The organism is Raoultibacter massiliensis (genome assembly GCF_900199545.1).
Lineage (GTDB): Bacteria > Actinomycetota > Coriobacteriia > Coriobacteriales > Eggerthellaceae > Raoultibacter > Raoultibacter massiliensis.
This window is the reverse complement of sequence record NZ_LT962671.1, coordinates 1,860,085-1,951,997: the sequence shown is the minus strand read 5'-3', so window position 1 is coordinate 1,951,997 and position 91,913 is coordinate 1,860,085. Positions and strand designations below refer to the sequence as shown.

82 protein-coding genes (1 of these 82 running past the window's edge) are annotated in these 91,913 nt (G+C 59.3%); 60 read left to right on the top strand and 22 right to left on the bottom strand.

Going from position 1 to position 91,913, the window contains the following annotated elements; genetic code table 11:
* Nucleotides 1-1,740: 1,740 nt before the first annotated feature.
* The 12 genes from C1719_RS12625 to C1719_RS12565 all read left to right on the top strand — a co-directional run bounded on the left by C1719_RS12625 (nucleotide 1,741) and on the right by C1719_RS12565 (nucleotide 12,755).
* A complete protein-coding gene (locus C1719_RS12625; RefSeq protein WP_146007903.1) occupies nucleotides 1,741-2,403 on the top strand; it encodes a hypothetical protein in 663 nt (220 codons plus the stop codon).
* A gap of 13 nt (nucleotides 2,404-2,416) precedes the next feature.
* Nucleotides 2,417-3,787 carry a histidine--tRNA ligase gene (gene hisS / locus C1719_RS12620; RefSeq protein WP_102375434.1) on the top strand — a complete coding sequence of 457 codons (1,371 nt, stop codon included), beginning with the start codon at nucleotides 2,417-2,419 and terminating at the stop codon, nucleotides 3,785-3,787.
* 186 nt (nucleotides 3,788-3,973) lie between these two features.
* A complete protein-coding gene (gene tnpA, locus C1719_RS12615; RefSeq protein ID WP_180963402.1) occupies nucleotides 3,974-4,495 on the top strand; it encodes an IS200/IS605 family transposase in 522 nt (173 codons plus the stop codon).
* 327 nt (nucleotides 4,496-4,822) lie between these two features.
* Nucleotides 4,823-7,138 (top strand): molybdopterin-dependent oxidoreductase, encoded by a 2,316-nt coding sequence (locus C1719_RS12610; RefSeq protein ID WP_102375433.1) that lies wholly within the window; start codon nucleotides 4,823-4,825, stop codon nucleotides 7,136-7,138.
* Nucleotides 7,139-7,164: 26 nt separating this feature from the next.
* Nucleotides 7,165-7,536: an oxidoreductase gene (locus tag C1719_RS12605; protein WP_180963592.1), complete on the top strand. Its 372-nt coding sequence runs from the start codon at nucleotides 7,165-7,167 to the stop codon at nucleotides 7,534-7,536.
* 105 nt (nucleotides 7,537-7,641) lie between these two features.
* The gene (locus C1719_RS12600) at nucleotides 7,642-8,013 is read left to right on the top strand and encodes a hypothetical protein (protein ID WP_102375432.1); all 372 of its coding nucleotides are present in this window, start codon (nucleotides 7,642-7,644) and stop codon (nucleotides 8,011-8,013) included.
* Between the two features lie 91 nt (nucleotides 8,014-8,104).
* Nucleotides 8,105-8,365 (top strand): hypothetical protein, encoded by a 261-nt coding sequence (locus tag C1719_RS15575; RefSeq protein WP_146007902.1) that lies wholly within the window; start codon nucleotides 8,105-8,107, stop codon nucleotides 8,363-8,365.
* A 48-nt stretch (nucleotides 8,366-8,413) separates the two neighbouring features.
* A complete protein-coding gene (locus tag C1719_RS12590) occupies nucleotides 8,414-8,824 on the top strand; it encodes a YegP family protein (RefSeq protein ID WP_102375430.1) in 411 nt (136 codons plus the stop codon).
* Nucleotides 8,825-8,969: 145 nt separating this feature from the next.
* Entirely contained in the window at nucleotides 8,970-10,442 is a 1,473-nt protein-coding gene (locus C1719_RS12585) for a helix-turn-helix domain-containing protein (RefSeq protein WP_180963591.1), read from the top strand.
* 496 nt (nucleotides 10,443-10,938) lie between these two features.
* Nucleotides 10,939-11,331 carry a SpoVA/SpoVAEb family sporulation membrane protein gene (locus tag C1719_RS12575; protein ID WP_102375427.1) on the top strand — a complete coding sequence of 131 codons (393 nt, stop codon included), beginning with the start codon at nucleotides 10,939-10,941 and terminating at the stop codon, nucleotides 11,329-11,331.
* Nucleotides 11,332-11,341: 10 nt separating this feature from the next.
* Nucleotides 11,342-11,728: a hypothetical protein gene (locus C1719_RS12570; protein WP_102375426.1), complete on the top strand. Its 387-nt coding sequence runs from the start codon at nucleotides 11,342-11,344 to the stop codon at nucleotides 11,726-11,728.
* Between the two features lie 49 nt (nucleotides 11,729-11,777).
* Nucleotides 11,778-12,755, top strand: a complete 978-nt coding sequence (locus C1719_RS12565) for a trigger factor (RefSeq protein WP_102375425.1) — start codon at nucleotides 11,778-11,780, stop codon at nucleotides 12,753-12,755.
* Between the two features lie 104 nt (nucleotides 12,756-12,859).
* On the opposite strand, the gene C1719_RS12560 is transcribed toward C1719_RS12565, so the two are convergent.
* Nucleotides 12,860-14,599: an FAD-dependent oxidoreductase gene (locus C1719_RS12560; RefSeq protein ID WP_245874515.1), complete on the bottom strand. Its 1,740-nt coding sequence runs from the start codon at nucleotides 14,597-14,599 to the stop codon at nucleotides 12,860-12,862.
* A 477-nt stretch (nucleotides 14,600-15,076) separates the two neighbouring features.
* On the opposite strand from C1719_RS12560, the gene C1719_RS12550 reads away from it, so the two are divergent.
* The 5 genes from C1719_RS12550 (at nucleotide 15,077) to C1719_RS12530 (ending at nucleotide 20,550) form a co-directional block, all read left to right on the top strand.
* Entirely contained in the window at nucleotides 15,077-16,582 is a 1,506-nt protein-coding gene (locus tag C1719_RS12550) for a helix-turn-helix transcriptional regulator (protein ID WP_146007901.1), read from the top strand.
* A 124-nt stretch (nucleotides 16,583-16,706) separates the two neighbouring features.
* Entirely contained in the window at nucleotides 16,707-17,090 is a 384-nt protein-coding gene (locus C1719_RS12545; RefSeq protein ID WP_102375422.1) for an argininosuccinate lyase, read from the top strand.
* A 1-nt stretch (nucleotide 17,091) separates the two neighbouring features.
* Complete coding sequence (locus C1719_RS12540; RefSeq protein WP_102375421.1) at nucleotides 17,092-17,502, top strand: type II toxin-antitoxin system VapC family toxin; 411 nt, start codon at nucleotides 17,092-17,094, stop codon at nucleotides 17,500-17,502.
* 152 nt (nucleotides 17,503-17,654) lie between these two features.
* A complete protein-coding gene (gene aspS, locus C1719_RS12535; RefSeq protein WP_102375420.1) occupies nucleotides 17,655-19,433 on the top strand; it encodes an aspartate--tRNA ligase in 1,779 nt (592 codons plus the stop codon).
* A gap of 262 nt (nucleotides 19,434-19,695) precedes the next feature.
* Nucleotides 19,696-20,550: a DegV family protein gene (locus C1719_RS12530; protein ID WP_102375419.1), complete on the top strand. Its 855-nt coding sequence runs from the start codon at nucleotides 19,696-19,698 to the stop codon at nucleotides 20,548-20,550.
* Nucleotides 20,551-20,699: 149 nt separating this feature from the next.
* On the opposite strand, the gene C1719_RS12525 is transcribed toward C1719_RS12530, so the two are convergent.
* Nucleotides 20,700-20,918 carry an acyl carrier protein gene (locus C1719_RS12525; protein WP_102375418.1) on the bottom strand — a complete coding sequence of 73 codons (219 nt, stop codon included), beginning with the start codon at nucleotides 20,916-20,918 and terminating at the stop codon, nucleotides 20,700-20,702.
* A gap of 166 nt (nucleotides 20,919-21,084) precedes the next feature.
* Here C1719_RS12525 and C1719_RS12520 point away from each other — a divergent pair, with 166 nt between their 5' ends.
* The 4 genes from C1719_RS12520 to C1719_RS12505 all read left to right on the top strand — a co-directional run bounded on the left by C1719_RS12520 (nucleotide 21,085) and on the right by C1719_RS12505 (nucleotide 24,123).
* Nucleotides 21,085-21,558: a YbaK/EbsC family protein gene (locus tag C1719_RS12520; protein ID WP_102375417.1), complete on the top strand. Its 474-nt coding sequence runs from the start codon at nucleotides 21,085-21,087 to the stop codon at nucleotides 21,556-21,558.
* A 95-nt stretch (nucleotides 21,559-21,653) separates the two neighbouring features.
* Nucleotides 21,654-21,857 (top strand): nitroreductase family protein, encoded by a 204-nt coding sequence (locus tag C1719_RS12515; RefSeq protein ID WP_102375416.1) that lies wholly within the window; start codon nucleotides 21,654-21,656, stop codon nucleotides 21,855-21,857.
* Between the two features lie 12 nt (nucleotides 21,858-21,869).
* On the top strand, nucleotides 21,870-22,535 hold the full coding sequence (locus C1719_RS12510) for a histidine phosphatase family protein (RefSeq protein WP_102375415.1): 666 nt from the start codon (nucleotides 21,870-21,872) through the stop codon (nucleotides 22,533-22,535).
* 97 nt (nucleotides 22,536-22,632) lie between these two features.
* Nucleotides 22,633-24,123, top strand: coding sequence for a helix-turn-helix transcriptional regulator (locus C1719_RS12505; RefSeq protein WP_102375414.1), 1,491 nt, complete (start codon nucleotides 22,633-22,635; stop codon nucleotides 24,121-24,123).
* A gap of 194 nt (nucleotides 24,124-24,317) precedes the next feature.
* Here the strand turns inward: C1719_RS12505 and C1719_RS12500 are convergent, their stop codons facing one another.
* The 5 genes from C1719_RS12500 to C1719_RS12480 all read right to left on the bottom strand — a co-directional run bounded on the left by C1719_RS12500 (nucleotide 24,318) and on the right by C1719_RS12480 (nucleotide 29,446).
* A complete protein-coding gene (locus tag C1719_RS12500) occupies nucleotides 24,318-25,868 on the bottom strand; it encodes an FAD-dependent oxidoreductase (protein ID WP_102375413.1) in 1,551 nt (516 codons plus the stop codon).
* Nucleotides 25,869-26,028: 160 nt separating this feature from the next.
* Nucleotides 26,029-26,463, bottom strand: a complete 435-nt coding sequence (locus tag C1719_RS12495; RefSeq protein WP_102375412.1) for a hypothetical protein — start codon at nucleotides 26,461-26,463, stop codon at nucleotides 26,029-26,031.
* Nucleotides 26,444-27,799, bottom strand: a complete 1,356-nt coding sequence (locus C1719_RS12490) for an MFS transporter (protein ID WP_102375411.1) — start codon at nucleotides 27,797-27,799, stop codon at nucleotides 26,444-26,446. The genes C1719_RS12495 and C1719_RS12490 overlap by 20 nt, the downstream gene beginning before the upstream one ends.
* A gap of 127 nt (nucleotides 27,800-27,926) precedes the next feature.
* Nucleotides 27,927-28,727, bottom strand: coding sequence for a MerR family transcriptional regulator (locus C1719_RS12485; protein WP_180963590.1), 801 nt, complete (start codon nucleotides 28,725-28,727; stop codon nucleotides 27,927-27,929).
* Between the two features lie 53 nt (nucleotides 28,728-28,780).
* Complete coding sequence (locus tag C1719_RS12480; RefSeq protein ID WP_102375409.1) at nucleotides 28,781-29,446, bottom strand: GNAT family N-acetyltransferase; 666 nt, start codon at nucleotides 29,444-29,446, stop codon at nucleotides 28,781-28,783.
* A 312-nt stretch (nucleotides 29,447-29,758) separates the two neighbouring features.
* Here C1719_RS12480 and C1719_RS12475 point away from each other — a divergent pair, with 312 nt between their 5' ends.
* The gene (locus tag C1719_RS12475; protein WP_102375408.1) at nucleotides 29,759-30,001 is read left to right on the top strand and encodes a FitA-like ribbon-helix-helix domain-containing protein; all 243 of its coding nucleotides are present in this window, start codon (nucleotides 29,759-29,761) and stop codon (nucleotides 29,999-30,001) included.
* Entirely contained in the window at nucleotides 29,998-30,423 is a 426-nt protein-coding gene (locus tag C1719_RS12470; protein ID WP_102375407.1) for a type II toxin-antitoxin system VapC family toxin, read from the top strand. The genes C1719_RS12475 and C1719_RS12470 overlap by 4 nt, the downstream gene beginning before the upstream one ends.
* A gap of 59 nt (nucleotides 30,424-30,482) precedes the next feature.
* Here the strand turns inward: C1719_RS12470 and C1719_RS12465 are convergent, their stop codons facing one another.
* On the bottom strand, nucleotides 30,483-32,639 hold the full coding sequence (locus C1719_RS12465) for a molybdopterin-containing oxidoreductase family protein (protein WP_180963589.1): 2,157 nt from the start codon (nucleotides 32,637-32,639) through the stop codon (nucleotides 30,483-30,485).
* A gap of 213 nt (nucleotides 32,640-32,852) precedes the next feature.
* On the opposite strand from C1719_RS12465, the gene C1719_RS12460 reads away from it, so the two are divergent.
* From C1719_RS12460 to C1719_RS12450, 3 genes are all read left to right on the top strand, one after another.
* Nucleotides 32,853-33,662: a MerR family transcriptional regulator gene (locus C1719_RS12460; protein ID WP_180963588.1), complete on the top strand. Its 810-nt coding sequence runs from the start codon at nucleotides 32,853-32,855 to the stop codon at nucleotides 33,660-33,662.
* A 100-nt stretch (nucleotides 33,663-33,762) separates the two neighbouring features.
* Entirely contained in the window at nucleotides 33,763-34,065 is a 303-nt protein-coding gene (locus C1719_RS12455) for a type II toxin-antitoxin system prevent-host-death family antitoxin (RefSeq protein WP_102375404.1), read from the top strand.
* A complete protein-coding gene (locus tag C1719_RS12450) occupies nucleotides 34,058-34,378 on the top strand; it encodes a type II toxin-antitoxin system RelE/ParE family toxin (RefSeq protein WP_102375403.1) in 321 nt (106 codons plus the stop codon). The genes C1719_RS12455 and C1719_RS12450 overlap by 8 nt, the downstream gene beginning before the upstream one ends.
* Before the next feature lie 182 nt (nucleotides 34,379-34,560).
* Here the strand turns inward: C1719_RS12450 and C1719_RS12445 are convergent, their stop codons facing one another.
* The 3 genes from C1719_RS12445 to C1719_RS12435 are packed head-to-tail and all read right to left on the bottom strand — an operon-like array spanning nucleotide 34,561 to nucleotide 37,680.
* On the bottom strand, nucleotides 34,561-35,970 hold the full coding sequence (locus C1719_RS12445; RefSeq protein ID WP_102375402.1) for an aldehyde dehydrogenase: 1,410 nt from the start codon (nucleotides 35,968-35,970) through the stop codon (nucleotides 34,561-34,563).
* Nucleotides 35,971-35,979: 9 nt separating this feature from the next.
* Complete coding sequence (locus tag C1719_RS12440) at nucleotides 35,980-37,155, bottom strand: iron-containing alcohol dehydrogenase (RefSeq protein ID WP_102375401.1); 1,176 nt, start codon at nucleotides 37,153-37,155, stop codon at nucleotides 35,980-35,982.
* Between the two features lie 9 nt (nucleotides 37,156-37,164).
* On the bottom strand, nucleotides 37,165-37,680 hold the full coding sequence (locus C1719_RS12435; protein ID WP_102376070.1) for a D-alanyl-D-alanine carboxypeptidase: 516 nt from the start codon (nucleotides 37,678-37,680) through the stop codon (nucleotides 37,165-37,167).
* 420 nt (nucleotides 37,681-38,100) lie between these two features.
* On the opposite strand from C1719_RS12435, the gene C1719_RS12430 reads away from it, so the two are divergent.
* The 11 genes from C1719_RS12430 to C1719_RS12380 all read left to right on the top strand — a co-directional run bounded on the left by C1719_RS12430 (nucleotide 38,101) and on the right by C1719_RS12380 (nucleotide 50,627).
* Nucleotides 38,101-39,567 (top strand): trypsin-like peptidase domain-containing protein, encoded by a 1,467-nt coding sequence (locus C1719_RS12430; protein ID WP_102375400.1) that lies wholly within the window; start codon nucleotides 38,101-38,103, stop codon nucleotides 39,565-39,567.
* A 370-nt stretch (nucleotides 39,568-39,937) separates the two neighbouring features.
* On the top strand, nucleotides 39,938-40,654 hold the full coding sequence (pyrH, locus tag C1719_RS12425; protein WP_102375399.1) for a UMP kinase: 717 nt from the start codon (nucleotides 39,938-39,940) through the stop codon (nucleotides 40,652-40,654).
* 67 nt (nucleotides 40,655-40,721) lie between these two features.
* Nucleotides 40,722-41,279 carry a ribosome recycling factor gene (gene frr / locus C1719_RS12420; protein WP_102375398.1) on the top strand — a complete coding sequence of 186 codons (558 nt, stop codon included), beginning with the start codon at nucleotides 40,722-40,724 and terminating at the stop codon, nucleotides 41,277-41,279.
* A gap of 21 nt (nucleotides 41,280-41,300) precedes the next feature.
* Nucleotides 41,301-42,080 (top strand): undecaprenyl pyrophosphate synthase, encoded by a 780-nt coding sequence (locus tag C1719_RS12415; RefSeq protein WP_102375397.1) that lies wholly within the window; start codon nucleotides 41,301-41,303, stop codon nucleotides 42,078-42,080.
* On the top strand, nucleotides 42,081-42,989 hold the full coding sequence (locus C1719_RS12410; protein WP_102375396.1) for a phosphatidate cytidylyltransferase: 909 nt from the start codon (nucleotides 42,081-42,083) through the stop codon (nucleotides 42,987-42,989). It abuts the gene before it with no gap.
* A gap of 53 nt (nucleotides 42,990-43,042) precedes the next feature.
* Nucleotides 43,043-44,281 (top strand): 1-deoxy-D-xylulose-5-phosphate reductoisomerase, encoded by a 1,239-nt coding sequence (dxr, locus tag C1719_RS12405; protein WP_102375395.1) that lies wholly within the window; start codon nucleotides 43,043-43,045, stop codon nucleotides 44,279-44,281.
* A 446-nt stretch (nucleotides 44,282-44,727) separates the two neighbouring features.
* The gene (locus C1719_RS12400) at nucleotides 44,728-45,753 is read left to right on the top strand and encodes a PfkB family carbohydrate kinase (RefSeq protein WP_102376069.1); all 1,026 of its coding nucleotides are present in this window, start codon (nucleotides 44,728-44,730) and stop codon (nucleotides 45,751-45,753) included.
* Between the two features lie 306 nt (nucleotides 45,754-46,059).
* Nucleotides 46,060-47,151 (top strand): site-2 protease family protein, encoded by a 1,092-nt coding sequence (locus C1719_RS12395; protein ID WP_102375394.1) that lies wholly within the window; start codon nucleotides 46,060-46,062, stop codon nucleotides 47,149-47,151.
* A 16-nt stretch (nucleotides 47,152-47,167) separates the two neighbouring features.
* A complete protein-coding gene (ispG, locus tag C1719_RS12390; RefSeq protein ID WP_102375393.1) occupies nucleotides 47,168-48,232 on the top strand; it encodes a flavodoxin-dependent (E)-4-hydroxy-3-methylbut-2-enyl-diphosphate synthase in 1,065 nt (354 codons plus the stop codon).
* The gene (locus tag C1719_RS12385) at nucleotides 48,229-49,980 is read left to right on the top strand and encodes a proline--tRNA ligase (RefSeq protein WP_102375392.1); all 1,752 of its coding nucleotides are present in this window, start codon (nucleotides 48,229-48,231) and stop codon (nucleotides 49,978-49,980) included. Before ispG ends, C1719_RS12385 begins: the two co-directional genes overlap by 4 nt.
* An 11-nt stretch (nucleotides 49,981-49,991) precedes the next feature.
* Nucleotides 49,992-50,627, top strand: coding sequence for an HAD family hydrolase (locus C1719_RS12380; protein ID WP_102375391.1), 636 nt, complete (start codon nucleotides 49,992-49,994; stop codon nucleotides 50,625-50,627).
* Between the two features lie 52 nt (nucleotides 50,628-50,679).
* Here the strand turns inward: C1719_RS12380 and C1719_RS12375 are convergent, their stop codons facing one another.
* Nucleotides 50,680-50,919, bottom strand: a complete 240-nt coding sequence (locus C1719_RS12375; RefSeq protein ID WP_102375390.1) for a hypothetical protein — start codon at nucleotides 50,917-50,919, stop codon at nucleotides 50,680-50,682.
* A gap of 216 nt (nucleotides 50,920-51,135) precedes the next feature.
* On the opposite strand from C1719_RS12375, the gene C1719_RS12370 reads away from it, so the two are divergent.
* On the top strand, nucleotides 51,136-52,389 hold the full coding sequence (locus C1719_RS12370) for a radical SAM/SPASM domain-containing protein (RefSeq protein WP_102375389.1): 1,254 nt from the start codon (nucleotides 51,136-51,138) through the stop codon (nucleotides 52,387-52,389).
* Between the two features lie 232 nt (nucleotides 52,390-52,621).
* Complete coding sequence (locus C1719_RS12360) at nucleotides 52,622-52,882, top strand: helix-turn-helix domain-containing protein (protein ID WP_102375387.1); 261 nt, start codon at nucleotides 52,622-52,624, stop codon at nucleotides 52,880-52,882.
* A 50-nt stretch (nucleotides 52,883-52,932) separates the two neighbouring features.
* Here the strand turns inward: C1719_RS12360 and C1719_RS12355 are convergent, their stop codons facing one another.
* Both C1719_RS12355 and C1719_RS12350 read right to left on the bottom strand, forming a co-directional pair.
* Nucleotides 52,933-54,183: an aminopeptidase gene (locus tag C1719_RS12355; protein ID WP_102375386.1), complete on the bottom strand. Its 1,251-nt coding sequence runs from the start codon at nucleotides 54,181-54,183 to the stop codon at nucleotides 52,933-52,935.
* A 71-nt stretch (nucleotides 54,184-54,254) separates the two neighbouring features.
* Complete coding sequence (locus C1719_RS12350; protein WP_102375385.1) at nucleotides 54,255-54,986, bottom strand: DUF4013 domain-containing protein; 732 nt, start codon at nucleotides 54,984-54,986, stop codon at nucleotides 54,255-54,257.
* An 810-nt stretch (nucleotides 54,987-55,796) separates the two neighbouring features.
* On the opposite strand from C1719_RS12350, the gene C1719_RS12340 reads away from it, so the two are divergent.
* A complete protein-coding gene (locus C1719_RS12340; protein WP_245874514.1) occupies nucleotides 55,797-57,086 on the top strand; it encodes a helix-turn-helix transcriptional regulator in 1,290 nt (429 codons plus the stop codon).
* 91 nt (nucleotides 57,087-57,177) lie between these two features.
* Here the strand turns inward: C1719_RS12340 and C1719_RS12335 are convergent, their stop codons facing one another.
* The 3 genes from C1719_RS12335 to C1719_RS12325 all read right to left on the bottom strand — a co-directional run bounded on the left by C1719_RS12335 (nucleotide 57,178) and on the right by C1719_RS12325 (nucleotide 60,797).
* Nucleotides 57,178-58,980, bottom strand: coding sequence for a flavocytochrome c (locus C1719_RS12335; protein WP_102375382.1), 1,803 nt, complete (start codon nucleotides 58,978-58,980; stop codon nucleotides 57,178-57,180).
* An 86-nt stretch (nucleotides 58,981-59,066) separates the two neighbouring features.
* Nucleotides 59,067-59,885 (bottom strand): MerR family transcriptional regulator, encoded by an 819-nt coding sequence (locus tag C1719_RS12330; protein WP_102375381.1) that lies wholly within the window; start codon nucleotides 59,883-59,885, stop codon nucleotides 59,067-59,069.
* A 3-nt stretch (nucleotides 59,886-59,888) separates the two neighbouring features.
* Complete coding sequence (locus tag C1719_RS12325) at nucleotides 59,889-60,797, bottom strand: DMT family transporter (RefSeq protein ID WP_102375380.1); 909 nt, start codon at nucleotides 60,795-60,797, stop codon at nucleotides 59,889-59,891.
* A 233-nt stretch (nucleotides 60,798-61,030) separates the two neighbouring features.
* On the opposite strand from C1719_RS12325, the gene nrfD (C1719_RS12320) reads away from it, so the two are divergent.
* The 7 genes from nrfD (C1719_RS12320) (at nucleotide 61,031) to C1719_RS12290 (ending at nucleotide 68,693) form a co-directional block, all read left to right on the top strand.
* Complete coding sequence (gene nrfD, locus C1719_RS12320) at nucleotides 61,031-61,915, top strand: NrfD/PsrC family molybdoenzyme membrane anchor subunit (protein ID WP_180963587.1); 885 nt, start codon at nucleotides 61,031-61,033, stop codon at nucleotides 61,913-61,915.
* Nucleotides 61,916-61,995: 80 nt separating this feature from the next.
* The gene (locus C1719_RS16225; protein WP_281255981.1) at nucleotides 61,996-62,391 is read left to right on the top strand and encodes a GntR family transcriptional regulator; all 396 of its coding nucleotides are present in this window, start codon (nucleotides 61,996-61,998) and stop codon (nucleotides 62,389-62,391) included.
* Between the two features lie 14 nt (nucleotides 62,392-62,405).
* Complete coding sequence (locus C1719_RS12310) at nucleotides 62,406-63,344, top strand: slipin family protein (RefSeq protein WP_102375378.1); 939 nt, start codon at nucleotides 62,406-62,408, stop codon at nucleotides 63,342-63,344.
* A 387-nt stretch (nucleotides 63,345-63,731) separates the two neighbouring features.
* Complete coding sequence (locus tag C1719_RS12305) at nucleotides 63,732-66,152, top strand: molybdopterin-dependent oxidoreductase (protein WP_102375377.1); 2,421 nt, start codon at nucleotides 63,732-63,734, stop codon at nucleotides 66,150-66,152.
* Between the two features lie 8 nt (nucleotides 66,153-66,160).
* Nucleotides 66,161-66,778: a 4Fe-4S dicluster domain-containing protein gene (locus C1719_RS12300; RefSeq protein ID WP_102375376.1), complete on the top strand. Its 618-nt coding sequence runs from the start codon at nucleotides 66,161-66,163 to the stop codon at nucleotides 66,776-66,778.
* A gap of 13 nt (nucleotides 66,779-66,791) precedes the next feature.
* The gene (gene nrfD, locus C1719_RS12295) at nucleotides 66,792-68,018 is read left to right on the top strand and encodes an NrfD/PsrC family molybdoenzyme membrane anchor subunit (RefSeq protein ID WP_102375375.1); all 1,227 of its coding nucleotides are present in this window, start codon (nucleotides 66,792-66,794) and stop codon (nucleotides 68,016-68,018) included.
* A gap of 27 nt (nucleotides 68,019-68,045) precedes the next feature.
* A complete protein-coding gene (locus tag C1719_RS12290; protein ID WP_245874513.1) occupies nucleotides 68,046-68,693 on the top strand; it encodes a TorD/DmsD family molecular chaperone in 648 nt (215 codons plus the stop codon).
* Nucleotides 68,694-69,352: 659 nt separating this feature from the next.
* On the opposite strand, the gene C1719_RS12285 is transcribed toward C1719_RS12290, so the two are convergent.
* The 4 genes from C1719_RS12285 to C1719_RS12270 all read right to left on the bottom strand — a co-directional run bounded on the left by C1719_RS12285 (nucleotide 69,353) and on the right by C1719_RS12270 (nucleotide 74,686).
* Nucleotides 69,353-70,597, bottom strand: coding sequence for a DEAD/DEAH box helicase (locus tag C1719_RS12285; RefSeq protein WP_245874512.1), 1,245 nt, complete (start codon nucleotides 70,595-70,597; stop codon nucleotides 69,353-69,355).
* A gap of 396 nt (nucleotides 70,598-70,993) precedes the next feature.
* The gene (locus tag C1719_RS12280; RefSeq protein ID WP_219717865.1) at nucleotides 70,994-72,835 is read right to left on the bottom strand and encodes an ABC-F family ATP-binding cassette domain-containing protein; all 1,842 of its coding nucleotides are present in this window, start codon (nucleotides 72,833-72,835) and stop codon (nucleotides 70,994-70,996) included.
* Nucleotides 72,836-73,000: 165 nt separating this feature from the next.
* The gene (locus C1719_RS12275) at nucleotides 73,001-73,459 is read right to left on the bottom strand and encodes a protease inhibitor I42 family protein (RefSeq protein WP_102375374.1); all 459 of its coding nucleotides are present in this window, start codon (nucleotides 73,457-73,459) and stop codon (nucleotides 73,001-73,003) included.
* Nucleotides 73,460-73,621: 162 nt separating this feature from the next.
* On the bottom strand, nucleotides 73,622-74,686 hold the full coding sequence (locus C1719_RS12270; RefSeq protein WP_245874511.1) for an alcohol dehydrogenase: 1,065 nt from the start codon (nucleotides 74,684-74,686) through the stop codon (nucleotides 73,622-73,624).
* A gap of 802 nt (nucleotides 74,687-75,488) precedes the next feature.
* Here C1719_RS12270 and nrfD (C1719_RS12265) point away from each other — a divergent pair.
* From nrfD (C1719_RS12265) to C1719_RS12235, 7 genes are all read left to right on the top strand, one after another.
* Nucleotides 75,489-76,448 (top strand): NrfD/PsrC family molybdoenzyme membrane anchor subunit, encoded by a 960-nt coding sequence (gene nrfD / locus C1719_RS12265; RefSeq protein WP_102376063.1) that lies wholly within the window; start codon nucleotides 75,489-75,491, stop codon nucleotides 76,446-76,448.
* Between the two features lie 141 nt (nucleotides 76,449-76,589).
* Nucleotides 76,590-77,075, top strand: a complete 486-nt coding sequence (locus tag C1719_RS12260; protein ID WP_102375373.1) for a GntR family transcriptional regulator — start codon at nucleotides 76,590-76,592, stop codon at nucleotides 77,073-77,075.
* Between the two features lie 144 nt (nucleotides 77,076-77,219).
* Nucleotides 77,220-78,098, top strand: a complete 879-nt coding sequence (locus C1719_RS12255) for a slipin family protein (RefSeq protein WP_245874581.1) — start codon at nucleotides 77,220-77,222, stop codon at nucleotides 78,096-78,098.
* 283 nt (nucleotides 78,099-78,381) lie between these two features.
* Entirely contained in the window at nucleotides 78,382-80,793 is a 2,412-nt protein-coding gene (locus C1719_RS12250) for a molybdopterin-dependent oxidoreductase (protein ID WP_102375371.1), read from the top strand.
* A gap of 9 nt (nucleotides 80,794-80,802) precedes the next feature.
* The gene (locus C1719_RS12245; protein ID WP_102375370.1) at nucleotides 80,803-81,420 is read left to right on the top strand and encodes a 4Fe-4S dicluster domain-containing protein; all 618 of its coding nucleotides are present in this window, start codon (nucleotides 80,803-80,805) and stop codon (nucleotides 81,418-81,420) included.
* A 12-nt stretch (nucleotides 81,421-81,432) separates the two neighbouring features.
* Nucleotides 81,433-82,650 carry an NrfD/PsrC family molybdoenzyme membrane anchor subunit gene (nrfD, locus tag C1719_RS12240; protein WP_102375369.1) on the top strand — a complete coding sequence of 406 codons (1,218 nt, stop codon included), beginning with the start codon at nucleotides 81,433-81,435 and terminating at the stop codon, nucleotides 82,648-82,650.
* A 118-nt stretch (nucleotides 82,651-82,768) separates the two neighbouring features.
* Nucleotides 82,769-83,464, top strand: a complete 696-nt coding sequence (locus C1719_RS12235; protein ID WP_102375368.1) for a TorD/DmsD family molecular chaperone — start codon at nucleotides 82,769-82,771, stop codon at nucleotides 83,462-83,464.
* 57 nt (nucleotides 83,465-83,521) lie between these two features.
* Here C1719_RS12235 and C1719_RS12230 read toward each other — a convergent pair whose 3' ends face one another.
* On the bottom strand, nucleotides 83,522-85,612 hold the full coding sequence (locus C1719_RS12230; protein WP_102375367.1) for a DUF6541 family protein: 2,091 nt from the start codon (nucleotides 85,610-85,612) through the stop codon (nucleotides 83,522-83,524).
* A gap of 410 nt (nucleotides 85,613-86,022) precedes the next feature.
* Between C1719_RS12230 and nrfD (C1719_RS12225) the strand changes: the two genes are divergently transcribed.
* The 6 genes from nrfD (C1719_RS12225) to nrfD (C1719_RS12200) form a co-directional block, all read left to right on the top strand.
* Nucleotides 86,023-86,979, top strand: coding sequence for an NrfD/PsrC family molybdoenzyme membrane anchor subunit (gene nrfD / locus C1719_RS12225; protein WP_102375366.1), 957 nt, complete (start codon nucleotides 86,023-86,025; stop codon nucleotides 86,977-86,979).
* A 21-nt stretch (nucleotides 86,980-87,000) separates the two neighbouring features.
* The gene (locus C1719_RS12220) at nucleotides 87,001-87,420 is read left to right on the top strand and encodes a GntR family transcriptional regulator (protein WP_102375365.1); all 420 of its coding nucleotides are present in this window, start codon (nucleotides 87,001-87,003) and stop codon (nucleotides 87,418-87,420) included.
* A 31-nt stretch (nucleotides 87,421-87,451) separates the two neighbouring features.
* Nucleotides 87,452-88,438, top strand: coding sequence for a slipin family protein (locus C1719_RS12215; RefSeq protein WP_102375364.1), 987 nt, complete (start codon nucleotides 87,452-87,454; stop codon nucleotides 88,436-88,438).
* A gap of 310 nt (nucleotides 88,439-88,748) precedes the next feature.
* Nucleotides 88,749-91,163: a molybdopterin-containing oxidoreductase family protein gene (locus tag C1719_RS12210; RefSeq protein WP_102376062.1), complete on the top strand. Its 2,415-nt coding sequence runs from the start codon at nucleotides 88,749-88,751 to the stop codon at nucleotides 91,161-91,163.
* Nucleotides 91,160-91,804 (top strand): 4Fe-4S dicluster domain-containing protein, encoded by a 645-nt coding sequence (locus C1719_RS12205; protein WP_102375363.1) that lies wholly within the window; start codon nucleotides 91,160-91,162, stop codon nucleotides 91,802-91,804. The genes C1719_RS12210 and C1719_RS12205 overlap by 4 nt, the downstream gene beginning before the upstream one ends.
* A 16-nt stretch (nucleotides 91,805-91,820) precedes the next feature.
* On the top strand, nucleotides 91,821-91,913 hold the 5' portion of the coding sequence (nrfD, locus tag C1719_RS12200) for an NrfD/PsrC family molybdoenzyme membrane anchor subunit (protein ID WP_102375362.1). It continues 1,182 nt past the right edge of the window; 93 of the gene's 1,275 nt are visible here — the first part of the coding sequence; its start codon is at nucleotides 91,821-91,823; the stop codon falls past the right edge of the window.

Here is a 91,913-nt window from a genome sequence, read left to right as displayed (position 1 = left end):
ATACAGGTTCGGGGGGGGACGCTATTACTTCGAGGGCTCGTGTTTCGTTTTCGCTCAGTTCGGGCAAGGTCTGCTGTACGAAGGTTTCGTACCGCGCTTTTCCCTTGCGTTCGTGTCCCGTCCCGCGCTCTGCGGCACCCAACCGCCGCTTTACGGAATCGGGAACGTATCGGAGGAGTTGCAGAGGGGCAAGCCCCTCGATGCGCTCGAGCGCATAGCGGGCGTTGTGGCGGGCGCCGATGCCGATCCTGCGCTGACGGCACCCGGCATCGAGCGCGCGCTTGCCCGGTGGCTCGGCGAAGCGGGGCTGGGAAGCGATCGCGCAACCGAGCTCAAGCGCATCGCGAAGAGCGATCCTCTGCGGCTTGTTCGAACGAAAAAATATGCCGACACCTACTACCTGGGAACAAACGACGACGAAGCGGCGGCGCCGTTCCGTCGCACGATTTGGGCGCTCGAGGGCGCCCTTAACCGATTCCTCTTGGTATCCGAATCGTTGGGTGATCGGGCTGCCGCGGCTTCGGAATCCGAGGTCGGACAATGGGATTACTATCTGATCGAATCCGTTGCTCGGCAGATGCCGCTTGCAGAGAGCCCGGTCGATGCGCAGGACGCTGCGGCGGGCGAGTGGTCCATACGGCTCGGGATCGCCCAAGCGGTCGAGCGTTTGCGCCTTCCGTTTCGGTTCACGACGGATTTCAGGGTGAATGCGGAAGGCGGCATCGTGGCGTTCGATGCCGTTGCGCCCGACGCTTCGGTCATGCCGAAAAGCCGATGGCGCGACGAAGCGGCGGGTTGGAGCGAGGTTTCCCAGGCGGAGCGCGAAGTCCAGGCGATGCGATACGCCATGCGGCTTGCGCTCATGCTTGCGGCCATCGCGTTTTACCAGAGCGTCTCGATCGAACGCGTTGCGGTTGCCGTTCGTCCCGTCTCGGATGGGACCGACGAGCCCGGCGGGTCGGGCGAGTTTCCCCAAGAGGGCCCACCGAGGCTGTTTTCGGTCGAGTTCGAACGGGCGGCCTTTTGCGGCAATTCGGCATATCGCCAAGCCGGCGAAGGGGATCCGTTTCCGTTCTTCAACTGGGCGGGTGCATTGATCGGGCAAGCCGATATCGCGTCTCCGCTCGAAGATGAGCGCCTGGCGAACCCCTTGCGCACCATGCCGCCTGAAATATCCGAGCAGCCATTGCCTGAATTTGCCTGCGCGCCGCTCGGTGCAAGCGAGCTGTCGGATCTTGCGGTCAACTACAGCGCCAAGCGCCGGCATACAGGCGAGCAGCTCGCCGACGCGATTGCGAAGGCGGAGAGCACCACCGAGAGAATACGCATCGTGAGCGCGGTGAAAGACGCATCGGCCGACCTTGACGTGCAGGAGGCGTGCACGAGGCTCATGGTTGCGTTGACGGCCGATGAGATCGACCCGGGCGACCAGAATGCCATCGTGAACCGGTTCCTCGGAGAGGATGAGCTGATCGCTGCGATCACGCAGGCGCGGGTCATGGCCGAGCGAGGCGAGATCGACGAAGCGGTTACAATGCTTGCCCTTGCCATCGGCAAAGCCGAGCAATCGGGGAGGTTCGCCGATACCGCCGATACGGTTTTCAGGTGCTTCGACTCCTATGCATCGCGTGTGGTCTACAACCGCGCACGCCAGGCGNCATCGGCAAAGCCGAGCAATCGGGGAGGTTCGCCGATACCGCCGATACGGTTTTCAGGTGCTTCGACTCCTATGCATCGCGTGTGGTCTACAACCGCGCACGCCAGGCGGGTAGATTCGAACGCGATGCGAACCGGCGGGTCGAGCTCGCGCCCGATTCCCTGTACTTCTGCTGCCTCGAAGTGGTGAAGATGCTCGAGCATTCGTTCGACAGGACCGAAGAGGCTCTCGGCTACGGCAAGCGCTGCATGGAGCTTGCGCCGACGGGTGGGCCGGGATATCTGCAGACGGCGCGCACCTACATGCTCGTGGGCGATATGGACAACACGATTGCAACCATCAACCGATACCTCGAGCTGGCGATCCTTCCCAACGAAATAGCCATGGGGTACTATCAGCTTGCCTATGCCGAATGGAAAGCCGGACGGCTTGCGGCGGGTGTGGCGGGATACTTGAAATCGATGACGACATCGCCGATCATCTACGATCAGGCGCGCCTGGAGCTCGAGGAGCTTCTCAACGAACCGGAGGCCAACCTGCTTCCCCCCGACGAGATCGACGAGGTGCTCGCCGCGCACGGCGTGGTGCTGGCCCCTTCGGAAGAGGCTTTCGACCGGCTGCTCGAAGCCTCGGCGGCGGCAGTGGATGCCGGGCTTTTCGTTGTTGCTCGCAGCGTGCTGGCTGCGTACTGCCAGCATCGGCCCGATGACGCAATCGTGAACGTACTTCGCTCGCTGGGCGATTAGAGAAAGGAACCGAATGGCACTGCAAGCTCCCGAGGGGACGAAAGACCTCTTGCCCGACGAGGCAAAGTTCTGGAATACGTTCAAGCAGACCGCGGCAGACGTGTTCGGCCGCTATGGCTATCTTCCCATTGAGACGCCGATGTTCGAGCAGACCGAGCTTTTCGTTCGCGGCATCGGGGAAGCCACCGACGTCGTATCCAAGGAAATGTTCCAGGCGATTTCGGGCGAGAACATGAAAAAGCTCCTTGCGGGCGAGAGCATCAAGAGCAAAAGCCGCCTCTCGCTTCGCCCCGAGGGAACGGCGGGCGTGGTGCGCGCGGTCGTGCAGCACGATCTTGTGCCGCAGGGCGCGGCTCCGGTGAAGCTCATGTACGCGGGTCCGATGTTTCGCGCGGAACGCCCGCAGAAGGGGCGCTATCGCCAGTTCAATCAGGTCGGCGTCGAGTGCCTGGGGGCTGAAGCCCCCACGACCGATGCCGAGGTCATCATCATGCTCATGAGGTTCTTCACGGCGATCGGCATACCTGCGCAATCGATGCGCTTGCTGGTGAATTCGATGGGGTGCGAAAAATGCAGGCCCGCTTACCGCGAGCTCGTGCGCGCTTACATGGAAGACCGCCGGGCCGATCTGTGCGACGAGTGCATGCATCGCGCCGAGATCAATCCGTTGCGGGCGTTCGATTGCAAGAATCCGACATGCTCGGCGGTGATGGATGGCGCGCCGAAGATCACCGACTACCTGTGCGATGACTGCAAGGAGCACTATTCCGCCGTCAAATCCTATCTCGATGCAGCTTCGATCGATTACGTCGAGGATGCTCGGCTCGTGCGCGGACTCGATTACTATACGCGCACGGTGTTCGAAGTGCAGGTTGTCGACGGCCTCGGATCGCAAAACGCCATCGGCGGCGGCGGGCGTTACGACAAGCTCGCCGAGGAAGTCGGGGGGCGCCCGACTTCGGGTCTCGGGTTCGCGCTCGGCTACGAACGATGCGTGCTGGCCCTGCAAGCGGCCGGTGTCGAATTCGCTCCTGCAGCACGGTGCGACTTTTTCCTGGCATGCGTTGACGAGACGACGCGCCAGACGGCGTTCGGGCTGCTTCAAATGGCTCGCGACGCCGGCTTCATCGGGGAGATGGATCACCAGAGCCGCAGCCTCAAGAGCCAGTTCAAGCTTGCCGACAAGCTCGGTGCCCGCATGGTTGTCATCCTCGGTCCCGACGAGCTTGCCGAGGGCAAGATAAAAGTCCGCAACATGGCGACGCGCCGCGAGGCGCTCGTGGACCTCGAAACAGCCAAGGGCGTGCTCGCCCGTTTCGGCGGCCAGCCCTACGGCGACCAGTCCGCCCTAAGGCTCGAAGAGGTTTTTCCTGTCGAAGAGTAGAGGCCGCGTATTTTTTCAGGAAGCCGTTTCCTGATAGCGAATAACCTGATCAAGGGACTCATGCTTAAAGCATGAGTCCCTTTCTGGTTAGGGCTTTAGCCCGTCGGCCGCGCAAAGCGCGGACGATATCAACCACCCGCTATGCGGGTGCGCGACAGATGTTATACAAAATCACCTTCCTATACAATGGCGATTGTTCAGGTCGTCCAGCGAATTAGGAAGGTGATTAATTTGGCGCAACAGTCGCATAGCCTGTCGCACACGAAGTGGATGTGTAAGTATCACATCGTCTTCACTCCGAAGTATAGGCGCAAAATTATCTACAATCAATTGAGGACTAGCATTGGGAGCATACTCCGCACACTATGCGGATACAAAGGCGTTGAGATACTAGAAGGGCACCTCATGCCTGATCATGTTCACATGCTAGTGAGCATTCCGCCGAAGATAAGCGTCTCTAGTTTTATGGGGTATCTGAAGGGAAAGAGTTCCCTGATGATTTTCGACAAGCATGCCAATCTCAAGTACAAGTTCGGTAACAGGAAGTTTTGGGCCGAAGGTTACTACGTAAGCACGGTAGGTCTTAATGAGGCCGCTATTGCAAAATACATTCGCGAACAAGAAAAGCACGACATTGCACTCGACAAGTTAAGCGTTAAAGAATACGAAGACCCGTTCATCAAAGGACAAGGCAAGCTGCCACTTTAAGTGGCTTGTTGCGAGTCAAAAGCTATACGGCCTGAACACAAGTGAAGGCCAGCGTCTTTAGGCGCTGGCTGGTAATCCTTGGGGTTATACCCCTAGAGCAAACCACCCGTTTTCACGGGTGGTTCTGATTCTATGGGGATCAGAGACGCAAGTGAAATCCGTACTGGCTGCAGCTAGCCTTTCGCCTATCCCGATCTTTTAATGCGGGTAGGTGCTTTTCGGATGCCGATCGGCGCAAGGCAAGACGGTCAAGACGGGCGAAGCTCCCGGCGGACGCCGCCGACATTGCGAAAAGTGAGCAGACACCTTATGGAAAGGGGAAATGCTATGAGCAATTGGAAGTGGCAAGAGGGCGACTATACTGTCGTGCGAACTTGCGCGTGGTCGCCTCCGGGCGAGCATCCGGTGGGATGGGGGCTCCGTCTGTTTTACAAAGACGACGTGCTTCATCATGTCGAAGGCGATCCGACCAATCCGATCACCCAAGGCCGCGTCTCCATCAAGTTCCTCGAGCTCCCGGCGTACAACAACAGCTCGGAGCGCATTATCTATCCCATGAAGCGCGATCCGAAGAATCGCGGAGACAACAGCAAATGGGAGCGTATCACGTGGGATGAAGCCTACGATATGATCGAGAAGGAAACGCGCCGCATCCAAAAGGAGTACGGACCCGAATCGATCATGACGTTCATCGGCACGGGCCGCGATCTTTGGCATACCGTTCCCAAGATCACGTTCTCGGCTTTCGAATCGCCGAACTTCAACTACCCGCACAATGGTTGGTCGTGCTACGGCCCGCGTTCTTCGATTTGCGTATACGTGCTCGGTGCCGGATACCCCGAGCTCGACTACGCGACCGAGTTTCCCGAGCTTCGCTACGACGATCCGAACTACGTGCTGCCGAAATGCGCGCTCATCATCGGCAAGGACCCGCTCGTTTCCAATCCTGACGGTCTGTTCGGCCACGCGCTCGTCGATATGATGAAGCGCGGAACCGAGCTCATCGTGGTCGATCCGCGCGCTACATGGCTCGCGACGCGCGCAAAGTACTTCCTCCAGCTGCGCCCTGGCACCGACGCCGCCCTCTACCTTGCGATGTGCCACGTCATCATCTCCGAAGATCTCTACGATCACGAGTTCTGCGACAATTGGGTGTACGGTTTCAAGGAGTTCGCCGAGCGCTGCGCCGAGTATCCGCCGTCGCTCGCATCTTCGATAACGGGTGTTCCCGAAGACCTCATCGTCGATGCCGCTCGTTACTGGGCCACCGAAAAGCCTGGTTCCATGACCTGGGGACTTGCCGTCGACGAGAAGGTCAACGGCATCCAGACCGCGCACCTTGTGCTGCTCATGTGCGCGATCACCGGCAATCTCGACGTGCCGGGCGGCGTTTTGCTCGGCGGTTCCGACCGCGAGGCTCCCACCTCTTGGTGGGGCTGGGAAGAGCTTGACGACGATATCAAAGCCAAGCGCCTCGGCGCCGCCGAGTACCCCTGCGTATCCACGGCATGCTCGACGACGCAGTGCGACATCGCCATGGATGCGATACGCACCGATAAGCCGTATCCCATCAAGATGACGTTCACCATGAGCTCGAATCCCATCGCCTGCCCCTCGGCAGATCCCCGAATGGTCGATGAGGCCATGCATCGCCCCGATTTCAACGTGTTCGCGGATCTTACCATGACGCCCTCGTGCGCATCTTACGGCGATCTGTTCCTGCCTGTGGCCTCAACCGGTGAAAAGGACGGCCTTGTTGCTACGCATTATGGCGCGCTGACGCTGTTCGTGGCGGCATGCGTCAAGGGAAACCAGGTCGGCGAGTGCAAATCGGACGACGAGATCATGCTCGACCTCGGGTGGAGGCTGAATCCCTCGAAATTCCCCTGGAAGGATCTCTACGAGTTCCTCACCTGGGAACTTAACGGCTACGGCGTCGAAGGAACGTGGGAAGATCTCCGCGATTCCGAACTGGGATTCGTGACGCCTCCGTACGAGTTCGAGAAGTACGCCTACGGTCTTCAGACGTGGAATGGCGAGCCCGGCTTCGGCACGCAATCCGGCATGGTGGAGGCGTATTGCCAGCGCTTCGCCGACTGGGGCGACGATCCGATGCCCTATTACGAAGAGCCTCCGTACAGCCCGGTCAGCACGCCCGATCTGGCTGAAAGGTACCCGTTCGTGCTGACGACCGGTGCACGTTCTTGGTCTTACTTCCATTCCGAACAGCGTCATATCAAGCGCTTGCGCAACCTTGATCCATGGCCGACGGTCGAAATGAATCCCGCCGACCTCGAGCGCTTGGGTCTCGCCGATGGCGATTGGGTTTACCTCGAGAACATGTTCGGCAAGTGCCGCCAGAGGGTGCGCGCAACGCCGATCGTCAAAGAGGGAACGCTCATGGCGAAGCATGCCTGGTGGTATCCCGAGAAGGGTCCCGACGACAAGGGGTTCGGCCCCTACGGCGTGTTCGACGCGAACATCAACCAGCTCGTTCCGCACGGACTGTACGGCAAGATGGGCTTCGGATCGCCATTCAAGTGCATGATCTGCGGCGTGACTAAGGCCGAGGGAGGTCCCGATTTCGAAGAGGGCTGGCCGGTCAACGCATGGGATAAAAAGCCGGCATACCTCGAGCGCTAGAGACCGAAAGGAAAGGGGTGAGGATCATGGCAGACAACAAGGCGATGGGCATGCTTATCGACTACGACTACTGCACAGGTTGCCATTCTTGCGAAGTGAGCTGCAAAGAACGGTTCGATCTGGCTGAAGACGAATGGGGCATAAAGCTCGCCGATAACGGCCCTTGGCGCTACAGCGAAACCGATTGGGAATGGAATCACGTTCCCATCCCGGCCGAGCATTGCGATTTCTGCAAAGACCGGATCGCCGCGGGCAAGAAGGCTCTGTGCGAGCTGCATTGTCAGGCGCTCGTCATCACGGTTGGACCGCTTGACGAGCTGATGCAGAAGATGACGAAAAAGAAGATGGTCCTGTTCAACGAGACGAACGACGAGCCACGCAAGCAGGCAGTCTACTAGGAACGTGAAACCTGCCGCGGCTGTTTCGCCGCCGCGGCAGGCACGCAGGCGGGCGGGCGTCAAGCGGACGGCCGCCCTTGGCCGACTACAGAGAGAGGAGCCGGTATGAGCGGCAAGTTCATCCTGGTAAAGGAACGTACGAAGTACCGCTTCAACCTCGTCGACGATGCGGGCGACATCCTGTTCAAGGGAGCCATTGCGTCAACGAAGGATATGGCGCAGCGCAAGGTCGATCTCATGAGAAGCTGGGGCGACGATCTGAAGTACCACCTGCAGCCCATGGCGGGGCCGCACGGCGGCTACACGATCCGCGGAGAAGAGCATACGTCGCGCGAAGGGGAGCAGGGTCGTATCGGCGATGCCGCGCCTCTCGGGTTCAGCGCGGTGTTCGAGACCGAGGCCGAGATGGATAAGGTTCGCGATGCCATCATCGCGGCAGCGAAGGGCGCTCTGGTCGAAGACCAGACCGGCGAATAACAGGGTGGGCGTGCAGGTTTCTGTGCGCCCACCACCGCCGCCGTAGGATCAGATCGGCGGATGCGACAGGAAAGCAAAGGAGACGGGTGCCATGTGTTACAGACCACCACAGGCGGAAATCGCTGCCGCCGAAGCAGCGGGTCCTAAGATGAAGGATTGCCCCGAATGCGGAGCATCCCAGCCGTTGACGGCGAAGGCGTGCTCCGAGTGCGGATACAAATTCCCGCCCATGAAGCTCAACAAGACGGCTGGACCGGGCGGGCCTGCGAGTCCAGCGCCGAAAGCACCCGATGCTCCGGCCGCGCCGAGCGCCCCGAATCCCCCGAGCGCCCCGAAGCCCCCTCTCTCATAGTCGGGGAAAACGGCGACGGGGAACAACAGACATCGAACGGAGGCAACCATGGAGAGCGGAACGTTTGAACTCACGCAGGTGGGAGCTAATAAAAGATTCGTTATCCACGTGAAAGACGAGGAAGGCGCCCTGCTGCTCAAAAGCCAGTATAGAGAGTTGAAACCGATGTGCCTCAACGAGATAAGCTGGATTCGGATCGCGGGTGCGAAGGACAACCTGTACGAGTTTCTCGAAACTGAGGATGGAAGCCTGTATTTCAGCCTGCATGCCGCCGATGCGCATGTTTTGGGGACGAGTCCCTTCTATGAAACAGTTGTCGATAGGGATAAGGCCGTAGCTTCCCTGAAGCGCATAGCGGCCACCGCCGAAGTGCGGGATTCTACTCCCGACGATGATCTGACGACGCGGGTGCATGATGTTCTGCAGTCGTATGCGCGCGAAGCAATGGCGCGAGCGTGACATTGGCGACAGAGAGTGTGCAAGGATGGCGCCATGAAGAACTAAGTTGTATATTGGGCTTCTGACCTGCAGCGTGGTTATGCGGCATAGGATGAGTGCCGCACGGGAGCAAGCCGTTTTCTATGGGGGATTGGACGGGTGCGCGATGAATGATTTCGTGAGGCGCTGGCCTTCTTCGGATGTATTGCTCGGTGCGATAGGATACGGTATGGCCATCGCGCTGTTCTACATCGTGTTCTTCGGCGATGCGCTCGTTGACATTGCGTACGGAAGCTCGCTTTCCGGGGTGCCGGTTCTTGCGGGATTGTCGGCGCTTTTGATTTGCACGGTGTTATTGCTGCGCTACAGCGATAAGCTCTCGCAGATCGGCACGCGTAAGCTGCTTTTTCCCTCCGCCCTCGTGCTGGCTTCGGCTTTCGGGGTTTCTGCATTCATGGAGCAGGCGGGCATCGCAAGCATTGCGCTGTCCTGCATCGTGTGGGCGGTTGCCGGCGTTGCTCTGGCCCTTTTCCTCACCGTGTGGTCGGAATACGTTGCGAACAGGGAAAAAGAAACGCTTCTGGCATCGTTCATCATCGCGTTTGCCGTGGCGGGTGCCGGCATGGTTGCCGTATCCTTCCTCGAGCCGACCGCTCGGCTCGTCGCCTTGATCGCCGCCCCGCTTCTGTCGGCCGTGTTCTTCGTGACCATGTCGCAGGGTATCGAATCCGGTCGGTTCGTGACGAGGCGGGAATCTTCCGAGAACATGCATCTGGATTGGCGTTCGTCGCTTTCCTACTCGATCACCGGCGTCGTTATCGGAAGCCTCATCCAATCGATCGGCCGCTCGTTTCCCGCTTCGGGAGCCCTGCTTGAGCCGGGGTGGGGCGTTTTGGGCGCCGTTGTTGTATCGATGCTTGTCATCAGGGCGAAAAGCGGGTCGTGGATTTTGCTTGGACCCGTTGAGAGGATCACGTTTCCGCTGCTCGTGGCTTTGCTGCTTACGCTGCCTTTCGTTTCCGGACCGGCGGCGGTCGGGTGTGTCGTCGTTTTGATGACGGTGTTGTTCATGCGCGATCTCGCCCGCATTGTCAACAGGTCCATACTTGCAATCGAATTCGAAGCCCAGAGCTGCCATTTGTATTCGCGTACCGCGTTGCCCTTTTATCTGGGTTTGAGCGTGGGGGTCGTGCTCGATCTGATATTCGCTCTGGCGGTTCCTTCGTTTTACGCGATTGCGAGCTCGCTCGTTTTGACGGTGCTTCTGTCGGTCGGCATCGCTGTGGTTCCGTATGGCGCCGATCCCCTTACCATGCCGTTTGCTCCGTCGCCCGCAGCCGACGAGGGGCTATCCGACGACCACATCGGGCAGGGGCTGTGGCGAAAAGCGTGCGAGCACGTGGCCGAAAGCGTGGGGCTTACTCCGCGCGAATGCGAAATATTCCATCTGTTATCGCGAGGCCGATCGGCGACGGTTATTGCGCGTGAACTGGGAATATCGGTGTATACCGTGAAATCTCATACATATAACGTGTATCGCAAGCTCGATATCGAGGCGCAGCAGGATCTCATCGATCGCGTACAGGACGAGCGCATGCAGATCAAGCGTGAAATAGAGGAGCCTCACGTGAGGCTCTGACCTCGGGCTTGCCTTTAGCTGCAAAAGCGAGGTGATTCCATGTGTTTGACATGCAACCCGTACTGCGGGCGATGTCATCCTCCGCGAAAGCGCCGTCCCGTGCAATGCCCCGATTGCGGTGCGACCAATGCTTTCGAGGATGGGAATCTGGCGAGGACGGAATGCTCCTTTTGCGGAGGACGCCTTCCTGAAGTGCGAACCCAGCCGACCGTTCGCTGCCGCTACACCGGCTTGCTTTGTTCCGAGCCGTGCGGCCGCGCGAAGGAGAGCCCGCCCAAGGGAGCGGCGCCGGCGCACTGCGAAGAACGCGTCGCGCCCCTTGATGCGGCCGCGTTCGCAAAGACGCTGCGGCATGGTCCCTCGGAAGGCTGAGGCGACGGTCGGGGCCGAGGGTCTCGGGGCGGTCGGTTTTGGATAGAGCGGAGAATTTCGAACGGCGCGAAACCATTCGGTTCGGCCGTTAGGGCAACGTGTACATGAGTGCAAGGAGGTGCCAATGGATACGGGGATAGCAAAACGTCTGGCAGGTGCGTTTTTCGTGGGTGGTTGCCTGGGTCTTTTCAGCCAGGTGCTGTTTGTTCTCTGGCGGATGCTGCTTGGCGACGATTCGGCATGGGCGATGCCTGCGACGCTGCTGAGTTTGGGAGTCGTGGGCGGTGCCCTCTACGTGGGTAATGTATATCAGAAAATCGAGAAGGCAGGTGCGATAGGAGCCGCCATGCCCTTCAGCGGCCTCGTGTCTGCCGTTGCGGGAATGTTTCTGCAGGGAAGCGCTGAAGGCGGCTGCCGGAAAGGCATTGTTCGCGGACTTGGCGTGTTCCTATACGTTTTGGGCGTTGGATCGCTTATCGCCGCCATAATCGGCGCGGTGGCGGCGCTCGCCGCTTAAGGAGGCCGGTATGGAATTTGTAGGAGCGTTTTTGGTGTGCGGCTGCATTTGCCTGTGCACCCAGTTGGTGAGCGAGCTTCTTCCGAAAGTGCCCGGCCCCACGCTGTTTCTGCTCGTGCAGACGGTCGCTGCGCTCTTAGTGCCGACGGGTGTCGTTGCCGCGTTGACGAACCTCGGGCAGGCGGGCATCGTGATTACGGTATTCGCCGCCGGTTCGACCATATGCCAGGATGTCGGCATCATCATGGGGGGAGGCAGCGCCGTGCCGCTGATAACCATAGTCGCGATATTTTGCGCCGTTGCCGCAATCGGCCTTGCAGCGGGGGCGGCCCATCGGGCATTGCACCCGGTAAGCGCCGACGGGCAGGCGGCCGAGGGCGATGAAGATAATCTGTAAAGGCGATGCGGCGTAAAAGAGCCGCGATGGCGATTGGAGATGGGATGCCATGGGGCACGCAAGGTTGGCAACGTACGAGCCGGTTAGCATATCGCTTCCCGATGCAATCGTGTCCGATGCGGATGTCGAGGAGCGCATGCGGGAGATAGTCGGGAAAATACCGACTTATGGGCGGGCGGGAGGTTGCGGGATCTCTGCCGATGACAAGGTTCGGGCCGTTGTAACGCTGAAAGAAAACGGCGAATTGCTGAAAGGGTTTAGGGGCAGAGAGGTAACCATCACCATGGACGATGGGTTTTTCCCGGCACCGCTCGTCGAGGGGATCATTGGCATGGCTGAGGGCGAGCGGCGATCGTTCTCTTTCGAAATGCCCGCCGTCGGCAGCGGCGACGGCGGATCCCGATTGTCGTTCATGGAGGCCGATGTCAGGGTTATCGAGGTAAGGAAACGCAAGATTCCGGTACCGGACGACGAATGGGTGGCCGTCAACATACCTCGCGCAAAGACCGTAGCCGAATTCCGCGCAAGCGTTCGCGAGCAGATGGAGGAAGATCGGAGACGGCGACTGGATGAGGCGAAGCGCGCCCGATGCGTCGCCGTTCTCGCCGGGCGTTTGGTCGGCGGGGCGAGCCGCAAATCGATCGGCCGAGCAGTTGCGGGGGTTCGCGCCGATTTCGAACGGAAGCTTGCGGTCGAAGGAAAGACGAAGGGGGGCAAGCTTGCCGAGTTGGGTTGGACCGAAAGCGACCTTGAGGCTTCGTTTGCGGCCGAAGGATCGCGCATCGCCGCCGAAGGCGAGGCTCTTGAGCTGATGGCCGAGCATTGGGGCATCGATGTAAGCGATGAAGAGGTTCGCCGAACAGCCGAGCGGGTTTGCGGCGGCATAGCCGCTCGGAATCGTTTGGATGAAAGAGGCGAATGGGAGCGCATGCGTACGCTTGCCCGTTGCGAAAAAACGCTCGACCAGGTTGTTTCCCAGGCCATCATCGCTCTTGACCCGATGTCTGCGGCAAACCCGTTTGGCTGAGATTGGCTTTCGGGGCATCGGAAGCTCGATTCTCGGTTTCGCCGGCAGACGTCAGGCGACCCGTCGGCGATGAGGCCGACGGGTCGCCTGTTTCCTATCTGTCGCTATGCCAGGTACGCTCCGACCGATTTGCCGCACTCGCGGCCGAGCGTGATGGCCATGCCGAGGCTGCACCCGGGAATGGGCGTGATGTACTCGTAGCCGAATCGGCGACCGCAGTCGTTGCCCGAGACGTAGAGGCCCGGGATCGGCTCGAAGTTCTCGTCGAGTGCGTTCTGGTCGCCGTCGGTGATGATGCCGCCGCAGGTGACCATGGTTTCTCCGAGAACCGGGTCGAACGTGCAGGCGTAGAACGGGGGTTCTTTGACGGGGAAGAGGACCGCAGCGTCGCGTCCGTATTCCTGGTCGGCGCCTGCTTCGCAGTATGCATTGTAGTTCGAGATCGTTTCGACGAAATTCGCAACCGCATCGCCTGTCAGTCCGAGTTGTCCGGCCAGTCCTTCAAGTGTGTCGTCGGCGATGAAATCGATCGTGGTCACCGGTCCCATGCCGTCGCCTTCGCCCTCTGCCTGTTCGGGCTCTTCATAGGTTCCCTTGAAGATGGCATATGCTTTATCGAGCGATTCCTGCAACGAGGCGATGTTCTCCTCGGTCGCCGTGAAGCCCGCATGCTGCGGAATGGTGTACTGGCGGTATTCGGGGAAGTTCGCATCGCATACGGCGAACTTGGTCTTGCGGCTCTTGTACACCGTGGCCAGACCGCGCTGCTCGGAGGTGGCGTAGTACTCGTTGCAGAAACGCTTGCCGTTCTCGTCGATCCAAACTGCTTGGGGCAGGCAGTTCATTTTGCCGGGAAGCGAAAGCCCCTTCATGTTCATGCCGGGAATGGGACAGGTTTCGAGATGCGCGCCTGCCCAATAGGCCATCTGAACGCCCCGGCCATCGTTGGCCGACATCGAGGTCAGCTGCTCGTCGCCGACGAGGGCGTGGTACATGTCGGGCATGAGGTCGGCCATCATCTCGGCATTGCCGCCGAACCCGCCGCAGGCGATGACCACCGCTCTCGCGTTAAGCTTCAGGTTGCCATCGGGATTTTTTGCGACAAGGCCTGCGACCTGTCCGTTGTTCATGATGACGTACAGGGCTTCTGTCGAGAACAGGAATTCGGCGCCCTTTTCCTGCGCGACTGCGCGGTTGTACTCGTGGATCTTGGTCTGGTTGCAATCGCCGTAGAAGCTGCAAACACTCGGCCAGAACTTAATGGGTCCGATGTTGTCGAGCTGATGCTCTGTCTTCGGGAAGAACGCCGTCGTCATGGTTTCGAAGTCCGAATCGCTCAACTCCGAAAGATACCAGTCGGAGTTTTCGCCCGAATGTTGGGCGAACTTCATGACGAGCTCCTGGTTTGGGTAATTGCCCGTGATGGTCATCCAGTTTTGGAAGAATTCGACGGGGTCGATCTCGGGCACGCCGCGCTCTTTGAGGATCGAGGCGTTCAGCGCCGCGAATTCATTGCCGACTGCAGCGTAGGTGTCTTCGGGTTGCTTCTCGACAAGGATGACTTTGTATCCCTCTTCGGCAAGCTCGCGGCATGCGGTGATGCCTGCGAACCCGTGGCCGCACACGACGACGTCGCAATCGTACTCCTTAGCGAATTCGGTGATCTCCTCGGGTGCGGTCTTCCAGCTCGATTCGGAAGCGGCCGACCCCTGCGCAGCTTGGGCGGAGCCGCCTTCGCTCGATGCAGGTGAGCAGCCGGCCAGCCCTGCGCCGGCTGCGACTGCCGCCGTTGCCCCAAGCCCGAGAAACGCGCGTCGTGAGATTCCAGATTTCATGATGGTCATGATTCCTCCCTTGTCTCCTTGATTCAGTGTCCATCTTCGCTCGCGGCTGCGGTCGATTCTTTTTTCGACCGACGATCGCGAGTGCTCGAATGCATCCTACGGGGCTCATCGGGTTGCGAAAATCGCTGCGATGGGGGAATTGCGCGATAGCGCGTCGCCTGAAACCGCGATGCGGCCCGTCGAACCGCATCGCGGTTTTGGGGTAGTAAGGGAGAAGCAGCAGGTAGAAGCACGGCTTAGCCTCGTCTTGTCGCCATGCGGTCTTTGGGAAGGACTTTGATTTCTGCCGATGCTTGCGACGCAGATTCGCTCGCCCAGTACGGGTTTTGCGGCGGTTTTTTCAAATACGGGAATGCGGCAGGAGCCTTGAAAGCATAGAAGCACGCTTGCCTTTCGCGGTAGCTCGAACCCTTGCGCTTTGCGACGATCAAGCGTTTGACCTCGTTGTGAGGTATACTGGGACGGAAAAACGACCGTGTGCAGCTGGAAGGGAGCAGGCGGGTGCGCTTCTCGCAGGAGTTCAGACTCGAAACGCTGGCGTTCATCGCCTTCTTCGCGACGCTCCCGTTGTATTCTCCCAATCTCGTTCTGTTTTCGGAGTACGGTGCCGCGGATGTGCTTATGCCTTTTTTCGTGAACACGATGATGGTGGCTGCTGCTTTCGTCGGAGTGGTTTCGGCATGGTTCGCTTTTCGCCACGACGCGTCTCTGTTTACGTCCCCGCAGCTCGTCATCGCCTCTTCGGTGCTCTACATCGGTGGTTTCGCCCTGTTCGTTGCGGGCCTTGGCATCGAGGGGTTCGGATCCGAAGGCGTGATGGTCGCAGCGGGTGCCGCCGTCGCCTGCGGTATGGTTCCGATCTGCATCGCGTGGGGCACCTACCTCGCAATGTTCGATCTGCGGCAAGCGCTGTTCTATCTGGCCATCATGGTAGGCGTATCTTCGTTCATCGCGCTCATGCTCTCTTCGGTCGCCATCGAACCGGGGTTGGTTTCGTTTGGGCTGCTCGCACTGATCGGCGTGGCCCTTCCCTGTGCGAAGGCGACGGGTGGAAAGCTCGATCGCGCCGTCGCCGATGCTCCTAACCGCGGCGACCGCGAACTCGGTTACCTTATCGGCGATGCCCCCGTCGCGCCATCCGATTCCAAATCCGGCGTACAGGATCTCCTTGCCAGCGTGCGTAGGATGGCCTCGGTTGCCGCGTTGCCGTTCATCGGTCTGCTCGTGTTCGCGTTCGTGATGGGCGTGCGCAAGTTCATGGTGTTCGATACGTTCTACGTTGAAACGCTCGGCGGCATCGTTGCGACGGTCGTCGTGCTTCCCTTGAGCCTGTTCAAAATCGATCGACCGCTCATGTCGTTTGTTTACCAGGTGTTTCTGCCCGTCTGCGCTATCGTGCTGGTCGTATTGAACGCCTTTCCCTACGGAACTGCAGCCCAGTGGCTTGCATCGACGCTTTCGTATGTGTTCTACGGCATCATAGGCATTCTTGCGCTTGCAAGCCTGTGCGCGATGGCCCATGCCCGCGAGTTCTCTTCACCGTTCATCTACGGGCTTACGGTCGCATGTTTTATGATCGCTTCGTTTCTGGGCATATTGTTCGGGTCGGTTTCCGAGCTTTCCGAGAACGCGGGTCCCATTCTGCTCGTTATCAGCACGGCGTACTTCGGGTTTGTCGTGCTCGCTCCTTTGGCATCCTCATGGCGAAGGGAGCGAGCATCCGAGCTAGAAGCACGCAGGGGGGATGGCAAAGAAGCGCAGAGCGAGCTGCAGCAGCGCATTGAGGCGACAGCTGCGCGCTTCGAGCTTTCTCCGCGTGAAAGCGAGACGCTGGCGTATCTCGGCCGCGGGCACGGGATCGTGTTCATCGCCAAAACGCTTGTCATTTCCGAAAGCACCGTGCGCACTCATGTGAAGAGCATCTATCGCAAGCTCGACGTCTCGTCGCGCGAAGAACTGCTCGAACTGATCGATCGGGGATAAGTCGGGGATAGAATCCCGCGCCGTATTCTTCTGAGGTTTCGTTTCGTACATCCTTGTTCTCTTGTTCTCTGGCATATCAGCATGTAAAATGCATGCATATAGCATGTAAGAGAGAGGATGCGCCATGCCCGCATTGCAGGTGCGAGATTTCCCCGAAGATCTGTACGAAGAGCTTAAGGAGTGCGCCGATCGTAACCATCGCAGCATAGCCCAGCAGACGATCGTCGCCGTGGAGGAGATGCTCGAACGTCAAAATGAGTTGTACTTTTGGGATGGGAGGCAGCTACATCGTCCCGTATGCTCTAACACCCTCGACTTTGACAGTGAAGCACAGCGTGCCAAGCGCATCGCGAAGCGCTTGGCGCTGTTTGAGGGGATCGGTGCGTTGCAATGGCATGGTCCTAAGCCGACTGCAGACGAAATCGTTCAGCTCGTGCACGAGGGTCGGCGGGAGCGCGACCGCCAGATAAGCGATGCCCTCAAGCTGTCTTGCGACAAGGAGGTGTGAGATGATTGTTCTCGACTGCAACGCCGCCATCAATATGCTCGTTGAGACTCCGGAAGGAAAGGGACTTGCGGAGTTGCTCCTCGAGGGAGAAGCCGTCATCTCACCCACTTTCTTTTGCGCAGAAGTCACGCATGTGCTGGAAAAACGGGTTCGGGGCGGTTATTCGGACAAGAAGGAAGCGCTCGCTATGGGTTGCATGTGCTTTGCCCTTGTCGATGAGTTCGTTCCTGATGCAAGCCTATGGGAGGAGGTTCTGTCGGAATCCCTGCGTTTGGAGCATTCGTCGTACGACCTTTTCTATTTCGTTCTCGCTCGGCGCAGAGGAGCCACCTTGTTCACGCTTGATCGCAGACTGCAGGAGCTCTGCCTGGACAATGGGGTAGACTGCATGGTTGCCGATGCGAAATTCTAGCGGGGCGATCGCATTCGTTTTTCATGAAAAGGTGCGTTCGGGGGTCCGTTTGTACGCGTTAGCAAGTACAATAACTAGGTTTGAGTGACGTTCGCCGCTGTCGGGCATCCGGGGGGCGAATAAAAATAGCAACGCTTGAGGAGCAAGAACAGATGACGGACTTTACAAACGAGTACTGCATGCACACCGCGACGTGCGGCGAATTGCGCAAGGAAGATGTAGGCACCGAAGTTGTGTTGACAGGATGGGCTTGGCACAATCGCGATCATGGCGGACTCATCTTCATCGACCTGCGCGACCGCGCAGGCTACACGCAGGTGGTCGTCGACCCCGATTGCGTGAGCGCGGATGATTTTGCGAAGGCGGAGCATCTGGGTCGCGAATACGTGCTCAAGATCGTCGGCACGGTGCGCGAGCGCGGGGCCGATGCGGCGAACCCGAACATGGCAACCGGCGATATCGAGGTGCTCGCCAGCTCCGTCGAGGTACTCAACACGAGCGTGACGCCGCCGTTCTCGATCGAAGACGGCATTGAGACCGATGAGACTACGCGTATGAAGTGGCGTTATCTCGACTTGCGCCGCCCCGAGATGTTCGAAGCGATCCATCTTCGCCACAAGGTTGCGCAGGCCATGCGCACCGCTCTGAACGAGCGCGGCTTCCTTGAGGTCGAAACGCCGATACTCGCAAATTCCACACCCGAGGGCGCGCGCGACTACATTGTGCCTTCCCGCCCGAATCCGGGTCGCTTCTATGCGCTTCCGCAAAGCCCGCAGCAGTTCAAGCAGATGCTCATGGTGGGCGGCATTGAACGCTACTACCAGATTGCGCGGTGCTTCCGCGACGAGGATTTGCGCGCCGATCGCCAACCCGAGTTCACGCAGGTTGACATAGAGATGAGCTTCGTCGAAGAAGATGACGTTCTGAAGCTCATGGAGGACGTCATGGCCGAAGTGCTGAGCGCCGTCGGCGTCGAGCACCAGTTCCCGCTTGAGCGCATGCCCTACGCGGAAGCCATGGACCGCTTTGGAAACGACCGTCCCGATACGCGTTTCGGAATGGAGCTCGTCAACGTCACCGACATAGTGAAGGACTCCGGGTTCAAGGTGTTTTCGAGCGTCGCCCAATCGGGCGGCATCGTGAAGGCCATCAATGCAAAGGGCGCGGGCGACTGGAGCCGTGGGGAAGTCGAGAAACTTGCCGATATCGCTGCCGAAAACGGCGCGAAGGGCATGGCTTGGATCGCGTTCACTTCCGATGGCAACGAGAAGAGCCCGATCATCAAGTTCTTCTCGGATGAAGAGTTTGCCGCGCTCAAGGAGGCGCTTGCCGTAGAGCCGGGCGACCTCGTGCTATTCGCGGCCGATAAGCCCGAGGTTGCCAATGCCGTGCTTTCGGCGCTGCGCCTGCATATGGCCGATGCCCTCAACATTCCGCGCGAAGGCCACAAGTTGCTTTGGGTCGTGAACTTCCCCATGTTCAAGTACGATGAGGATGAGAAGAAGTACGCTGCCGAACATCATCCGTTTACGCAGATCCGCTACGAGGATGTCGATAAGATCGAGGACGCCCCGCTCGAATGCGGCAGCTACTCCTACGATCTCGTCATGGACGGCTTCGAAGCGGGCGGTGGCACCATCCGTATCCACAACGCCGATATGCAGCGCCGCGTGCTGCGCCGTCTCGGATTGACCGACGAGGAGATCGACGAGAAGTTCGGCCACCTCATCCACGCGCTCGAGCTCGGTGCGCCGCCGCACGGCGGCATCGCACTCGGCCTCGACCGTCTGGTGATGCTTTTGGCGAACAAGAAATCGATCCGCGACGTCATCGCGTTCCCGAAGACGAGCTCGGCATCCGATCCGATGACCGGCGCACCGAGTTCGGTGACGGCGCGTCAGCTCAAAGAGGTCAACCTGCGCACGCTGTAGCGGCGCAAGCGCATCGAGCGATAGGAGGTCGCGCTTCGGCGCGGCTTCTTTTTTTCTGGCGGTGCGCACGGTTGGACCGGGACTGCTTTTCTAAACCGCGTGGTGTATTCGCGAGCCGTATTCGTGGAGGAAACCAATCGAATCGGGCTTTTCCGCGGTTTTCTCTTGCGGTTGGAGCCATTGCTCATCATGATGAGTCGACTGAACACGCAGTGCGCATCGCCCTTGGGCGATGACGCCCGATGAGAGAAACGAGTTCCGCATGAAAATCGTCGCCGACTCCTCGGTTATGTTTGACATCGAGCAGGGAAAAGAACGCGGTATCGAGATACTGCCCCTTTCGGTCGCGATCGGCGAAGAGACGTGGGCGGAATACGAACAAATCAGTTCAGACGAGTTTTTATCCCGCGTGCGCGCCGGGGCGATGCCGCAGAGCGCCTCGCCGTCGCCTTCGGCAACGCTTGCGGCGTACGATACCGACGAGGAGGTCGTTCACCTGACCATGGCAAGCGGCCTTTCGGGCTCGTACGAGGTTGCGTGCGGGCTCGCGAAGCAGGCACGGCATCCCGAGCGGGTGCATGTGGTCAACTCGCGCACGCTGTGCATACCCCATCGGGCGCTCGCCCTTTGCGCGGTCGAGTTTGCCAAGCAGTGCGAGAAAGCCGAGGAAGTCATCTCTCGGTTGCAGGCGATGATCGAAAGCGCCCATTCCTATTTGATTCCCGAGGATTTCGATTACCTGCGGCGAGGCGGTCGCCTGACTCCGTTGGCTGCGAAGTTCGCCCATCTTCTCAAGGCAGTTCCCGTAATGATGCAAACGCCCGATGGCGCGCGGCTCGAGCGCATGACGGTGGCGCGCGGGTTCAAAAAGGCAATGGGCGCGATAGTCGAGGATTTGAAGAAGCGCGGCATCACCGATTCCCATTACATCGGCGTGAGCCATGCGGGCAACTATCCGCAGGCGCAATCTGCCGCCAAAGCGCTGGCGGAGGCGTTTCCCCGCTGCGCGAGCGGGATATTCGAGCTGGGTCCCGCGTTCATCACGCAGGGAGGCCCTGATTGCATAGCGGTCCAGGTCATCGATTTGAAAACCGTGCCGAGCGTGGCGATCGCGTAAAGGACGGGGCATCGTACGGGAATATCGAATCGGATCCGTTGCGGTTCGGGCGATGCGGCTGCTGCTTGCCGGATGGCCCGCCGGGATGGAGGTCGTCTGCCAAGAAAAAGCGCCGGGGGCTTCCCGGCGCTTTTTCTTGGCATGCGGTTTTACAGTCCGTCGATGTAAGCGACCAGATCGCCTACGGTGGCAAGCCCTTCGGGTTCCCCGAAGTCGATGTCGCATTTTTCTTCGAGATCGCAGATCAGCTCAACCATGTCGAGCGAATCGACTCCGAGAGAATCGAACGTCGAATCTTCGTTTACCTGATCGGGGGCGATATCGAGGTTCTCCTGCAGGATATCCTTGACGGTATCGATGGTGGCCATTGCGTGTTACCTCCTGTTCTTCGATGGAACCATTGTACTAGAGCTTCTCTTTCCGCGCGCCTGAAAACGCTTGACGGTTTTTCGGCGGCTGCTGCGACGGATCGCCCCTTTCTGCTGCTTGTGCTACCATGGCCGCACGGGATTTCGATGCACGAAAGGATGCGCAATGTCGATCGACAGGGTTCGAGGCTATTTCCGAGAGCGGGGTATCGAGGACAGGATTCGGGAATACGAAACGTCGAGCGCAACGGTGGAGCTTGCTGCGCAGGCGGCGGGCTGCGAGCCGGCGCGCATCGCCAAGACCCTTTCGTTTCGCGTTGGCGAAGACATCGTGCTGGTTGTTGCGGCGGGCGATACGCGCATCGACAACCAGAAGTTCAAGGCGCGGTTCGGATGCAAGGCAAAGATGCTGGCATTCGAAGAGGTCGAGCCTGCCATCGGCCATGCGGTCGGCGGGGTATGCCCGTTCGCCGTGAACGAGGGCGTCTTGATTTATCTGGACGAATCGCTTTGTCGTTTCGAGACGGTCTTTCCTGCATGCGGGAGCGAGAACAGCGCGATCGAGCTTGCGATTGCGGAGCTTGAGAGCCTATCGCGCTCGCTTGGGTGGATCGACGTATGCAGGCTTAAGGAAGCCTGATTTCCGAGGCGCGCTTGCCGCTTCGCTGTTTCGGGGTATAGGTTGTACGGGAGCAAACCGCGCGCGGTGATGCGCGCCCATCGTAAGGAGCAGGCATGGAGTTCATCGATCTTGCAAGGCGTCGCTGTTCGGCGAGGGCGTATCGGGACGAGAAGGTGGAAGAGGAAAAAATCGAAGCAATTCTGCAGGCCGCCCGGATTGCTCCGTCGGCCTGCAATCGGCAACCGGTTTACCTTATCGTCGCCGAAGGCGAAGAGCGAAGGCCGCTTAGCGACTTCGTTTCGTTCGAGTCGTTGTAATCGAGGTCCTCTGTGGCGCGCGATACGGTTTTCTACGTTGTTCGGCACGGACAAACGCTGTTCAACGTTTTGCAGAAGGTGCAGGGTTGGTGTGATTCTCCGCTGACGGAGCAGGGGGTGGCCGTCGCTCGCAAGCTCGGCGCAGGACTTGCTGCGACGCCGTTCTCCGCTGCGTATTCGAGCGATAGCGGCAGGGCGGTGGCCACGCTAGCAGAGGTGCTCGAGCCGAATGCGAGCGAGGTTCAGCCTCGATCCGACTGGCGTCTGCGCGAGTGGTGCTACGGCGATCTCGAAGGCGAACCGGGCTCGAAGCTCCATGACGTACTTGCTCAGGGGTTTGGCGCCGATCTGCCAATGACGGAGCTCAACGGGCGTTTGCCCGAGATCGCCGATGTGCTGGCCGATCGCGATGGATCGGGTCGGTCGGAGCGCTTCGACGCGATCGAGGATCGGGTAACCTCGTTTTTCACCGAAGCGGGTGCGCGCGCTTGCGCTTCGGGCGGCGGCAACGTATTGGTTGTCACCCATGCGTTCACGATAAAGACGCTTTTGTACCTGTACGCCCGCGATCGGGTGAACGAGCGGCCGAAAATCGAGAATGCAAGCGTGACGAAGCTGCGGTTCGATGGGATCTCTTTCGAGGTGGGAACGATCGGCGACACCGCATACGCACGGTAAGGGCGTGCGTATGCGGGCATCGGCGCCGATTCGCCTCGCGCAGTGCGCCTTCCATTGCGGTATCATTGCCTTTTGACGGAAAACGGTGGGAGGATGCATGACCCGATCGGGTATCCGATCATATCTCGGCATTGTAAAGAGGCAGTTTCGCGAGGCGCCGGCGTCATGGCTCGCGTTTTCGGCGCTGCTCGCGTGGATGTTCGGCTTGTATTGGAGCGACCTGTTCGTCGCCCGATCGTTTACGGCGCAGTTCGATTTCCTGCAACTGCGTGCATTGTGGCTTGCCGTCGAGGCTCTGACGCTGATTGCGGCCTATGCGGGCGCGCACCTTGTTTTCAGTCGATCGGCGCCCATCGCCGTCGGTGCGGGCACGCTTCTATTTGCGGGCACCGTTCTCGTGCTGTTCGCTCCCGCCGAATCGGCCTCCGATGGCCTTCGAATCGGCGGAGTGGTTCTCACGGGTATCGGCGGCGCGGCTCTCCTTGCTCTTCAGGGAATCGGATTCGCCCGAAAAGGCCCGAAGACCCTGCTTGTCAACGTGGCCCTTGCTTTGGCGGCAGCCTCGGTCTTCGATTCGATCCTTTTGTACCTGCCGCATGCGCTCCAGCCGATGATCGTGTGTCTGCTCCCAGTCGTTTGCGTGGCGCTTCTTGCCGTGAGGGGCCCGGTCGATCCTGCTTGCTCTGAATTGGAGGTAGATGCGCAGGGGGCAGCGAGTCGGAAAAGAACGCTGGTCGTTCGCATCGTTGCGCTGCCACTTGTCGTCGGGCTTGCGTATGGGCTTATGCAGCGTCTGACGAGCGATGCGTACACCTCGGGAGCCGCCGAGGTGAACGTTGCGACGATCGTTTCGTTTTTCGTTTCGGCGATTTTCATCGCGCTTGCCGCACTGTTCTTCGATTCCCGCAAGCTCATCAAGCTCGTATGCTTCGTTGCGATACCGATCATCGGCATCGCCTTTGTAATGCTGCCGCTGTTTTCCGATGCGGGCGAAGCTGCGCAGGCTATTTGCATCATCGGTTTCAACAGCTTCTATTTCATGGTATGGGCTCTTTGGGCTGGCGATCAGGGAGGCATCGCTTTGTCGAAGCGGTTTGTCCTTGGTTTGTTTGTGCTGGTGGGGGCAGAGTCTCTCGGGTCGTTCGTCGGCATGCAGGTTGTTGCGGCGGTCAGGGATTCGGGGTCGACGCTTGCCGTGGTGTCGCTTGTGGTCGTGTACTTGCTGCTTATGGCGGGAATATTCTCGTTCGATCGCTCGGGTGGAGGTATGCGCGAACCGCAAACCGGGCAAACCGAAGATGCGGATGTCCGGCAGGCGGCGAGCGCGGGGGCTCCTGTGCTCGATCCCGTCGCTTCGAACGGCGAAGTGGAGCTCGCCGATTGGGCAAAGCGCTATCGTCTTTCGGCTCGCGAGGCCGAGGTGTTCGAATTGCTTGCTAGGGGACGCAACAGGGTGTACATTTCGAAAACCTTGTTCATCTCGGATAATACAACGCGCACGCATATGAAAAACGTCTACCGCAAGCTCGGCGTGCATTCCCAGCAGGAGCTGATCGATCTGCTTGAAGGGAAGCACGAGAGTCGATAGCCCGGCGTGCGGAGTGCGTTGGCCCGATCGTCTGGTCGATTCCCGCAAGTGGTTTGGTTTTCGGATGATGCGGACGGCGAGGTGGACGTTTTCGTTTGAATGCTGATAGGCGGAGACTTCAAAGGTCTCCGCCTATCTTCGATTTCGGGCGTTTTGGGGCTTGTCGCGGGGATCTTCCGTGCGACTATCGGGGCCTATGCCTCCTCTTCGGCCAAGGCGTTTTCGCTTGCGCTGCGGCCGAAGGCGAGCGTGGCGAGGATGCCCGTGCCGGTTCCGGGATAATACGATCCCATGAATCCTCCTGCAACCTGTCCTGCGGCGTACAGGTGGGGGATGACTTCGCCGTTCGTATCGATAACCTGTGCGCTTGTGTTGATTTTCAGCCCCCCGAGCGCGCCAAGGTTGTAATCGTAGGTGCGGGTTGCGTAGTAGGGCGGCGTATCGATGGTTTCAAGGCCGCATGCGCGGGTTGGGAACTGGCTATCGGTTTTTTCTTCGGTTGACATATCGGCGTTCCAGGTATCGAGCGCCGCCTGAAGGTTGGCGGCCGGTACGCCGATCTGCTCGGCGAGCGCTTCGATGGTGTCGGCCACGAGCACCGAACCGTCGGCGATCTCTTTGGAGAAGTCGTCGCTCATGGGGCTGACTCCGCCTACGACGGCGCCGGTAAGCGCAGCCGCCTTCGAATCGAAGATACCCCAAGCAATATGGTCTTCCTGGGCAAACACTGCACGGAGCACCCACGCGTAGTGATCAGACTCGCTCACGAAGCGACGGCCGTACTTGTTGACGATGATGCCGGGAACTTCGGGAACGCCGGGAAGGGTAGGCGTGCCCCCGATGTTCCCGGGCAGCCCGATGAATCCGCCCATGCCGTCGAGCGCCGCACCGACCGCCATGCCCATGCGCAGGCCGTCGCCGGTGTTGGTGGCAACGGTGAGGGAGCGACCGTCTTCGAGAGCCTGCACCATGTGGTAATTGAATGCTTTGGCGAACTCTTCGCTGCGATCGTAGCTGCACGTTGCCAAGATGACGGCTTTCTTGCCGCGGTAGCGCTTTTTGTCGTCGGCTACGACGCCGGTGACGACTCCGTCAGCGTTCTGCACGAGCTGCTTTCCCGCGGTGTTGTACACGAATTCGACTCCCGCGTCTTCGGCTGCTTTGAGAAGCGCCGCTACATGGGCCTGACCGTACATGAGGTCGTTCTCATCGGTTCCCGCAAGATGGATGCGGGGTTTGATGACTTCGGGGTCGACGTTGGGAACAGTGCCGTTGCCGTAGACCACTTCGTATTTGATGCCGAGTTCCTTCATGAATTCGATGCAGGAAGGCGCCTGTTCGCATGCGTAGCGGACGAGTTCTTCGTCAAGCTGCCCTTCGCCGCATTGCAGATAGTACTCGGCGTGTTTTTCGGGCGTGTCGTCGCTGACGCCGGCGAACTCTTTCTGCTCGTCGGTACCCGCTGCCTGGATGACACCCGAAGAGTTGGCAGTGTTGCCGCCCGCCATAGCTGCCGCTTCGAGCACGGTAACCTGTGCTCCTCCCTTGGCTGCGACTACGGCTGCAGCAAGACCCGCACCGCCGGCTCCTATGATGAGGACGTCGGCTTCGTGGTCCCACGTTCCCGAATCGGCCGCAGGTTCGTTGCCGTTGGGCGAGCATCCTGTGATTCCGAACGCCGCCAACCCCGCCGCTGCGATTCCCGCTCCAGCCAAAAAGTTTCTTCTCGTGACGCTTGTCTCCATGATTCCCTCCAATTGAATCGATGACGTCGCTTTGGTGATGCGATGGTCGAAACTATAGGATCGAGGGAGGTCTTTGAGATCACATAGGTGATGTGAAAAGCGATGTGAAAGATGCAAAAAAGCTGATGGGAGCCTTGCTGGTTTGGTGATTCCCGGCCGCTCATTTCGATGCGGCTCTTCCTATCAGATGTGAAAACCGGGCTTTGTCGTCGACGGCAATCCCGATCGCCTCAACGGTTTTCTCGGTTCCGAAGAAGGTTTCGATTCTGACGGGTTTCGCGAATACGAGCCACCCGCTGGGATTTCCCATCATGCCGAGGTCGATGAGCTTCGCCTTGTCAGTTTCGGGAGCTCTCTCGACGAAAGCCGCAACGGCATCAAGCGGTACGTCGGCGGAAAAGCGCATGCCCGAACGAATCTGCACGACGTCGTTCTTAACGGCTATGGGGTTGAGGATGGATGCTCGGCAGTCGGCCAGAGCGGCTCGGGCGGTTGCGTTCGGGGCGAGGGCGATTGCCGCTGCGCCGAACAAGTAGAGAAGAGCCAGGCATGCAAGGGCGATTGCATTGGGAGCGCTATTCCTGATGTCGGGCATATCCTTCCCTTTCCCTCGCATCGATCGAATGCGGATCGGCTTGTTTGTCGTTCAGGTTCCTCATGCTCCGGGCAAGCAGGGCGCATGCGGTGATGACGAGCCATGCGGTGACGAGCGCCCACGAGGCAACTTCAAGGCCTATCCCCGAAACGAGTGCCGAGGTTGCGAAGAGGGCGACGGGTGCGGCGATGAGCAAGAGCGAGTTCTGCGTGCCGAGCGCGCTTCCCCGACGGTTTTCGGGGATCCTGTCGAACATGAAGAATCCGAGCAAAGCCGATGCCGGTCCTGCGGCGAATCCGAGCGTGAATGCTCCCGCAAGCATGATCGGGTAGCTCGGCAGCGATCCCATTATGATGACGCCTATGGCCATGCCGGACAGCGAGAGGACGTACCATGTCCTTCGGCTCAGTTTCTGGGTAAGCGCAGCGTAGACGAGAGATCCGACGAGCAGTCCCACCGACATGACGGAAAGCGTGTAGCCGAGAAGTTCGGGCGAATTCGCTTGGGTGAAGAACACCGGCAGCACGAGCCCCTGGTAGCTTCCCATGACCATGACGATGCCGAAGGTCATGAGCGTTGCAGCGCGCAAAACGGGATCGCCCTTGAACAGAACGCGGGCACCTTCCATAGCCGAAGTCCAGGCGGCCTTCGCAAGCGAGCCCGCATCGAAGGCGGTCGTCGAACGATCGTGCGTTTCGGCAACGGAAACCTGCGAGGCTGAAAGGGCGTCTTGATTCGCTGGATCCGCGTTCGAATCGACGGCTCCGACTGAACGGGGAAGCGTCATGGTCGTAAGGGATGCGCACAGTGAGAGCGCTGCGGTGATCCATAGACAGGGAACCGAGCCGATAACGCCCATGAGCAGGGCGGCAAGCGCTGGTCCCACGATGGTTACAATGGAATCGAGCGACTGCGTGAGCCCAAGGAACCGCTGGAGATCCACGCCGTCACGTTCGACGACGGTGGGCAGCATCGCATCGCGGGCCGTCATGCCGGGGATGTCGCCTACGGCTCCGAGGATGCCGAACAGTACGAACCAGCCGAAGCTGAGCCCCACCGTCATGTCGATGAGGGGGAGTGCCGCTACGCAGAGCGCCGAAACGATATCGGAGACGATGGAGACGTTGCGGCGGTTGAGCCTGTCGAGCACGGCTCCCCCGAGCACGCCTGCGAGCACCTGCGGCACGGCGCATGCGAGGGCGAGCGTGCCTGCTGCAAGCGGATCCCCTGTGGTGGCAAGCAGTATCAGCGGCAGCGCGATGCCGGCAACGGAATTGCCGAGCAGCGAGAGGGCGCTGGCGATGAGGAAGCGTATGGTGGTGGACTTTCCGGACATAGTGTTTCCTTTCTTCTCAGAAAGGAGTAAAAACCCAGACGTTGCGTCCGAGTCAAGGGAAGTCTTGGAAATAGTGGAGAATTGCGAAACGATGCAGCGGCACTCGGACTGCTTATCCGGGTTCCCGCTATTCCGATCGCATCGACTTTCCCGTTACGCGCTTCTGGATTATGTCGATGACGCGATCGCATACGTCTTTTTGAGCGGGGGTAAGCGCCTGCTCCTGGTACTGTTTGAATATCGCTTCGGCACGCAGTTCCTCTTCGGTGGGGTCAGCCTCCCAATTCGATGTGTCGAAGCAATCCATGACCCTGTCGATGACGCCGATGACCCTGTCGATGACGGCAGATTTCTGCGCCTCGTCGGCATCTTCGGGCAGGTCGATGATCCAGTCGTTTATCTTGATGTAGTCGTCGACAAGGCCCCGCTCGATGATCGCCTGGTACACCGCCTCGGTCTCGTCGAGATCCGATTCGCTGAGCATTGCGCCGGCTAGCAGCATGACGGTGCGTTCGCTTCTCATCATATCGTCGGGCAGCCCGTGATCTTTGAGCGTGCTGATGATCGAGGCGAGCCTCACTGGGACGTCGGCATCGAGTTCATGGGATCTGATCATGGCGAGCGTTCTGCGTTTCCGCTCCAAAAGCTCGATCTGTCCGACGAGTTCGCGGTCGAGTGATTCGAGCAGGTCGGCAGCTTTCGAGCGATCGTCGGAATCGAGGGTTTCGAGCATGCCCCCGATGTCTTCGAGCGAGAAGCCGAGCGAGGCAAGATGCTTGATTCGCAGGAGCCGGACAAGATCGTCGATCGAATAGTTGCAATACCCGTTGTCTCCCCGCTTCGGTTCGGGAAGGAGGCCGATCGTACGGTAGTGGCGCAGCGTTCGCACCGTTACGCCGGCGAGTTGTGCGAGCTCCCCGCTTTTCAAATCGGCCTCCTTTGCAGTTCTCGCATGCGGTGCAGCGCGTGCGAATTCTTTTCTTAACGCGGCGTGCGAACCATGGCGCGCTCGTACACGTCGAATTTGGGATCGGTGAAGCGATGCACGGTTTCGAACCCGAAGTGCCCGTACAGCGATTCGAGGCGATCGGTGTAGCATTCGAGGTAGCAGTTGAGTCCGTGCTGGTCGGCGTAATCGAGAAACGGGGTGACGAGCCTGCGGAATGCGCCCGATCCGCGCATGTCGGGGTTGACTCCGACGGAAAAGAAGTGGATGAAATCCTTTCCTTCGGTTTCCGGGATCATCCATTTGAAGTTGGAGATCGGCTCCATTTCCACGGCGCGCTTGTAGAGCGCCGTTTTTTCTTCTTCGGTCAGTACCGCTTCTGCCATCATCTCGGTTGCCTGGTCTTCGAGATCGCTCCAGATGTTGCCCTTGAGATCGCTTGAAAGGTAAGCGCCTGTTCCTGCAGCCATGTCGGGCAGCATGTAGCAGCATTCGAAGGGGGTTCCCACGATGAAGTCGTACTTCATGATGGCGCGCGATATCTCGAGCTTGCGATCGGCGGTCGTGCCGATTTCGTCAAGCGCTTCGAGCCATGCTTCGGTCCAGAGTTCTTCCATGAAGCTTTTCCCCATCATGCAAGCGAGCTTTTCGATGGTTTCGATTTGATCGGGTTCAACGGTAACGAGTCCTGGCAGTTGCATGACGTGCATCCTTCTCTTGTTCGGGTCTATGGGTCCAACAGCCGATTCTGCCACAGGTTGACTTGCCCGTCGAGTGTCTGGCCCCCTATTGCGGAAGAGCTGCATGAATCGATGCGGACGGGTTCGGCGGTTTGTGCTGCACGAAACCGGCTGGGAGCGGGTGGGAAAGGCTATGGGTAACGGGAACGTTGTTCGGTCGCGCCAAAACTCACTCGACAACGTTGTGCTCATTGGTATGTAGAGGACCGCTTTTAAAGCTTGCTAACTGCTGATATCGTTGATATCATTCTTCTCATGACACAAGGAGGAGCTATGTCCGATTTGCTTATTCGGAATATCGATTACGAGACGAAACGTGCTCTTGTCGCCCGCGCGGCTCGAAACGGCCGGTCGCAGCAAGCAGAGGCGCGAGCCATTATCGAGTCTGCCTTGGACGAAGATACTTGCGATTGGGTTTCTCTGTTGCGCAATGCCGCTGCGTTGTCCGACGGCATCGAAATAGAGGTTCCCGCGCGCCATTCTGCTCGCGTTCTCGATACCGAAGGCTGGCTATGAAGTATGTCGCCGACACCAATGTAGTGTCCGAACTCATGAAGAAAGAACCCTCCGTTGAAGTCGTTGATTGGTTTTTCGATCATGAAGGTGATGTTTATCTTACTTCGGTTACGATAAAAGAGCTGTACTTCGGCATGCTCCGACTTCCGGAAGGAAAGCGAAGACGACGTTTGGAGGAAACGATAGGCGCCATAGCGCTCGACTGCTCCGATAAAACATTCTCGTTCGACGCGTTCAGTGGCTATCTGTGCGCCCGCCTCCATGAGCTGGCTCTTGCCAGTGGGCGAACACCTACCATGGAAGATCTCATGATTGCCGCCATATGCCAGCGTAACAGCGCAGTGCTTGCTACGCGCAACATAAAAGATTTCGACTATCTAGGAATCGAAGCAGTTAACCCTTTCGAGCCGGCGGCGCGGTAGACCCGGGTGGCAATCTCGGGCCTCCGCATTCGAAAGGATGAAGTTCCCAGCCCCGTTGGCTAGCGCACCCGTTCGATTTTCGCCCGAATCCCTCCGCGGAGATTCGGAAGCCCCTGTGCGGGGTCGAGGTTCCATGGCTCGTCGGAAAACAGCATGCCGTCGTTGTAAAGGCATGCGCCGCTCAATCCCTTGCCGAGTCCCTGCGGCGTTTCGGGCTTCCACCAGCCATGGGGAACCCTCAGCGTGCCTTTGGGTTGCCGTTCGTCGATTACGGCTAGCAGCCGAACCGATCCATGCGCTGTCGTTACCGTCGTCCAGTCGCCTTCGTCTATTCCGAAGCGCTCGGCGTCTGCAGGATTGAGGTACGCTTCGGGTTCGGGCTCCCTCATTCTGAGGGCCGGTATCTGGTGGTGGTTGGTGTTGTACGAACATTTCTCGCGCACTCCGGCGAACACGGTCAGCGGATACTCCGTTTCGTCTGCGTCGGGTTCGCTCGGGTCTTCGTAGGACGGGAGGGGGTCGCAGCCGAGCGCTTCGAGCACCGAGCTTTTCAGCTCGACCTTGCCCGACGGGGTGAGAAACGCGCCAGCGGCGATCGGGCGGCAGGGTTCTGCTGGCCGCTCGCTCGCCTCTGCCCACGTTTTCCCGATCGGCGCCAGCCGAAAATCGTACAGCTCGTAGCAATCGCGCCAGGGAAACGCCTCGTCCAAACCCATTCGATCGGCGAGCTCCTTGATGACGAAATACCAATCCCGGCATTCTCCTGCAGGCTCGCAAAAGGCTTGGCAGAACGTGGCGACGGGAGCGACGTCGAAGGTGGGTCCCATGATATCGCGCTCCATCCACGCATCGCCCGGAAGAACGTAATCCGCAAGCTGCGCGGTCGGCGTCATCCAGTGATCGTATACGACGACCAGCTCCTGGGCGAGTAGCGCCTCGATGATTCCCTGCTGGTTCGCGTAGCTCATAACCGTGTTGTTGCCGACGGCGAAAAACGCCTTGATCGGGTAGGGCCGCGCCGTTCGCATGGCTTCGAAAAGGCTTGCGGGATGGGCGGTGCAACTGCAGCCCATGATGTCGGGCACGTGATCCAGACCCGCCGAGCGGCAGGGCTTCTCGTAGAGATCCATTCCCTTGAAGCTGAGGAGCGGGTAGGCCTCGGAGCCGATCTGCTTGTCGCGCTGTTCCTGGGAAAGGGCTTCGTAATCGGCGAGCTGGGTATTGGAAACGGGGCCGGTGCTGGGGCCGACCACATGCTCCGATTTGTTCACGAATCCGCACAAAGCCCGCAGGATGCACTGGCAGCGCAGAACGGAGGTGGAGTTTTTCTGCATGTCGCCGACCACGCCCCATGGGATGATGGCGGCGTTGGCGTTCGCGTAAAGCCGGGCGGTCGTCCGAATCGTTTCGGCGTCGATTCCGCAGAGGGATGCCGCGGTTTCGGGCGAATAGGCGCGGGCGCGTTCGGCAAGCTCTTCGAATCCGATGGTGCGATTCTCGACGAATTCGCGGTCGTACAGGCCTTCTTCGATGATGACGTTGATCCAGGCGAGCAGCAATGCCCCGTCGGTTCCGTAATTGATGCGGAGGTGATGATCGGCAAGCAGCGCGGTATCGGTGATGCGGGGGTCGACCTCGATGAGCTTCGCTCCCCGTGCCAGCGCCGCTTTCAGTTTGAGGAATTCGGCGGGCCAAAGCTCCGGCCCGCGATTCTGTCCGAAGTAGACGATAAGGTCGGCGTGCTCCCAATCGGCGGCGGTGTACCAGCCGTACGTCGCACGGTGCACCTGAGCGGTGTTGCCCATGCAGAGGAGGACCGGTGCGATGTAGTTCGGGCTTCCGAGGTGGTTCATGAATCGTCTCGTGATGCCGCCGAACCCGATGTTGAGGGGCATTTCGGATACGGCAAACGCTTCGGCGCCGTATTTCTCGATGATTGCAGCAAGGCGCTCGGCTATTTCGTCAAGGGCCTGGCCCCATTCGATCTCCCGCCAAACGGGGTTCGTTCGCGATCCTACGTTCTTTCGCGGTTTCGTGATGCGGTCGGGGTGGTTGCGGTAGTCGCGCCACAGGTGCGCTTTCGAGCAGATGGCGGGCAGGTTTGGGTCGAGCGGGGAAACGGCGATGCCTTCGTCGTTTCGAATGGCGACGGCGCATCCCCCGTCGCAGAATACGCACGTGCTGTGCCTGAATCCCCCGGGGTCGATATCAGTCATGAGAACCTTCTTCCCGTGCCGCTCGTCTTTCGGGTATGGTACCTCTTTCGGGGTGTTTCGGATAGGGCTTTGGGGCGTTTCTGCGCCTCTGATCCACCGAAGCCTTCTTGCGATTGCGCCCGTAGCCGGTGGAAAACTGTGCGAAAATGCAAAAAACTTCTTGACCCTCCTCTTGGGGGAGACGGTTGAATGCAATGCGAAGGAGGTGAGGACATGCTCTACATAGGGAGTTTCTCGAAGATGGGCAAGACGACGGTGAAGACGCTGCATTACTACGACAGGATCGGTCTTTTGCGCCCGGAGGCCGTCGATCGGTCGACGGGCTATCGCCTCTACACGACGCGGCAGCTTGTCGAGCTGCACCGCATCCAGTCTCTACGTCAAGCAGGTCTTTCGGTTGACGAGGTTGCGGCCGTGTTCGACGGTGCCGGCATCCGCGGTATCCTTGAGCGGAGACAAGCCGAGGTTGCCCGGGAGCTCCGCGAACGCGAAGAACGGCTCGCACGCATTGCATTCATCTTGGACAACGAAGACAAGGAGTTTTTCATGGACTACCAGGTAACGATCAAAGATATTCCCAGCTGCATCGTGTACACGAAGGAACTGACCGTTCCCGACTACACGGCGTACTTCGAGGTCATTCCGGCTATCGGCCGTGCCGTCAGATCGGCGAACCCCGATTTGAAATGCGCCGATCCCGAGTACTGCTTCATTACGTATCTCGATGGCGAATACAAGGAAAAGGATATCAGCATCCAATACAACGAGGCCGTCACGTCATACGGCACCGAGGTGGATGGGATCTACTTTCACGAAACGAACCCGGTGAGCGTTGCTTCGATCATGCACAAGGGACCGTACGCCGATCTTCCGCAGGCGTATGCGTTCGTGCTCGATTGGGTGGAGAAGAACGGGTATCGAATCGTCGAGAGCCCGCGCGAAAGCTACATCGACGGCATCTGGAACCAGAGCGAGGAAGCCGACTGGCTGACCGAGGTGCAGGTTCCGATCGAGAAGAAATAGGCATCTTCGCGCAAGGGCCGATCTTGCGAGTTAGGCGAGATCGGCCCTTGCTGCCTATTACAAATTAGTGTATAAATAAGTGACACCGAAGGGAGCTGTTATGCCGTTGCCGTTCGCCTTGCCAAGCATTCGTCCGATAAGCGATCTTCGGACCAAGCTCAATGAGGTCGAAGCCGAAGCGAAAGAAACCCGCGAGCCTATTGTTATGACGAAAAACGGCGTTGCGTCGCTGGTCGTCATCGACAGTTCCGCATACGAAGATCGCTTGCAGCACGAACGGGCCGTTCGGAAGCTGCGGGAAGCGGAAATCGAGGCGAAGTACGTATCCCAAACCATTGCCCATGATCAAATGAAGTTGCGTATCGCTACGCTGATCGAGGCGGCCGAGCGGCGCGATGCGTGAGATCGAGTATCGCCTTCGTGCGGAAATCGATATCGACGGAACGATAACGTATCAGGCGGTGGTGCTTGGATCTCCATCTGCCGCTCGCGCAACCGCCGATGCCATCTTTTCTGCAATCGAGAGGGTTGCGATGTTCCCGGAATCGGGCAAGCCTGTATTCGATGATGCGCTTGAGCAGGGCGGCTATCGCAAGGTGCTCGCCAAGAGGCACTGGATCTACTACACCTACTCAGCCGAGACGCTGACGGTTTGGCGCGTTGTCCATGAAACGCAGGATGTCGACGAATTCGGATTCGATGTTTTCGAGGATTGATAGGTTTTCCCGCGCTGGCCTTCTGCGCGAAACTGCTTTTGCCGACAGGTCGGATTCGGTGCGCTTAACCTCAACCCCAGCATAGCGCTGTCGCATTAGCCTCGACGGGTTTGCCTGACTTGGACGAGCACGACTCCGATGCAGATTGCGATGTAGGCGATTAAGCGGAAGCACGCATCTCCCTACCTCATGAGCATGCGCAAAAGCTTGATCTTGTCTCCGAACGGGGGAACGCGCACGGGGAGCTCGAGCCAGGTGCCCTTCTTGAGCGTTGATTTGTAATGCGTGAAACAATCGAATCCGACTTTGCCGTGGTAGGCGCCCATGCCCGAGTTGCCGACCCCGCCGAAGCCCATGTGGTTGTTGGCGAGATGAATGACCACATCGTTGACGGTCGCGCCGCCGAAGGGCAGTTCGCGGATCACGCGTTGCTGGATGTCTTTGTCGTCGGAGAACACGTAGGTGGCAAGCGGCTTCTCGAACGTGCGGATAATGCCGAACGCCTCGTCGAGCGTTTTGTAGGTAAGCACGGGCAGCACGGGTCCGAATATCTCTTCGCCCATGACCGGATCGTCGAGCGTTACGCCCCGCAGGCACGTGGGTTCGATCTTGAGCGTTTCCGCATCGCCGTGCCCGCCAAACGCGACGGTTGCGTTCGGGTTGCGGTTCTCGATGAGGCTCATGACGCGATCGAAGTGATGGCGGTTTATCATGCGCGGCCATTCATCGCAGGCGAGAATGTTTTCGCTGTAATACTGATGGAAGCATGCGTCGAGCTTTGCCACGAGCTCGTCGACGACATCTTCGTGCACGAGGAAGTAGTCGGGCGCTACGCAGGTCTGGCCGGTGTTGATGCCCTTGCCCCATGCGATACGCTGCGCTGCTCGCTTGATGTTGGCGGTTTTGTCGACGATGCAAGGGCTTTTGCCGCCGAGCTCGAGCACGACGGGCGTAAGATGCTTGGCGGCCGCCTCCATGATGGTGTGGCCGACGTTCGGGCTGCCGGTGAAGAAGATCTGATCCCAGCGCGCTTCGAGCAGCCAATCGTTCATGCTGCCCGATCCGGGAAAGCCGCATACGAATTCAGGAGGGAACACGGAGGCGAGTATCTCAATCAGAAGCTGGCTCGTTGCCTTCGACGTGCGTGACGGTTTGAGCGCCACGCAGTTGCCGGCAGCGATGGCATCGACCATCGGCACGAGCGCAAGCTGAACAGGGTAGTTCCAGGGCGAGAGCACGAGCACGACGCCCAAGGGGCTCGGATATACTTTCGACGTCGAATGGAAATGCACGATGGGCGTTGCGACGCGACGGGGCTTCGACCAGCTGTTGAGGTGCTTGAGGCATATGTTGATCTCGTCGTAGACCAACCCGAGTTCGGTCGCGTAGCCCTCGAAGTGGGCTTTGCCCAGATCGTCTTGCAGCGCATCGAGTATTCGTTCCTCGTTTGCTTTGAGGTACGCTTTGAGCTGCGTGAGTGCTTGACGCCGGTGTTCGACGGGCAACGTCTTGCCCGCGGTGAAGAAATCGCGCATTTTCCGTGCCTGCGCCTCAACGTCCGCGACGCTTTCGAATTGCGGTTGCTGTCCCATCGTCTCCTCCTAGTACGCGGCGTTGAGAATGCCCATAGCCACGTCGATCGTGATCTCGCTGTCGTTATACAGGGCCGCACCGTCGTAGCGCGCCTGTTTGGCGATCGCTTCGAACTGTTCGGGCTCGACGCCGAGGTCGCGCAGTTTGATGGGCACGCCGTATTCGGTGTGGAACCGTTCGTTCATCTCATGGAGCTTGCGGGCGAACACCATGTCGCGGTTGTCGGGTTCCGAGGCGATGTAGCACGCCTCATCGAGGTCGCGGAGCAGTTCGCCGTACATTCCGGCATGAAATCCCTGCGAGATGTTGTAATCGACGCAATGGGGCAGAAGCAACATCATCGCCTGGCCGTGGGGAATGTGCGCGAGTCCGCCGAGCGAGTGTCCGATGGCATGCACGATGCCCACCATGGCGTTCGAGAACGAGGCTCCCGCCATGAGGCTGCCAAGTGCGAGCGACGTGCGGGCGTCGGCGTTTTTTCCGTCGGCGCAAGCCGTGTACAGGTTATCGGCGATAAGCGCGATTGCACAACGCGCGAATGCGTCGCTCACGGGATTCTTCTGGATGGAGGTATAGGCCTCGATCGCATGTGTGAGCGCGTCCATTCCAGTTGTGGCGGTAAGCTTCGGCGGAAGCGAGCTTGTGAGCACGGGGTCGAGTATGGCAACGTGGGGAACCAGCTTGTACGATGTGAACGAGAGCTTGACGTGCTTTTCGGTGTCGGCGACAACGGCCACGAGGGTGACTTCGCTGCCGGTGCCCGCAGTGGTCGGGATAGCGATGAAGGGAGGCAGGTCGTTTTGGAGAATCTCAGAACCCTGCAGCGTTGAGAAGTCGACGCCCTGTGCGGAAAGCGAAGCCGCTGCGCCTTTGGCGGTGTCGATGACCGAGCCGCCGCCGAGCGCGATGAATCCGTCGCAGCCCTTTTCGGTATAGAGTGCGGCGACTTCGTTTACCACGTTCATCGACGAATCGGGCGGTACGCTGTCGTACACCTCGTAGGGAACGCCCGCAGACGAAAGCTCTTTGAACAGGTTGTCGGCAACTCCGAGCTTCACGAGACCTTGATCGGTCATGACGAGCGGTTTGGCGATTCCCTGGCCATGCAGCTCATCGGCGATCTTCGCCAGCGATCCTTTGCCGCAGACGATTTTAGTGGGACAGGAATACTCGAACCCTTTCACGGTTACCTCCTAGTGGGTGCTTGCAACGGATTGGTTTCGATAGGCGCGGCGCCAGAAGAAGAACGAGCGGAGGAGCGCCGTGAACATATAGGTAAGCGAGACGCCGGTGTTGTTGGGCCCGCGTGTGGTGAACGCCCGTTCGGCGAGCGCGTCTTGAAGCGATTCGCCGCCCGAGAAGCACTGGAAGGCGTAGTCGAGCGAGCGGAATGCGATTACGTAGTCGACGGTGACGGCATCGTTGCGCGAGCTCGGAAGGCCGCTTCCCGGTTCGACATCGGTTGCGACTTCCTGTTTCGGCACGCGCCGAAACGTTCCCTTCTCGGTTTTGCGGCAGATGCAGCAAAGGTCGGCGCCCATCACGTCGAGCATGAACGTGTACCCCGCGTCGAGGTAATCGATTTCGGCCTGAACCTTTCGCGACACGTAGCGCATGTTGTTCACAAGGAAGGGCAGCATGCGAAGAAGCACGCGCACGTAGAGCTTTTTCATCCGTTCGGCCGTCGTCGGTTGCGTCTGTGTTGCCATGATCACTCAAATCCCCTTATCGGCGTCTGCAGTCAGGGCGATCGGATCCGATCGTCGCATGGCTTCGGGCCGCGCTCTTACGCGGGGCGCGGACCGAGCGTCGAACCAATGATAACGGGTTGTTTCGGGTAGCGCCTGTCCGTTCATCGGAAAATCACCGCGAAGGGCGCCGTGGGGCGGGCGAAAGCGCACGGCGGGGTTTTCCCGCCGCATGCATACGTTCATCAGGCGATGCAATATAAGCTCATACAATTCCGAGGTCAAGGCCTCATACCGGGGATGTACTCCATCTGATGTAATTCCATGACACGACGATGACGGATTGGTTGCGTGTGGGTTGAGCGGGAAAAAGCGGTGGTAAGGTGACGTCATCACAAATGGCACTGCATGTATTTACCACACCAGAGGAGAGTGAAAGCAATGACCAACACGAATGGGACCGGCGCTCCGGTTCCGCCGCCCCAGGGCGATAGCCAGTACTCTGCACCGGCTCAGCCGGCCCAACCTGGCCAGCCGACCCAACCTGGCCAGCCGACTGCACATCATGCGCAGCATTCGCAGCAGGCCTACTACCAGCAGCCCGCCTACCAGGCTCCTTCGGCTCAGCCGGCAGCGCCGGCTGAGAAGTCGAGCGGCCCCAAGACGTTTTTGCTCGCATTTGCGGGCGCGGCCCTCGCGTGCGTCATCGCGCTGTCGGGCTTCGGCATCTACAATGCGATGAGCGGAAGCGGAGATTCGGGCGATTCGGGATCGTCGACCGTTATCGGATCCACCGGAAACTCCAACATCAACGCAGCTGACGACGATGCGACGCTTGCCGAGGCGGTTGCCCAGAAGGCGTTGCCTTCGGTTGTCGCCATCGACGTGTACACCAGCCAGTCCGCTGGCGGCATGTACGGCTACGGCATGGGTGCCGATTCCGATTCGAGTTCGCTTACGCAGTCCTCGCTCGGCAGCGGCGTCGTTTTGTCGGAGGACGGCTACATCATCACCAACTACCATGTTGTCGAAGGCGGCGAAGCGTACAAGGTGACCATCGAGGGCGAGCAGTACGATGCCGAGGTAGTCGGCACCGATCCGAGCTCCGACCTCGCGGTCCTCAAGGCGCAGAACGCCTCGGGCCTGACCCCGATCGAGATCGGCGATTCTTCCGACCTGATCATCGGCGAATGGGTTATGACCATCGGCAGCCCCTTCGGCCTCGAGCAATCGGTTGCGACCGGCATCGTTTCGGCGACCAGCCGCTCGCAGATCATGAACTCGCAGACCGACGGCTCCACGATGATCTATGCGAACCTCATCCAGACCGATGCGGCCATCAACCCCGGTAACTCGGGCGGCGCCCTCGTCGACGCAAACGGCAAGCTTATCGGCATCAACACGCTGATCACCTCGTATTCGGGCAACTACTCGGGTGTCGGATTCGCGATTCCGGTCAACTACGCGGTGAACATCGCGCAGCAGATCATCGACGGCAAGACCCCGACCCATGCTCAGCTCGGCGTATCCCTTTCGACGGTGAACGAGCAGATCGCCAAGCGCTACGGCCTTGCAGTTAACGAAGGCGCCTATGTGGCCAACGTGAGCGAAGGCAGCGGCGCTGCCGAGGCCGGCATCGAAGTTGGCGATATCATCACCAAGTTCAACGGCACGACCATCACTTCGGCTGACGAGCTCATGCTTCAGATCCGTGCGCTGAACCCCGGTGACAAGGCGGAAGTCGAGATCAACCGCAACGGCCAGACTGAAACGCTGGAAGTGACGCTCGGTTCCGATGAAAGCACGCAGGCTGCCACGCAGCAGCAAAGCCAAAGCGGCGGTTCGATCGAGGACCTCCTGCGCAATTACGGCGGGAACGGCTATGGAAGCGACGGCTACGCCTCGTAGGCGAAACGCCCTCATCGGCAACCTCGCAGACGGGTCCTTCGGGACCCGTCTTTTTTGCGTGTCGCACGCGTTGGCCGCGCCGGCGAAGCGTCTGTTGCGAAAGGTTTCGCGACGGGCGCCCTTCCTGCGGGCGGGCGTTGCGCCGGTAGGTTTTGGCGCTGGCGCATGCGCGGCGGGCAGGCAGGCGGACAGCGGTCGAACCCGTCTGCTCATTACGTGAAATGCGATAGCGCCCACCTGCAAAACGCAGCGGATGCGTGACTTTTCGGTTACTATAGTCGCGGCGAATACATGCTCGGATCGTGCGCGCGGCCTTGCGTCTGCGGCGATCTCGGCGCTTTCATAAACGATGCGATAGAAAGGTCGATGAATGTCTGAGGGCTACAAGTACAAGCGCGTCCTTCTCAAACTGTCCGGCGAGGCTTTGGCGGGCGATGCGGGGTACGGCATCGATCCGAAGGTCGTCGAAGACCTGGCCGTGCAAATCAAAGACATCGTGAAAGACGGCGTCGAACTGGCCGTAGTCGTTGGCGGCGGCAACATCTTCCGCGGCATGGCGGCAAGCGCCGAGGGTATGGAGCGCGCCCAGGCCGATTACATCGGCATGCTCGCGACCGTCATGAACGCGCTTGCTCTGCAGGACGCCTTCGAGCGCCACGGGGTCTATTCGCGCGTGCAGAGCGCCATCAACATGCAGGAAGTATCCGAGCCCTACATCCGTCGCCGGGCAATCCGCCACCTCGAAAAGGGGCGTGTGGTCATCCTGGCTGCCGGCACGGGCAATCCGTACTTCACCACCGACACGACCGCGGCGCTGCGCGCATGCGAGATCGATGCCGAGTGCCTGCTCAAGGCAACCAAGGTCGACGGCGTGTATGACAGCGATCCGCGCACCAACCCCGATGCCAGGAAATTCGACAAGATCAGCTACCTCGATGTCTTGTCCATGGGTCTCAACGTCATGGATTCGACGGCGACTTCGCTGTGCATGGACAATGATCTTCCCATGATCGTGTTCGATTTGACGGTTCCCGGTAACATCGCCAAAGCTCTCAAAGGCGAAAACGTCGGAACCACGGTACAATAAGCAAGAAAGCTTCGCGCCGCTTCGGGATGCGGTGCCGCACACAGGGATCGGTTGAAAGGAACTGCAGATGGTTGACGATATTATGGCTCAGGCCGAAGAACGCATGATGAAGGCGATCGAATCGCTCGGTTCGAGTTTCGCTGCAGTTCGCACCGGGCGCGCGAACGCGATGGTGCTCGACCGCATCAAGGTCGATTACTACGGCGTGCCCACGCCGATCAACCAGATGGCCGCAGTCAAGACTCCCGATGCCCACATGCTCGTCATCGAGCCGTGGGACAAATCGACGCTCGGTGCGATTGAGCATGCGATCCAGCAATCCGATCTGGGAGTTTCCCCCTCAAACGACGGTGCGGTCATCCGTCTGCCGTTTCCGGCGCTGACCGAGGAGCGCCGCCGCGAGCTCGTGAAGCAGTGCAAGAGCTACACCGAAGAGGCGCGCGTGGCCGTCCGCAACGCACGCCGCGATGCGAACACCGCGATCGATAAGCTCAAGAAGGATTCCGAGATATCCGAAGACGATGCGAAGCGCGCCGAGGCGGAAAGCCAGAAGCTCACCGACAGCTATGTCGCCCAGATCGAAGATGCCTTCAAGAAGAAGGAAGCCGAGGTCATGGAGATCTGATCTCCGAGGCCCGAGGTTGCAGTGAACAAGCCCCTTTTCGAAATATTCCCCGATCCTCCTGCAGGGCTCGATCCTGCGGCGGTCGATGCCGAGCGCATTCCCGAGCATATCGCCGTCATCATGGACGGCAACGGCAGGTGGGCGAAGAAACGTGCGCTCAATCGCCTGAAGGGGCATGCGGCCGGCATCGAAGCGGTGCGCGAAACCATTCGCGCGGCAAACGACATCGGCGTGAAATACCTTACCATCTATTCGTTTTCGACCGAGAACTGGAAGCGTCCCGAAGAAGAGGTCATGGGCCTTATGGACCTGTTCGCGCAGACGATGCTCGCCGAAGTCGACGAGCTTCACGAGGAACATGTGCGCGTCATGACGATCGGGCGGACATCTGCTTTGCCGAAGAAGACGCGCGACGCGTTCGACGCGGCATGGGAGAAAACCAAGGGCAACAGCGGCATGACGCTGGTGGTGGCCATCAACTACGGCGGCCGCAACGAAATCATCGACGGCATCAACGCCTACATGCGCCAGGCGCACGAGGTGATCGCCGCGGGGGGGAAGCCCGAGGCCCTGAGCGAAGACACGTTTGGGCGGTATCTGTACACATCGGAGATCCCCGATCCCGATCTGCTCATCCGCACAAGCGGCGAGATGCGCGTCTCGAACTTCCTTCTATGGCAGATCGCCTATACGGAATTCTACTGCACGGATGTGCTGTGGCCCGATTTCAACCGCTACGAGTTCTTGCGGGCGCTGCTTGACTACCAGAAAAGGAACCGTCGGTTCGGAGCGGTGGGATAGATGGCCGTTGACGATCCGAACGACAATCCAGGCGGTACGGGCCGTATAAAGAAGTTCGCGCTCGACAAAACGCCCAAGAAGCTCAAAAACCCGACCGATATACAGGTGCGGTTTCGCACCGGGTTCGTCTACATCGCCATATCGGTCGTCTGCATTCTGGTCAACGACATCACCACGATGGTGCTGCTCGCGGCGACGGCCGGCATTTCGGCGGGAGAATTCTACTATATGCTGCGTTCCGACGCGAAGCTTCCCAACGAGCTGCTCGGCATAATCGCCGCCATTCTGTATCCTATAAGCGTATTTTTCTTCGGATTGAACGGGGCTCTTATCGTCAGCGTGGGGTTGCTGATCGCGCTGATCGCGTGGTACGTGTTCTGGACGCGCGCCCGCGTGCCCGATGTGGGGGTCAGCTTTTTCGGCGCAGCCTATACAGGGTTGCTCCTTTCGGGCATCATGGTCGTGCGCATGTCGCTTCCCGACCCGTGGGGCGGCGTGCTCGTGCTCGCCATCTTTTTGAGCGTATGGGCCAACGATACGTTTGCCTACCTGATCGGCCGCAAATTCGGTAAACACAAGCTCGCCCCCCGCACGAGTCCCAAGAAGAGCTGGGAGGGATTTTTCGCCGGTTTGGTGGGTTCGATGGTCGTCTGGTATGCCATGACCTACATTCCTGGCGTTTCGATGGATGTGGCTCAGGCTCTGTCTTTCGGCTTGATCTGCGGCCTCATGGGCGTGCTCGGCGATTTGGCCGAAAGCCGCATCAAGCGCAATTCGGGCTTCAAGGATTCGGGGACGATCATGCCGGGGCACGGGGGTTTGCTCGACCGCACCGACTCTCTGTTCCTTGTGTCGGTTACATCTGCGATCCTGCTTTTGGTCGGGGGTTGCATTCCGTTTGTCGTCTAAGCCCTGCAGGGGCGCGCGGATGCGTGGGCGCACCGCGGGAAAGGTGCATTCGCATGTCGGCTAAAAAGCGCATCGTCGTACTGGGATCGTCGGGATCGATTGGAACCCAGACTCTCGACGTGGTGCGGCAGCATTCCGATAAACTCGAAATCGTCGGCTTGGCACTGGGGACCCGTATCGACGTGCTCGAAGCTCAGGTGCGCGAATTCGGCGTGCGCCATGCAGCGGTGGGCGACGAAAGCCTTCGAGGCAATCCCGCCGCGCGATCCCTCGCCGCGCACCTCGCGCTTGCCGACGACGCGGAAACGGCGGCTACGCTCGAATTCGGGCAGGACGCGGTAGTCGGTCTCACGGGCATTCCCGAAGCGGACATCGTGGTGAATGCGCTTGTGGGTGCGGCGGGCCTTCGTGCGAGCTACGAGACGCTTCGCGCAGGCAAGGTGCTCGCGCTTGCCAACAAGGAATCGCTTGTGGTCGGCGGCGATCTCATCATGCCGCTCGCTGCGCGTGTCGACGAGGAGCGGCGTGCGAGTGGCGCGGCTCCTGCGACGGGACCTGCAGGTGCGCTCATGCCCATCGATTCGGAGCATGGGGCGATATACCAATGCCTGCTCGGGGAGCGCATGGAAGAGGTGAGCAAGCTTTGGGTAACGGCTTCGGGCGGACCCTTCCGCGGACGCACGCGCGCCGATCTGGCCGATATCACGCCGGCTCAGGCGCTTGCCCACCCCACGTGGAATATGGGAGCCAAGATCAGCATCGATTCGTCGACGCTGATGAACAAGGGCTTGGAAATCATCGAGGCGCATCATCTGTTCTGCATGCCCTACGACAAGATCGAGGTGGTTGTGCAGCCGCAAAGCGCCATCCACTCCATGGTCGAATTCTCGGACGGAAGCGTAAAGGCGCACCTCGGCACCACCGACATGCGCATTCCCATCCAATTCGCGCTGTCGTATCCCGATCGCTGGGATGCGCCGGTGAAGCCGATGGATTTCCGCACGCTCGGTTCGCTCGATTTCGCCGCGCCCGATGCAGACACCTTCCGCTGCCTTGCCCTTGCGCGGATTGCGGGCGAGACGGGCGGGACGCTGCCTTGCGCGATGAACGCGGCCAACGAGGTTGCGGTTGCGGCCTTTCTCGCCGAATGCTGTGCGTACCTTGATATCGCCGCCTGCGTCGAGGCCGTCATGGAAGCGCACGATCCGCAGTCGGTCGAAAGCCTCGAACAGCTCGAAGAAATCGATGCCTGGGCCCGCAGAACCGCCGAGGCGTGGGTTGCGGCAAGGTAGGGCTTCCGGCGGCGTCGCCCGAATTGCGCTTCGATGCCATCGCCCGGATTGCTCGTCGATACCAAATGGTCGGAAAGTGCTGCCGCCGAAATCTTCCTCGGCGAAAAGCGGTCCGAAATGGCGGTCAAGGCGAGCTTCTGTAAAGAATCGGCATCAAATCGCTCGGTTTCCTGCCTTTTTTCGCAGCGGCGAGCTGCTTGAGAATTTGCGACCTGCGCAAACGCCGATCGAGAGACGATTTCGCTGCCGCAGCGCTGACGGAAACTTGCCTTGACCGCCAATTAGAGGGCGTTTTAGCATAGGAAAGCTCATACCTATTGCTCGGCATCTCGATTTCATGTTGGGCTGCGGCATCGTCGAGCAAGGCGGCTTTTGCGATGCTGCGCGAATGCCGCCTGGCGCTATACTGGATGCATCTGTTTGCTTGGCGAGAAGGGGAAGGTCGAATGCCGGTTATCGAGGACGAACCTATCGAAGACGGACCTATTGAAGGAGGACGTATCGAAGGCGATTCTATCGAAGACGGATCAAAGCCCGTCGACGCGGTTGCCCTCGATCGGCGAAGCGCGCGCAGTTCCATCCTTTCCATCGGCGCCGTCATGGTCGACGTCGTGTGCCACGTTCCGCGGCTTCCCGAGCGGGGCGAGGGCGTGGTGGTGAGTCGTCGCGAGACGGTGGCCGGCGGGTGCGCATTCAATTCCGCGAACGTCATCCGTCAGCTTGGCCAGCCGGGGTTCCTGTTCGCGCCTATCGGCAGCGGCATATTCTCGGATTTCGTGCGGGGGGAGTTGGCGGCAAGAAATCTCGAAGCGCTCGAAATCGAAACCGAACTCGATTGCGGCTCGTGCACCTGTCTCGTCGAACCCGACGGCGAGCGCACCATGGTTACTTCGCCCGGCATCGAGCGGTGCTTCGAGCTTTCGTGGTTCGAGGGCATCGATGCCGGCAAGTTCGGGAAAGCCCTTGCGAGCGGATACGAGATCGAGGGGGCGGGCGGCGAAGCCATCGTTTCGTTTCTCGAGGCGCATCCCGAGATCGAGTTCTACTATGCACCCGGCCCGCGCATCGAAGGCGTGGGGCCCGAGAAGACTGCACGCATCAACGCGCTTCGCCCCGTGTGGCATCTCAACGATCTGGAGGCTATGGCATATACGGGACGTTCGTCTGTCGAAGAGGCGGCCCGCGCCATCGAAGCGCAAAGCGGCAACGCCGTTGTGATAACCGAGGGATCGCGAGGCGCGCACCTGTACGCGGGCGGCGAGCATCTTTTCGTGTCGACCGAACCGGTCGATCCGGTCGACACGGTGGGGGCGGGCGATGCTCACCTCGGGGCGCTCGTGGCTGCACGCAACGCAGGGCTTTGCTGGGGCGATTCGCTCGGTCTGGCCAACAAGGTTGCAGGCGCGGTATGCATGGTGCTGGGTGGCACGATGAGCGACGAGGCATTTTCGCGGTTGGGGCTCGGGCTGTAGGAGCGGATCTCGATTGGAGTCGGGTTTTGCGCGGCACGTCCTAACGTGCGGATGATCCGTGCTGCGCACACTGTTTTTGCGCACGCCGCGCTTCCTGCGATGATTCCGATGCGAGGAGCAGCCTGCGTACCATGCGAATGCCCCGGGCGGCTACTCCAGCGGTCGTACGAGGCGTGATCGCAAAGGAGATTCTTGCGGAAGTTTATGGGATTACCGTGGGTCGCGCCGTTTGAATGTAAGTCTTTCTATAATAATATGCTGTGAACTCTATCGGCGGTCTTCGCCGTTTTTCATAAGGAGCAGCATATGGACGTCATCCTGATGATCTTGTACGGCATCATCGTACTCGGATTCCTCGTCTTCATTCATGAGGGCGGGCACTACCTTGCGGCGCGTGCATTCGGCGTTCGCGTCACCGAATTCATGCTGGGTCTGCCCGGTCCCAACATCGGTTTCACCAAAGGCGGCACCAAGTTCGGCGTGACCGCCATTCCGCTTGGCGGCTATGCCCGCATCTGCGGAATGGAGCCCGGTGGCGAAAGCCCTCATCTCGAGCGCGTTCTTGCCTGCGTGCTTCGGCGCGGCGTTGCGAACATGGAGGATGTTGCAACCGAGCTCGGCATCTCCGACGATGATGCCTACGACGCGCTCGAGCAGCTCACCGAATGGGGGTCCATCGCCGGGCCAACGAAGAAAGACCAGTTCAATACCTATCGCGCACCTGAAATCAAGCCGAGCAGACGCGAGCTCGAACGGGGAGCGGTCGCCTACGAGCTGGGGCAGCAGCGCATCGTTGCCGATCCGCGCGGTTTCTTCGAAAGCGAGCGCAAACAGCAGTACCGCAGCCTCCCGTTTTGGAAGCGCTCGGTCATCATCTTGGCGGGGCCGGTCGTGAACCTGCTCTTCGCCGTACTGTTGTTCATCGTTTTGTTCTCGATCATCGGATTCGATGTGACGAACACGCAAACCGGGGAGGTCTCGCATATGACGGTAAGCCCCCTGCAGGCGATTCAGGCGGGATTTACCTACATCGGCATGGTTATCTCGGCCGTCGTCGGCCTCTTCAACCCGGCCACGTTCGGCGATACGGTGTCGAATTCCACTTCTGTTATGGGTATCGCGGTGATGGCGAAGGAGTACGCCGATCTCGGACTCGTCATGTTCGGCCAGTTCGTCGCCATGATCTCGGTTTCGCTCGGCATCATGAACCTCATTCCGATCCCCCCGCTCGACGGCGGGCGCTTTGCCATCGAGGTTTTCCAGAAGATATCGAAAAAGTTCGTATCGCTCAAGGCGCTCAACTACATGAGCACGGTCGGCATGCTGTTGTTCGTGGGCTTGTTCCTCGTGATGATCAACCAGGATATTCAAAGGTTCATATTCGGCAACTGGGGTTAACGGTAAGGGGGTGCCAATGGAATCGCAAAGGCCTAATGCGAAAACGCGCCGCGTGATGGTGGGCGCAGTGCCCGTGGGCAAAGGCGCGCCATGCGCGGTGCAGTCGATGCTCAACGCTGCGGCCGACGACGTGACGGCCAACCTTGCCCAGATCGAGCGGTTGGCAGAGGCCGGTTGCGAAATCGTGCGCATGGCCATCCCGCGCAAATCATGCCTCGATTCGTTCGAAGCCGTATGCGCGGCATCACCGCTTCCCGTGGTCGCCGACGTTCATTTCGATGCCGATATAGCCATCGAAGCCGCGAAGCGCGGGGCGGCGAAGCTGCGCATCAACCCGGGAAACATCGGCGGTCTGGCCGAAACGGACAGGGTGATAGCGGCGGCTCGCGAGGCGCGCATCCCCATCCGTATTGGCGTGAACGCGGGGTCCCTCGATTCCGAATTGGCCGCCCGAGCCGATCTCGCATTGCCGGAAAAACTTGCTCGCTCGGCTGCCGATTATGTAAAACACTTCGAAGAACAGGGATTTTACGATATAGTTGTCTCTGCGAAAGCGCATGACGTCATGACGACGGTGGCAACGTACAGGATGCTTTCCGCTGAGATTCCCGCCGTGCCGCTGCATATCGGCGTAACGGAGGCGGGTACGCTCTTCCAGGGCATCATCAAATCCGCGAGCGGGTTGGGCATTTTGCTCGAAGAGGGCATCGGCGACACGCTGCGCATTTCGCTCACCGACGATCCGGTTGAGGAGGTTCGCGCGTGCTGGACGCTGTTGGCGGCGCTCGATTTGCGGAGGCGATCCCCCGAAATAATCAGCTGCCCGACATGCGGACGCTGCCAGGTTGATCTCATCGCGCTTGCGAAAGAGGTCGAGGGACGGTTGCGATCGGTTTCGCTGCCGGTGAAGGTTGCCGTAATGGGGTGCGTGGTGAACGGTCCCGGCGAAGCTGCCGATGCCGATATCGGCGTGGCGTGCGGCAAGGGCTCAGGAGTGATATTCGCCCAGGGAAAGACCTTGCGCAAGGTCGACGAGGGCGATATTGTGGATGCTTTGATGGAGGAGATTGGAAGACTATGACAGATATCATGCGTATGAGCGAACTCTACGTTCCCACTTTGAAGGAAGATCCTGCCGACGCCGAGATTGCAAGCCATCGCCTGCTTGTTCGCGCTGGTATGATCCGCAAGGCTGCGTCGGGCGTCTATACCTTCCTTCCGCTTGGCAAGAGGGTGCTCGCCAAGGTTGAGAACATCGTACGTTCCGAAATGGATGGAATCGGCGCTCAGGAAATCATGATGCCGGTACTTCAGCCCGCAGAGCTGTGGCATGAGAGCGGCCGATGGGACGATTACGGCCCCGAGCTCATGCGTCTTGACGATCGCCATGATCGCCAATTCTGCCTTGGACCCACTCACGAGGAGATTATCACGGCGCTCGTTCGAAACGAGCTTCGCTCCTACAAGCAGCTTCCGCTTTCGCTCTATCAGATCCAGGTGAAATTCCGCGACGAGATCCGCCCCCGGTTCGGTCTGCTTCGCGGTCGCGAATTCATCATGAAGGATGCTTACAGCTTCCATGATTCGCAGGAATCGCTCCAGCAGACCTACGACGACATGAGCGCCGCCTACGGCAGGATCTGTGATCGGATGGATCTTGACTACCGTCCGGTTGAGGCTGATTCTGGCCAGATCGGCGGCAGCGTGACCTGCGAATTCATGGCGCTTGCCGATGCGGGTGAAGCCGAGCTCGTGCATTGCTCCTGCGGGTACGCTGCCAACACCGAGGCAGGGGAGGGCCTTGCCCGCCCGACCGAGTACACTGCCGCAGACAAGCTCACGAAAATCGCAACGCCCGGTGTGCATACCATCGCCGAGCTGGCCGCGCTTCTCGACATTCCCGAATCATCGACGGTCAAGGCGCTTTCCGGCAAGGGCAAAGACGGTGCGATCACTGTTTTCTTCGTGCCAGGCGATCACGATCTCAACGAGCTCAAAGCGGCCCGCGTGGTTGATGGCTTCGAGCTTTTGACCGACCAGGAAATGGAAGCGGCTGGCCTGCACAAAGGGTCGATGGGTCCCGTCGGTCTTCCCGAGGGCGTGCGCGTTGTCGCCGCCAAGAGCCTGCAGGCGATATCCCGCTGGGTCGTCGGTGCGAACGAGGACGGCTACCACTACATCGGCGCGGCGCCCGGCACCGATTTCGAGGTTGACGAATGGGCCGATCTCGTGGTGGTGAAGCCGGGCGATTGCTGTCCGAAATGCGGTCTTCCGCTCGAAGGCGCCCGCGGCATCGAGGTGTCGCAGGTCTTCCAGCTCGGCGACAAGTACTCCAAATCTATGGGGGCGACGTTCTCGGCCGAAGACGGCTCCGAGCAGCCGTTCCTCATGGGCTGCTACGGCGTGGGCGTATCCCGCTCCATGGCGGCCATCGTCGAACAGCACAACGACGAGAACGGCATCTACTGGCCCGTTTCGGTTGCCCCCGCGCACGTATGCGTCATTCCTCTTAACGTGGGCGATGAAGAGGTGCAGCCTGCGGCCGAACGGCTTGCCGCCGATATCGCCCGAGCGGGCTTCGAGGTCGTTATCGACGATCGCGACGAGCGCGCCGGTGTGAAGTTCGCCGATGCCGATCTGATCGGGTGGCCCCTGCAGATCGTTGTGGGCAAACGCGGTTTGAAGGAGGACAAAGTGGAGATCAAGCTGCGTAGGACTGGCGAAAAGCGCGATATCTCGATCGAGGCGGTTGCCGAAGCGCTTGCTTTTACGAAGCGCAACATCAAGGGTTCGGGTATCGGCGCTTTCGGCAGTCTGTTCTCGGATTGATCGCGGTTCCGATGATCAAAGCTATCCTATTCGATCTTGATGGGACTCTGCTCGATACGCACGATCTCATTCTCGAATCGATGCAGCATGCGGTGAAGACGGTGCTTCGGGAGGATATTCCCCCCGAGCGCCTCATGGCCAAGGTCGGCCAGCCCCTCTCTGTGCAGATGTGGGATTTCACGAGCGATAGGGAACTTCATGACGAATTGCTCCGCGTGTATCGCGAATACAACGCCGTCAAGCACGATGACATGGTGCGTCCGTTCGGAGGCGTCGAAGAAACGCTCGACGAGCTGCGCGCCGAGGGGTATCCGCTCGGCGTCGTCACTTCGAAGCGCCATGATGCGGCCATGCAGGGACTGCAGCTGTTCGGGCTCGACGGCTATCTGAACTGCATGATCGGATCGGATGATTGGCCCGAGCACAAGCCGCATCCGGGTCCCGTTTCCCATGGCGCAGAGCTTTTGGGCCATGACGCGAAAGAATGCCTGTACGTTGGCGACAGCCCCTACGATATTCAGGCGGGCAACGGCGCCGGATGCAAGACGGCGGCTGCGCTGTGGGGTATGTTCTCCGAAACGGTGCTGCTGGCGGAACATCCCGATTTCGCGTGTGCCGGTATCCGCGATGTGCCCTGTCTGCTGTAGGTGGCTGGTGCCCGGTTGCAAGTAGTGGGTGGGGTCCCGGGCGGGGGAATGCCTATATGCTGTTGAAGAAGACGACGATCATTATGCCTATGAGCATGAACGTCGTGCAGCAAAACAGGGTGATCTTGCATTCAGTTGCCGCAAGCACGCCCGTATCGGGCTGCTGCGTTCTGAAACGCACGAGTTTGATCACCATCGCGGATACCGAACCTATAATCGCCACGTAGCCAAGTACGTGGCAGAGAGGGAAGAGTACCTCCGAGATATCTGAAATGATGAAACCCTCGAACATGGGTCGCTCCTCGTTCAGTACTGACTCTGCCTGGTATACAACTAGCTACGCAAACGATTAGGTTTAAGAATTTATCATAAAACGATAAAAATATCAGTAGGTTTTTTGACTTATCTCGTACATAATGATAAACATCACAAAATGGTATGACCCATCATGTATACGACGAGGCCGTCGGTGATTCGCCGCGGGCATTGCACGAGAGAAGGGGTTCGGATGAGATTCGGCGATCAAGCGGTTCTGTTCGATTTCGAAGGCATCCCGATGATTGGCAACATGAACACAGGCTATGCTATCGGATTGACGCCCGAGGGCAAGGAGATCTGCCAACGGCTCATGCGCGAAGATGTTCCGCCTGCGGAAATCGTCGCGGTCGACGAAGCTCTCTTCCAGCATTTGGGCATTGGCGGGTTCTTCGGATACAAGAAGCAAGACGACGCGCTCAAATCGGCGTATATTCACATCACGCAGCGATGCAATCTGCAGTGCGTCGGTTGCTACTCGCTCGATGACGATCGCAACGCGCTTGCAGACGCGCCGACCGAGAAGATCAACCATGCCATAGCCCAGCTCGCATCTGCGGGAATTGGCCAGATCGTGATCTCGGGCGGCGAGCCGTTTCTGCGCGACGATCTTGCCGCCATCGCGGCGTTCGCGAAAATAGAATGCGGCGTACCCCAGGTGGTCGTGCTCTCGAACGGCGTCGGCCTCGCCGCTCATCAGCTCAAGCGCGTTGCGCCCTTCGTCGACCGCGTGTCGATTTCCTTCGACGGATGCTCGGCTGATTCGAAAGCGTACATCCGGGGCGAGCAGCGATACGCCGAACTCGTCGGCGCAGTCGAGGCCGTTAAGGCGGCGAGCATCCCCGCCCACATCATCGCGACCATCCATGCGAAGAACGTGGACGACGTGCGCAGCTATCTTTCCATGGCCGAACGGTTGGGCGCCACTATCTCGTTCAGTCTGCTGTCGTGTCCGTGCAACGACGGGGCACTCAAGGAGCTCATCCCCGGCGAAGGGGAGCTGAAGAAGCTCGCGCGGTCGATGCTGACGCTCGGAGAAGGCGGTCCGTTGCCCGTTTCCGATTCGCCGATTGGAGCCAACCTGACCGTCAAGGGTTCGTGCGGCGCGGGGTTCAGAACGGTGAGCGTGGGGGCGGATGGCACCGTTTACCCATGTCATATGCTCCATCGGAAAGACCTTGCAATGGGCAATCTGTTCACCGACACGCTGCACGGGGTGCTGACAAGCGAAGTCGGCCGCGGCTTCCGCAGTCTGCGAACCGAGGATTTCGAAGATTGCGCAGGGTGCGAATACGAGCGGCTGTGCGGCGGTGGATGCCGAGCGCGTTCGTTGTACGAGTATGAAAGTTTGAAATCTCCCGATTCCTATTGCGTTATGATGAAGGAGTTCTTCAGCGGCTTCGGCTCCATGCTCAATTCGGCTATCGCAATGCAGGGCAGACGCTAGGATGCACGCGCGAACGCTTCGATGGTTTCACGGTTTTCGATGTTCGCTTTTGTATCCTTGTTGTAAGGGTATCGTGTTGCATGCGGCTTCGCATATCTGATACCTTGATATTCGAACGAATAAACCTTAGAATCACGCGCGGATTCTGCCGATGCAGCGCAGATGCAGCACCGACGTGAGCGTATATGATCGAAAAACTTCGGATAGAACACGGTAGGCGGGCTAGGTAGACATGCCAATCATTCTCAGGCTTGATCGCATTATGGCGGATCGGAAAATATCTCTCAACGAGCTCTCCGATAAAGTCGGCATATCGAACGTCAACATGTCACGTATTAAAACGGGGAAAATCAAAGCGATCCGTTTCTCAACGCTCGAGATGATCTGCAAGACACTCGAATGCCAGCCGGGAGACATCCTGGAATACGTTCCGAACGGCAAAGGCATCACCGTGTCGGAAGACGCGGATCCGTTGTTGGAAAATACCGAATAGCTTGCAGAATCCGCGTACATCCCGGCTTGCGTCGGCGTCTCGCTGCGGCTCTATGCGAAGATGCCCGCCCAGTTTCCCTTCTCGAATACAGAAACAACCTCGCCGTCGGCCTTGATCCCCTCGATCTGAAGATCCTCGGTGCCTATCATGAAATCCACGTGCGTCGCGCTCTTGTTGACGCCCGCCTCGAGCAGCGCCTCTGAATCCATTTCGGTGCCGCCCTCGTAGCAATCCGGAAAGCCCTGACCGAGTGCAAGGTGGCACGATGCGTTCTCGTCGTAGAGCGTGTTGAAGAACAGGATGCCGGTTTCTCGTATGGGCGATGCGAAGGGGACAAGCGCGACTTCGCCGAGGCGGCGTGCGTTCTCGTCGGTCTCGATGATGGATTTAAGGGTTTCGTATCCTTGCTCGGCCGAGAAGTCGATAACGGCGCCGTTCTCGAACGTGATGCTGAACCCGTCGATGAGCGTGCCGTTGTGGATGAGGGGGAGCGCCGACACCACAGTGCCGTCGGCACGCAGGCGATCGGGCGTGGTGAAGATCTCCTCGGTGGGGATGTTGGGGAAAAACGGCGTTTTGTCGACGGTGATATCGCCTCCCCCGTTCCAAAGGTGCTTTTTCGTAAGCCCGACCGTGAAATCGGTTCCTGCTGCGTTTGCGTAGTGCAGCGCATCGAATCGCTGGTCGTTCAAAAGTCTGGTGCGGGCGGCGAAGCTTGCGCGGTGCTCCTCCCACGCGGCAAGGGGGTTTTCCGCGTAGACGCGCGTTGTCGTGAAGATCGCGTCCCACAGCTTGTCGACGGCTTCGCAATCGGTCATGCCGGGAAACACCTTGCGCGCCCATGCGGGTGCGGCTGCGCCGGCTATGCACCAGACGTTGCGGCCGAAGTCGAGCGCGTCGTAGAATTCGCGGCATGCGGCATGCGCGGCACGTGCGTTGGCGACGGCCTTCGCCGGATCTATCCCCGTCATCGCCTCGGGGTCGTCGGATATGATCGAGAGAATGGCTGCTCCCTCGCGCACCATCGAGTTGTTCAACAGCGCCGCCCATTCGGGCATGGTCTCGAATACTTCGAGTGCGCAGTTATCGTAGTGCAAGCGCGAGATTTTCTCATCGGTGTACTTGACGGTAACGTGCCGGGCGCCGCGCTCGTATGCGATGCGGGTGACGAGTCGGGCGAAATCGGCCGTTTCGACTGATGAGGACAAGAAGAGCTCTTGGCCGGGCTGCAGGTTGCATCCGGCATCGATGATGAGGCGGGCGTATTTTTCGAGGTTGGTTTGAAGTTCGGGGTTGCTCATGGGTTGCGCTGCCTTTCGTTGGTGCGGGTATTCAGAGCGGTGCCGCCTTCTCGCGGCATCCGATTCGGGTTTCAGTTACGAGGCGGGCTTGGGGGATATGCGTATGTCGATGACTTGTCGACGTTTGCCCAATCGGGCGCGCGCAGGGCGACAAGGTGCCCCATCGCACGGTAGGTGACGAGGCCGGCTGCGGCGGCCACAACGGCGACTGCATAGCCGATGACGGCGCCGAAGCCGATTGTCCCCATAAGTCCAATCGCTATCAACAGGGCATCGGTTGTGCTGTGAGAACCTGCTTCGGCAGCGAAAACAAGGAGTACGGCTGCGAATGCGAAGATGAGGACGGGCAGCACGCAAAGGGCTGCTGCAATGAGGCTCGGCAGCCAGTACGAGGCCAGGGCGGCGCCTGCGTTGCTTCGGAACGTCCGCCAGATTTCGGGAAGATCGAACGCGGCTCCCATTTGGTTTCTCACTGCGACGCGCGTGATGGCGAGCGCCATGAACGGGCTCACGACGACGAATGCCAAAGAGGATATCCAGCCGATGACGGGCATCCAGGCGATGGCTCCCATGACGATGGCGACAACGAGGGAGATTGCGAAAGCGTAGAAACCGAGCGTGAAGGAGCCTTTTGCGAACGTGCTTTTAAGAAGCGGGTTGCGCAAGCCGCGGGCGGCATCGTTTGCCCAGAGCATCATGTATCCGAGCGCGAAGAAGTTGACGATGGGGACGATCATGACGAGGCCGAGTAGCGCAATGCGTGCAAACCAGCCTGGGGATCTGCGGAGGTCTTCCCATGCCATCTTGACGGCTGAAGTTGCGGGGAGCGGCGGTTGGCTGGGCTGGCCGGCGTAATTCGCCGGAACGTAGGCATTCGGGGTCTGTCCGGGCGATTGCCAGGGCTGTCCGTTTGGGGATTGGCCGTATTGCTGTCGGTAGGGCTGTTGCGCCGGCTGGTATGCGGGAGCCGGCGGCTGCGGCGCTTGCCGGCCGGTGGCTTGAGGGGCGGACTGCGACGATACCTGCGGTGGCGGTGGCTGCGGGATTGATTGCGGAGGCCGGCTTGACGCTGTGGTTCCCGCCGCATCGGGCTGTTGGCTTTGGTCTGGTTTTGCGGTACCGTTCGAATCGGGTTGGTCGCTGTGGGGCTGATCGCTTGGCATGGCTGATCCCTTCGGAATAGGTTCGAGCGGGCATCGTAAAAGCATAGCATGGACGCTCGGTTTCCGATTCGGCCGATGGGCGATTCGACGCAAGCTCTATCTGAGGGCGCCGCCCTTGGCTTGGCGAAGTGCGCAGGATCGGAGTGCCGCCTCCGCCGCGATGCCGGGCGTTCGACGTTGGGCATCGAGCTGTCGCCTGCGGCGCTTTTCGGGTGCGCGGAGGCGATGGGGATTGGCGGCTACCGGGTCGAGATATGCGTAATTCGTTTACGATGAAATGCGAAACAGGCGACATTATGAAAGTGACCTGGAAGAAATACCTGGTCAAGTTCTTATAGAGGCTCCGCAACCAATAGTTTCCTAAAATTCCAACTGGAATTGGTCGAATCGGGTAAGCCGCAACCGTAAGCTTGGATAAGGTAAGATGAATGAATACCGAAGAAAGGGTCGATGATGAACGTAGAGATCGCGGAGCGCCTCGCGGCACGGCGTAAGGAAGCGGGGCTTTCCCAAGAAGGCTTGGCGCAAAAGCTCGGGGTTTCCCGGCAAGCGGTTTCGAAATGGGAGCGATCCGAGTCTTCTCCCGATACCGATAACCTTATTGCCCTCGCGAAGCTGTACGGGGTTTCGCTCGACGACCTTCTGTACGTAGACGGGAGCATCGAGGAAGATGTCGAGTTCGAGCAGGCGGACCGTGCGGCAGAGCGCGCCGTTGCGGGCGCTGCGGACTTTGAGGGGTTCTCGAGCGCTGCCGGTGCCGGCATGCCAACGGGCGCCGCTGGGTTTTCGGGCGCAACGGAGCCGACGGGCGCAGCCGATCCCGCGGCTGGCGCTTCGGGAGCCGCCGCTTCGGCCGAAGACGCTGTGCCGACCGACGGCGAAAGCCGGGCGCGGGCCGGGTGGACGAGCAAGGGCGCTCCGGAAAAGGTGCACGTCGGATTCGACGGCATCCATGTGCTCGACGGCGATGACTACGTGCATGTATCGTGGCGCGACGGTGTCCATGTGAAGGACTCCAAGGACGGCGACGAGGTTCATGTGGGCTGGGGCGGCGTACATGTGACGGAAGGGCAGAATCGCGGGCGCAAGAGCGGTTGTGAAAGCCGGACGGGTTCGAACGGGCGGCACGGCGAGGATTGGTGCGCTGCAGGCGATGACGAGGGCAACACCGTTGCATGGACGGGCGATGGAGTCGTCATCAACGGCGAGCATTTCGATGATTGGCGCGACGCGCAGGAAAAGTACGGACATGGCGGACACGGCGGCCACTGGGGCAGGCCGAGCGGATACACGGTCAAGGGCGAATACTTCGAGACGCTTGAAGAGGCGCGCGCTCGCTACGGAAGCGAAGTGGGGAAGAGCATCCCCGTGCGCAAGCATTATCGCGTGCGTGCCTGGATGAAGTTCCCCTTTCCGCTCGTCGTCATCATCGCCTACCTGCTTATCGGGTTCACGGCGAACGAGTGGGGAACGGGCTTGTTCGTGTTTTTCACCATACCCGTTTACTACATGATCGGGCATACGATCGAATCGAAGAAGATTGCGCACTTTGTCGGTGGCGTCTATCCGATTGCGGTGGTGGCGTGGTTCCTCTGGATGGCGTTCGTACTCAATGCGCCGCATCCGGCTTGGGTCGCGTTTCTGACCATCCCCATAGTCGAGTGGGCGGTGCATTCGCTATCCCGCTGGTGGCGCCGCCGCAAGAAATCGGATGCGGTCATCGATGTAGAGGCGCAGTAGGGCGCGGGTTTTTCGTTTGCATCGCAGCGTGATGAAGGCCGCATCGAGGGATGCGGCCTTCTCGTTCGGGAGGCGTGCGGCAGGGTGGTGATTATTCGGCCATTCCCGCAATGCGTCCGAAGATCATGACGTCGGCTACGGAGTTGCCTCCCATGCGGTTCGTGCCCATGACGCCGCCCGTGCATTCGCCTGCGGCGTACAGGCCGGGAATGATCGCGCCGCTTGCGTCGAGGACGTGCGCTTGCGGGTCGATTTCGATTCCACCGTTGGTGTAGTGGATGGCGATGGTCAACTTCGAAGAGTAGAACGGACCTTCCTCGATCTTCGACCTGCGGCCGATGGTTTCCAGATGAAACGCCGTATCCTCCCCGGCTTCTACCATGGCGTTGTACTCGTTCACGGTGGCGACGAGGCCGTCGGGGTCTATCTCGAGCATGGCGGCCAATTCTTCCAGCGTATCGGCTTTGTACGCCTTCCCGCGTTCGATGCATTCGCCGATGGTTACGCCGAAGCCAGTGACCGTGTCCATCGTGGGCCAATCCCTAGAGTCGCTGATCGTGAACATCAGCTGGTCGGTTTGCTGGGAAAGCCCAGCGACCGAGTCGTCGCGCGGCATCTCCTCGTTCATGAAGCGCTTGCCCTCCTTGTTTACGAAGATGCTGTTTGCGCTTTCGATATCCCAGTCGACTTGACCCGAAGCGGGGTCGGCGAAGTGGACGGCCTGGATGGAATCCATATTGATGAGGTTCGCCCCCGCCGCCTCGGCGATGGCGAAGCACTCGCCGGTTGCGTTGACGGGATTGGTTGAGAGGTTGACGTTCTCGTAGCGGGGATCGAGTTCCTTGACCATTTCCAGGTTGTGCCCGAGGCCGCCGGTGGCGAGGATAACGCCTTTCGACGCGTTGACCGTAAGGATTCCGCCGCCGTCTTTCTCCGCCACTATGCCCGCCGCGCGGCCGTCTGCCATCGAGATCTCTGTGAGCGAGGCATTGAGGAAGCAGGGCACGGCGAACTCTTCGACTTTCTTTACGAGCGGGTAGATGAAGCCCAGTCCGTTGGGATCTTCGGGCATGTGACCCCAGGCGCCTTGCAGGTCTTTGTAGAATACGACGCCGATCTCGTCGACGAGCCATTGCGTTGTAGGCCACGATTGTTCGGCGAAGGCTTGGATGAGATCCATCTTGCCTGCTTCGTTGCCGCCCTCCCAGGTCCAATCGATGAAGTCCTGCACGGTGTTCGTTTCGTACTCGGTGCCTTTCGTTCGGATGGGGTCCCACGCGTTCATGAGCGCGCCGCATACGAGCGTGTTGCCTCCGAGACGCGGCATTTTCTCGACGATTACGACCTGTTTGCCGTTTTGGGCAAGCGTAACCGCAGCGCTCAGCCCGGCGCCGCCGCTGCCGACCACGACGAACTCGGTTTCAACGGTCTCGTCTTCGGCATCCTTCTTGCGCTCGACCTTTTCGTTGTAATCCTTCGTGTCGGCCCCTGCGTTTTCGAGAGCGTTTTTGACGGCGTTCTTTATGGCCGTCGAGGTCATGGTCGCTCCCGTCACGTTGTCGACCTCGAAGCTCTGGTTCGCGACCATCTCTTGCGGCATGAGCCGAAACGACAGATCCGTCAAGCCGGGCGTCTCGTTGTTGCGATGCGGCCGCACGTCGACGATGCGCCCCTCGTCGAGCGTAACTTCCATACGCAGGTCGCCGCCCATCCCCTCGGCGGTTCCCACGTACGTTCCGCTGATCGAGTTTTTAGGCGCTGCTTTCTCGGGTGCGTTTCCCGATCCGTTCGGTGCGCATGCGCCGAGCGATCCGCCTGCCAGCGCGGCGAAACCGGCGAACGCTGCGCCTTTCAGAAACGATTTACGGGTGAGGGTGTATTCTTTTTCTTCCATGTGCGTCCCTTTCTCTCCTTGATTTGAAGGCGAGCCGATTCTGAGGGTTGCACTAAGTGACAGGTCAAGCGATTTGTTGAAGTTTTTTATTCGGGTACCCGCACCGCATGGATGATCTCTTTCACCTCATCATAGAAGTTCACTTCGTCTGCAATGAGATATCCCAGATCGAGGGGCTTGTTTTCAAGATAGCGAGACAGGCTTGCCATATGCTCTTCGGGGCAAAAGCCGTGGTAGAGAAAATTCGCGTACGCTCCTTCGGGCAGATGGATGATCTCGTCTGATTCGTCGAAATAGGCATCGAGGACCACGTACTGCTTGACGATTTCGATGCGCCCCTTGCGTGCGGCTTCCGCATTTAGCAAGAATCCGTAGTGCTCGGTCAGGTGGTCTTGGTACTTCGTGCGCGTTTTGCGCATGCGGATGCTCGTCTGCTCGAAGGGCAGGTCGGGATTATGGTCGATTGCATAGGCGCATCGCAGGGGCAGGGTCTCCGCGAACGGTTCTCCGTCTATGCGGTTGCGCTTGAGGACATCCATGTTAAGCTGCATGCGTTCGATGTCGGCTATGCATCGATCGAGTCGTTCGCGCTCCCGAACGTTTTGCTCGAGGAGGTGCGATAGGGCGTTTTCGGTTTCGCTGTAATCACCCGACTCGATTTGGCTTTTCGTGATGAAGATCGAGCGGTACTCCGGAACGGGAAGGCCGAGCCATTTGGCGTATTTGAACATTTCGAGCTGGTAGAACTGGTTTATGGTGTAGTACCGATAGAGGTTGTCGGGGTCGCGGTAATACGGCGCGAGCAACCCGATGCGGTCGTAGTAGCGCAGGGACTGCTCGCTGATTCCCAGGATACGGGACGTTTCTTTTACCGAGTACTTCGTCTCGTCGTCGTAGAGCGGCATGGCCTATCCCTCCCGTGTTCGTTCTTTCCCTGCCGATTCGAGGCTGTTTTCCTTGCTTTGCCGCGCGCATGCCAGCACGCATGCCGCAACGATCAACGCGCAGCCGACCGCAGATTCGGCGCTTATCGATTCGCTGAGGAGCAAAGCTCCCGCAGCGAACGTGATGACGACTTCGGCGTTGCTGAGTATGCTTGCCTTGACCGGGCCGAGGATCTGTGTTGCCTCAATATAGGCGGCAAGGCCGAAAACGGTAGAGAACAGGGCGATGAGCAGTGCATATGCCAGTGCGCCAGCCGAGATCGCGAAAGGCGCGCTTCCGTTGGCAAACCATAATCCTCCCGCGACGACGCATGATGTTACGCAGATGTAGAACGTAAGCGCGAACGGATCGATCGATTCCATCTTGTCCGTGTCGAGTTTGAGCGAGTACAGCGCAAACAATACGGCGGCAAGAAGGATGAGCGCTACGCTTTCGGCTCGGACGGCGGCGCTGCCGATGTTCGCCAATAGCGTGAACCCGACAAGGGCTATCGCGAGCGTAAGCCAGGTCCGAAGGGTTGCTCTGCTTTTACCCAGCATAACCGACAGGACGGCGATGATGACGGGGTACAGGTGGTACAGGGCGTTGGCGATGCCCGAGTCGAGATCCTGGCACGCGTAGAAATACGAGATCATCATCGCTGCGTACAGGCAGCATGTTGTAAGCGTCGGCACTCGGCTGCCGCGAGGTACGACAGGCGGGCGTCTTTTGAGAACGAACCAAACGAGGAGTACGATCGTGGCGAAAACCGTGCGCAGCACGATAAGAGCTAGGGGATCCATGCCCGTTTCGTAGGCGAGCTTGGCCCAAACCGGCATCATCCCGAAGCAGACGGCAGCGGCGAAAATGCAGAACAGCCCCTTTGCGGTCATGTCTATCCTCCCTTGTCGTGGGTATTATAGCGTTGTTGGCTGAAGAGCGCTCGAAATCGGGATCGTCGCAGGATCTCAGTGCGATCGCCTTATGCTTTACATTTGCGTCTATCGAGATTCGGCGTTCCTATCGAATCACTGCCCGACCCCAATGTACTAATCCTTTATGACAAAGGTGGTACAATGGGTGAGACAGGACAGGGAAGGCTTTGCGGGTGCTGCTAGGGGATTTCTTGGTTTTCAGCTCGTACATCGTGTGGTATCTCTTTTTGGCGGGTGTCGCGAGCGGCGCCTTCCTCGTTGCCTCGATCTGCTGCGCCGTCGATGCCGTAAGGCGGACCCGATCTTGCGAAGAGCTTGCGGGCAGTGCGCAGAGCGGGTTTCTGATCGCTCCCGTTACGGTGGCGCTCGCTGCGCTTTTTCTGGTGCTCGACCTGGGATCTCCCGAGCGGGCTTGGCTTGTGCTCTTGGCTCCGTTCGAGTCGATCGTCGCAACCGGGGCTTGGCTCGTGATGTTGTTTTTCATCGTTTCGTGCGCCGCGGCGCTGTGCGGCTTGTTCATGCGCGAAGTCCCGCAATGGCTGCTCTGGACGTCGTGGATTGTCGGGGGTTTTCTGGCGATCGGGGTCATGACGTACACGGGTCTGCTTCTTTCCGATTTGGTGGCGATCGATTTCTGGTACACATGGCTTCTGCCCGTGCTGTTCGTCGTTTCGTCGATTGCGACGGGGCTGGCGGCGATTCTCGTCGTCGATGCGCTGATGGCGAAGCACGTGCAGAAGACGGCGCGTTCGCTTTGGGCTGTGGGAGCGGTGCTCGGGATTTTCGAGTGCATCGTAGTTGCGGCGTTTCTGGTGGGTCGCTTCCTGTTCAGCGAGGCGGCGCGCGCGTCGTGTGAAATGCTGCTGTTCGGCGATCTGGCCGCGTTCTTCTGGGTTGGGGTCGTTGCGTGCGGATTGATCGGGCCCTTGCTCGTCCACATCTTGGCAACGAAGGTACGGGGCACGGCTTTGATCCTCGTCTCGTCTGCCGGCGTGTTGGCGGGCGGGTTTTTCGTTCGCTACTGCATTGTGAACGCTGCGTTGTTCACCCCGATGACCCTCGGTGGTTTTGCGTGATTGTCATACTTTTATATGGCAATTGCCGCGGCCTCCTGTATCATGATGAAGACATTTTCGAAGGCAGTTTGTAGGGTATTTTGGACAAGGCGAATCAGACAATACAGATCACTATCGACGCCGACAGCGGCATTCCCATCTGGCTGCAGCTGCGCAACAGGCTGGTGTACCTCATCAGTTCGGGGGGCTTCGCGCCTGGCGATAAGCTTCCGACGGTGCGGGAGCTAGCGGTCAGCCTGGGAATCAACTACAACACGGTCAGCAAGGTGTATCAGGACATCGAGCGGGACGGCTACATCGCGTCGTTTCGCGGGCGAGGTACGTTCGTATCCGACGCGTATCTCAAAAACGAGGGTTCGGCGGAAAACGAAGCCGATTCCCTTATCGACGACTTTATCCGCCAATGCCGCGAGCTCGGCATTCCTCGGCAAGAGATATCCGCTCTTGTCGAACGGCGTCTTAAGCTTACTGAGTAATCGGGGGTGCGAGTATGAAATTTAACTTTCGAAGCGGGAAGAAAAAGGACGTATCCGACGTCAAGGCCGACAACCGCAGGACGGTCGCGGCTACCGAGCTCGAGCCGAACGAGGCCACCCGTGCGGGGGTGTACGTTTTCGCGATCGTGATGTTCGCGATCGGATTCGGCGTGGTGTTCATTGCGACGTTCGCGTGGTTGTCGGTTGTTACGGTGGTTGTCGCGGTGGCGGTTGGGTTGCTTCTCGCATCGTGCGTTCGTATTGCGCCGCAGTGGGAGCGCGTGACGGTGCTTCGGCTGGGCAGATTCAACCGCGTGGCGGGACCTGGGGTATTCTTCCTCATCCCCTTCGTGGAATACGCGGCCATCCATGTCGACCACCGCGTGATGACCTCGTCGTTCTCTGCGGAGGCAGCGCTTACCGCTGATCTGGTTCCCGTCGACGTCGACGCCATCTTGTTCTGGATGGTATGGGATGCGGAGAAGGCCTGCTTGGAAGTCGAGAACTATCCGAAGGCCGTGCTCTGGTCGGCCCAGACCGCCATGCGCGATGCGATCGGGCAGGTAAATCTTGCCGATCTTTCGATGCGCCGCAAGCAGATCGATCGCGAGTTGCAAGAAGTCATGGGCGCTAAGTGCGAGCAGTGGGGGATCACCGTCATGTCGGTGGAGATCCGCGATATCGTGATACCGCTCGAGCTTCAGAATGCGCTTTCGAAAGAGGCGCAAGCCGAACGCGAGCGCAACGCCCGCGTGATCCTCGCCGAAGTCGAGAAGGACATTTCCGAGATGTTCGTAGAGGCCGCAGATGTATACGACAAGAATCCCAAAGCGATGAAACTGCGTGCTATGAACCTTGCGTACGAAAGCGCCAAGGACGGAAACGGCATGGTGCTCGCGCCGAGCTCTCTTGCCGACGGGTTCGATGTGAGCAAGATATTAGGCGGCGACTAGCGGCTAGGCATCGAACCGCTTGCGAGAGGGCATGGCCCGTTGAGCGATCACGGGATGCGTGATGCGGCGTATTGAACTATATGACAAGAGATCAAAACGGTGGGAGAAATGCTGAATCAAGCGATTTCTCCCACCGTTTTTTGTGGTGCAACCAGTAAACAACCTGATAAGGCGGCATTGCATGGCAGCTCTTGATTATCTTTAAATTAGAATAGTTAAATTGCTATATTGAACTATTACAATATGATAATATGACAAAAGAAGATTAGGCCGGTCTTTGAATGTGTGGATGGGATACGGCGCGCGGTTTTGCCAAGCGAAATAGTATTATATTACTTACTATATGACACTTCGCACCGGATTCCGACGTAGCGTTTAGGAGGAGAAATGACAGAAGAGAAAAGCCTGCGCGGCGGGCTGACTCGAAGAGGTTTCCTCAAGACGGCGGGCGTTGTGACGGGCGCTTTGGGCCTAGCGGGCGCTGCCGGTATGGCAACTGCCGAAAGCTGGTTGGCGCCTTCGAGGGCGAACGCCGCTGAACCAGTAGAAGAAAAAACGGGCTACACCTTCCATTATCGCCACTGCCAGTGCAACTGTCATTTGAAGTGCACGGTACGCGATGGGCGACTCGCGCTTATCGAGCCCAACGATTGGCCGGATAAGAGAAACGAAACCGTTTGCCTTAAAGGCATTTCTGAAATTCAGCATACGTACAGCGTCGATCGACTTCAGGTCCCGCTGAAGCGCGTAGGCGAACGGGGGTCAGGCGAATTCGTTGAGATCACCTGGGATGAAGCGCTTGATACCATCGCCGAAAAAGTTAAGGAAACCTGGGATACGCATGGATCCCAGGCTATCGCGTTTCAGACGGCGGTCGATTCACTGACCACATCTCTTCCCAAGCTTCTGAGGGGGCAGGAAAAGCCTCGCCGCGGAATCGATATCGGTTTGGGAAACGGGTTTTCGCCGGCATTGGCCGAGTCTGGCCAGCAGGGAGCGTCATCGAACGAGGTAACCGATTGGAAAAACGCCAAAACCATTTTGAACGTCGGGTGCAATATGCTGGAAACCTGCATGGTGACGGCGAAGTACTTCTTCGAAGCCAAAGAGGCGGGTGCCGAGATAATCACGCTCGACCCTAATTTCTGCGTTACCGCAGCCAAAAGCTCGCGGTGGATACCCATGGTTGCGGGTACCGATCCTGCGCTTTACTTGGGGATGATATCGATCATTCTGGATAACGAGTGGTATAACGCGCCGTATCTCAAGGAGAATACGAGCATGCCGTTTTTGGTCAACCGTGCTGATGGATCGCTTTTGAGAAGGGATCCTGCTGCCAGCATCGAGCAGGCGGGAAGCGAGAATCCGTTCTTGGTATGGGACGAGAACACCAATTCGGTAGCAGAATACAATGCGGAAGGCGTGGTTCCCGCACTCGACTTCGAGACGACCATCGATGGCGAAGCGTACGCGACCGTTTTCAAGCTGCTGAAAGAGAACCAAAAGCAGTATACGGCTTCATGGGCTGCTGAAACCACGAACATCGACGAAGAGGTGCTCTTCGAAATCACCGACAAGTATGCGAATCATGGTCCTTCGATTCTGTCGTTCGGATTCGGTGGCGGCGAAAAATTCTACAATGCGGATGTGGCAGGTCATGCTGCTGTCCTGCTCGCTACGTTGGTGGGATCGTTCGGAACCGATATCCCCGGATGGGGTGCGGGCGCCTATGTGAACGCTTATCAGAAAATATTTGGAGCAGGAAAGCTTGCGAGCTGGCCTTTGCCGGAAGAATGCACGATTGCGAAAGCGGCCAAAGACAGTGTCGATTATCGCGATGAAGAAAGCGGCATCAAGTTCATGTGGGTGCAAAACGGCGCCTTCCAGCAGATTGCCGGCAATCAGAACCGTACCGATGAATGGGCCAAAACGCTCGATTTCGTCGTCGTCCAAGATATATGGCACACGCCATCGGTGGACTGGGCCGACATCGTTCTTCCCGTATGTTCCCACTTCGAGCTGGACGAAGAGGTCGGTTTCGTGCGTGCGTTGCGAGGGCACGTGCTGCTCCAGCAAAAAGTTCTGGAACCCCTCTTTGAGAGCAAAACGGACTTTTGGATCGAATGCGAAATGGCAAAGCGCTTAGGTTTTGGAGACGTAATGCCTGAAAGCCAAGAGGAGCTTGCCCGGTATCAGCTCGACAAGTCAACCGACAAGGCGCTTGCCGGAATCACTCTGGATGAACTCATCGCGAACAACGGAGTCGTGGCGCTTAAAAATCAACCGGAGATTGCGCGAAGCTACAGCAACCAAACGTATAAAACCACGTCGGGGAAGATCGATGTGTATTACGAGAACCTGGTCAGCTACGATCAGGCTCTGCCTCGGTACGAAGCTCCTAACGAGGCCTATGCGGATAATCCGCTGCGCGAGACATATCCGCTCCATATGACGCAACGCCGATCGAAGTACTTCATCCACCAGAACTTTATGGACGCTACGTGGATGCGCCAGTACTACAAACCGACAATCGAGATGAATCCAGCCGATCTTGCTACTCGCGGACTCTCCTCGGGAGATATGGTCGAGGCATTCAACGATCGCGGCTCCTTTAGTTGCGAATGCGTTGCCACTGAGGCGGTTCGTCCGGGTATGGCCGTTATCGTAGAGGGCATTTGGGGAAAGTACATGAACTTCGGAAATCTTCAAAACGTTACAAACGATGCCGTAAACCCCCGAGGGAAAGCACTTGTCAAAGGAAGGGTTATACCGTTCAATGACACGCTTATCGAAGTGAAGAAAGCGTAGGTAGGGTTATGACGAGATATGGGATAGCCATCAATCTGGATCGTTGCACGGGGTGCAATACCTGCGCGGTGGCATGCAAGATGCAAAACAACGTGCCTATGGGCATGATGTGGGTTCGCGTCGTCAACGAAGGCTGCGATGCGGAAGTTGGAGCTCAGGGCACGTATCCGAACCTCACGCGCGTGACCATTCCCATCGCCTGCCAGCACTGCGAGAACCCGGCCTGCCTGAAGGTGTGCCCGACGGGCGCCACCTACAAAGACGAGGTGGGGCGCGTGGAGATAGACTACGACAAGTGCATCGGCTGCCGCATGTGCATGGCCGCCTGCCCCTACAACGCCCGCGTGTTCAACTGGGGGGAGCCCAGGCGCGACCCCGACTTCAACTACGGGGACAAAGACGTGCCGGTGCGCCCTAAGGGCGTGGCCGAGAAGTGCACGATGTGCAAGGAGCGCACCGACCGCGGCGAGGAGCCCATGTGCGTGCGCTGCTGTCTTTCGAAAGCTCGCGTGTTCGGCGATCTCGATGATCCCGACAGCGAGATCTCGCGCATTCTTCGTGAGAGGCGCTCGACGCGCTTGCTCGAAGAAAAGGGCACCGAGCCGCAAATCTACTACTACGAGTAAGGGGTGAGGAACAATGAAAACATCAAACGCGTTTAAGGTTTCTGCCGTTGTGCTGGCTGCCCTTACCATTGCGGGCGTCGCCGCCTGGATCTACCAGCTCATGAACGGCCTCGGCGTGACGGGCATGAGCAACGGCACGTCGTGGGGCCTCTACATCACCTGCTTCATGTTCTTCGTGGGGCTCTCGGCGGGGGGCCTCATCGTGGCCTCGTCCGCGAGCGTGTTCCATGTGAAGGAGTACAAGAAGGTGGCGCTTCCGGCCGTCATCCTCTCCACGGTGTGCATCTGCGTGGCGGGCATGTTCGTCCTCATCGACCTGGGCGGCATCCAGAGGGTGTGGTGGATCGTCGCCTCCCCGAACCCGGCCTCGCCGCTGTTCTGGGACATCTGCGTGATCACGCTGTACCTCGCCATCAACGTCGTGTACCTCGCGTTCATGACCTCGAGGAAGCCCGGCGCCCAGGACCGCGTGGCGGTGGTCTCCCGCTTCGCGCTGCCCGTCGCCATCCTCGTGCACAGCGTGACGGCCTGGATCTTCGGGCTCGAGATCGCCAAGGAGGGCTGGTACTCGGCCATCATGGCGCCTATTTTCGTGGCATCCGCTTTGGATTCGGGCCTTGCGTTGCTCATTCTCGCACTCGCGGGATTGAAGAAGGCGGGCGTGTTCGAGGTAGACAAGAAGCTCATCGCGAACCTTGCCGGATTGCTGGCTACCTGCATTGCGATCGATGCGTTCCTCATCGGCTGCGAACTGCTTACGGTTGCGTATCCGCAGGCTGCGGGTGGCATGGCTCTGCTCGGCGAAATGTTCACCGGCTCGACGGCTCTGTTCTTCTGGGGCGAGATCATCATTGGGCTGCTCATCCCGTTCGCGATCCTCGTGTTTGCGAAGAATCGCCAGAAGACGGGGCTTGTTCTGGGATCTTCCGTCTGCGTCGTCGTCGGCGTGTTCTTCAAGCGCGTGTGGCTTTTGTTCACGTCGTTCATTCACCCGAACGTGTACGGTGCTCCGGGGATTCCCTCGGGGTCGAGCGGCGCGGCGCATGCTGCGGGCACCGATATCTGGGCTCTTACAGGTGCGTATGCGCCCACGTGGGTCGAGATCGTTGTGGTCATCGGAGTCGTGTCGCTGGGTGCGTTGGCGTTCATGCTGCTTTCGAAGAAGCTACTTGGCTCTTCTCGGCAACCCGATGAAGACGCCGGCGCTAAAGATGTCGTTGCTTCGGCTTCGGCTGCATAGCGATTGCGGAAACCGAAGGAGGATTCGATGAGCGTGATGGATAGCGGCTTGTGGCAGGTGCTCGGCGAGGTGTACGGCTTCATAGGGAATTCGCTGCTGAAACCCATGAGCCAGACGCCGACGGTCGGCTTGGATCCCGAATTCTGGGATGGGTTTCCGCGCCTGTTCGACAACGAACGCGTCGATGCTGCGCTAACGAAGCTCAAGGCGTACGCCGAGACTGCCGCCGATATGGATGAGGCGAAGGCTGTCGAGCGAGTTGCGGTCGAGTACACACGCCTGTTCATCGGGCCTCCTTCGCCAGCGGCTCCCCCGTGGGAGACGATGAGCCGCGCGGACGGCGTGTCGGTCGGATTCGGCGAGGCGACTTTCCAGATGAAGGCCATCTTGCGCGAGGCGGGCTTGGAGCTCTCTAACGAGAACAACCAGTACGAGGACCATATGGGAATCGAGCTTTTGTATCTCTCGGAGATGTGCAGAAGGATCGCTGCGGGGGAGCCGAGCGTTCCCGACGCGGGCGAGCTGGGGGCATTCGTCGAGGAGCATCCGCTCTCGTGGATCGAAACGCTGCGCGGTCGCGTGGAGTCCGAACGGGCTGACGGGTACTATGCCGGCTTGCTCGAGCTCGCGCAGGGCGTGCTCGAATGGCACGAAGGGCAACTCGCCGAGCAATAGAGTTTCCGCAAACGGGAGGGGCGGGCTGCGTTGATTCGCGGCCCGCTTTCGTTTGCCCTGGTCTTTTCCGTGCGGCGACGATGCGCCGTACGGAAAAGACCAGGGCCAGGTGCAGAAATTTTCGGTTTGGGCGCTGAGCCGCTGTTTGTTGGCGGGCTTTTGGCCTGCTTTGCGCTAGGGCGAACGGTGCGGCGTTCGCGCTACCTCGCTGATCTGGTGTCACGGACAACTCGTTGGGGAAGGAGTCGAGCGGATGTTTCTTTCCGAGCGCCTAAACCGCAAATATCTGTACCCAGGTGGTCTTTCTTGCGCGCGGTCTGTCTCGTGAGAAAAACCCCGAGTTGGTGCAGAAATTTGCGGTTTTGTACGCTTAGATTTCCGTGTCCAGTGGCAATGCTTATCGTGCCGCAATGCGGCGATCCTGCGACCTGGTACCCTTATGATCTTACCGATAATCGCTTTTTCTTCGGGCGGGAATCGTGGCGCTCGGGGATGCTCGCAGGAACGCAAAACCGCAAATATCTGCACTCAGGTGCCCCTTTTCTGCACGAGCGCCTGGTCGGCTTCTTTTCTGGAGCACAGTCCCGTATCGGATATCATACGAAAAGCGGGCCGCCCAAGAGAGCGGCCCGCTGCTTGTCGTGCGGTTGCGGCGGGCGCTATCGCCTGCCGCCGCGGCGGCCTCTTCCGGGGCGCATGTCGCGCGAAAACGACGACGCGCTGCGCTGATTCGATTTCGGGACGTACTGGCTGGCGAGAGCTTTTTCCGCATCGGAGTTGTCGTAGTTGTCGATCTTGATCGACGGGATTTTCTTGCCGAGGAGCTTCTCGATGTCGCGAAGTGCGGTTTTCGACTCGGGACTCACGAACGAAATGGCGAATCCTTGTTCGCCCGCGCGCCCGGTGCGCCCGATGCGGTGCACGTAATCCTCGGGACAATCGGGCAGGTCGTAGTTGATCACGTGGTCGACGTTCGACACGTCGATGCCGCGGGCGAGCACGTCGGTCGCTACGAGGATGTCGACCTTGCCTTTGGTGAAGGCGTCAAGCGCGCGCTTGCGCTGGGCCTGTGACTTGTCGGAGTGGATGGAATCTACGCGATAGCCCGCCTCGCGCAACTGCCGCGCGCAGATTTCAGAGCGGTTCTTGGTGCGCGCGAACACGATGATGCGCTCGCTGCCCTTGTTCTCGAGCACGGCGCGCAGAAGAGCGGGCTTTTTCGCCTGGGTGATCGGCATGACGAACTGATCGACCGTATCGGCGGTTTCTCCCTTATGCGCGATCTCGACGAATGCAGGATCTTTGAGGATGGGTGAGATGTTCTGCATGACTTTGCGATCGAGCGTTGCCGAGAACAAAAGCGTCTGGCGCGTTGCGGGCGTGGCGGCCACGACCTTCTTCATGGTCGGCCAAAATCCCATGTCGAGCATGCGGTCGGCTTCGTCGAGCACCAGCACTTCGATGCCGTCGAGTTTGACGAGCCCGCGTTCCATGAGGTCGTGGAGCCTGCCCGGCGTGGCGATGAGGATGTCGACGCCGCGCTTGAGCTTTGCGATCTGCGCTTTGTAGGGCATTCCTCCAACGACGGTAAGCACGCGGTGATTCGAGCTTTTGGCGAGCGTGTAGCATGCGGCGTCGATCTGCATGGCGAGTTCCCTCGTGGGCGTTACGATGAGAGCCTTCGGCGAGCCGGGGCGCTTGGAGCGCCCGATGCGCTCGATCATGGGCAGCGAGAACGCTGCGGTTTTACCCGTGCCGGTTTTGGCGGCGGCCACGACGTCGCGGCCTTCGAGGGCGAGCGGTATCGCCTGCTCCTGCACGGGGGTGGGTACGGAAAAGCCCATCCGCTCGACGGCGGACAGGGTTGCCTCGGATAGGCCGAGGGCTTCAAATGTTGCGTTCAAATGGTTCTCCAAAATACATAAGGGCCACGCGCCGCAGCGCGTGCTTGCGTTCGGCGAGATGAGGTTGAATGCGTCATGGTTGCCGAGTGGCCGCACCGCAGTGCGTGCCGAGCTTCACATGAGCCGCGTGAATCTGCATAGATGAGAATGCGAGGAAAAACGAATTTCGTGTTAAGCCATCTTCCAGTATGGTCGAGCGCGGGCTCTTTTCGGCTGGCGTCGGCAAAAGAAAGCTAAGTTGTGGGGGAAACACCACAATGGCGTAGATGAGGTTCGGGGCTTGCTGGATTGCCCCGCCGCCTGCTTGCTTCTTGCGGGTACTCGACACAGCCCGTTTTTGCGTGCTTAGGCGTACTGCGCGTTGCGCGCGCCGTGGGCGCAACGCGGGCCCTTTCGTCAATCTCCGAGCTTTTCGGAAAGATCTATCCAGAGCTCTTCGAGTTCGTTGATCTGCTCTTGGATCGTCTGTATCTCCGCCTGTTTGTCGCCGAGCGCGATGAAATCGGTCGGGTCGATGTCGTGCATGGCGGCGCGCGTTTTCTCGATCTGCGCTTCGAGCGAGGATATCTTGCGCTCGGTGGAGGCGAGGGTCTTGCGTGCTTGGTAGGCATCGCCGCCGACGAGGGCTGCCCGGGACCTCTCGTCGGCGGAGTCGGCGGGGGACTCTGCGGCAGTTTGCCCAGCTGCCTTCGCCGCGCTTGCCCCTGCGGCTGATTTCGGTGCCGCATCTCTCTCGTCGAGTGCGCGCAGGAATTCGTCGACGCCGCCTGGCATATGGCGAATTTGGCCGTCGATCAGCGCGTATTGATCGTCGGTCACGCGTTCCATGAGGTAGCGGTCGTGGCTGACGAGGATGAGCGTTCCCGGCCACGAGTCGAGCAGGTCTTCCATAACGGCAAGCATGTCGGTGTCCATGTCGTTGCCGGGTTCGTCGAGGATGAGCACGTTGGGTTCTTGAAGCAGCGTGAGCAGAAGCTGGAGACGTCGTTTTTGCCCACCCGAAAGGTCGGCGATGCGGGCCTGCAGGTGGCTTCGCTCGAACCCGAGCCGCTCGAGCAGTTGGGCGGGGGTGATGCTCTTCCCGTCGATAACGTAGCGCGTATGATAGCGCGCAAGCACCTCGCGCACTCGGTCGCTTGCGAGATCGTCAAGTTCGTCGAGGCGCTGGGAGAGCACGGCGACCTTCACGGTTTTGCCGATTTTCACACGCCCTTTCGTGGGCGGAAGATCTCCCTGTATGACGCGCAGCAGCGTGGTTTTCCCCGCACCGTTTTCCCCGAGAATGCCGTATCGATCGCCGGGTCCGATGAGCCAGGTCACATCGTCGAGCACCGTTTTCTCTCCGAAAGACTCGGATACGCCGAGTAGGTCGATGACCTGCTTTCCGAGCCGAGCCACCGCAACGCGTTTGAGTTCGAGCGGGTTGCGAACAGGTGGCTCGTCGGCGATGAGCTCGCGTGCGATATCGAGATGGAATTTGGGCTTCGATGAGCGAGCGCGTGCGCCGCGAGAGAGCCAGGCGAGTTCTTTTCGGGCGAGGTTCCTGCGCTTCTGTTCGGCGACCTGGGCCTGTCGATCGCGTTCGACGCGTTGCAGGATATAAGCGGAATAACCGCCCTCGAACGGCTCGACGATGCCGTCATGCACCTCCCACATCGACGTGCATACCTCGTCGAGAAACCAGCGGTCGTGTGTGACCACGAGCAAAGCGCCCTCGCCTTGCGGCCATCGTCCGCGCAGGTGTTCGGCAAGCCAGGATATGGCCTTGACATCGAGGTGATTCGTCGGTTCGTCGAGCATGAGCACGTCCCAGTCGCCGATGAGGAGCCGAGCGAGATCGACCCTGCGGCGCTGGCCGCCCGATAGCTCGCCGACGATTCCGTTCCAAGGGATGTCGCCCAGAAGCGCTGCGATGATCTCGCGGATCGACCGATCCGATGCCCAGGTGTATTCGGGCGCATCGCCGACGACCGCATGCTCCACGGTGTCCTCGTCGTTCAGGTTGTCGGCTTGGGCGAGCCTGCCCACCGTGACTCCTCCGCGGCGGATGATCTCCCCGGCATCGGGTGCAAGCGAGCCGTCGAGCAATGAGAGCAGCGTGGATTTGCCGTCGCCGTTCTTGCCGACGATGCCGATGCGATCGGCTGTGTTTACGCCAAGGGTCACCGAATCGAACACGCGCTTCGTTGGGAATTCGAGTTCGACGTCTTTCGCTGTAATGAGAATCGCCACGGGCATCCTTTCCTGATCGATCTTTATGATACCGCAAGGGCGCAGATGCAATGCGAAAAACAGGCGAGCCCGCCGTGTCGCCGTGCGAGCCCGCCTGTTTGCTTTGCCGTTTCGATGCGCCGAGCGCGCTGCATTGTCGTTGCAGGCGGCTCCGGCGGGTCGGCCGATTGCTTACTGTGCGTAGATTTCAGGTGCGGGAATCTCTTCGCCTTCGAGATAGGCGCCTTCAGAGCCGTCGAACGTAACATCGAGGTTCTTGTCTACAGTGAAGCGGTACGTGACTTGAAGATCGTCATCGGCGGGAACTCCTGCGCGCTCGAGCCTGAACGAGATGGTTCCGTCGCCTTCGGCTTGGCTTTGGAAAATGTAGGTGGTGACGAGAGGCCCTCCGACGAGATCCTCGTCGCCCTGCGGTTCGACGTTCGATTCGACCTGCTGCAGGGTGCTCGGCGTTTCGCCGTCGACGACCCATTCGTATCCGGTTCCCGCATTCGATTGAAGCTGGATTTTTATGGTTTGCTGGGGCGTTGCCGCGCATGAAGAAAGCGCTGCGGCAATCGCGAGCGCTGCGACGCCTGCGACGACGATGCCTATTCTGGGGAGCAGTTTGGTTTTTGCCGATGTGTTCATTTTCTTCTCCTGACCCTTGCTTGTTCGTGCCTGCTTGCTGCCAGTATATGAGCAATTGCCATTTGGTCAGGCAAAGGTAATCTGTTCGTTTTTCTGCTGGAACCGTATTGCAACGAAGGGGCTTCTTCGGAGCGCTATGCCCGATGCCGTCTCTGTCGGTCTTCATTCCCCGATCGGCGTGAGCACCACTTTCATGCACCCGTCTTCATGCGCTTCGAACGTGCGGTAGGCCTCCATCGCCCGATCGAGGGGGAAGCGATGCGTGATGAGCGGGGTGGTGTCGATGCGTCCCGCCTCGATGAGCGCCATCACGCGGCCGAGGCAGTGCGCGTCGACGCCACCGGTTTTGAAGACGAGGTTCTTTCCGTACATCTTCGGAAGCGGCAGTACCTGATCTTCCTCGTAGAGCGCCATCACCGAAACGACGGCGTTGGGACGGGCGATCTTCCAGGCCGTTTCGAACGTGGCAGGCGTGCCCGCGCATTCGATGACCGCGTCGGCGCCGCGGCCCTCGGTGAGCGAGCGAACGGTTTCTTCGGGGTCGATCTCGTTCGGGTCGAGTACGATATCGGCGATGCCCTCTCTGCTGGCTCGGTCCAAGCGCGATCGGTCGATGTCAAGCGCGATGATCGTGGTCGCGCCGAACGCGCGGGCGCACATCATGGCGCAGAGGCCGACCGGTCCCGCGCCGATGACGGCGACGGTGTCGCCCGGCGTGATCTCGGCGATTTCGGCACCGAAGTAGCCCGTTGCAAGAACATCGCCCAAGAACAGGGCGTCTTCGTCGGTGACGGATTCGGGAATGGGCGTGCAGCCGTTGTCGGCGAAGGGAACGCGCACGTATTCCGCCTGGCAGCCGTCGATGCGGCATCCGAGCTCCCAGCCGCCCTGAACGCAGTTGTTGACGTAGCCCCGTTTGCAGAAGAAGCACTCGCCGCAAAACGTTTCTACGTTCACGGCCACGCGATCGCCTGGTGCAATGGCTTTGACGGTGGAGCCGACCTCTTCGACGATGCCGACAAACTCGTGTCCGAGCACTGTGTCGGGCAGCGCCCGGGAAACCGCGCCGTGGATGATGTGCAGATCGCTCGTGCAGATGGAGGAGCGCGTCACGCGAACGATCGCATCGGTGTCTTCGACGATGCGCGGCAGCGCACGGTCGGCGAGCTCGATGTGCCCCTTACCGTCGTAAACGACGGCTTTCATGGTTTGCGCGGCGTTGTGCATGGTTGCTCCTCGGCTTGCGATCGGCGTGCGTTTTGCTGCGGATATGGTATCGCGCGGGGGGTGGGAGGGCAAGGCTGGGAGCGGGGCGGCCGATTCCCGAGCTGCCGAGCTGCCGAGCTGCATGCATGCGTGTCTCCCGTGCTCTCGATGCCGTAGCCGATGCCGTAGTCGCGGCTCGTGGCGCTGGCCCCGAGCCGCGTGCGTGTCCCCCGTGAGAAAAAAGACGACTTGAGGACAGGTTTTTTCGGTTTTGCGTGCCTCAAATTCCAGGATGGGAACGCGTAAATCGAGGCCGGGAAATTCGATCGTTTGACCTTGTTTTCTTCTGACCTTACCAATAAAGGCCTTTTCTTTCCCCTGGGTATGGGTCCTTGAGTATGCGCGAAAGCGTACAAAACCGAAAAAACCTGTCCTCAGGTGGCTGTTTTTCTCACGAGTGCCCTGCGGCAACCGTTTTTTCTGCGCAGACGGGTGCGCGGTGGCGCGGTTTCCCCCAGTGCACTCTCGTGCAGAAAAAGGCGATTCGGGGTCGGTTCGGTTTTGCGCGGTTTTCGGTTTCGAAGCCGGCGCGCTTTTGCGGGCGGGGGCTGCTCGGGGGGGGGAGGCGCGGGTAGGCGCCTTTTCTCGCTCCGAATGCGTTTTCCTTCTGATTCCCCTACAACGGGCGGGGTTATTGTCTTATGATAATCGGATACCGCTGGCGGTCGTACGAATCTTGCGATGCGGCCGGCCGCGAGAAAGGGCAAGAAAGCCGCACGACTATCTGACGATCGCGCCATGAGGGGACGGGCCTGTGTTCGATATGCCGATCATACTCTATCTGTTCCTCGGTGGGGCGGGGTCGGGCGCATGCCTCGTGCTTGCGGTCGCGGGGCTGTTCGTACCTCGCGAACGTGTGATTGTTGTGCGGTCGGGTCGCGCGAGGCGAGGCGTTCGCACGGCTTTCGCGGCGCCCTCCGCGTATCGAAGTCTGTTCGCGCCTGCCTACGCGTGTTCGCTGGTTGCGATGCTGCTGGGTATGCTGTGCCTGGCAGCCGATCTGGGCAGGGCGGACCGGTTGCTGCTTCTGCTGGTGTCGCCCACGTTTTCGCATATCGCGGTCGGGGCCTATGCGTTTGCGGCATGTTTCGTGCTCGCCCTTGTGCTCGCGCTTGCTTGGGCGGGCGTCGTTCGCGGCGTTTCGCAAGGCTTCGTTCGGGTGGCCGAGATCCTCTTGATCCCCATCGCGCTTATCGTGATGGTGTACACGGGTTTGCTGTTGCAGAGCTTGGCGGCGGTGCCGCTTTGGGCGGTATTCTGGCTTCCGGCGGTGTTCGTGCTGTCGAGCCTTTCGTGCGGCATCGCGCTGGTTGCGGGCGTTGCCCACCTGGGAAGCGCAGGCGCTGCGTTTGCCCCGTTGTTCAGGCGGGCGGTGTTTGCCGATGCAGCCGTCATCGTGCTCGAGGCTCTGTCCGTTGCGGCATTCCTCGTCGCGTGTGCCGCTGCTGCGGGTGCGTCTGCGAGCGGAACGGCACAGGCGGCGGCAAGCTCGTATACGGAATTGGTCGCAGGGGCGAACGCCGGGCTTTGGTGGTTTGGTTTTGCGGGCATGGGGCTTGCGCTGCCCCTCCTGCTCGAGGTCGTGCTGCTAAGCGACGAGGCGAAACCGCGTGGGCTGGCGCTTGCGGCGAGTGCTTGCGTGCTGCTCGGCGGGTTCGTCATGCGTTTCTGCATCGTTGAGGCTGGCATGCATCCCGTGATCGCCTTTGCGGCGGGCGGATGATGCGGCGAGTGGATGCGGCGCGGTGTGCGTGGAGTGGAAGCGGATGCGGCGTGCGGTAAGAGGCGGGTTACGGCGGTAGGTCGGCGCGGACGATAACGAAACGACGGCGCGGACGATAACGAAACGGATGTAAGGTGAGATATGTTTCCATTTGAGGTTGATACGACAAGCGATGTGCCTTTGTGGGTGCAATTGCGCCAGCGGCTGATATACCTCATCAATTCGGGGTATTTCAAGCCGGGCGATCAATTGCCTACGGTGCGCGGGCTGGCATCGGACATATCGATCAATTACAACACGGTGAACAAGGCGTACTTGAGCCTGGTATCCGATGGGTATCTGGAATCGACGCGCGGCCGGGGTGTGTTCGTTCGCGATCTCGATGCCGAAATGGACGAGGAATACACGAAAGAGATCGAGCGCCTCATGGATGATTGCGTGGCTGCATGTCGCGATCTCGGTTTGTCTCTCGACGATATCGAGAAATGCATGTCCAAGAAGATCAAGCAGATCAAAGTTGCCGAGAGGCAAGCGGATGCGAGCGAGGCGCCGTTGCCCGAAGGCTCGGGTCGAATAGTGACGATCGATGTTGGTGTAAAGCGCGCGAAGCGCGAGGGCGAAAGGTAGGCCGCCATGGGAATCGGAAAAGACAACGTGTATGCGGCAGGGTTCTCTGCGGGGCAAGCGGCCGCGCGATCCTGCGAGGGAGGGCCGAGTCGCGCAAGGCGAAAGCAGCGATTTCAGGTTGTTCCCGAAGCTAGTACCGAAGTCATGGGCGAGCGTGCGTCGAATGCAGGTGTGGTATTGTTTTCGGCCGTTATCTTCTTGGTGGCGTTTTGCGCGGTAATTGGCGCTTTTTGGGTGGCGACGGCGCAGGTCGGTGTGGCGTCGCTGCTTTCGGCGCTCGTGGTGGCTTTGCTTGTGATGTCTTCGGTGCACATAGCTCAGCAGTGGGAAAAGGTCGTGGTGCTCAGGTTCGGCAAGTTCAACCGCGTTTCGGGCCCCGGGCTTTTTTGGACGATGCCCATAATCGAGCAGAATACCATGCGCGTCGACGGGCGCGTGCGCGCCACATCGTTCGGTGCGGAAGAAACTCTTACGGCCGATCTCGTGCCCCTCGATGTGAACGCCGTTTTGTTTTGGATGGTGTGGGATGCGAAGGCGGCGTGCACCGAGGTGGGGGATTTCACGCGGACCGTCGAATTGGCGGCGCAGACGGCGCTGCGCGATGCGATCGGGCGCGCGGGCGTTGCCGAGGTGGCGATTCGCCGCGAGCAGCTCGACCGCGAGCTGAAGCGCATACTTGAAGAGAAGGTGGCGCCGTGGGGCATCACGATCCTGTCGGTCGAGGTGCGCGATATCTTGCTGCCCAAGGAACTTCAGGAGGTCATGTCGCTCGAGGCGCAGGCCGAGCAGCGCAAGAAGGCTCGCATCATCCTCATGGAGGCCGAGCAGGACATCTGCGAGATGATGGACGACATGGGCGACTCCTATGCGAAAAACGACGCCGCGCTGCGTTTGCGTGCCATGCATCTGCTCTACGAAAGCGTGCGTGAGACTGGGGGAACCGTAGTGGTGCCGAGTTCGTTCTCGGAGGGATTCGGCGACGTTTTGCCCGACAGCATGAAGGGCGTCATGGGCGAGAAGTAGGACAATCGAGAAGATAATTCGGTAAAACTATATTTTGCGATCTGGGGAAATACATAAATCACCAGATAGATATTATTTCAAAAATAGAATAAATATTGCAAAAATAATCATATGACAATTATTGATTGTCATATGATTATTTCGTATAGTGCGAGTCAGACGAATTTGGCCAATTCCGATGCAGACGATGGGGTGATCTACGGAATTGCACCTGCTAAGCGTAATCGCGATCGCTTGCAGGAGGGCAGATCGATAGATATCCTGCCAGATTTTAGGAGGAGAAATGTCAGAAGCTAAAGGCTCGCATGGCAAGCTTACGCGAAGGGGCTTTCTGAAGGTCTCGGGCGCCGCTGCGGGGGCGTTGGGCCTTGCGGGTGCTGCGGGCATGGTTACTGCGGATGACTGGCTCGCGCCTGCAAAAGCGCATGCCGAATCTGAGGAGCACGTCGCTTATACGTATCACCATGAGGCGTGTATGGGCAATTGCAGTTTGGCATGCACGGTGAGGGATGGGCGCATCAGCCTCATCCAGCCGAACGATGCCCTCGATCCGTACTATGCGCAGTGCTGTCTGAAGGGACTGTCCGAGGTGCAGCATGTCTACGGCATCGAGCGACTCCAGACTCCGCTCAAGCGCGTGGGAGAGCGCGGATCGGGAGAATTCGAGTCGATCACCTGGGACGAAGCCATGAAAACGGTCGGAGAGAAACTGTCTGAGGTTCGCTCGAAATACGGCAATGCAAGCGTTCATGTAGCATGCTCGGGAGCGCCTGAGTATCCGCTGCTGGTGGACGTGCTCGGAGCTTCCACGAGTGGTCTGGGAGACGGTCTCGATATCGGGGTCGGAAACGGATTCGATCCAGCGCTCGGCGACATCACAGCCGGTGCCGCAACGAACGAAATACGCGACTGGAAGAACTCCAAGCTCCTGATCATCACGAGTTCCAATCCGCTCGAGTCGTCCATGATGCAGGCTACGGCGTTCTTCGATGCGAAAGAGGCGGGTTGCGAGATCGTTGTCGTCGATCCGCATTATTCGACGACGGCTTCCAAGGCGCACCGCTGGATACCCATAAAGCCTGGTACCGACGCGGCGCTTTTCCTCGGCATGGTGAGCCGTATTCTCGATGAAAAGCTGTACGACGAAGGTTTCCTGAAAGCGAACACGACGATGCCGTTCCTCGTTTCCGTCGAAGACGGAACCGTGCTTCGCGACCATGATGAGATCATCTCGGAAGCAGGGGAGCCTGAAACGGGGGAAGAAAATCCCTATATGGTATGGGATGGTGCGACGCAGAGTGTGAAGAGCTACCTCGACGAGGGTGTCGAACCTGTCCTCGAAGGCTCTTTCACCGTTGACGGTGTCGTTTACGAGCCGGTCTTCCAACAGCTGTTTGCAAACCAGAAACAGCACACCGTTTCCTGGGCTGCGGAAAAGACGGGGATCGACGAGGCTACCATCGAATCGCTGGCTGATCAGTATGCGACGGGCGGTCCGGCTTCGCTTGCCGTAGGATATGGCGGAAGCGACAAGTATTCCAATGCTGACATAACCGGGCACGCGCTTGCGCTGCTCGGCGCGCTGACCGGCAACGTTGGCTCTACGGGGCGCGGCATGGGCAACTACCTCGGCGGTTCGGGGTATGGAGCCGAGCTTGCGATGTGGCCGCTGCCTGAGGATATGATCGCCGCTCCGTCTGAGATGCCGTCGTACAGGTTCCGCACCGAGCCGAACAACACGCATGCGGTCATCTCCATCGGCAACACCTTCCAAACCTATTTCGCCAACATGAATTTGACGCGTGAATGGCTCGATACCGTAGATTTCATCCTCGGAATCGAGATATTCAATTCAGATAGCGTTCAGTACGCCGACATCGTGCTGCCTGCTTGCACGAAGTTCGAGTGCGACGAGGAGATCGGCGGCGTGAAGTGCGCGTACAATCATCTTCGCCTTCGCGAGAAAGTGATCGACCCGCTGTTCGAGAGCAAGACGGATTTCCAGATTCAGTACGAGATTGCGAAAAGCTTGGGGCTCGAAGGCGCGCTTCCGAAGACGGCTGAGGACTACGTTCGCTTTCAGATCGAGGAGTCGGAAGACGAGACCCTGCGGGGCGTGAAGCTTTCCGATCTCGTTAGCAACCAGGGAGTTCTTCCGCTGCCGGGCATCGAGGAGCCCCGCATCGGGTATGCTGACCAGCAGTACAGCACGCCTTCAGGCAAGCTGGATTTGTACTACAGCGATCTGGTCGACTTCGGTCAGGCGTTGCCGACCTGGGAGGAGAACCTCGAGCTGTTCGACGGTAATTCCCGGATGGACACCTATCCGCTCCAGTTCGTTCAGGCGAGGACCCGCTTCCACATCCACTCGCAATTCTGCGATGCGACGTGGATCCAGCAGCATTATACACCGTATCTCGAACTCAACCCGGCGGACATGGAAACGCGGTCGCTTACAGACGGCGATGCGGTAACTGTGTTCAACGATCGCGGTAGCTTCTCTTGCCCCGTTCGCGTCAACGCATCGGTTCGTCCCGGCATCGCTCGCATATACGAAGGCATGTGGTCGAAGTACATGGACGGCGGAAACATTCAAGACGTTACGAACGATACGACCATCGAACGAGGCGACATGCTCGTGTTCGGCCCGGTTATTCCTTTTAACGACACCCTTGTCGAAGTGAAGAAAGCGTAGGTGAGCGCAATGACGAAACTTGGGATCGCGATCAACCTGGATCGCTGCATTGGGTGCCACACCTGCGCAAATGCTTGCAAGATGCAAAACAACGTGCCGATGGGAATGCTCTGGAACCGGGTGCTGACCGAAGGATGCGACGTTGTCGACGGAGCCCTCGGGGAGTATCCGAACCTTACCCGCACGTACCTGCCCATCGCCTGCCAGCACTGCGAGAACCCGGCCTGCCTGAAGGTGTGCCCGACGGGCGCCACCTACAAGGACGAGATGGGGCGCGTGGAGATAGACTACGACAAGTGCATCGGGTGCCGCATGTGCATGGCCGCCTGCCCCTACAACGCCCGCGTGTTCAACTGGGAGGAGCCCAGGCGCGACCCCGACTTCAACTACGGGGACAAAGACGTGCCGGTGCGCCCTAAGGGCGTGGCCGAGAAGTGCACGATGTGCAAGGAGCGCACCGACCTAGGAAAAGAGCCCATGTGCGTCGTGTGCTGCCCCACAAAAGCCCGCACATTCGGCGATCTCGATGATCCCGAGAGCGAGATCTCGAAGCTCATCCGCGAAAAGAAGGCCGGCGTGCTCTTGGAAGAGCAGGGCACGCGTCCGCAAGTCCATTACTTCAACTAAGGGGTGCGCACAATGCAAACTTCAGCTAAATTCAAAGCTGCCGCGGGCGTGCTCGCGGCGCTGACGGCGGCGGGTGTCGCCGCCTGGATCTACCAGCTCATGAACGGCCTCGGCGTGACGGGCATGAGCAACGGCACGTCGTGGGGCCTCTACATCACCTGCTTCATGTTCTTCGTGGGGCTCTCGGCGGGGGGCCTCATCGTGGCCTCGTCGGCGAGCGTGTTCCATGTGAAGGAGTACAAGAAGGTGGCGCTTCCGGCCGTCATCCTCTCCACGGTGTGCATCTGCGTGGCGGGCATGTTCGTCCTCATCGACCTGGGCGGCATCCAGAGGGTGTGGCGGATCGTCGTCTCGCCCAACCCGGCCTCGCCGCTGTTCTGGGACATCTGCGTGATCACGCTGTACCTCGCCATCAACGTCGTGTACCTCGCGTTCATGACCTCGAGGAAGCCCGGGGCGCAGGACCGCGTGGCCGTGGTATCCCGCTTCGCGCTGCCCGTCGCCATCCTCGTGCACAGCGTGACCGCCTGGATCTTCGGGCTCGAGATCGCCAAGGAGGGCTGGTACTCGGCCATCATGGCGCCGCTGTTCGTGGTGTCAGCTATGGATTCGGGTCTCGCGCTGCTGCTCTCGCTCATGGGGCTGAACAAATCGGGCCTTTTTAAGACCGATAAGAAACTCCTGACGAACCTCGCGGGCCTGCTCGCGACCTGCATCGCCATCGACGGTTTCCTCATCGGCTGCGAGGTGCTCACGATGGCTTATCCCGGAGCTGCCGGCGCCGAGACGCTGTCCATTATGGCGACGGGTGCAACCGCTCCGTTCTTCTGGTTCGAGATCATCGTGGGCATCCTGATCCCGCTTGCGATCCTCCTGTTCGCGAAGAACCGCGCTCGCATGGGGCTTGTTGCTGCGGCGAGCGTCTGCGTGGTCGTCGGCGTGTTCTGCAAGCGCGTGTGGCTTTTGCTCGCCTCGTTCGTCGAGTTCAACGTGGCGGGTGCGCCCGGCGTGATCTCGGGATCATCTGCGGCCGCCCATGCTGCGGGCACCGACGCATGGGCCCTTGCTAGCGCGTATGCGCCCACGTGGGTCGAGATCGTCGTGGTCATCGGGGCCGTGTCGCTGGGTGTGTTGGCGTTCATGCTCCTTTGCAAGAAGCTGCTTCCCGGCAACCGTGCTGGTGCGGGTGCCGGGCCGGCCGAAAGCGGGCTGGCTGGCGAAGCGGCATAGTATTCGTTCAGGCTGCCTGTGCTGTGTTGTGCAGGCAGCCGCACTTCATGCGACCATCCGCCAGTTGGCGGTCGATCGTGGGGGCCGATGGCGGCGCCTGCGGGTAAAGGAGACGGCAATGGCAGCCAACATTCCCTGGAGCGATTTGGCCGACGTGTATGGTTTTATCGGCAACTCGCTGCTCAAGCCAATGACGCAAACTGCTACGGTGGGCATTGACCCCGGGTTTTGGGGATCCTTTCCCGACTTCGGGAACGATGGGATTGCCGAAGCCGTTGCCGGCTGCAGACGCTATGCCGAAGCCTCGGTCGCCTGCGCGGCTGGGGGCAAGGATCCTGTTGAGCGCGTGTCGGTCGAGTACACGCGCCTGTTCATTGGACCGCCTTCCCCTGCGGCACCGCCTTGGGAGACGATGTATCGATCGGAAAACGTGACTGTTGGATTCGGCGAGCCGACGTTTGAGATGAAGCGCCTGCTTCGCGAGGCGGGTCTTGAGCTGAGCAACGAGAACCACCAGTACGAAGACCATATGGGGATCGAGCTGCTCTATCTTTCGACGCGCTGCGCCTCTTTGGGTTCATCCGTCGAGTACGGGTCGGATGAAATCGATGGCGAGGCCGTCGGCGCGCCCGATCCGGCGGACTCGGACGTTCGGGCCGCTCTTGACTTCATCGAGCGACATCCTCTGGGTTGGATCGGCGCTTTTCGAGATCGCGTTGCCCGAGCGTACCCCGACGGCTATTTCGTTGCGGTGCTCGGGCTTGCGGAAAGAGTGCTGATGTGGCATGTGGGGTTGGCGCGAGATCGGGATTAACGGTTCGAGCACGAGGCTATGGCTGCTGGTCGGCGCTTGCCCTCGTGCTCGTTTTTCTTACTCGAACCCGTTGATCTCGTAGAGCCTCATGTCGCCTTCGCTGAGAAGCAGCGTGAACCCAGGCGTTTCGGGCGTGACCGATTCCACTCCCGCCCATTTGGCGGCTTCGTAGCGTTGGTCGGTTACCGTGGGGTTATCCCCCGCGAGATCGTCGAGCAGGATGAGGTATCGCGCGTCCACCTGCCGCACCGCCTCTTGCACCTCGACGTCGGTGGATATATTCGCCAGCCGCGTGCGGATGATCTCGTTCGTTGCGGAGGGAAACGGGTTGCTGCCGTTGTCGCCGGTGCGGCGGAACAGCACCGACAGGCCATCGGTTCCGTAGCACCAGGCCGTTCCGTCGTTGGGAACGTTGACGACCATGGCGCCTTTTTCAACGAGGCCGGTCGCCCGTTGCACGAAAGCGCGTTCTTCTGCAGTGTAGATGTCGTCCCATGAATAGAGATCCACCACCTGATGCCGCATGGCGGGCAGTCCGTTTTCTATTGTGCGCTTCCCGAGGCTTATCTGGAAGGGCACTGCTTGGCAGACCGCGAAGGCAATCGTGAGCACCAAGGCCGCGCAGGCGCTTTCGCGCCCTTTGAGCTTCGGCAGCCGCGAAAGCGCCGAGCCGAGAAGGCGCATAAGCCAGGCGAACCCGAGTGCCGCCAAGGGGATGGCGAACAGGGCGTTCATGGCGCCCGTGCGGTAGTAGTCCGAGTACCAAAATCCAGAAATCACCTGTCGCAAAACTCCATCGGTGCATACGTTTCCCATGTAGATGACGAGCGTGACCGCGTAGGCGACGGCAAGCCAGAGCCAGCGGCGATTGCGCAGCGATGCTATCAGGCCGAAAAGCACCATGACGGATAGAAACGGCTGGATGCCGCCCCATTTCACGTACATGAACGACAGAACGGACAGTACCGCTTCGGGAAATGGCAGCAGGGTGTCCCATGGCCCGTAGGTGACCACGCTGCGCAAGGGGGGAGCGAAATACAGGATCGCCCACAATGCGCAGGCGCCTGCCGCAAGGCCGGCCGCGCAGGCGATCTTCTTCGGCGTGACGGTTGCCCGTTCGTCATCCGGGCTGCGAAATATGCGGCACAGGGCATAGGACGCCATTCCGATAACGCAGGTGAACGCGCCGTTCGGCTGGCAGAGCGCAATGGAGGCGAGCGCAAGAACCGCTCCCACAGCACATTGCGCTCGTTCGCCCCTGCGGTTCGCTTCGATGGCGGATATGAACAGCGCTATGGCGGCGGGGATGAGAGCGAAGGCCGCCATGTTGGGCAGAAGCTGGCCTTTCGTCAGAAAGCCCCACGGCAGGATGGCGAAGCTCACCGCGAATAGCGATCCGGCCAAAACGACCTCGCGCCGATTCGGGAACACGGTGCGCAGCAGCAGGCACATTCCCAGTGGAAGCACGGCGACGGTGAAAGCGAGCGTGGCGGCGTTGGTGGCAACAGCCACCTCGCCGCCAACGCACGATGCGGCTATGGCTACGACGATGTGCCAGGCAGAGGGGTAGTAGGCCCCCGCGGTTCCCTGATCGACGAAGGAGCCGCTGTTCAACGTGGAATAGGTTCCCGTATCCAAAAACGCGCGGACGATGGACAGATGCACGGTGGTGTCGTCTTTCCGTGCGAAAGAGTCGAACCCGTCGATGGCGGTGAGGAACACGAATGCGGTTACGACGAGGGCTACGCCTGCGTACAGGGCGAAGGCCTGCCAGGTGAAGCGGGATGAGGGGGCGCTGTCGGTTTCGGGGGTTGCGTTGATCGGTGCGGCATGCCGGCCGCGCGATTTCTCGGGTTCATTGAGGGGAAGGGCCGCTGTCGCGGGCGTGCTTTTGCGCCGGATGCCGTAAGCCAGCCCGAAAGCGATCAGCCCGATCGCTCCTGCCGATCCCGCAAGCACCAGTGCATGGCAGCTTATGCCTGCCATGCGAAAAGCAACGCCCAGGATAACCAGCGCCAAAAGCGAGAAAGCGGGAGCGACGGCAAGCGAGACGGTGCGCTCGAACGAAAGCGAGCGCCCGACCAAGTAACCGGGGACGTACAGCACCGCAATGCATACGGCAACGGCGAAAAGCAGCGTGAACCACATAGGAACCCCTCATGAGCGCACTTGTGCGGTGCGCGACGTATCCGGATAGCGTTAGGGAAGATTATAACGGTAATAGGTTGGCAGATGAAAGCACGAGAGCCGAATGCGGATTGCCAGCGGGTTGCCAGCACCAAGGTGTTGAGGCGAGAGATGCCGTCTTCGGGTTCGGTTCGGTCCAAAGGCTAAAATCTGTATCTGCGGGCTGAGGCGTCAACTAAAGAGCAATAGCTATAAGTACTTGGAAAAACGGGAGACGCTCTTGCTCCCGTATATGACACCGTGTCATATACGGGAGCTTCTTTTTGTGGCATACTGGTTCAGATGCAGAAAGGTATTTGCAGGATGGTGTGAGCTGCTTGTGCCATTCTGGTCGGTCCGGGCTTATACACGGTCTCGTTTGGAGGGAAGGCATGTTTGGCGCATTTGCGGTGTTCTACCTTTTCCTCGGCGGAGCTGGGGCGGGAGCGATTGCTGCGTGCTCGCTCATCGACCTTTTGGCGGTGAAGCAGCCGTTCGGTACGTCGTCGTATGGCCCCGGACCTTCGGTGCGCCCCCTAGGACGGATCGTCGATTACGGGTTTCTTGCGGGCTTCGTCGCGCTTGCGGTGGGCATCGTGAGTTTGCTGCTCGATCTCGGCCGTATCGATAGGGCGCTCGCTTTGTTTTTGAGCCCGACGATGTCGGTCATGACGCTCGGCTCGTATGCGCTCGCCGCGCTCGGCGTGCTTGGTGCGGCCCTTGTGCTCGTGCGGTTCATGTACCTGTCGTTCGTCAAGCGCTCGGTCGTGGTGGCGCTTGAGGCGATTGCGGTTGCGGTCGCGTTGGTGGTGATGCTCTACACGGGGCTTCTGCTCCAGTCGGTCGGCGGCGTGGCGTTTTGGGCGTCGCCGCTGGTGCCCGCGCTGTTCGTCCTGTCGTCGGCATCGAGCGGCATCGCGCTTTTGTTCGCGGTGTCGTTCTTCGTGGAATGCGACCGTGCTTGCGTCCGCGTACTTCGCGTGCTCGTTTGCGCGGATGCGGCAGCTATCGTGCTCGAAGCCGTTTGCGCTGCATGTTTCGTCGTGCTTGCGGGGCAAAGCGGGCATTTCGGGGTGCAGGAGTCGTTTGCGATCCTCACGCAGGGAGAGCTGGCACTTGTGTGGTGGCTCGGGTTCGCAGCCTGCGGGCTTGCGGCGCCGCTCGTCGTCGAGGTCGTGGGCATTCGAGGGCGGGTTGATCTGCATGCGGCGCTAGCTGTGAGTGCGGTTTTGGTGCTGATCGGGGCGTTCTGCCTTCGATACGGCATGGTGGAAGCGGGTGTGCACCGCGATTTGGTGCTCGAGCCCGCAATGGAAGAGACGATCGATCTGACCGAAGGTCTGAGCTGATGAGGAAGCAGGGTATCGCGCTTGAGAGATAGGGAGAACACGAACGCCGCGCTGTTCGAGATCGACGAGAAGAGCAGCATTCCCATCTGGTTGCAGCTGAAGAACCGGTTCATTTACCTCATCACGTCGGGGTACTACATGCCGGGCGACCAGCTGCCCACTGTGCGCGGGCTGGCGGCCGATGTCGAGGTCAACTACAACACGGTGAGCAAGGTGTACATGAGCCTCGAGCAGGACGGCTACATCCAGTCGAAGCGCCGCCAGGGCGCGTTCGTGTGCGACGTGAGCGACAAGCCAGGCGTGAGCATCTCCTCGACCGCCGAGATCGTGACGGTCGAGTACCTCAAACGATGCTTCGAGCTGGGCATGTCGATCGAAGATATAGAAGTGCAGTTCACCGAGTGCTTGAACAACGAAAAGGCGAAACGGGCGAGGGAATAGTCGGGATCGCATCCCGTGAAGGAGGCAGACGATGCATCGCAGAAAGCATTACGACACCGATATCGTGCAGGAACCCCCGATCGCAGGCGCGCGGGGCTCCGCGGTAAGCGATCCGCGGTTCGAAACGGGTAAGCGGAAGGCGTCGCGCAACGGGGCGGTCGTGTTCGCGATCGTCGTGTTCCTGGCGGCGTTCGGCATTGTGCTCGCGATTGCGGAGTACGGTTTGGGCGGGGTGAGCCTTGCGGCGCTCATCGTTGCCGTGGTCGTTGGGTGGCTTGCTGCGAACTCGGTTCACATCGTGCTCGAATGGGAGAAGGCAGTCGTGCTTCGGTTCGGCAAGTTCAACCGCGTGGCGGGGCCAGGCATCGTGTTCACCTGGCCTATCATCGAGTTCTATACGCTGCGAATCGATCAGCGCGTATCGGCCACGTACTTCGGCGCCGAAGAAACTCTGACGAGCGATCTGGTTCCCATCAACGTGGATGCGGTGCTGTTCTGGATGGTGTTCAGCCCTAAGAAGGCGACGGTTGAGGTCGAGGATTATTCGGCGGCTGTGGCGTGGGTCGCTCAGACCGCCATGCGCAAGGCGATCGGCCGCGCGACGGTGGCCGAGGTGGCCATGCGCCGCGATCAGCTCGACGAGGAGCTGAAGGTGGCCATCGAGGAGAAGCTGAGCCCGTGGGGCATCGACATCATCGACGTGGAAGTCCGCGACATCGTGGTTCCCAAAGAGCTGCAGGAAGCCATGTCGCTTGAAGCCATCGCCGAGCGCGAGAAGAACGCGCGCATGGTGCTCGCCGAAGCCGAGAAGGACATCTCCGACATGCTCGCCGACGCGTCGGAGGCGTACAAGGACAACCCCGAGGCGATGAAGCTGCGCACCATGCACCTCGCTTACGAGAGCGTGAAGAAGTCGGGCGGCACGCTCGTCATCCCGAGCGCGTTCTCCGAGGGTTTCACGAGCGATTCGGGCGAGAAGGCCGCTGAGGCCGTCGAGCGCGCCGTGCGGGGCGAGTAGGGCAGGGGTGCTCCGCTATGCCCTCGTTCGTCTTGCAAAGAGAGTCTCTGTCATACGCCTGTCATAGCGGTCGTTTCAAAGCGAAAACACAAAACCGCAGGTAAATTCCTATTATCTACAAAATAGAATAACTCTTGTCATAGTCTGTCATACAATTCTATTGATAATCATAGTGACGTATGGCAGACTATGACAAGAAAGAATCGGCCGATTCTGACATGGAAACAGTGGGGATGTCCCGAAAGGTTGCAATCGCTCGGAAAGCATGGGCAATGCGAGGGGATGTCTTGACGAGTATTTAGGAGGAGAAATGTCAGGAGCGAACAGCCCGCAGGGCGGGCTCACTCGTAGAAGCTTTCTCAGGACAACGGCTGCAGTGACGGGAGCAGCCGCGCTAACAGGTGCGGGCTCGATGACCGCTTTAGCTGAATATAACCCAGGGCAGGTTGAAGCTGAGGGCGAGCACCTCGCTCGTTGCGTTTGCCGCCCTAATTGCTTCGGCTACTGCAACATAAACGTACACGTTCGCGATGGTAAGGTTGTGAAGACATCAAAGCGCGAGTTGCCCGAGTTCCCGGAGTATTCACGCATTTGCCAGCGCGGCCTTACTCATGTTGAGCGCATCTATAACGAGGAACGCCTCAAATACCCCATGCGCCGAGTGGAGGGTACTGATCGCGGAGCAGGGGAATGGGAGAGGGTTTCGTGGGATGAGGCGATCGATGAGATTGCGACCAAAATTACCGAAACCCAAGACAAATACGGAAAGCAGGCGGTTGCTTTTTGCAGCTTGACGGGCAACTACGGTACTGCGGTGACCGCTATGTATAATCGTCTGAAGTGTTTACTCGGTGTTTCGACGGCACAGCCCTGCAATGACATCGCTATTGGCTACGCTGGAAAGATTATCGGAGATGGCAATGATGCAAATGAGCTCACGGATGCCGTGAACGCCGACACTATTATTGTCTATGGTGCGAATATCACTGATGCCCAGGTCCACCACTGGCATCATTTGAAAAAAGCGCAAGCCAATGGAACGAAAATCGTTGTCGTCGACCCAAGCTACACCGTCATCGCATCGAAGGCTGATCGCTGGATATCCATTCGGCCTGGATCGGATACCCTGCTCTATTTCGGCATGATGAATATCATGATGGAAAGAGGCGCCATAGACGAGGAATTCATGGCCAATCGCACGGTCGCTCCATTTCTTGTACGCGAAGACGACGGGGCGTTTTTGCGCGACGATGCTGGAAATTGCCTTGTTCTTGAGGGCGATAGCCTTAAAGCCGCCGATGAGGCTGCCAAACCGGAGTTGTTTGCCGAGTATGTTGTCGATGGGGTAAAGTGCTCTACCGCATTGAAGCTTCAAATGGATATTATTGCCGAATGGACGCCTGAGATCGTGTCCGAAAAGACGGATATTCCCGTAGAAACAATTAATGAGTTGGTTGATTATTATTTGTCTGGTTCGGTGTATGCCATTCTTGGATACGGTCCGTTGAACTACCAAAATGGAGCGCAGATGGCGGCGGCGGGGTTCATGACGAGCTTTCTGTGCGGAAACTACGGAAAACCTGGCTCGACCTATGGGATGTTGTGGTCATTTTACATGGGATACGACTACACGTATGGGTCTCCAGTTGCTAACACGACGATGTCGTTTTCGACAATCGATTGGGTAAACATTGCTCAGGGAAGCAAACTGATGGGTCAAGATTTCCCGGTAAAGATGGCGTATTTTTACTTTGCCAATCCCGTGAACACGGCGCCTAATGTAAGCGATTGGAGGGATATCATATTCCCCAGCTTGGATTACATTGTCGTGGCCGATTCGGCGATGACCGACACGGCGCGATTTGCCGATTTGGTACTGCCTGCGGCACAGCATTTCGAGTGCGAAGATTTTACTACTGCGAGCTGTACGTTTAGCATGAGCTATAACGAGAAGGCGATTGATCCTCCTTTTGAGGCAAAGTCGGACTGCGACATTGTGCGCATTATTGCGGACAAGATGGGATTGGGCGGCTACTTTGAAGAAGATGACGAAGAGCTTTGCAGGCGTCTTTTCGAGGTTCCGTCTAATTTGGAGATGGGATACTCTTGGGAGAATTTGAAAGAAAAGGGCTTTCTTCGTTGGGCTCCCAAGGAAACGCACATTGCATACCCCGAAAAATTTGGCACGGCTACCGGTAGGGCTGAGTTCTATACAGAGACACCTAAGGCGAATTTCGGTCGTGTGGGCACGAGGGTTCCTACGGAGGAAGAGGTGCAGCGCGAGCATTTGATGATACGCTGGGAAGAGCCTTCGGAAAATTGGTACGAGAACGAAAGAATGAAAGAGTATCCCCTCTCGTTTTTGAGTTTCCGCGGTCGCTTTCGCGTCCATTCCCAGTATTTCACCGTTGGCATTCTGCACGAAATCGATCCCGAGCCTATTCTTTACGTCAACCCGATCGACGCTCAAGCCCGTGGTGTGGAGGACGGCGGCTACGTCGAAGCGTTCAACGACCGGGGCCATGCCGTCGGCAGGGCCGTCTATTCAGAGGGGATTCGCCCGGGAACCGTAGCTTATCCCAAAGGATGGCAAATTAGCCAGCATAAAGCAGGAAGCTGGAGCGAGTTGCTTAATCCGGATTTCAGCTTATGGACCCATGCCAACAATTTTCCTGACTGCATATGCGACATCCGACCCTGGAATGAGGAGGGCGAGAACCGATGAGCGAGAGGCTTGGCTTTGTCATCGACGCAAAGAACTGCGTCGGATGCTCTGCGTGTATGACTTCGTGCAAAGTGGAGAACAACGTACCCCGAGGTATTTTCTGGAATAGGGTTCTTACGGACGGCGGCGTAAATCAGAATACGCCTTCTGGAAAATATCCGAAGTCGGGGGAGGATCCCACGCTAAGGATGGACTACATTACGGTTGCCTGCCAGCATTGCGATAATCCCGCCTGCGTGAAGGTATGCCCTGTAGGCGCAACGTACAAGGATCCCGAGACCGGCGTCGTGCGCCAGGATTACGACAAGTGCATCGGCTGCCGCATGTGCATGGCCGCCTGCCCCTACACGGGCGTGCGCTCGTTCAACTGGGAGGAGCCGCGGAGTTTCATCGATCATGCGATGGGCGATGCCGATGTTCCCGCGCACCAGAAGCATGTGGTCGAAAAGTGCACGATGTGCTGGCATAGGCTTGCTAAGGGTCTTCAGCCCGCTTGCGTCGAGGCGTGTACGGCTAGGATCCGCTACTTCGGCGATCTCAACGACCCCGAATCGGAGGTATCGAAGCTTATTGCCTCCCGGGAATATAAGCAGCTTCTGACAAGCGAGGGCACCAACCCGTCCGTCTACTACCTCGTCTAGCCAAAAGGAGAACACAATGTCTGAGAACATAGGGGCGGCAAGGCCGTCATCGGCTCCTGCTGCCAAATTCGGGGGCAAGGGCATCAACGTCGCCATCGTCATCGCGGCG

Excerpts from the sequence above, each read along its gene's own strand:
- hisS (WP_102375434.1), top strand. The coding sequence starts at position 2,417 with ATGGCACTGCAAGCTCCCGAGGGGACGAAAGACCTCTTGCCCGACGAG.
- tnpA (WP_180963402.1), top strand. The coding sequence starts at position 3,974 with ATGGCGATTGTTCAGGTCGTCCAGCGAATTAGGAAGGTGATTAATTTG.
- C1719_RS12610 (WP_102375433.1), top strand. The coding sequence starts at position 4,823 with ATGAGCAATTGGAAGTGGCAAGAGGGCGACTATACTGTCGTGCGAACT.
- C1719_RS12605 (WP_180963592.1), top strand. The coding sequence starts at position 7,165 with ATGGCAGACAACAAGGCGATGGGCATGCTTATCGACTACGACTACTGC.
- C1719_RS12600 (WP_102375432.1), top strand. The coding sequence starts at position 7,642 with ATGAGCGGCAAGTTCATCCTGGTAAAGGAACGTACGAAGTACCGCTTC.
- C1719_RS15575 (WP_146007902.1), top strand. The coding sequence starts at position 8,105 with ATGTGTTACAGACCACCACAGGCGGAAATCGCTGCCGCCGAAGCAGCG.
- C1719_RS12590 (WP_102375430.1), top strand. The coding sequence starts at position 8,414 with ATGGAGAGCGGAACGTTTGAACTCACGCAGGTGGGAGCTAATAAAAGA.
- C1719_RS12585 (WP_180963591.1), top strand. The coding sequence starts at position 8,970 with ATGAATGATTTCGTGAGGCGCTGGCCTTCTTCGGATGTATTGCTCGGT.
- C1719_RS12575 (WP_102375427.1), top strand. The coding sequence starts at position 10,939 with ATGGATACGGGGATAGCAAAACGTCTGGCAGGTGCGTTTTTCGTGGGT.
- C1719_RS12570 (WP_102375426.1), top strand. The coding sequence starts at position 11,342 with ATGGAATTTGTAGGAGCGTTTTTGGTGTGCGGCTGCATTTGCCTGTGC.
- C1719_RS12565 (WP_102375425.1), top strand. The coding sequence starts at position 11,778 with ATGGGGCACGCAAGGTTGGCAACGTACGAGCCGGTTAGCATATCGCTT.
- C1719_RS12560 (WP_245874515.1), bottom strand. The coding sequence starts at position 14,599 with ATGACCATCATGAAATCTGGAATCTCACGACGCGCGTTTCTCGGGCTT.
- C1719_RS12545 (WP_102375422.1), top strand. The coding sequence starts at position 16,707 with ATGCCCGCATTGCAGGTGCGAGATTTCCCCGAAGATCTGTACGAAGAG.
- C1719_RS12540 (WP_102375421.1), top strand. The coding sequence starts at position 17,092 with ATGATTGTTCTCGACTGCAACGCCGCCATCAATATGCTCGTTGAGACT.
- aspS (WP_102375420.1), top strand. The coding sequence starts at position 17,655 with ATGACGGACTTTACAAACGAGTACTGCATGCACACCGCGACGTGCGGC.
- C1719_RS12530 (WP_102375419.1), top strand. The coding sequence starts at position 19,696 with ATGAAAATCGTCGCCGACTCCTCGGTTATGTTTGACATCGAGCAGGGA.
- C1719_RS12525 (WP_102375418.1), bottom strand. The coding sequence starts at position 20,918 with ATGGCCACCATCGATACCGTCAAGGATATCCTGCAGGAGAACCTCGAT.
- C1719_RS12520 (WP_102375417.1), top strand. The coding sequence starts at position 21,085 with ATGTCGATCGACAGGGTTCGAGGCTATTTCCGAGAGCGGGGTATCGAG.
- C1719_RS12515 (WP_102375416.1), top strand. The coding sequence starts at position 21,654 with ATGGAGTTCATCGATCTTGCAAGGCGTCGCTGTTCGGCGAGGGCGTAT.
- C1719_RS12505 (WP_102375414.1), top strand. The coding sequence starts at position 22,633 with ATGACCCGATCGGGTATCCGATCATATCTCGGCATTGTAAAGAGGCAG.
- C1719_RS12500 (WP_102375413.1), bottom strand. The coding sequence starts at position 25,868 with ATGGAGACAAGCGTCACGAGAAGAAACTTTTTGGCTGGAGCGGGAATC.
- C1719_RS12495 (WP_102375412.1), bottom strand. The coding sequence starts at position 26,463 with ATGCCCGACATCAGGAATAGCGCTCCCAATGCAATCGCCCTTGCATGC.
- C1719_RS12490 (WP_102375411.1), bottom strand. The coding sequence starts at position 27,799 with ATGTCCGGAAAGTCCACCACCATACGCTTCCTCATCGCCAGCGCCCTC.
- C1719_RS12480 (WP_102375409.1), bottom strand. The coding sequence starts at position 29,446 with ATGCAACTGCCAGGACTCGTTACCGTTGAACCCGATCAAATCGAAACC.
- C1719_RS12475 (WP_102375408.1), top strand. The coding sequence starts at position 29,759 with ATGTCCGATTTGCTTATTCGGAATATCGATTACGAGACGAAACGTGCT.
- C1719_RS12470 (WP_102375407.1), top strand. The coding sequence starts at position 29,998 with ATGAAGTATGTCGCCGACACCAATGTAGTGTCCGAACTCATGAAGAAA.
- C1719_RS12465 (WP_180963589.1), bottom strand. The coding sequence starts at position 32,639 with ATGACTGATATCGACCCCGGGGGATTCAGGCACAGCACGTGCGTATTC.
- C1719_RS12460 (WP_180963588.1), top strand. The coding sequence starts at position 32,853 with ATGCTCTACATAGGGAGTTTCTCGAAGATGGGCAAGACGACGGTGAAG.
- C1719_RS12455 (WP_102375404.1), top strand. The coding sequence starts at position 33,763 with ATGCCGTTGCCGTTCGCCTTGCCAAGCATTCGTCCGATAAGCGATCTT.
- C1719_RS12450 (WP_102375403.1), top strand. The coding sequence starts at position 34,058 with ATGCGTGAGATCGAGTATCGCCTTCGTGCGGAAATCGATATCGACGGA.
- C1719_RS12445 (WP_102375402.1), bottom strand. The coding sequence starts at position 35,970 with ATGGGACAGCAACCGCAATTCGAAAGCGTCGCGGACGTTGAGGCGCAG.
- C1719_RS12435 (WP_102376070.1), bottom strand. The coding sequence starts at position 37,680 with ATGGCAACACAGACGCAACCGACGACGGCCGAACGGATGAAAAAGCTC.
- C1719_RS12430 (WP_102375400.1), top strand. The coding sequence starts at position 38,101 with ATGACCAACACGAATGGGACCGGCGCTCCGGTTCCGCCGCCCCAGGGC.
- pyrH (WP_102375399.1), top strand. The coding sequence starts at position 39,938 with ATGTCTGAGGGCTACAAGTACAAGCGCGTCCTTCTCAAACTGTCCGGC.
- frr (WP_102375398.1), top strand. The coding sequence starts at position 40,722 with ATGGTTGACGATATTATGGCTCAGGCCGAAGAACGCATGATGAAGGCG.
- C1719_RS12410 (WP_102375396.1), top strand. The coding sequence starts at position 42,081 with ATGGCCGTTGACGATCCGAACGACAATCCAGGCGGTACGGGCCGTATA.
- dxr (WP_102375395.1), top strand. The coding sequence starts at position 43,043 with ATGTCGGCTAAAAAGCGCATCGTCGTACTGGGATCGTCGGGATCGATT.
- C1719_RS12400 (WP_102376069.1), top strand. The coding sequence starts at position 44,728 with ATGCCGGTTATCGAGGACGAACCTATCGAAGACGGACCTATTGAAGGA.
- C1719_RS12395 (WP_102375394.1), top strand. The coding sequence starts at position 46,060 with ATGGACGTCATCCTGATGATCTTGTACGGCATCATCGTACTCGGATTC.
- ispG (WP_102375393.1), top strand. The coding sequence starts at position 47,168 with ATGGAATCGCAAAGGCCTAATGCGAAAACGCGCCGCGTGATGGTGGGC.
- C1719_RS12385 (WP_102375392.1), top strand. The coding sequence starts at position 48,229 with ATGACAGATATCATGCGTATGAGCGAACTCTACGTTCCCACTTTGAAG.
- C1719_RS12380 (WP_102375391.1), top strand. The coding sequence starts at position 49,992 with ATGATCAAAGCTATCCTATTCGATCTTGATGGGACTCTGCTCGATACG.
- C1719_RS12375 (WP_102375390.1), bottom strand. The coding sequence starts at position 50,919 with ATGTTCGAGGGTTTCATCATTTCAGATATCTCGGAGGTACTCTTCCCT.
- C1719_RS12370 (WP_102375389.1), top strand. The coding sequence starts at position 51,136 with ATGAGATTCGGCGATCAAGCGGTTCTGTTCGATTTCGAAGGCATCCCG.
- C1719_RS12360 (WP_102375387.1), top strand. The coding sequence starts at position 52,622 with ATGCCAATCATTCTCAGGCTTGATCGCATTATGGCGGATCGGAAAATA.
- C1719_RS12355 (WP_102375386.1), bottom strand. The coding sequence starts at position 54,183 with ATGAGCAACCCCGAACTTCAAACCAACCTCGAAAAATACGCCCGCCTC.
- C1719_RS12350 (WP_102375385.1), bottom strand. The coding sequence starts at position 54,986 with ATGGCATGGGAAGACCTCCGCAGATCCCCAGGCTGGTTTGCACGCATT.
- C1719_RS12340 (WP_245874514.1), top strand. The coding sequence starts at position 55,797 with ATGATGAACGTAGAGATCGCGGAGCGCCTCGCGGCACGGCGTAAGGAA.
- C1719_RS12335 (WP_102375382.1), bottom strand. The coding sequence starts at position 58,980 with ATGGAAGAAAAAGAATACACCCTCACCCGTAAATCGTTTCTGAAAGGC.
- C1719_RS12330 (WP_102375381.1), bottom strand. The coding sequence starts at position 59,885 with ATGCCGCTCTACGACGACGAGACGAAGTACTCGGTAAAAGAAACGTCC.
- C1719_RS12325 (WP_102375380.1), bottom strand. The coding sequence starts at position 60,797 with ATGACCGCAAAGGGGCTGTTCTGCATTTTCGCCGCTGCCGTCTGCTTC.
- C1719_RS12310 (WP_102375378.1), top strand. The coding sequence starts at position 62,406 with ATGAAATTTAACTTTCGAAGCGGGAAGAAAAAGGACGTATCCGACGTC.
- C1719_RS12305 (WP_102375377.1), top strand. The coding sequence starts at position 63,732 with ATGACAGAAGAGAAAAGCCTGCGCGGCGGGCTGACTCGAAGAGGTTTC.
- C1719_RS12300 (WP_102375376.1), top strand. The coding sequence starts at position 66,161 with ATGACGAGATATGGGATAGCCATCAATCTGGATCGTTGCACGGGGTGC.
- nrfD (WP_102375375.1), top strand. The coding sequence starts at position 66,792 with ATGAAAACATCAAACGCGTTTAAGGTTTCTGCCGTTGTGCTGGCTGCC.
- C1719_RS12290 (WP_245874513.1), top strand. The coding sequence starts at position 68,046 with ATGAGCGTGATGGATAGCGGCTTGTGGCAGGTGCTCGGCGAGGTGTAC.
- C1719_RS12280 (WP_219717865.1), bottom strand. The coding sequence starts at position 72,835 with ATGCCCGTGGCGATTCTCATTACAGCGAAAGACGTCGAACTCGAATTC.
- C1719_RS12275 (WP_102375374.1), bottom strand. The coding sequence starts at position 73,459 with ATGAACACATCGGCAAAAACCAAACTGCTCCCCAGAATAGGCATCGTC.
- C1719_RS12270 (WP_245874511.1), bottom strand. The coding sequence starts at position 74,686 with ATGCACAACGCCGCGCAAACCATGAAAGCCGTCGTTTACGACGGTAAG.
- nrfD (WP_102376063.1), top strand. The coding sequence starts at position 75,489 with ATGCCGATCATACTCTATCTGTTCCTCGGTGGGGCGGGGTCGGGCGCA.
- C1719_RS12260 (WP_102375373.1), top strand. The coding sequence starts at position 76,590 with ATGTTTCCATTTGAGGTTGATACGACAAGCGATGTGCCTTTGTGGGTG.
- C1719_RS12255 (WP_245874581.1), top strand. The coding sequence starts at position 77,220 with ATGGGCGAGCGTGCGTCGAATGCAGGTGTGGTATTGTTTTCGGCCGTT.
- C1719_RS12250 (WP_102375371.1), top strand. The coding sequence starts at position 78,382 with ATGTCAGAAGCTAAAGGCTCGCATGGCAAGCTTACGCGAAGGGGCTTT.
- C1719_RS12245 (WP_102375370.1), top strand. The coding sequence starts at position 80,803 with ATGACGAAACTTGGGATCGCGATCAACCTGGATCGCTGCATTGGGTGC.
- nrfD (WP_102375369.1), top strand. The coding sequence starts at position 81,433 with ATGCAAACTTCAGCTAAATTCAAAGCTGCCGCGGGCGTGCTCGCGGCG.
- C1719_RS12235 (WP_102375368.1), top strand. The coding sequence starts at position 82,769 with ATGGCAGCCAACATTCCCTGGAGCGATTTGGCCGACGTGTATGGTTTT.
- C1719_RS12230 (WP_102375367.1), bottom strand. The coding sequence starts at position 85,612 with ATGTGGTTCACGCTGCTTTTCGCCGTTGCCGTATGCATTGCGGTGCTG.
- nrfD (WP_102375366.1), top strand. The coding sequence starts at position 86,023 with ATGTTTGGCGCATTTGCGGTGTTCTACCTTTTCCTCGGCGGAGCTGGG.
- C1719_RS12215 (WP_102375364.1), top strand. The coding sequence starts at position 87,452 with ATGCATCGCAGAAAGCATTACGACACCGATATCGTGCAGGAACCCCCG.
- C1719_RS12210 (WP_102376062.1), top strand. The coding sequence starts at position 88,749 with ATGTCAGGAGCGAACAGCCCGCAGGGCGGGCTCACTCGTAGAAGCTTT.
- C1719_RS12205 (WP_102375363.1), top strand. The coding sequence starts at position 91,160 with ATGAGCGAGAGGCTTGGCTTTGTCATCGACGCAAAGAACTGCGTCGGA.